92 protein-coding genes, 4 pseudogenes and 1 riboswitch (2 of these 97 running past the window's edge) are annotated in these 115,343 nt (G+C 56.6%); of the genes and pseudogenes, 31 read left to right on the forward strand and 65 right to left on the reverse strand.

Annotated elements, in window-relative coordinates:
* From ET33_RS07535 to ET33_RS07545, 4 genes are all read right to left on the reverse strand, one after another.
* A protein-coding gene (locus ET33_RS07535) for a b(o/a)3-type cytochrome-c oxidase subunit 1 (RefSeq protein ID WP_036678802.1) crosses the window boundary here: on the reverse strand, positions 1 to 391 show its beginning. It extends 1,259 nt beyond the left edge of the window; 391 of the gene's 1,650 nt are visible here — the first part of the coding sequence; it begins with the start codon at positions 389 to 391; its stop codon lies beyond the left edge, outside the window.
* Between the two features lie 131 nt (positions 392 to 522).
* Positions 523 to 993 carry a cytochrome c oxidase subunit II gene (locus tag ET33_RS07540; protein WP_036678805.1) on the reverse strand — a complete coding sequence of 157 codons (471 nt, stop codon included), beginning with the start codon at positions 991 to 993 and terminating at the stop codon, positions 523 to 525.
* Positions 994 to 1,039: 46 nt separating this feature from the next.
* Positions 1,040 to 1,213, reverse strand: coding sequence for a cytochrome c oxidase subunit 2A (locus ET33_RS36980; protein WP_081890242.1), 174 nt, complete (start codon positions 1,211 to 1,213; stop codon positions 1,040 to 1,042).
* Positions 1,214 to 1,642: 429 nt separating this feature from the next.
* Positions 1,643 to 2,467: a DUF2935 domain-containing protein gene (locus ET33_RS07545; protein ID WP_036678808.1), complete on the reverse strand. Its 825-nt coding sequence runs from the start codon at positions 2,465 to 2,467 to the stop codon at positions 1,643 to 1,645.
* 132 nt (positions 2,468 to 2,599) lie between these two features.
* On the opposite strand from ET33_RS07545, the gene ET33_RS07550 reads away from it, so the two are divergent.
* Entirely contained in the window at positions 2,600 to 3,361 is a 762-nt protein-coding gene (locus tag ET33_RS07550) for an aminoglycoside adenylyltransferase domain-containing protein (protein ID WP_036678811.1), read from the forward strand.
* A gap of 305 nt (positions 3,362 to 3,666) precedes the next feature.
* Here ET33_RS07550 and tenA read toward each other — a convergent pair whose 3' ends face one another.
* The 4 genes from tenA to ET33_RS07570 are packed head-to-tail and all read right to left on the reverse strand — an operon-like array spanning position 3,667 to position 7,265.
* Positions 3,667 to 4,332, reverse strand: a complete 666-nt coding sequence (tenA, locus tag ET33_RS07555; protein WP_036678814.1) for a thiaminase II — start codon at positions 4,330 to 4,332, stop codon at positions 3,667 to 3,669.
* Between the two features lie 48 nt (positions 4,333 to 4,380).
* Entirely contained in the window at positions 4,381 to 5,175 is a 795-nt protein-coding gene (locus ET33_RS07560) for an energy-coupling factor transporter transmembrane component T family protein (protein ID WP_036678816.1), read from the reverse strand.
* 6 nt (positions 5,176 to 5,181) lie between these two features.
* Entirely contained in the window at positions 5,182 to 6,684 is a 1,503-nt protein-coding gene (locus tag ET33_RS07565) for an ABC transporter ATP-binding protein (RefSeq protein ID WP_036678819.1), read from the reverse strand.
* Positions 6,681 to 7,265, reverse strand: a complete 585-nt coding sequence (locus ET33_RS07570) for an ECF transporter S component (protein WP_036679825.1) — start codon at positions 7,263 to 7,265, stop codon at positions 6,681 to 6,683. Before ET33_RS07570 ends, ET33_RS07565 begins: the two co-directional genes overlap by 4 nt.
* A gap of 120 nt (positions 7,266 to 7,385) precedes the next feature.
* Positions 7,386 to 7,491, reverse strand: a riboswitch (TPP riboswitch).
* Between the two features lie 436 nt (positions 7,492 to 7,927).
* Between ET33_RS07570 and ET33_RS07575 the strand changes: the two genes are divergently transcribed.
* The 3 genes from ET33_RS07575 to ET33_RS07585 all read left to right on the forward strand — a co-directional run bounded on the left by ET33_RS07575 (position 7,928) and on the right by ET33_RS07585 (position 10,410).
* A complete protein-coding gene (locus ET33_RS07575; protein ID WP_036678822.1) occupies positions 7,928 to 8,149 on the forward strand; it encodes a hypothetical protein in 222 nt (73 codons plus the stop codon).
* A gap of 186 nt (positions 8,150 to 8,335) precedes the next feature.
* Positions 8,336 to 9,127, forward strand: coding sequence for an archaetidylserine decarboxylase (asd, locus tag ET33_RS07580; protein ID WP_036678825.1), 792 nt, complete (start codon positions 8,336 to 8,338; stop codon positions 9,125 to 9,127).
* Positions 9,128 to 9,159: 32 nt separating this feature from the next.
* Complete coding sequence (locus tag ET33_RS07585) at positions 9,160 to 10,410, forward strand: MFS transporter (RefSeq protein ID WP_036678828.1); 1,251 nt, start codon at positions 9,160 to 9,162, stop codon at positions 10,408 to 10,410.
* Positions 10,411 to 11,821: 1,411 nt separating this feature from the next.
* Here ET33_RS07585 and ET33_RS39660 read toward each other — a convergent pair.
* The 8 genes and pseudogenes from ET33_RS39660 to ET33_RS07620 all read right to left on the reverse strand — a co-directional run.
* Positions 11,822 to 13,366 (reverse strand): annotated as a pseudogene (locus ET33_RS39660) (bifunctional metallophosphatase/5'-nucleotidase); the annotation flags it as partial.
* A gap of 30 nt (positions 13,367 to 13,396) precedes the next feature.
* A pseudogene (locus ET33_RS39665) lies at positions 13,397 to 15,094 on the reverse strand (S-layer homology domain-containing protein); the annotation flags it as partial.
* 279 nt (positions 15,095 to 15,373) lie between these two features.
* A pseudogene (locus ET33_RS07595) lies at positions 15,374 to 16,573 on the reverse strand (DNA-binding protein); the annotation flags it as partial.
* 18 nt (positions 16,574 to 16,591) lie between these two features.
* Positions 16,592 to 21,793 carry an immunoglobulin-like domain-containing protein gene (locus ET33_RS07600; RefSeq protein ID WP_036678831.1) on the reverse strand — a complete coding sequence of 1,734 codons (5,202 nt, stop codon included), beginning with the start codon at positions 21,791 to 21,793 and terminating at the stop codon, positions 16,592 to 16,594.
* 117 nt (positions 21,794 to 21,910) lie between these two features.
* A complete protein-coding gene (gene pdxR, locus ET33_RS07605) occupies positions 21,911 to 23,347 on the reverse strand; it encodes a MocR-like pyridoxine biosynthesis transcription factor PdxR (protein ID WP_036678834.1) in 1,437 nt (478 codons plus the stop codon).
* Positions 23,348 to 23,542: 195 nt separating this feature from the next.
* Entirely contained in the window at positions 23,543 to 26,299 is a 2,757-nt protein-coding gene (locus ET33_RS36285) for an adenylate/guanylate cyclase domain-containing protein (protein ID WP_051775171.1), read from the reverse strand.
* A gap of 17 nt (positions 26,300 to 26,316) precedes the next feature.
* Entirely contained in the window at positions 26,317 to 28,113 is a 1,797-nt protein-coding gene (locus ET33_RS36290) for a stalk domain-containing protein (RefSeq protein ID WP_051775172.1), read from the reverse strand.
* A 2-nt stretch (positions 28,114 to 28,115) separates the two neighbouring features.
* The gene (locus ET33_RS07620; protein ID WP_036678837.1) at positions 28,116 to 29,840 is read right to left on the reverse strand and encodes a TolC family protein; all 1,725 of its coding nucleotides are present in this window, start codon (positions 29,838 to 29,840) and stop codon (positions 28,116 to 28,118) included.
* A gap of 197 nt (positions 29,841 to 30,037) precedes the next feature.
* Between ET33_RS07620 and ET33_RS07625 the strand changes: the two genes are divergently transcribed.
* Positions 30,038 to 30,424, forward strand: coding sequence for a DUF4280 domain-containing protein (locus tag ET33_RS07625; protein ID WP_036678841.1), 387 nt, complete (start codon positions 30,038 to 30,040; stop codon positions 30,422 to 30,424).
* A 15-nt stretch (positions 30,425 to 30,439) separates the two neighbouring features.
* A complete protein-coding gene (locus ET33_RS07630) occupies positions 30,440 to 31,960 on the forward strand; it encodes an MORN repeat-containing protein (protein ID WP_036678845.1) in 1,521 nt (506 codons plus the stop codon).
* 65 nt (positions 31,961 to 32,025) lie between these two features.
* Here the strand turns inward: ET33_RS07630 and ET33_RS36295 are convergent, their stop codons facing one another.
* The 20 genes and pseudogenes from ET33_RS36295 to ET33_RS38365 all read right to left on the reverse strand — a co-directional run bounded on the left by ET33_RS36295 (position 32,026) and on the right by ET33_RS38365 (position 58,241).
* Positions 32,026 to 33,606 (reverse strand): hypothetical protein, encoded by a 1,581-nt coding sequence (locus tag ET33_RS36295; RefSeq protein WP_051775173.1) that lies wholly within the window; start codon positions 33,604 to 33,606, stop codon positions 32,026 to 32,028.
* Between the two features lie 120 nt (positions 33,607 to 33,726).
* Complete coding sequence (locus tag ET33_RS07640) at positions 33,727 to 35,418, reverse strand: hypothetical protein (RefSeq protein WP_051775174.1); 1,692 nt, start codon at positions 35,416 to 35,418, stop codon at positions 33,727 to 33,729.
* Positions 35,419 to 35,446: 28 nt separating this feature from the next.
* Positions 35,447 to 37,513: a phage tail protein gene (locus ET33_RS07645; protein ID WP_036678848.1), complete on the reverse strand. Its 2,067-nt coding sequence runs from the start codon at positions 37,511 to 37,513 to the stop codon at positions 35,447 to 35,449.
* A 19-nt stretch (positions 37,514 to 37,532) separates the two neighbouring features.
* Positions 37,533 to 39,788 (reverse strand): putative baseplate assembly protein, encoded by a 2,256-nt coding sequence (locus tag ET33_RS07650; protein WP_036678850.1) that lies wholly within the window; start codon positions 39,786 to 39,788, stop codon positions 37,533 to 37,535.
* 20 nt (positions 39,789 to 39,808) lie between these two features.
* Positions 39,809 to 42,862 carry a putative baseplate assembly protein gene (locus ET33_RS07655; RefSeq protein WP_036678853.1) on the reverse strand — a complete coding sequence of 1,018 codons (3,054 nt, stop codon included), beginning with the start codon at positions 42,860 to 42,862 and terminating at the stop codon, positions 39,809 to 39,811.
* A gap of 36 nt (positions 42,863 to 42,898) precedes the next feature.
* Positions 42,899 to 43,297: a GPW/gp25 family protein gene (locus ET33_RS07660; RefSeq protein WP_036678857.1), complete on the reverse strand. Its 399-nt coding sequence runs from the start codon at positions 43,295 to 43,297 to the stop codon at positions 42,899 to 42,901.
* A gap of 21 nt (positions 43,298 to 43,318) precedes the next feature.
* A complete protein-coding gene (locus ET33_RS07665; protein ID WP_036678861.1) occupies positions 43,319 to 44,050 on the reverse strand; it encodes a phage baseplate assembly protein V in 732 nt (243 codons plus the stop codon).
* A 1-nt stretch (position 44,051) separates the two neighbouring features.
* Positions 44,052 to 45,143, reverse strand: a complete 1,092-nt coding sequence (locus tag ET33_RS07670; protein WP_036678863.1) for a phage late control D family protein — start codon at positions 45,141 to 45,143, stop codon at positions 44,052 to 44,054.
* 48 nt (positions 45,144 to 45,191) lie between these two features.
* The gene (locus ET33_RS07675; RefSeq protein ID WP_036678866.1) at positions 45,192 to 45,815 is read right to left on the reverse strand and encodes a CIS tube protein; all 624 of its coding nucleotides are present in this window, start codon (positions 45,813 to 45,815) and stop codon (positions 45,192 to 45,194) included.
* A 42-nt stretch (positions 45,816 to 45,857) separates the two neighbouring features.
* Positions 45,858 to 50,195: a hypothetical protein gene (locus tag ET33_RS07680; RefSeq protein ID WP_036678867.1), complete on the reverse strand. Its 4,338-nt coding sequence runs from the start codon at positions 50,193 to 50,195 to the stop codon at positions 45,858 to 45,860.
* A gap of 49 nt (positions 50,196 to 50,244) precedes the next feature.
* Entirely contained in the window at positions 50,245 to 50,688 is a 444-nt protein-coding gene (locus ET33_RS07685; RefSeq protein ID WP_036678869.1) for a phage tail protein, read from the reverse strand.
* A 5-nt stretch (positions 50,689 to 50,693) separates the two neighbouring features.
* Positions 50,694 to 50,870 (reverse strand): annotated as a pseudogene (locus ET33_RS40410) (DUF6760 family protein); the annotation flags it as partial.
* Between the two features lie 11 nt (positions 50,871 to 50,881).
* Complete coding sequence (locus ET33_RS07690) at positions 50,882 to 51,259, reverse strand: hypothetical protein (protein WP_036678872.1); 378 nt, start codon at positions 51,257 to 51,259, stop codon at positions 50,882 to 50,884.
* 82 nt (positions 51,260 to 51,341) lie between these two features.
* A complete protein-coding gene (locus ET33_RS07695) occupies positions 51,342 to 51,776 on the reverse strand; it encodes a phage tail protein (protein ID WP_010500499.1) in 435 nt (144 codons plus the stop codon).
* A 33-nt stretch (positions 51,777 to 51,809) separates the two neighbouring features.
* Complete coding sequence (locus ET33_RS07700; protein ID WP_036678881.1) at positions 51,810 to 53,540, reverse strand: phage tail sheath family protein; 1,731 nt, start codon at positions 53,538 to 53,540, stop codon at positions 51,810 to 51,812.
* 132 nt (positions 53,541 to 53,672) lie between these two features.
* Positions 53,673 to 54,473, reverse strand: a complete 801-nt coding sequence (locus ET33_RS07705) for a hypothetical protein (protein ID WP_036678884.1) — start codon at positions 54,471 to 54,473, stop codon at positions 53,673 to 53,675.
* Between the two features lie 2 nt (positions 54,474 to 54,475).
* Complete coding sequence (locus ET33_RS07710) at positions 54,476 to 55,051, reverse strand: DUF4255 domain-containing protein (RefSeq protein ID WP_036678888.1); 576 nt, start codon at positions 55,049 to 55,051, stop codon at positions 54,476 to 54,478.
* Between the two features lie 28 nt (positions 55,052 to 55,079).
* A complete protein-coding gene (locus ET33_RS07715) occupies positions 55,080 to 57,290 on the reverse strand; it encodes an ATP-binding protein (RefSeq protein WP_161783529.1) in 2,211 nt (736 codons plus the stop codon).
* A gap of 5 nt (positions 57,291 to 57,295) precedes the next feature.
* Positions 57,296 to 57,796, reverse strand: coding sequence for an eCIS core domain-containing protein (locus ET33_RS07720; RefSeq protein ID WP_051775175.1), 501 nt, complete (start codon positions 57,794 to 57,796; stop codon positions 57,296 to 57,298).
* Between the two features lie 235 nt (positions 57,797 to 58,031).
* Complete coding sequence (locus tag ET33_RS38365) at positions 58,032 to 58,241, reverse strand: hypothetical protein (protein ID WP_152570603.1); 210 nt, start codon at positions 58,239 to 58,241, stop codon at positions 58,032 to 58,034.
* A 318-nt stretch (positions 58,242 to 58,559) separates the two neighbouring features.
* Here ET33_RS38365 and ET33_RS07730 point away from each other — a divergent pair, with 318 nt between their 5' ends.
* The 3 genes from ET33_RS07730 to glsA all read left to right on the forward strand — a co-directional run bounded on the left by ET33_RS07730 (position 58,560) and on the right by glsA (position 60,730).
* On the forward strand, positions 58,560 to 59,030 hold the full coding sequence (locus tag ET33_RS07730; protein ID WP_051775176.1) for a GNAT family N-acetyltransferase: 471 nt from the start codon (positions 58,560 to 58,562) through the stop codon (positions 59,028 to 59,030).
* A gap of 3 nt (positions 59,031 to 59,033) precedes the next feature.
* Complete coding sequence (locus ET33_RS07735) at positions 59,034 to 59,654, forward strand: pyridoxamine 5'-phosphate oxidase family protein (protein WP_036678898.1); 621 nt, start codon at positions 59,034 to 59,036, stop codon at positions 59,652 to 59,654.
* A gap of 131 nt (positions 59,655 to 59,785) precedes the next feature.
* Positions 59,786 to 60,730 (forward strand): glutaminase A, encoded by a 945-nt coding sequence (gene glsA / locus ET33_RS07740; protein ID WP_036678903.1) that lies wholly within the window; start codon positions 59,786 to 59,788, stop codon positions 60,728 to 60,730.
* Between the two features lie 547 nt (positions 60,731 to 61,277).
* Here glsA and kduI read toward each other — a convergent pair.
* Together kduI and ET33_RS07750 are read right to left on the reverse strand one after the other, a co-directional pair.
* Positions 61,278 to 62,111, reverse strand: a complete 834-nt coding sequence (gene kduI / locus ET33_RS07745; protein WP_010497914.1) for a 5-dehydro-4-deoxy-D-glucuronate isomerase — start codon at positions 62,109 to 62,111, stop codon at positions 61,278 to 61,280.
* Positions 62,112 to 62,337: 226 nt separating this feature from the next.
* Complete coding sequence (locus ET33_RS07750) at positions 62,338 to 63,114, reverse strand: DeoR/GlpR family DNA-binding transcription regulator (protein ID WP_036678912.1); 777 nt, start codon at positions 63,112 to 63,114, stop codon at positions 62,338 to 62,340.
* A 245-nt stretch (positions 63,115 to 63,359) separates the two neighbouring features.
* Between ET33_RS07750 and ET33_RS07755 the strand changes: the two genes are divergently transcribed.
* From ET33_RS07755 to ET33_RS07770, 4 genes are all read left to right on the forward strand, one after another.
* Positions 63,360 to 64,667, forward strand: coding sequence for an aminotransferase class I/II-fold pyridoxal phosphate-dependent enzyme (locus ET33_RS07755; RefSeq protein ID WP_036678916.1), 1,308 nt, complete (start codon positions 63,360 to 63,362; stop codon positions 64,665 to 64,667).
* Between the two features lie 244 nt (positions 64,668 to 64,911).
* Positions 64,912 to 65,277 carry a hypothetical protein gene (locus ET33_RS07760; protein ID WP_036678920.1) on the forward strand — a complete coding sequence of 122 codons (366 nt, stop codon included), beginning with the start codon at positions 64,912 to 64,914 and terminating at the stop codon, positions 65,275 to 65,277.
* 55 nt (positions 65,278 to 65,332) lie between these two features.
* A complete protein-coding gene (locus tag ET33_RS07765; RefSeq protein ID WP_036678924.1) occupies positions 65,333 to 65,830 on the forward strand; it encodes a cation:proton antiporter regulatory subunit in 498 nt (165 codons plus the stop codon).
* A gap of 3 nt (positions 65,831 to 65,833) precedes the next feature.
* Complete coding sequence (locus tag ET33_RS07770; RefSeq protein ID WP_036678929.1) at positions 65,834 to 67,075, forward strand: cation:proton antiporter; 1,242 nt, start codon at positions 65,834 to 65,836, stop codon at positions 67,073 to 67,075.
* A 62-nt stretch (positions 67,076 to 67,137) separates the two neighbouring features.
* Here ET33_RS07770 and ilvA read toward each other — a convergent pair whose 3' ends face one another.
* Complete coding sequence (gene ilvA / locus ET33_RS07775; RefSeq protein ID WP_036678932.1) at positions 67,138 to 68,391, reverse strand: threonine ammonia-lyase IlvA; 1,254 nt, start codon at positions 68,389 to 68,391, stop codon at positions 67,138 to 67,140.
* A 234-nt stretch (positions 68,392 to 68,625) separates the two neighbouring features.
* On the opposite strand from ilvA, the gene ET33_RS07780 reads away from it, so the two are divergent.
* Positions 68,626 to 69,468 carry an MBL fold metallo-hydrolase gene (locus ET33_RS07780; RefSeq protein ID WP_036678935.1) on the forward strand — a complete coding sequence of 281 codons (843 nt, stop codon included), beginning with the start codon at positions 68,626 to 68,628 and terminating at the stop codon, positions 69,466 to 69,468.
* Between the two features lie 88 nt (positions 69,469 to 69,556).
* Here the strand turns inward: ET33_RS07780 and ET33_RS07785 are convergent, their stop codons facing one another.
* A complete protein-coding gene (locus tag ET33_RS07785) occupies positions 69,557 to 70,783 on the reverse strand; it encodes an S-layer homology domain-containing protein (protein WP_036678940.1) in 1,227 nt (408 codons plus the stop codon).
* A gap of 326 nt (positions 70,784 to 71,109) precedes the next feature.
* Between ET33_RS07785 and ET33_RS07790 the strand changes: the two genes are divergently transcribed.
* From ET33_RS07790 to ET33_RS07800, 3 genes are all read left to right on the forward strand, one after another.
* Complete coding sequence (locus ET33_RS07790) at positions 71,110 to 72,732, forward strand: FAD-dependent oxidoreductase (RefSeq protein WP_036678945.1); 1,623 nt, start codon at positions 71,110 to 71,112, stop codon at positions 72,730 to 72,732.
* A 178-nt stretch (positions 72,733 to 72,910) separates the two neighbouring features.
* Positions 72,911 to 73,357, forward strand: coding sequence for a MarR family winged helix-turn-helix transcriptional regulator (locus tag ET33_RS07795; RefSeq protein WP_036678950.1), 447 nt, complete (start codon positions 72,911 to 72,913; stop codon positions 73,355 to 73,357).
* Positions 73,358 to 73,414: 57 nt separating this feature from the next.
* A complete protein-coding gene (locus tag ET33_RS07800) occupies positions 73,415 to 74,896 on the forward strand; it encodes a DHA2 family efflux MFS transporter permease subunit (protein WP_036678953.1) in 1,482 nt (493 codons plus the stop codon).
* 385 nt (positions 74,897 to 75,281) lie between these two features.
* On the opposite strand, the gene ET33_RS07805 is transcribed toward ET33_RS07800, so the two are convergent.
* The 3 genes from ET33_RS07805 to ET33_RS07815 all read right to left on the reverse strand — a co-directional run bounded on the left by ET33_RS07805 (position 75,282) and on the right by ET33_RS07815 (position 78,285).
* Complete coding sequence (locus ET33_RS07805; RefSeq protein WP_036678958.1) at positions 75,282 to 75,824, reverse strand: hypothetical protein; 543 nt, start codon at positions 75,822 to 75,824, stop codon at positions 75,282 to 75,284.
* 86 nt (positions 75,825 to 75,910) lie between these two features.
* On the reverse strand, positions 75,911 to 77,341 hold the full coding sequence (locus tag ET33_RS07810; protein ID WP_036678962.1) for a DEAD/DEAH box helicase: 1,431 nt from the start codon (positions 77,339 to 77,341) through the stop codon (positions 75,911 to 75,913).
* Positions 77,342 to 77,424: 83 nt separating this feature from the next.
* A complete protein-coding gene (locus tag ET33_RS07815) occupies positions 77,425 to 78,285 on the reverse strand; it encodes an alpha/beta hydrolase family protein (RefSeq protein ID WP_036678966.1) in 861 nt (286 codons plus the stop codon).
* A gap of 82 nt (positions 78,286 to 78,367) precedes the next feature.
* Between ET33_RS07815 and ET33_RS07820 the strand changes: the two genes are divergently transcribed.
* Positions 78,368 to 78,646 (forward strand): DUF2573 family protein, encoded by a 279-nt coding sequence (locus ET33_RS07820; protein ID WP_036678970.1) that lies wholly within the window; start codon positions 78,368 to 78,370, stop codon positions 78,644 to 78,646.
* Positions 78,647 to 78,820: 174 nt separating this feature from the next.
* On the opposite strand, the gene ET33_RS07825 is transcribed toward ET33_RS07820, so the two are convergent.
* From ET33_RS07825 to ET33_RS07880, 13 genes are all read right to left on the reverse strand, one after another.
* Positions 78,821 to 79,597 (reverse strand): SDR family NAD(P)-dependent oxidoreductase, encoded by a 777-nt coding sequence (locus ET33_RS07825; protein ID WP_036678972.1) that lies wholly within the window; start codon positions 79,595 to 79,597, stop codon positions 78,821 to 78,823.
* Between the two features lie 132 nt (positions 79,598 to 79,729).
* On the reverse strand, positions 79,730 to 80,188 hold the full coding sequence (locus tag ET33_RS07830) for a chemotaxis protein CheX (protein WP_036678975.1): 459 nt from the start codon (positions 80,186 to 80,188) through the stop codon (positions 79,730 to 79,732).
* Positions 80,189 to 80,367: 179 nt separating this feature from the next.
* Entirely contained in the window at positions 80,368 to 81,225 is an 858-nt protein-coding gene (locus tag ET33_RS07835) for a VanW family protein (protein ID WP_036678978.1), read from the reverse strand.
* 136 nt (positions 81,226 to 81,361) lie between these two features.
* A complete protein-coding gene (locus tag ET33_RS07840; protein ID WP_036678980.1) occupies positions 81,362 to 81,814 on the reverse strand; it encodes an NUDIX hydrolase in 453 nt (150 codons plus the stop codon).
* A gap of 71 nt (positions 81,815 to 81,885) precedes the next feature.
* A complete protein-coding gene (locus ET33_RS07845) occupies positions 81,886 to 82,689 on the reverse strand; it encodes an ABC transporter permease (RefSeq protein WP_235206662.1) in 804 nt (267 codons plus the stop codon).
* A gap of 25 nt (positions 82,690 to 82,714) precedes the next feature.
* A complete protein-coding gene (locus ET33_RS07850; RefSeq protein WP_200879191.1) occupies positions 82,715 to 83,518 on the reverse strand; it encodes an ABC transporter permease in 804 nt (267 codons plus the stop codon).
* The gene (locus ET33_RS07855; RefSeq protein ID WP_036678983.1) at positions 83,515 to 84,501 is read right to left on the reverse strand and encodes an ABC transporter ATP-binding protein; all 987 of its coding nucleotides are present in this window, start codon (positions 84,499 to 84,501) and stop codon (positions 83,515 to 83,517) included. The genes ET33_RS07850 and ET33_RS07855 overlap by 4 nt, the downstream gene beginning before the upstream one ends.
* A 452-nt stretch (positions 84,502 to 84,953) precedes the next feature.
* A complete protein-coding gene (locus ET33_RS07860) occupies positions 84,954 to 85,277 on the reverse strand; it encodes a hypothetical protein (protein ID WP_036678986.1) in 324 nt (107 codons plus the stop codon).
* A 219-nt stretch (positions 85,278 to 85,496) separates the two neighbouring features.
* Positions 85,497 to 85,751: a hypothetical protein gene (locus tag ET33_RS39190; RefSeq protein WP_051775177.1), complete on the reverse strand. Its 255-nt coding sequence runs from the start codon at positions 85,749 to 85,751 to the stop codon at positions 85,497 to 85,499.
* A gap of 164 nt (positions 85,752 to 85,915) precedes the next feature.
* Positions 85,916 to 86,164 (reverse strand): DUF1871 family protein, encoded by a 249-nt coding sequence (locus ET33_RS37320; RefSeq protein WP_161783530.1) that lies wholly within the window; start codon positions 86,162 to 86,164, stop codon positions 85,916 to 85,918.
* 133 nt (positions 86,165 to 86,297) lie between these two features.
* Positions 86,298 to 86,534, reverse strand: a complete 237-nt coding sequence (locus ET33_RS07870; RefSeq protein ID WP_036678992.1) for a stalk domain-containing protein — start codon at positions 86,532 to 86,534, stop codon at positions 86,298 to 86,300.
* Positions 86,535 to 86,716: 182 nt separating this feature from the next.
* On the reverse strand, positions 86,717 to 87,973 hold the full coding sequence (locus tag ET33_RS07875) for a serpin family protein (protein WP_036678995.1): 1,257 nt from the start codon (positions 87,971 to 87,973) through the stop codon (positions 86,717 to 86,719).
* An 83-nt stretch (positions 87,974 to 88,056) separates the two neighbouring features.
* Positions 88,057 to 88,554, reverse strand: coding sequence for a cysteine dioxygenase (locus ET33_RS07880; protein ID WP_036678998.1), 498 nt, complete (start codon positions 88,552 to 88,554; stop codon positions 88,057 to 88,059).
* A gap of 339 nt (positions 88,555 to 88,893) precedes the next feature.
* On the opposite strand from ET33_RS07880, the gene ET33_RS07885 reads away from it, so the two are divergent.
* From ET33_RS07885 to ET33_RS07895, 3 genes are all read left to right on the forward strand, one after another.
* Positions 88,894 to 89,586, forward strand: a complete 693-nt coding sequence (locus ET33_RS07885) for a response regulator transcription factor (protein ID WP_036679001.1) — start codon at positions 88,894 to 88,896, stop codon at positions 89,584 to 89,586.
* Positions 89,579 to 91,390, forward strand: coding sequence for a sensor histidine kinase (locus tag ET33_RS07890; protein ID WP_036679003.1), 1,812 nt, complete (start codon positions 89,579 to 89,581; stop codon positions 91,388 to 91,390). The genes ET33_RS07885 and ET33_RS07890 overlap by 8 nt, the downstream gene beginning before the upstream one ends.
* Before the next feature lie 141 nt (positions 91,391 to 91,531).
* Positions 91,532 to 92,329 (forward strand): HAD-IIA family hydrolase, encoded by a 798-nt coding sequence (locus ET33_RS07895; protein ID WP_036679007.1) that lies wholly within the window; start codon positions 91,532 to 91,534, stop codon positions 92,327 to 92,329.
* Here the strand turns inward: ET33_RS07895 and ET33_RS07900 are convergent.
* The 4 genes from ET33_RS07900 to ET33_RS07915 form a co-directional block, all read right to left on the reverse strand.
* Positions 92,326 to 93,204 carry a DinB family protein gene (locus ET33_RS07900; RefSeq protein WP_051775178.1) on the reverse strand — a complete coding sequence of 293 codons (879 nt, stop codon included), beginning with the start codon at positions 93,202 to 93,204 and terminating at the stop codon, positions 92,326 to 92,328. The two genes, ET33_RS07895 and ET33_RS07900, sit on opposite strands and share 4 nt — an antisense overlap.
* A 125-nt stretch (positions 93,205 to 93,329) precedes the next feature.
* Positions 93,330 to 94,700 carry a dicarboxylate/amino acid:cation symporter gene (locus ET33_RS07905; protein WP_051775179.1) on the reverse strand — a complete coding sequence of 457 codons (1,371 nt, stop codon included), beginning with the start codon at positions 94,698 to 94,700 and terminating at the stop codon, positions 93,330 to 93,332.
* Between the two features lie 133 nt (positions 94,701 to 94,833).
* The gene (locus ET33_RS07910) at positions 94,834 to 95,046 is read right to left on the reverse strand and encodes a hypothetical protein (protein WP_036679010.1); all 213 of its coding nucleotides are present in this window, start codon (positions 95,044 to 95,046) and stop codon (positions 94,834 to 94,836) included.
* Positions 95,047 to 95,073: 27 nt separating this feature from the next.
* A complete protein-coding gene (locus tag ET33_RS07915) occupies positions 95,074 to 99,555 on the reverse strand; it encodes a DEAD/DEAH box helicase (protein ID WP_036679013.1) in 4,482 nt (1,493 codons plus the stop codon).
* A 225-nt stretch (positions 99,556 to 99,780) separates the two neighbouring features.
* Here ET33_RS07915 and ET33_RS07920 point away from each other — a divergent pair, with 225 nt between their 5' ends.
* Positions 99,781 to 100,215: a MarR family winged helix-turn-helix transcriptional regulator gene (locus tag ET33_RS07920; protein WP_036679016.1), complete on the forward strand. Its 435-nt coding sequence runs from the start codon at positions 99,781 to 99,783 to the stop codon at positions 100,213 to 100,215.
* A gap of 107 nt (positions 100,216 to 100,322) precedes the next feature.
* On the opposite strand, the gene ET33_RS38370 is transcribed toward ET33_RS07920, so the two are convergent.
* From ET33_RS38370 to ET33_RS07940, 3 genes are all read right to left on the reverse strand, one after another.
* Positions 100,323 to 103,757 carry a PQQ-dependent sugar dehydrogenase gene (locus tag ET33_RS38370; protein ID WP_161783531.1) on the reverse strand — a complete coding sequence of 1,145 codons (3,435 nt, stop codon included), beginning with the start codon at positions 103,755 to 103,757 and terminating at the stop codon, positions 100,323 to 100,325.
* 581 nt (positions 103,758 to 104,338) lie between these two features.
* Positions 104,339 to 104,893 carry a PadR family transcriptional regulator gene (locus ET33_RS07935; RefSeq protein WP_235206676.1) on the reverse strand — a complete coding sequence of 185 codons (555 nt, stop codon included), beginning with the start codon at positions 104,891 to 104,893 and terminating at the stop codon, positions 104,339 to 104,341.
* A gap of 21 nt (positions 104,894 to 104,914) precedes the next feature.
* Positions 104,915 to 106,474, reverse strand: a complete 1,560-nt coding sequence (locus tag ET33_RS07940; protein ID WP_036679021.1) for an MDR family MFS transporter — start codon at positions 106,472 to 106,474, stop codon at positions 104,915 to 104,917.
* A gap of 240 nt (positions 106,475 to 106,714) precedes the next feature.
* Here ET33_RS07940 and ET33_RS07945 point away from each other — a divergent pair, with 240 nt between their 5' ends.
* A complete protein-coding gene (locus ET33_RS07945) occupies positions 106,715 to 107,617 on the forward strand; it encodes a LysR family transcriptional regulator (protein ID WP_036679025.1) in 903 nt (300 codons plus the stop codon).
* A gap of 9 nt (positions 107,618 to 107,626) precedes the next feature.
* Positions 107,627 to 108,433 (forward strand): histidinol-phosphatase, encoded by an 807-nt coding sequence (locus ET33_RS07950; RefSeq protein ID WP_036679030.1) that lies wholly within the window; start codon positions 107,627 to 107,629, stop codon positions 108,431 to 108,433.
* Positions 108,434 to 108,521: 88 nt separating this feature from the next.
* Here the strand turns inward: ET33_RS07950 and ET33_RS36300 are convergent, their stop codons facing one another.
* Positions 108,522 to 109,043 carry a hypothetical protein gene (locus tag ET33_RS36300; RefSeq protein ID WP_051775180.1) on the reverse strand — a complete coding sequence of 174 codons (522 nt, stop codon included), beginning with the start codon at positions 109,041 to 109,043 and terminating at the stop codon, positions 108,522 to 108,524.
* A gap of 153 nt (positions 109,044 to 109,196) precedes the next feature.
* On the opposite strand from ET33_RS36300, the gene ET33_RS07960 reads away from it, so the two are divergent.
* The 7 genes from ET33_RS07960 (at position 109,197) to ET33_RS07990 (ending at position 114,867) form a co-directional block, all read left to right on the forward strand.
* Complete coding sequence (locus tag ET33_RS07960) at positions 109,197 to 109,676, forward strand: GNAT family N-acetyltransferase (RefSeq protein WP_036679034.1); 480 nt, start codon at positions 109,197 to 109,199, stop codon at positions 109,674 to 109,676.
* A 32-nt stretch (positions 109,677 to 109,708) separates the two neighbouring features.
* Positions 109,709 to 110,440, forward strand: a complete 732-nt coding sequence (locus tag ET33_RS07965; RefSeq protein WP_036679039.1) for a response regulator transcription factor — start codon at positions 109,709 to 109,711, stop codon at positions 110,438 to 110,440.
* Positions 110,437 to 111,840, forward strand: a complete 1,404-nt coding sequence (locus ET33_RS07970) for a sensor histidine kinase (RefSeq protein ID WP_036679042.1) — start codon at positions 110,437 to 110,439, stop codon at positions 111,838 to 111,840. Before ET33_RS07965 ends, ET33_RS07970 begins: the two co-directional genes overlap by 4 nt.
* A gap of 83 nt (positions 111,841 to 111,923) precedes the next feature.
* Positions 111,924 to 112,835 carry an ABC transporter ATP-binding protein gene (locus tag ET33_RS07975; RefSeq protein ID WP_036679045.1) on the forward strand — a complete coding sequence of 304 codons (912 nt, stop codon included), beginning with the start codon at positions 111,924 to 111,926 and terminating at the stop codon, positions 112,833 to 112,835.
* Entirely contained in the window at positions 112,832 to 113,563 is a 732-nt protein-coding gene (locus ET33_RS07980; RefSeq protein ID WP_036679048.1) for an ABC transporter permease, read from the forward strand. The genes ET33_RS07975 and ET33_RS07980 overlap by 4 nt, the downstream gene beginning before the upstream one ends.
* Before the next feature lie 26 nt (positions 113,564 to 113,589).
* Complete coding sequence (locus ET33_RS07985; RefSeq protein WP_036679050.1) at positions 113,590 to 114,315, forward strand: ABC transporter permease; 726 nt, start codon at positions 113,590 to 113,592, stop codon at positions 114,313 to 114,315.
* Positions 114,316 to 114,483: 168 nt separating this feature from the next.
* Positions 114,484 to 114,867: a winged helix-turn-helix transcriptional regulator gene (locus ET33_RS07990; protein ID WP_036679053.1), complete on the forward strand. Its 384-nt coding sequence runs from the start codon at positions 114,484 to 114,486 to the stop codon at positions 114,865 to 114,867.
* Positions 114,868 to 114,919: 52 nt separating this feature from the next.
* On the opposite strand, the gene ET33_RS07995 is transcribed toward ET33_RS07990, so the two are convergent.
* A protein-coding gene (locus tag ET33_RS07995) for an ATP-binding protein (protein WP_036679055.1) crosses the window boundary here: on the reverse strand, positions 114,920 to 115,343 show its final stretch. It continues 713 nt past the right edge of the window; only the last 424 of its 1,137 coding nucleotides appear in the window; its start codon lies off the right edge, out of view — the gene reads right to left on this strand; its stop codon occupies positions 114,920 to 114,922.

A 115,343-nucleotide genomic window follows, 5' to 3' on the forward strand; every position in this document is an offset into this window, starting at 1 on the left:
TAAGCGGAGCATAGAACGTGTACAGCACCGTCGCCCGGTTCAGCAAAATCTCAACCGTGGCGATCGCCGTTCCGAGCGTCATCAGGCCGAAGCCGAGCCAGCCGAGATTGCGGGCAATCGGCAGCAAACGGCCGCCGAGCGTACGGGCAACCCCCGCATATAAAAATCCGATGATGAAATAGGTGGTGAAGATGAGCGCCATCAAGACGCCGTGCGCCGTCAGCAGTTGGTAATAGCCGATGCCCATCGGCAGCGCAAGCATTCCCCCGCGGACGAGCCCTTGCATAACGCCGGCAATGCCGCCGAGAAACAGCGCGAAGAAAGCGAACAGAATATGGGCGAGCACCAGAGCCGAATCGCGCCGATCGAAACTTTTCAGATTTTGAATCATAGGGAATACGCTCCTTTAATTGCGGACCGGGCAAGACATTCCGACGAAGGAATCGCCCCGCTTCCGCCTTCACGAATTGTGATAATTTTCACAATATAAGATGTTGCGGTTCTTTCTACGACCTTGCGCGCCTATTTTACGATGATTTTCATCATCATGACTTCGTGCGCCGCGCCGCAGTATTCGTTACACAGTACCAGGTACTCCCCCGGCTTATCGAACGTATACGAAAAATGGTTCACCTCACCCGGTACCGCCATCAAGTTGATCGTCGTTCCGTTCACTTGAAACCCGTGCACGACATCGGAACTGGTCAATTGAAAGCGAACCTTCGACCCCGCCGGAATTTCCAATTTATCGGGATTGTACCCGAAGGCAAAAGCAACCAAAATCGCCTCGTACTCTTTGTCGCCAATTTGGTGAAGTCCCGGCTTATCGAACGGTGGTGTCGTACTCAACGTATCCGGATTTACCGTATGCCGGTGATCGCCAGGCGGCTCCATCCCCAATGCAAACGCTCCCACACCGACGACCGTCAAAAACAAGACTAACATGGAAATCCCGAAAATGAGCCAAATTTTTTCCAAACGATGAATATGCATGCTCCTTCAACTCCTTCAATCTCTGTTCCGTTCCCCGTCTACGGTTTTACCCCCTGACTATGAACAATACGAAGACCCCGAACCAACTCAGCAGCAGAAACAATCCGAGCAGCATGACGGAAGCGAAAGTACCTTTCAAGCCTTCCTCTTCGTTCTTTTGTTTGACAACCGGCGTTTCCCCTTGATGCATTTGGGATGCGGCGTTGTGCGGCTTAGCCATCTTATTCCCTCCCCTTGTGCGGGACATCTTATGTCCTTATTGTAGAGGTCTGGGACCAAAAGGCTCTATGATTTAAGTCACATCGAAAGTCAAGGATTCTTGAACGTTTTATGGACGAAAAAGGCGAAAAATGTCGAATTCACTTCCGTCTGTGACGAAGTTCGATGACGGTATGTTTTTGTTTTTTTCTGCGCGACTTGTAAGGATAAGGGAGGATTCAAGCAGCCCGTCATCGACGCAAGAGGGATACGCTGGAGGAAAAAGAAACCGTATTCGACAGATCGATACGGACCATGTCTTGAATACGGGGGAATTGGAGGAGTATATCGAAGATCATCCGGCCAGCTTGCTGCCGGCGGTTTATATACCAATGTCAAGATCCGATTGATGCCAAAGATCACGTTCCAAAGCACGGGGTTACACCGTAGACTAACATAAGGTCGGCTGCGTTAATGGACAATCCGGGATTTCGAAGACGGCAATATTAAAGTTCGCCAGCTTGCGCAAAAAATAACACGTTTCCGGTAGATGGTGCTCCAGGAAACGGAGCGTCGCCCGGTTCAAAAGCTGGGAATCCCGGTACAAGTCGAGGATATGCTCGATCAGATGGTAGAAGACCACGACGGACTCGGACACTTCCTTGGCAAACGACCGCTGCACGGGGAAAAGCGGCGGGGTGAATCGCAAATAGCCTTTGATGGCTTTGTTTTTGACGATATGCGCTTGAAATTCCTGCTCGACTTGATGTACCTTCAAAGATAAGGGAATTTCGACCGGGTCTAAGGCGTTGCGCGCCAGCACGGCATGCCCTAGCTGATCCTCCAGCCACAGGTCCATCAAATCGACCAGGGAAAGCTCCGGAGGCCGCTCCGCCCGCATAGCGTACAGGAGAAGCCGCAGGTATTCCTGATTTTCGTTCAGCGTCCCGTTCAGAAACGTCGGCGTCAAGTTCAAATTCACGCGGTTTTGCACCTGCAAATGCTGCATTTTTCCTTCGAATTGAAAATAGCCGACGGCTGTCGAATAGCTGGCCTTGGCGAATTCTGCCATCTCGGGGGATTCGTAAGGCAAGTCCCGGTCGACGGCGTACAAGCGCTCCCGCAATCCACGGAACGCTTCGATATGTTCCTGCGCCGTATCGACCCACTTTTCTTCGGCAGGCGACAAATAATCGCGCATGAAATAGGCGTGATCCTCCAATATTTCGATCCAGAACCGGTGTTCGTCCCAGGCGGTCATCTGGGAATATCTCATGGCCATCCCTCCAAGACGTTGTCAACCTATCCTATGTCTTGACCGGGAGAGATTAGTACCGAAAAAGCGAACCGGTCAGCATCAATGCAGGGTGACGCCGAGAGACAAACGATTATGTAAAGGAGGGAGAGCATGTCTGTTACGTCGGTATTGGACACCATTGCAAACCTGTTTAAAGAAGAGCTGAACGATAATTTGGCGGGCATTTATTTGCACGGCTCTTTGGCCATGGGATGCTTTAAGCCGGACAAAAGCGATATCGACCTTCTGGTTGTTGCCAAACGCAGCGTGACAGCGGAAACGTCCAGGCGAATCGCCAATAAGCTTCTCGCCATCGACGACGGGCTGCCGAACGAAGGTGGAATCGAGTTGAGCGTCATCTTGGAAAGCATTCTGGGCGAGTTCGTTTATCCTACCCCTTTTGAATTTCATTATTCCCCTTTGCACAGGGACAAGTACCGGACGGACGAGAATTATATTTGTGGAGACCAGGAAGATCCGGACTTGGCGGCACACCTTACGGTCACTTATCACCGGGGAATCGCTTTATACGGAAAGCCGCTGCCCGAGATGATGCAGCCTATCGACAAGCGGTTATATGTGAAATCCATTCTTCACGATGTAGAGGACGCACCCCAAGGCGTCCTGGAGGCACCCGAGTATTATGTCTTAAATTTGTGCAGAGTCTTATATTATCTCAAGGAAGGCGTCGTTTCTTCGAAACGCGAGGGCGGCGAATGGGGCTTAGAAGCGCTGCCCTCGGAGTACGGGGAGACCATTCGTCTATGCCTGGAGCGGTACGGCGGCAGTGCGGGCCACATGGAGCCCGACAAGCGGTCGCTGTCCGATTTTGCCGGCTATATGCTGGGTGAAATCCGGCGGTCGGTTGAATGAGCACAGCAGGCACGACAAAAGGCGCACCGTCATATTTCGGCGGTGCGCCTTTATCATGAAAGTGGACTTTAACAAAAATAGAGAGTCATACGGAGGTGGGCTATCCACTGGTGAAGCGATAGCGGCCGCCTTTGTCTTCGGGAAATATCCGCTGACAAGCGGCTTCAATAAAAATTTCCCGATGACATCAGCGGTCGGAAGTGGATACCCCACCCCTTCGTAACCTCTATTATCTCGTTTGCCACTTTCTCAACGGCCTGAGGCGCACCGTCGTATTTCGGCGGTGCGCCCCTTTGCGATAAGAATTATAATACCGGCCACGTCTCTTTGCGGTAAGCCATGTCCCAGAACATGTATTCATACCGGCTGCTGAGAATGAAATGATTCTGCATCCGCTCCCGGTCCTGAGCCGTCGCCTGCTCCGCCAGCTCATCCAGCCGGGCGATCTGCTCTTCGACGAGCACCCGGAACCATTCGCCGCCGTAGGCTGCGATCCATTCGCGGTAGATCGGCTCTTCCGGCGTGCAGCCCGCCAGCCGTTCGCCGATTTCGTAATACAGCCAATAGCACGGCAGGATCGCGGCGATGATGTCGCCGAGCTGACCGGTATAGGCCGCACGGATCATATGGGAAGTGTACGCATACGAAGTGGGCGCAGGCTCGAACGCCGCTTTTTCCTCCTCGGTGACGCCGAGCAGCTTGCTGAATTTCTCGTGCAAGGACAGCTCCGCCTCATAGGTACCCTGCGCATGATGCGCCATGCGGTTAACGGTTGCCAAATCGTTCGCTTTCGCCGCGCCGAGCGCTTGCACGCGGGCGAATTGGGCCAAATAATACGCGTCGTTCAGCACGTAATGCCGGAAACAATCGATCGGCAGCGTTCCGTCGCCGATTCCCTTGACGAACGGATGCTCGAAGCTGGCTTGCCAGCTTGCGTCCGCCGCTTGACGCACTTGTTCGGAAAATTTCATAACCCATCTGCCTCCTTAATATTCGGTAAGCCAACCATTGCCGCATCACTACCGTACGTCGCCGACCGGAAAATACGGAAACTGCCAGCCGAGCAGCAAAGCGGCCGCCCAGACCGTCAGCGTGACGGCCAGCAGCAGGCCGTCGCTGCCCGACCATCCGATGCGGTAATAATACGTACGCTTCGCGGCGGACGAGAAGCGCTTCGCTTCCATCGCGACCGCAATCCGCTGCGCGCGGCGGATGCTCTGCGCCAGCAGCGGAATCGAATGCCGCTTCAGCGTATCGATCCAGCCGCGGACGCCCTTTCTCATCTTGACCCCTCGCACTTTGAGAGCCATCTGCAAAGTGCGGTATTCCGCCGCCACCATCGGCATGAGCCGCAAAGCGGCCATGAAGCTGTAAGCGTATTTCGCCGGGAGCCGGCACTGCTGCATGAGCGAGTAAAACAAGGCTACCGGACTGGTCGTCAAGCCGAACAGCAGTCCGATCAACGCGGCATTTACAGTTTTTAGCCCGATGGATAGCCCGCGGAAGAAGCTTTCCTCTGTGATATGCACGAGCCCCCAGCGCACCCACGTCGTCTCTCCTTTTCCGAAAAACACCATCGAGGTGGAGGAGGAAACGAACATCAGCGCAAACGGCAGAGACAGCAGCAGCAGTCTGCGCCACGGGTGTCCGGCGGCGGCAAAGAGCAGCACCAGATACATCCACGTAATATTGGCAAGCACGTTGATGTCATGCGTGAACAGAACAAGCAGGAACAGGCTTACCGATACGAGCAGCTTAAAGCTCGGATTGACGCGGTGCAGCCACGTTTCCCGATACGACCAGGCCAACGGCACGTCTCGTCAACTCCCTACCTCTTCGAATGTCGTCCGCCGCTCCGGGCGCAGGCGCGCCTCGTAAGCTTCGGGGCTCATATCCGCGGCAAGGACGCCCTGCCGCACCTCCCACACCCGGGTGGCGAAGCGGCTGACAATGTCGGGATCATGCGTCACCATGACAATGGCCGTTCCTTCCCGACGCCACGCTTCGAGCTTCTCCAGAAGCGCGAACGTATTGGCCGCGTCCTGGCCGAACGTCGGCTCATCCAGCAGCAGAAGCCGCTGCGCTTTGACGGTCGCGGCCGCCACGCTCAGCCGGCGCTTCTGCCCGAGCGAGAGCTGGTACGGATGTAGGCTGCGGTGGCCCTCAAGGCCAAACCACGCCAGCAGCTCCTCCGTTTTCGCACGGACTGCTGGTTCCGGCTCGCCGTCCCGGCGGAAATTAAACGCCACTTCGTCATATACCGTATGCGCGACAAACTGCATTTCCGGATTTTGAAAGACGTAAGCCGCCATGTCGGCGACATCGTCGAAATCCTGGACCGTACGGCCGCCCAGCTCGTAGCTTCCTTCCGTCCGCAGCAGCTGCATCAGCGATTGGAGCAGCGTGCTTTTGCCTGCGCCGTTCTCTCCGACGACGGCGATCCAGTCGCCGGCGTGCAATTCGGCCGCCGCCGCTTCGATTTTCTTCACCGGGCCGTAATAGCCGGCGAAGCGGTCCAGTCGGAGCAGCGGCCCCTTCGTCGCCGCTGGCTCTATCCGCTTCTGCTGCGTGGCAGCATTGCGCCGGTCGTAGTCCTCCCATACGCCCGGATACCAGATGCCATACTCCTGCAGCTCGCGCTTATGCGATCTGAACACCGCGCCCGGCTCTCCGTCGGCCAGAATGCGCGCCTGCGTATCGAACAGCACGACCCGGTCGACGAAATCGACGATCTCGTCGATCTTATGCTCCACGATGAGCACCGTCTTGTCCCGGGCGACCCGCTTGACGGTTTCCCATACTTCGGTCGTGCCTTCCGGGTCGAGCAGCGACGTTGGTTCGTCAAGGAACCAGACATCCGGCTCCAGCGCCAGGAGCGACGCGATGGCGAGCCGCTGCTTCATGCCTCCCGACAGCGCGGCGATGGGGGTGTGCAGCTCCTCAAGCCGCAGGCCGACCTGCTCCAGGCAGCTACGAATCCGCAGGTGCATTTGCTCACGCGGCACCTGAAGATTTTCGAGCACGAACGCAAGCTCTTCGTCCGCATATGGCATGCAGAACTGCGCGTCGGGGTCTTGGAACAAGTAGCCCCAGGACGGCGGAATGCCGATGCTGTCATATTTGACCGGCACGTCGACCGCTTGCGGAATCAGGCCGCTCAGCACCTGCAGCAGCGTCGATTTGCCGCAGCCGCTTGGCCCGAGCAGCAGCACCTTCTGCCCTGCGTCGGCGCCGAAGCTCAAGCCGTCGAATAGCAGCGACGGACTGCCGGGAAATTTCAAGCGCAGCCCTGATACGTGCGCGATCCGGTCCGCGCCGCTCATTTCCGGTCCAGCGCTTGGTAATCGTCAAGGCTTGCCGGGCGGACAAGCTGCGTGACGCCGGTCTTCTCCAGCGCTTTAACCAAAGCGTAAGCGAGCGGTCCAGTAATAAGGAACGAACCGACGAAGCGGAGCACGATATACAAAGAAAGGTTCCACGGCTGCAATTCGGTCAAGTAGCTCTTGAAATAGTCGAACACGAGCGCCCCCGCGCCGGACGCCATTCCGGCCATACCGGCAACGGCCGCAGTATACCGTTTATAGCCGAACGCCGCGAAGACGAGCTCCGCGCACAGCCCTTGCGCGATCCCGTACGTCAGCGAGCTGACGGAGAATTGTGAGCCAAGCAGCATTTCCGCCAGTGCCGCGGCCACTTCCGCCAAAAAGGCGACGCCCGGCTTGCGGATGATCAAGAAAGCGGCGGTCGACGCCATAAACCACATGCCGTACACGAATTGCTCCAATTGGATGCCCGGCACCGACGCCAGATTGTACACGTCTCCCCATACCCGGTAGACGATACCGAAAACGACGGCGATGACGACGGTGACCAGAATGTCGGTCAGCTTCAAGCCTTTTTTCATCTGTTTCCTCTCCTTCGAAGAACTGAAAGTGTTGTCCGGGAAATAGCAACGCATCAACGTAAAAAAGCCGCCCCCGTTAACGACGGAAGCGGCTCTTGTAAGCACAATTTGATGCAAGCGTGCTGACGCTCTCCACTTCCCTACGCTGGTATCAACCAGATCAGGTTCAGAGGGTCTAGGATCTATCGATCCAATCTCAGCCCAAGCGGCTCCCCTAGTGACACACCTATATTACCACGGTTCACCAAATTGTCAATAACAAAAGCTTCTTATCGAAGCATTTTCGAGGAAGATACATTCGTGTCTTAGAGGAAGCTTTTCTTGCGAGCAGAAAGTTTACATGCGCTTTCGCGCTTTAGTGAAGTTAAACTTTCTTTACTCTCAACAAAAACGGCGGCAATCCACGGGTTCCACTCCGGATTTAGCCCTTTTGTACCGTATTCATGTCGAAATTTGAAGAATCACTAGGAGAAATTTACCTTACGATGAAGAAAAACCGCAATCCTTTTTGGGAAATGCTTACGAACTATGGTCTTCTTTGTCGGATTCTGCTAAAATAAAGGTTACTTGGTACTACCCGGAACCTTTGCGCGCCTGCTGACCCCGTATGCAGGATGCAAGCGATGGAAGCGCTGTCTTCAACGGAGGAAAGGAGCCTTACTATGGAGGAACTGCTTCGATCGCAGCTTGGGACGGAAACGATCACGACCGATATGGTGAAGCATTGTTCTTATTGCGTCATGATTTCGCCCGATCCGCTGCATCGAACTCCCGTCTACTGCATTAAATATTCCGGGTCAAACACCCCGATCCTGGTTAATTTGGCGACGTGTCTGACCTGCGGCGATTTCAAGAAGTGCGGGCTGCGCTTCGAGCAATCGTGACCGCGCCGCAACGAAAGTTTTTGCGGATGAAGCTTTATATGCCCTGACCGTCTGAACGGAAGGCTCCTTCGGGAGCTTTTCTTGCTTTTTCGGACCCGTTTGGCTGTTGCTTTGTCTTTTGTTCTATGTCAAGATAAGCGTTGTACCGCATTTCCATATTAAAAGGAACAGGTGAACCATAACCTTATGAAGATTTCGTTTTTTCGGCTGCTGACCGAGCTCTCCTCCCGCAAATCGGTGTCGAGGCTGACAGGAGCTTTTGCCAAATCCCGTGCCAGCCGCGGACTAATTCCCCGCTTCGCGAAAACGTACGGCATCCGTGTGCAGGACGCGGAAAAAGCGGTTCACGAATACGGATCGCTGAACGAGTTTTTTTCCCGCCGGCTCAAAATCGGACTTCGTCCGATTGACGCAGCGCCAGACACGCTGGTCAGCCCGGTGGATGCCATGATTACCGGCATCGGGCCGATTCATGAGGGACTGATCGTCAATGTCAAAGGACAGGACTATACCATTCAGGAGCTGCTCAATGAGAGCCCCCGGATGATCAACTATACGAACGGCTACTATTGCGTGCTCTACTTGAGCCCGACCGACTACCACCGGATTCATTCGCCCGTCACGGGCGACGTTCTTGAGAAGGAGCATGTCCCCGGCAAGGTGTATCCGGTCAACGAATTCGGTCTCCGTCACATGCGTCGCGTACTTAGCCGCAACGAACGGCTCATCACCTACATGCAGCACGACGCGGGAGAAATCGCCGTGGTGAAGGTCGGCGCGCTGAACGTCAGCAGCATCCAATACGTCGTCCCGCTGCCAGACCGGCTGGAGCGCGGCGACGAGCTGGCTTACTTCGAATTCGGCTCGACGGTCGTCCTTCTGATGGAGAACGGTACGTTCGAACCACAGACCGCTCTGGAAGTTGGAAGCAAGGTGAAAGTCGGAGAAGCGCTCGGAACGTTTAAGCGCCGGGATTAGCGCATACTGACAGACGGAAGGAGTCTTTACTCATGAAAGTCCAAACCGGTCCGGCACCTGCGGTCCAGCAGACAACGCGGACGGACGTCAAGCCGACGGTTTTTCGCATTCTGCTCGCCATCAGTCTGGTCCATCTGTTCAACGATACGATACAAGCGGTGATTCCGGCGATCCTGCCCATTCTCAAGGACAATATGAGTCTCAGCTACATGCAGTCCGGCGTCATCGTATTCGCCTTGAATATGACCGCCTCCGTCATGCAGCCGGTTGTCGGCTTGTATTCGGACCGCAAGCCGATGCCGTACATGCTGCCGATCGGCATGGGCTTTACTTTTCTTGGCGTCTTGGGGCTGTCGCTCGCGCCAAACTATGGACTCATTCTGCTGTCCGTTCTGTTGATCGGTATCGGCTCCGCCATCTTTCACCCGGAAGGCTCGCGCGTCGCTTACATGGCCGGAGGCTCCCGCCGCGGCTTGGCCCAGTCGATCTTTCAGGTGGGCGGCAACTCCGGGCAATCGCTCGCTTCGGTCATGACGGCGCTCGTGTTCGCCCCGCTGGGGCAGCTCGGCGCCTTATGGTTTACGGTCGTGGCCGGGGCGGGCGTCCTCGTCCAGCTGTATATCTCCCGCTGGTATCAGGGATATATGGCGGCCAACCCGCCGCAGGCCCGGAAAAGCGGTTCCCGCACCATGAGCCCGGCCCGCAAGAAGCAGATCGCATTTGCCGTATGCATGCTGATCTTTCTCGTCTTTGCCCGTTCCTGGTACCATGCGGGCATTACGATTTATTATCCGTTTTACCTGATGGACAAATTCGGCATCAGTCTGGAGCGCGCGCAGATGTACATTTTCCTGTTCGCTGCCGCAGGCGCGCTCGGCACGTTTATGGGCGGCCCGCTATCCGACAAAATCGGGCGCCGGAACGTTATTTTTCTGGCGATGCTCGGCGCGGCCCCACTGGCTCTGGTTCTGCCTTATGCCGATGCGTTCTGGACTTACGTCATCCTGCTGGTCAACGGCTTCATCATCCTGTCGAGCTTCTCCGTCACCGTCGTCTATGCGCAGGAGCTGATCCCCGGCAAGGTTGGCACGGTATCCGGTCTGATCACGGGCCTCGCCTTCGGACTCGGGGCGCTCGGCGCGGTAGGCCTTGGCAGCTTGATCGATACCTTCCATCTGCCGCTCGTCATGCAACTGGTCAGCTTCCTGCCGCTCATCGGCCTGCTGACGTTCTTCCTGCCGAGCGACGGTACGCTGAAGCAATGGGCGCAAGAGGCGGAGTAATACGCGCGCAATACGAAAAGGCTGTTTCGGATTGATTCCGAAGCAGCCTTTTGTCGTTTGATGGAAATTATCCGGAGTAACCGGTCCAAGAAATATCGTCTACGGTGATCTGCGCACCGTTGGCACCGTTCGTCGGAGTGCCGACATGTTTGAGTTTGAGGTCGAAGTTCCCCGGGATATTTAAGTTGTTGACCGTAAAGGTTTCCATCGTATCCAGTGTCAGGGTATACGTCCCTTTGGATTCGTTATTAATGAACAGCTCTACTTTACGTTCCCCGGCTCCCGTGAAACCTTTCAGCAATTTTACCGAGAAGCTTCCGATTCCGCCCGGAATATTAGATGCACCGATTTCCCCTGCAGCCGCCGCTCCCGAACCGGTACGTTCCGCTTTCAGCATAATCCCTTTTCCGTCAATGACGTAAGTCGACAAATCGGTCCGTGCCGATACGTAGTTCCAATCGATCGAGTTAATCCCTGCTACCGTACCGGAGGCGTATGAGCTGGAAGGAGCTCCGATGCCATCCAGTTTCTCGATATTCCAACCGGAGGCATTGGCTGTGATCACATCCACCGCATTGGAATCTCCGTTGTACGGTCCGCCCGTTACGTTCAGCTTGAACTTGTACGCCGTTCCTGGTATCAATCCGTACACGGTTGCCGTTACGGAGCTTGCGCCTAGCGCTCCTTGCGTGTCTGCTTCCGTCCAAGCAGCTCCCCCATTGGCGGACTGCATCATTTTGACGGATGCGGCGCCGGCCGGAGCCGTAAAGCGAAGCGTCACGCTTGTGGAAGTTTTCGCTCCGTAAACCAGGTCCGTAATCGTCATGCCGCCGGGAACGGTAATATCCGCGGAATCCTTGACTTTTACTTGAGCGCTCTCGTTAAACCGGCTGGATGCGCCTATTACGTCTACGGTGTCCCCGTTTCGATAACGGAACTGATCGTACGTCAGCCCAATCCGGTTATCGACCCGTACCCGTATTTGCTCGGAAGCTTTTACCGCATCGAATTCAAATGTGCCGTAATCGTTAATCTTCGTTAAATTGGCGATCGTGACGCCGCTCAGCTTGACGAGTTGCCCAGCGTTAGCAGGGCCGACCTGAGCAGGCGTAACGTTAAGCGGAGATGGAACCGCTTCGGTCGCGGATTTGACAACTCCGTTTTTATCCGCATTGACTTGAAGCTCTCCATTGTATTTGCCGATCAGACCGGTGACGGTTACATGGTCCCCGGGATCGATATCGATGCCGCTTTGAAAAATGTACATGCCACCAGTAGCATCTTGGAGATAAAAGCCTTTGCTTCCCCAAATGCCCGATTTCGATGTGGCCACGCCTTCGATCGCTACTTTGCTGTTGTCAGCCGCCGCGCGTGCTTGCCGGATCGTAACTTTACCCAAATCCGGGCCCGGCTCAGGCGCTTTCGCTTTGGCGATTCGCCCATCTCGGACGTACGCGATGTCACCTTTGTAATTCCGTACGAAGGCAACCGTGGCCTCCAAATCTTCCGGTCCGGTGACCGGATTTTTGCCAAGCTGACCGATCGGAGCGTATTTTGCTCCCGTGGACGTATACATAAAGTTGTTCACCACAAGCGTATACGTCTTGTTGTTATCAATCGGCGAGCCGTCCGGCAATGTTTTTTTGGTGATTTTGCCCGTAGCTGCATCATATTCATACCGGAAGCCGCTGATGCTGTAGTCCGGGCCGAATGTAGAAGAAATCTGGGCATTGACGATGGCGTCCAAATCTTTCCCTTTAATCTCCACTTTCATCAGCACGTTATTGAACGGCTGGATATTGAATAGCTCTCCCCACGTGATGGGCCCTGCGTTCAGGTTGTCGCGGATTCCGCCGCCGTTCATCATCGCAAAATCGGCATTCATCGACCATCTCATGCCGTCTGCCAGCAAATTGCCCAGCGCATTGTCGCCGTCGTTCGCATAGCCACCCGTCATCGGAATGGTTGCATTGCCTACGACTTCGTTGATCATCGGAGCGATTCGGTTTTCATACTTCTTAATGATGTTACTTATTTCAGCATCCGGCTGAATGGCGTCTTGTCTCGTATACACGATCTCCGCTTTTTTACTTACAATATCCTGAGTTACCGGATCGATTTCCAGATCGATGTCGGCCAGTGCTTTGCCGTACTCCCAAGCCTGTACGATCAGCTTGTTGTTCACCGTTCCGTTTACAACCACATGATTGTGCGCCGCCACAATAACGTCCACTTCCGGATCGATATTTTTAGCCAGCGTCGCGGACGCTCCGGTAACGGTGCCGTTCGCTCCCTGCGTTGCGTCCATATGGGCCAGAACGACCATCGCTTTAACGCCTTGGCTTTTCAGCTCCGCTGCCGCTTTGTTGACCGCCTGAGCTTCGTCAGTGAACTGAATGTCTTGAATGCCCGCCGGCATCACCATACCGGCTGCCGATGCTGTAACCACGCCGATAAAGCCGACTTTCACCCCGGCCACTTCCACGACCGCATACGGAGGCAGGACGGTTTTGCCCGTATCTTTATACACGATATTGGCTGCAAGCAGCGGGAAATTGGTACCCTTGTAGTTTTCGGTGCCCTTCGGATGCGTTCCGCCGTTCACCATGCGCAGCATTTCCGCGGTACCTTCGTCAAATTCGTGGTTGCCGACCGTTCCGACATGGAAACCCATCGTTTCCACCACTTCAATGGTCGGCTCGTCTTGAAGCAGGGCCGATACCGGAGAACTGCCTCCCCACAGGTCGCCCGACTCGACAAGCAGCGTATTCGGCTGCGCCGCCCGGCGCTGTTTCATGTAGGCTGCGACGTAGTCCATCCGACCGACATAAGTGCTTTCGGTGACCGAAGGATTCGCCAGCGTCGGCACGTTTTTCTCGTAGTACGTTTGATCGATTTTTCCGTGAAGGTCATTGATGCTCAGCAGTTGTACCGGGATATTGCCTGAAGCGAGCGTCGTCGTCTCCAATGCTGCCGGCTCGGATTTGGTTCCGTTATCGCCGATTGTCGATACGCTTACTCTGTACGCCGTTCCTTTTTCCAGTCCGATGAAAGAATAGTAGGAGTTCCGTATGGTGGCTTCCGAACCGACCTGCTTGCCGTCTTTCGTAAACAAGCTGACGCTGTACCCGGTCACCTTGCTGTCGGCAGCTGCTTTCCATCTGGCCGTCAGACCGTACATTCCCGTCGAAAGAGTCAGGCCTGCCGGCGGCGCGGGTCTGGCAACTTCATCGTTGCTGCTTCCACTTCCCGACGAGCCGCCCCCTGTTGGGGACCCGGCCCCATTCGAGCCCGTGATTTTCTTGTCGCCGACTTTCGTTTCGACGTTGGCAGCCAGTTCGAGCTTCTTAGGCTCCTTTTCAAAAGTGCTGCCGTTTTTATTGACAATCGCCTTCTCAATTGTTCCGCTGCCTTTGACTGTGCTCGCCGCATTAAGCGTCAACGTTTTTATAGCGGCTTGTTCCCCTACCTGAATAGAGCTGTTGTCCGCTTTCTCGTTGACTTTCAACTGCTCGACGACGCCTCCGTTTAAGGCGACATTCGCCGTAGCGTCCAGTGTCAAAGCGTTTACCGTTCCGCCTTGCACATTCAGGCTCGAACCTTTTCCTTGCTCGCGAAGCGTAAATGCTTTAAGGTTCCCGTTCACGAATATGATCGTGACATTCGATGCGTTCACGTACACCTCATCGAACGTTCCGGCCAGCGTGGCCGTAGAGCCGGCAGGCATGCGAGAGGTAAGATCCACCTTGCCGAAGGCCGCGCCCGATGAACCGTTCGTTTCGAGCTTTGCTCCCGAATTCAGGCGTACTTCACCTACCGTTGTCGTTCCCTTGGCGAGCAGACGGACTTGTCCGTTCGTTTTGCTCACCGTCACTTGACCGAGCTTGGAATCTTCGATGACGATGCTGTTCGGACCGCCACCGCGCACAATGGTACGGCCTTTCACCGTCACGTTTTTCAAGTCGGCATTGCCTTCGCCGATGCCTTCGGTCAAAATCAAATCGCCGTCGATAGCCATGTTCTCCAGCTTCACACCGGCCGAACGGACAATGACATGACCCTCGGCGCGGCCATTGTATGTACCCGCCTGATCATAAGAAGCGGTTTTGGAAGCGAGCGGATTGGCGCGATTCAGCGTCATAACCGCCTCGGCCCGGGTAATCGATCGCGCGGGCTGATAGGTACGATCCGGATATCCTCCCATATACCCCAGAGCGGCAACCGTTCGCACGGCTTCCCGGCTCCAGCCCGGAATGTCGGCGGCATCCTGAAACGCAGGGCCGGACTGATCCGATGTGGAGAGCTTCAGCAGCCCTTGGAGCATGATCGCCACTTCCTGACGGCTCACCGGTTGATTCGGTTTGAAGCTTCCGTCCCCGTAACCGTTGATGTAGCCTGCTGCTTTTGCGGCCGACACTTCATCGTTGTACCAATCTGCCGGTTTTACATCCGAGAAACCGGAGGGGGCTTTCTGCGTCAAGCCGAACGCCCGGTTCACAAGCGCAACGAATTCCGCTCTCGTAATGGAGGCATCAGGTTTGAACGAACCGTCCTCGTAACCGTTTACCAGTTCAAGGTCGGTCCAATTGCGGATTTCTTTTTCCGCCCAATGACGAACATAATCTCCGCCGGAAGCGGCTGCCGACACTGGCGAGACAGAAGGCAGTTGACCCGCGAAGAGCATAGTGAAAGACAATAAAATGCCGGCGGATTTCTTTAACGTTTTTCTTAATATCAATTCCCGATCCCCCTCTTAAAATAAAAAATGGGACGACACCAATGTCGAACCATGTCCAGTATACATTTTTTGTGTAAATCGCACGTAAAGTGCAGCATAAGGTTTTATTAAGGAGAATCCTACGTTGTCGACTTCAACTTCCCGGTTACATACCTTGAAACACTTCATACAGCAAAAAAACGGTTGAGCAAAATTTCTGCTCAACCGCTTTTTCATACCTTACTTGCCGTAGGAGCCGCTTGAAAACGTGCTCGGATCCCACCATTTGTAGCCCGGCGAAGGAGCAGCCCAGGGCTCGGGTTGCGGCTCAATCGTTTGTTCGGGAATTTCATTCTCCGCCCCGCTCGTCAGCAGCGAAGTAACGGGGTCCAATTCCAAGCCCTGTACCTCGTCGAGCGTCCGGTAATTTTCCTTCTTGCTGAGCCATTGGACGACATTGACCAGCAGCACGCCGTCGTCGACTTCTTTGAAGCCGTCGTACGTTTTTTTGGACTGGCCGTTCTCTTCCCGCTTATACTTCGGCGTCGCGTCTTCCACGGGAGAGGAGTCGCCGATAAAGGCGGCCTTACCGAGTCCTACCTTCGCCACGGCGACAAACGGGCCTTCGGCCAAGCCGCCGCCGGCGTATACGCCCTTGTCTACGGCATTGCCCCATCTTGCCGTAGTGGACGGCAGATAGACGATGCCTTTGGCTTTCTTCGGATCGATAATCGCAAGCGTACTGCCTGCGTGCATCGCTACCGCTTTAACGCCTTTGGTAATGCCGAACGCTTGGGCCGGTTTGACGATCGTCGTGGCGTTAATGTCGCCAAGCGCGTTGTAGCGGAAGCGGACGCCGAAATTTTGGCCGAGCCAATCGGAGCTCTGCACGCCCTGCATGGCCGCCGAGTTCGCTTCTTCGGCGCTCATCCCTTTGGCCGGATTGCTCCAGGCCCCGCGGCGGTAGCCGTTGAACACCTCGGAGGCGTCCCAGCGGTTTTTGTTCCGGTCGGCATTGTAATGGTCGGATATGAAAAAGATGCTGCCGCCCTTCTGCACGTATTCGAGCATCGCCGCCTGCTCCGTCGTTTTATACGGGTTATTGGCTTCCGGGATGACAAAGACATTGTAATCCTTCAAATCGTCGTAAGTAATAGGAGACGATTTGCGCAGCTCCTTCACGTAGTATCCGCTCTTGGCAATGCCATTGGCAAAATCCGAGAACCCTCCGTCGATGACCCAGTCTGCGGCACCGGCCGTTTGGGCGTGCGTATTGTCGAACAATACCTTCATTCCGTTGACCGGACCGGCCGCTTGAAGGAAAGGGGCCGGATCGGAAGGGCCTTCGGCGAACGCCGCGCCCGTTCCGGTCAAATAATGGCCGAGTGGAAGTGCAATAGCGAAGGCCAGCAGCGCCTTGAGCGCTTTTTTACGAAAATCGATCATAGGTGGCTTCTCCTCCTTTTACAGCTCTTCGATCACAATATCGTCGATGTTGATTTGGGCGGACGCTCCCGACCCCGTAGGACGGGCAAAGTACATAAAAAATTGATTCGTGCTCTGCAAACCGTTGAATGTCCATTGCAGCGTCGTCCATTCCGCTTTGACCTCGGCCGTAAAATCTTTGTACTGCGTTTTGGCCGAATAGTTCTCGGTATCCGAATTGCTTCCGAAGCCGACCACAAATTTGTGGGTCGCTCCCGTATCGTTCGAAAGCTTGGCCTGCAGGGTGACCCGGTATTGCTTCTGCGGATTCATCGGGAATGCGTCGGCAACCAAATACAGTTTGTTCGGCGTATTTTGATTCGTCCGCCATTTCAAGGAACCCGTTCCGGATACTTTGACGGCCGTGTCCTTTTTGACGTTCGTGCCTGCGTTGTTAAATGCGAGCTTGTTCGTCCAATTCGTAAACGTATCGGAAGATCCCAAAGTCCCATTCACCGACTCGAACCCGCCGTTCGCGAGCAAATTGACCGTTCCGCTTCCGCCGTCGGCCGCTGTCGTCACATTCGGCTTCGCGCCATTCAGGGACAACGTTTTGTTGCCCGCTCCGTCGACAGCGACGACGCCGACGTATACGTTCTCTCCGGCATTCCAAGCGAAGGTCGCCGTCTGTACGCCGCGCGCGATGCGGGTCTGGCCGTATACGGTATCCGCAACCGTAGGAGCGGAGCCGGTCTTGGCGACAATCTCGTAATGATCCACATCCGAAGAAGCCGAATCCGTCCATGTAATCGTCACGCTGCTTTTGCCGTTGCCGTTCACGCCGTCATCTGCCGAAGTCGGCTCGTTGACGGCAAAAGCATCCGGGGCGGTCGTATCCGAATTGCTGACGGTCAGAGTCAGTTGGACCTTCGGCGCGTAGCCCGAAACGGCGCCTTCGAAAATATAGGTGCCGCTGACGCTTGTATCGGCGGCCGCCGGATTCCAAACGACATTCACCGGCTTCGTGCTGCCGTCGCTCATTTTCGCCTGGACTTGGGCCGGCAAGCTGTACGCTGTGCCCCGGGCAGCCGCGGCTGCGATCGGATCGATGCTTTGAATTTCGATAAAAGTAACGGTCAAATTATTTTTCACCGCGCCGTTGACTTTGGAGGCATCTCCACCGGCAAATGCCGTGTTCGCAAACGTAAACGTCAAATTGCTGATGCTGTCCGCCGCCCGGTGGGCGGACGCCTTGCCGTTCACTTGAACCGTGAGCTGCGTGGCGCTTGTGCGGACAGCCGATACAGCGAGCCCCGCCGGCAGCGATCCGATCTGCAGCTTGCCGGCAGCAACGAACTCTTCTCCCGCCGCGCCCGTGAACGTATCGTTGGCCAGCGTGACGGTGAGAGGAACGCTATTGTCGATGCTGCCGTCGTCGGCAGCGGCTTCCTTAAATACGCTCACGGAATAAGACAATTGAGCTTGCTGCGGTGCACCTCCGTCGACGAACTCCAGGGACGCATACGTGTCGGCGAATCCTTTTTGACTCATATAAGCGTTATCGGTAATAATTCCGGCAATCCGAATCTTCTTGCCTGCTGCCTGCGCCCGGCTGAACACTCCGTCGCGGTCGGCTTTCTTAAACTTTACGATGATCGTATTCGCTTTGTCCGAGCCCGGTGCATCCGCCAGCAAAATGCCGTACCCCGAGAAACCCGGGTTCGCATCGGCGTCGACGATGTATCCTTCGACTGTCGCACTCGAGCCGGTAGCCAGCGCCAATGCCGCCGAAACCGTAAGCGCCGCCGACATATCACGGACCGTCAAGGTCAAAGCCGCTTTGCCCGCATAGCCGGAGACGGTGCCTTCAAACAGGAACGTTCCTGCAACCGAAGTGTCCGCTGCGGCCGGATTCCAGGTTACGTTAACCTGCTGCGTCGTACCGTCGCTCATGTTCGCCGTTACCTGTGCCGGAAGCGCATAGGCCGCATTCTTGTCCACGGCCGCTTGAACCGGCGCAATGCTCTCGATCTGCAGCGGCTTCGTCTGCGCCTTCACCAGCAGCTGGAACGTCTTCGTATCTGTAGCGTTACCGCGGCTGATCGTGGCCGTCAGCTTGACGGAAGCGTCGTTCTCGCCCATAACGGGACGCTTGACGGTACCGCCCGCGGTAACAATCGCTTCGTTGTCCGAGATCCATGCGATGGAAGTCCCATTCAATCCGGCTCCCGGCAGCTTGAGCGCCGTCGTCACTTGATTCACGTCCGGATTTCCGTTCAAAATAACTGCATCCGTCAGCGCATTTTTCGCCGCGGCGACGGCCTGCGCGTCGGTCATAGCGCCTGCTTCCGTCACGAGCACATAAGCGGCGCCGACCGCTTGCGAAGATAAAACCTCAAGCACCGTTCCTTCCGGTTGAGGCGCAATGGCGACGGCGAACTCTCCGGTGACCGCGTCGGCTTGGGCCGTACCCAGCGTCTTCGGACCCGTTCTGATCATCTCCGCCGCTCCCGGTTCGGCCGTACCCGTTACGATGGCGTCCGAAGCCGTTACCGAATTCACGGCAGGCTTCACCTGCAGCATTTTGACCGTCAGCGTGAATTCTTTAGTCGATTGCACGTCGCCCCGGCGAATCGTTGCGATGAGCACGACATTCACGTCTTTCGTCAGTCCGCTGCGCATGACCTTGCCGGTGCCCGGATCGATCACACCGGCTTGGGCGGCGTCTTTCAGCGACCATACGACCGTTGTGTCCTCGGCTCCGTTTGCCGGAAGCGCCAAGGAGGAATCATATCCGTTATAAGTCAGGGCTAAAGCCTCTTTCGCCTTACTCACGGCTTCCGCATCCGTCAGCGCGCCGGAGGACAGTGCCTTTACGGTCACGTTGAACGTCTTGGTCTGCTGCGCCGCGCCTTTGCGGACCGTCGCGGTCAACACGACTTGTCCGTCCGGCATGCCTGCGGCCGGGCGCGTCACTTTGCCCGCAGCGGAGACGAGTGCGGCGTTGCTCGTTGCCCACGTCACCGCACTTCCGTGAAGTCCTGCCGACGGCAGCGTCAAATCCGCCGTCACGGCGCTCGTATCGCCGAGCGACAGCGCTTCGGCATCCCGTGTGGCCGCTTCGGCATCGCCGTTCGAAGCCGGAACGACGGTCGCGAGGAAAGACGTCTGCGCAGTGCCGCCTTTATTGTCGTAGACGCTCACCGTGACGGTCGCGCTGCCGACGGAAATCGGGGCAACTGTAAGCTCGGAGCCGTTGACGGATGCTTGAACAACGGCTTCGGAAGAAGATGACGCTTGATACGTCAGCGCATCGCCGTCCGGGTCCGTGAAGGTCGAAGCCAACGAGATTATCCGGCTTCCGCCCGCAAGCGTCAGCGTCAGATCGTCCAGCGCCTTCGCTAGCACAGGCGCGCGATTGGCCTGCGGCTCAAGCGGCTGCTTGGACAGCGAGGCTTTGGCCGATTCGTTGCCGCTCGTATCGAAGGCCGAAAGCTCGAAGAGGTACGGTTTGCCATACGTCAGTCCCGTTACGGTGTACGTCGTAGCCGTCACGGAAGCGGTATGCATTTTAACCCCGTCCCGATAGATGTAATAGCCTTTCAAATCCGTTTCCGTATTGGCTTTCCAGCCCAGCTCCACCGCACCGATCAATGCCGTAGCGCGAAAATCGCTCGGCTTGGCCGGAGCCGTCTGGTCGGACGAATCCCCGGAGCTCGAATCGGAAGAAGAACTGCCCGAACCGGAAGACCCGGAACTCCCGCTTCCTCCGCCATTGATCGTGCCGATATTGGAGCTGTTGATGTTTTTGCCGGCAACGACGACCGTTACGTCTTTGCCCAGCTCGAGATGCTTCGGCGCCTTTTCGAGCGAGGCTCCGTTCACGTTGACGACCGCGTTCTCGATCGTACCGCTGCCGCTAACGGCTACCGGAGCATTAATCGTCAGGCGCTTGACTGCCGCCGGTCCGTCGATACGCACGGCGTCACGCCCCGCTCCCGGCTCGACCGTCAACCGGTCGACGGTACCGCCGCGAAGCTCCAGCTTCGTATTGGGGCCGATGCTCAGTTCGCTTACCGCGCCTTCGCTCACGACGATCGTCGTAACGGCGCCGACGATACGAGTCGATACGCGCGTCGAGGAGCCTTTTTCCAATTCGACCGATACACCGGCGGCAAGCACCTGCACGTCTCCGAATTGGCCGGCCAGCTTAATTGCCGATCCGGCTGGCGTCGGCGTATCCACGATCACTTGACCGAATGCTTTCCCCGCTGCTTTGCCCGTCCGGTCTTCCAGCTTGCCGCCGGATTTCAGGCGCACCTCGCCCATCTCGGTGCCGCCGCCCGCCACCAGCCGGACATTGCCGCCCTTCTTGTCCACGACGACCGTTCCCAAGGAAGAATCGTCGATGAGAACGCTGTTCGGACCGCCGCCCTTGATCAGCGTCGTCCCTTTTACGTTGACATGCTTGAGCGACACGTTTCCTTCGCCGACGCCTTGCGTCAGCACGAGGTCCCCGGCAATCGTCATGTTCTCCAGCTTCACGTCGGGAGAAGATACGATCACCGAGCCGTCCGCCGCTTCCCGGTACGTCCCCGCTTGATCATAGCGAGCCAGCTTGTCCGAAATGTGCTTGGCGCGATCCAACGTAACGACAGCTTCCGCACGGGTGATCGGACGATCCGGCATGTAGCTTCCGTCGGGATAGCCGTTCATGTACCCTTGAGAGACTACGGCTTCAATCGCCGCCTTGCTCCAAGACGGAATCGTCCCCGCGTCTTTAAACTTGGCGATGGCTGAATTTTGTGCCGAAGCTTTCGCCTGAAATAGCCCCTGCAGCACGACAGCCGCTTCCTGGCGGGTAATCGGTACGTTCGGCCGCATGGTGCCGTCCTCGTATCCGCTCACATACCCTGCTGAACGGGCTTTTGCGAACTCGTCAAAATGCCAGTCTCCCGCCTTTACATCGCTGAAGTCGACGGACACCTTATCCTTCAGACGGAAAACGCGGTTGACCAGAGCCACAAACTCTGCGCGAGTGATGCTGGCATCAGGACGAAACGTGCCGTCCGGATAGCCTTCGCTTAAATCGAGATCCTGCCAATTGGCGATTTCTTTCTTCGCCCAATGACCGGCTGCATCCGCCGCCGCCCGCGCTGTTTCCGGACCCGGCAGTGCCGTCGAAACTGGAAAAGCAAGCGATGCGACCAAGACCCACCTTGCTGCTTTCTTGAACAGCATAACCATCCTCCTGCTAAAAAAATTGGAAATGTTTATGACCAAAATAGTCATACTGTCCTAGCTTAGCAAAGTTTTGTTAAGGGACGATATAGCATGATATGAAGATTTTGTTAATTATCAGGTCTTGGGACTCATCCGTTCCACGCCCTGCCTGAGCTGCTCTTCGGACAAATGCGGAAAATTGAAGTACGCTCCGTACCTTACCCCCGTTTCCGTCTCGACCCGCGCTTCCGACCAACGGACGCCGTGGGCCTCGCAGGCTGCCCGGTAGTCCAAGTATTCGCTTTCCGTCCCCAGCCACCAGCCGAAAATATGAAGTCCCGCGTCGCTTTCGACAAACCGGAACCGGTCCGACAATTCGCTCGTGAGTATTTGCATGAACAAGGCAAACTTGCGGCTGTAGATCCGCTTCATCCGCCGCAGATGCCGCTCGTACTCCCCGGAAGCCATAAAAGCGGCCAGCGCCTTTTGCTCCAGCAGGTTGGCCGGGTGCGGCTCGTACAGCGCCTGGGCGCGGACGAACGGCTGCACGAGCGAAGACGGCAGCACCGCGTAGCCGATGCGGACGTCGGGAAGCAGCGTCTTGGTGAAGCTGCCGACATAGACGACGCGCTCCTCGCGGTCGAGCGTCTTGAGCGGCTCCAGGCTTTTGCCGCGGTGGCGGAACTCGCTGTCGTAATCGTCTTCGACGATGACGGCTTCGCACTCGTACGCCCACCGCAGCAGCGCCTGCCGCCGCTCCAGGCTCAGCACCGCCCCCGTCGGAAACTGCCGCGTCGGCGTCACGAACAGCGCCCGCGCCTCCCAGTCCGCGGGCACGATCCCCTGTGCATCGACCTCCGCGTCGATGCACTGTCCTCCGGCGGCCCGGATCGCCCGGCGGATGCCCGCGTAGCCCGGCGTCTCGGCGACAGCCGGCTCGCCCGGTTCGACCAGCAGCTGCGCGAGCAGCGCAAGCGCCTGCATCGAGCCGGCCGTGACGGCGATATGCTCGGCCTCTACGGCGATGCCGCGGGCACGACGCAGATAGCGGGCGATGCCTTCGCGCAGCGGCCCGTAGCCTTGCGGCGGGCACTCCCCCCGGTCCGCGCCGGAGGCGGTCAGCTCGCGCACCGCGGCGTACAGGCAGCGGTTCCACGCCTCGCGGGGAAAAGCGTCGAGGTCCGGCGCGAAGCAGTCGAAATCGACGTCCATCCGCGGCACCATGCGGCCGCGGGGCGAGGTCGATTCAAGCCGCTCCCCCCAAGCCGACAAGCGGTAAGACGCCTCCGGACGGGCCGCGTCCGGGTCGCCTTGCCCCTCCTTGCGAAAAGCGACGTAGGTGCCACTTCCGGGCCGGCACTGTAAATAGCCCTCGGAGGCCAGCATCTCGTACACCTGGTTGACCGTCCCGCGCGAGAGCCCGTACAGTCCAGCCAGCTCCCGGGTAGACGGAAGCCGCAGCCCGTAGGCGAGAACCCCTCCGGTTACCCCGTCGTGCAGCGCATGGTAGAGCGCCAAAAGCTTCGTCGGGTATCTCTCGAGATATGCGTGATAAGCGATATGGAAGTGCATTTCGGATATCATCCTTTCAAGCCGAAAAGTTCGTTTCCTGTAAGTGGTCCAATAAAAAAAGTCTAAATTGATGACTTTCCATTGTCAATGTAACAAAAAAAAGAAACGGCCGGGCTCCTATGCCCGCCGTCTCTTAACTGCATCCCCCCGCCTTTCAGTTGTCTCAATCTATAAACCCGAATCCCGCCTATTCGATCAGCTTAGAGTCAGCGTACCGTCCCAATCGGCAGGCGCCCCGTTCTGGAAGTAGTCGTCGCACAGATAAAAATACAGCCGGGCCGCTTGATCCCAGCGGTTGCGTCTGATGATCTGCAGGAAAGCCTCGCGGGCATCGTAAAATCGTCCGTTCTGATACCATTCGACGGCCGCTTCAAAAGCGGCCCGGGTCTCCTCCTTCAACTTCCGTACCTCGGCCCGGTCCCCCTCATAAACATCGTAGAGCCGGACCGCGCGATCCTCGCCGTAAGGAAGCACCCGCCCGAGCGAGCGGATGGAAAATTCCGCGGGATTCGCAAGCTGCTTGTAAAATGCCTCCGTGATCAGGACGGACACCCCGAGCTTGTCGGTCAGGGCTTCGAGCTGCTCCGTCCGGTTCACATGCTCGGAAATGACCCCTCCCTCCATCCGCTTTTCCTCCCCGATGACCCCTAGCATAACCGGGCCGTGATGAATGGCGATTCCCATATCGATCGGCGCTTTGCCGGCGCTTGTCCGCTCGTCGTTATATTGTTCGAGCACCTTCCTCATCTCCGTCGCCGCTTTCAAAGCCCGATCGGCTTGCGACGGAAACAACGCCAGAAAACCGGCTCCCAAATATTTGCTGACGAAGCCGTCCTGATGGCGGATGACCGGACCGAATCTTTTCAAATAAGCGTTAATAAGGTTGAAATTTTGCTCCGGCGTCAAATCGCGTGAAAACCGGTAAAAGTCCCGCATATTCGCAACCAGAATGCTCATCTCCCGCTGCACCTGATCGCCCAGATGCACGTCCACAATGCTCTCTTTGCCGATAAACTTCAAAAACTGCTGCGGGACAAAACGGTAGTAAGCCTCGCTGAAGCTGGTGATTTCAGCGATGTAATTCCGGATATGGACCGCCATCATATTGAAGCGGTCTCCCAAGTCCGCAAGCTCGTCCCGCGAACGGATATCGACGGCCGCCTCCCATTTCCCGCCCGCAATTTCGTTGACGCTGGCACGCAATCGGCGGATGGAGATCGAGATCGACAAGGCGATGGCGCTGAATAAAAGCAAAATAACCAGCGTAATCAACCCCATATTGCGGATGATGACCAGCTTTAAGTCCTGATTGTGCTCTCTGAGGCCATTCGCATCCTTGCCCGTTTCATAAACCCCGACCATTTTCCCGGAGGAGTTATACACGGGACTGAGCGCATAAATCCAATACCCTCTGGAGTCGTCCGTCGAGCCGGTAACCGCCTTCCCCGTCTCGATGACCTGCCGGTAATCCGGCGTCAGCTCCATCGGCCGGAACATCGGCACGCTGCTGTCATCATCCATGACGATAAACAGCTCTCCATTCTCCAGCTTGTATAAGGTCGTATACTGCCCCTCGCGTTTGCCGCCCAAGGACCCGTACAGGGCCGATAGGCTGCTGCGAATCGTGCGGTAATCGCCGTTCATGTAATCCAGCGGAGAGTTCAGCTTCTCCAATTCGTCGCCTTTGACGAAATAATTGCTTCCGGCGGCAACGAGCAGGAAGTTATTTTCCACCTCATGCTCCAGCTTCTCCGACACTCTCTGGTAAACCGCCTCCGACAACCAGAGCATGGAAGCGACGACAATCGGCACAAAGGCGATCAGGAATTTGAGCATCAGCGGCACCTTCCGGTTCAGCAAATGAACATAAACGAACCGGTGCAGCCAAATGACCAGCGCCAGCTCCACCAGTGCCAGAAACCAGAATAAGTACCCCAGGGCCGTATCTCTTGCCGTATAGGCAAAGGATGAAAAAGATTCCGCAATCGCCCCGTCCCGGTCCCTCTTCACGAACTGGTTCTCGGTCACGGCAAAAATGCCGCCGTTGGGCGATGCATAGACGTGCAGCAGCGTTCCCAGCTTGCCATAACCGGCTTTGTCAAAAAGCGTCTGATTCAGCAGCGATTCGACGATATATGGCTCCTGCGGATCAAGCCGGCTGATATCGTTCAACTGCTCGTTGATAAACACAAGACGGTGCTGCGCATCGCCCCGCAAGGACAAGGCAATGTCGCGGGCCGTTCTGTCCATTCCCGACAGCGGATACACTAAGCGGGAGTCTCCATTCGGAAGAACCTGGAATATCCGGTCTTTTTTCGTCGAGTAAAATCGGCCCTCCGGACTTACGCCCGCCGCATCGGCCGGTAATTCGCCGGTTGGAAGTGTCGTACGGAACACTTCCTCGCCGGTACCGCCGTTCAGAGGCAGCGCATGCAGAATGATGGAATTGCCGTCCAGGATGTAGTAGTACAGGCGGTTGTCCTGCACCGTCAACGACCGGATCTTCCCGACGCGGAGCATTGATTCGGTAGAGGTGTCGTAGCGGTATTCGGCCAATGTGCTCACGTCGCTTCCGGACGCGCTGATTTTGACGATATTCTCCCCGGTCACGTACAGGCCGTACGGATCGAGCCGCGTTTTCAGCACATAGACGCTGCCTTCGTCGTCGGCCGCCAAGCCGTTATATTGATTCATTCCGCCCGATGCATCCTTGCTTACCGAGTGGGTGTACAAAATGCTGCCGTCCTTATCCGTCTTAATAATCGTGCGTTTGGATTTGCCGATGAAATACAAACGGTCCGCTGAATCCGCGGTCACCTTGAATATGCCTTCGAACGCCAAGGAGCGGTCCCAGGGAAGAAGAGCGACGCCTTGCCCCGCCGTGCGGTACAGCCCCCAGCCCGTCAATACAATGGCTGCGGCAAGCAGTAAAAGGAATAATTTTTTGTTCATCCGCTATGGTTTCTCCCCTATTCGTCGAAGCCGTCGATCCGAATGGCCGCAGACGGCTCATGCCAAGTCACGCCAAGCCCCAGACCTTCGGCCACAAATCGCAGAGGAACCATCGTTCTTCCTTCGACGAGCCGGGGAGGGGAGTCAAGCGTGACGGGCGTTCCGTTAAGATAAGCTTCCGGACGGTCCACTCGGCAGAACAGAACCGCTCCGGCTTTACTGATCGTGACGGTCCGATCTTCATCGTTCCAGACCACGAGCGCGCCGAACGCCTCGGATACGGGACGGATATGGATATAGGCGGCCCCGTCGATCCGTACGGGCGGCATCTCGAACTTCAGGGACACGGTATCCGTCAACAGGTTTTCAACCGGCAGAGGGACGACTTGCCCGGCCGACGCTGTGCCAATCTGCTCCGCCAACTGTTCCAGCGCCTTGTATTCGTCCGCGGTATACAGGCTTTTCTCCAAAGCCTTCAGCTCGGTTATCAGCTCCGAAGCGACCTTACCCGCCGCTTCTCCCGTGACGGATTCGATGAGATTCAATTGAAGAAACAGCTCCCGTTTCTTCGCGCCAGTCAACTGCTTCCGCAGCTTCGTCAGCGCCGCTTCCAGCTCCTGCTGTGCTGTCCCGCTCTGGCCGCTCGCGGCGGTCTCCAGTTTCACCATCGCTTCTTCCAACGACTCCCGCTTCTCCGCCAGTCCGCTGTCGATCGCTTTCCGCTGCACCTCCACGCCGGCCCATTGTGCCAGCAGCTTCGCTTCCATCGCCGTATCTCTAGCGGCCGACGCCTCGGCCAACTGCTTCGCCAGCGCAGCGGCCTGATTGGTCAGCTCCGCTGTCAGCAGAGCTTTAGCCTGCTGCTTCTCCGCCTCCAGGGCGGCTTGATTGGCCGCAGCCTGCGCCTGCAGCTCCGCGGTCAGCTGCGCATTGCCGGACTTCGCCGCCGCTCCGGCCAGTTGCTCCAGCTCCGCCTGTTTCGCCTTAAGCGCTTCAAGCGCGGCTGCTGCTGATGCGGCATCCTTAGGCTGCCCGAGGGGACCTGCGGCGGCCGTCGAAGCTTTCAGCTTCGCTTGCAGCTCCTCCGCGAGCTTCGTGTCGCCTGCCGCCTCCGCCTGCTTCAGCTGCGCCTCCAGCTTCTTCCGCTCCTCGCCGAGCGTGTCCCCCAGCGCGCTGGCTTTTGTCTGCAGGTCGGCCAGCGCCTCCATAGGATCGCCCATCCGCCCGAGCAGCTTTTGGGCTTCCTCCTGATTTCCTCCGGCCAGCGCCTCAAGAAAAGCTGCGCCCGCTTCGAGACGGTTCTGCTCCAGCGACTGCTGCGTCGCGGCGTTCGGCTTGTTGTCCTGAACGGCGGTCTGGCCGTCCTTCTGCAGCTTGTCCGCCTCCTTCTTCAACTGCTCGATCTGCTTGGCGAGCTCGTCTGCCGTCAGCAGGCTGTGTATTTGGCCTTGACCGTCGATCCAAATCTCCAGCTTTAGCTGATCGATCAGAGCGGCCGGTACCGCCTTCTTCCCCTTCGGGTCGGCGATATCCCGGAATTCCGCGCTGCGGGACAAGTCGAACCAAGCCCCGTCCGCAAACTCCGACTTGTAATACGTCCCCTGTCCGGACGACTTCATCGTCGTCTTTGCGGCCGCGAAATTTTGCTTCGTCAGCGCATCTTTATGGATGAGATACGTTCCGACGATCAGATACCCCGGCTTGTCCGCCGCTTCCGGCGGCAGCTTGGCGTCTGCCGGCAAAGCCCCTCCGGTCAGCGCGACCGCAAACGCGAACGCGGCTGCAAGCCATTTTGTGCCGTTTGGACCGTGCATGGCTACTCCCCTTTTCCTTTAAGCATGACCGGCAGCGCCCCCGAAGAACCATACCCGTCCGGAACGGCTTCCGCGATCACCTCGGCATCTTTATAGAACTGCACCTTCAACCCGCTCATATCGGCAAAGACGACTTTCAAATGCATCAGCTTCCCGTCCAGAGGAACTTTGCCGCCAATTGGACGACCGTCCTTCGTGAGCAGCGCAAAGGCGGTTGCCCCCAGCTCCTTTGGCACTTGGACGGTCAGCTCGCCGGTGACGCCTTCGACCGCGTCTTTCACGGTCCATTTTCCGCTGAAGGTGCGTCCTCCGGCCGGTTCAGACGGCTGCTCCTTGATCGGCTCCAGGCCGTCGTCAATAGCCAGATAAGGAAGCGTTCCCGGCTTCCAGGCCGAATCGAGCGCGCCTGCAGAGACGACGTTCATCGCCGACAAGGCGCTCTTGTAAGCGTAGTACCCGGATATCGCCCCCTTTTGCGCTTCTTCCGAAGCCTGGCTCGCTTTCTCGAATTCGTCATCCTTGATCCAGCCGACGGCGTGCTTTTTGCTTGCCGCTTCTAGCTCGTTTTTTCGCGTGTCAACCTGCTTTAAAGCCTGCGCATAAGCTTCCTCGGCCGTCTTGGCGTCGAGGTACGACTTTTTCACTTTGTTGATCAGCTTTTTGCGGGTGTCCTGTTCCTTCAGCCGAGCTTTGTCCGCCTCCAGCATCGACACCGGAAGCGAATACGGCGCGTCGTCGAAATAACGCAGCCCATCATATTCCCCTTGCAGCACGACTTTCGGCAAAGGCAAGATGATCGGAACGATAGGAACCGGGATCAAGAAAATCCCCTCCCACTTCCGCTTGATCTCGCCGAGCAGTCCGTCGTAGTTCGCCATGAACAGCTCGTAATCCATCTCCGGGGCGGAATATATCGCTTCGATCAGCCGCATGTCCTTCTCGCCGAATTTGGCGGAATACAGCTTGCGGGTCAGACGGACCTTTTCCTCGGCCATTTTCCTGGTTTCCGTATCTTTATACAGCTCGAAATCATGCTTTTCCGCATGAGCGATAAACTTCCACATTTGCTCCTGCGTAAGCACGACGTAATCGGGCTTCGCCTCCGCCGTGAACGCCGATTCGGGATCGATGCCCAGCTTCTCCCCGAGCTGCAGCTTGGCCGATTTAATCGCCAAACGGGCGACCTTCAGCTCGGATTGCGCGCGATCCAGAGCTTCCTTCTGCTTATCCGCCTCTTCTTGTCCGGCAGCTCCGAACTTCAGCTTCGTCTCCAGCGTGGTCAGCCGCTTTTGGGCCTGCGCCCATTTTTGCTCCAGCAGCGCTGCGTTATCCGCCGCCTGAAGCATCGTGAAAACCAGCTTCTCCACCTCCGAGCGCAGCTGCAGCTCCTTGCTCGCCAGCTCCCGCTTGGCCTCGCCCAGCACCTTGCGCGCTTCCGGAACCTTAAGGCCGATGCCCAAATCTTGAGCTAAGCTGTGCGGCTTCGCAAGCAGGCTGCTGTCTTTTTCGCTCTGATTCGCTACGGCGCCCTGCGCTTGCGTCAGTTCTATCGTCTTGGCTTGAATCAGAAGGCGGGATTGTGCAAGCTCCCCCGACTCTGCCGCTGCCAGCTTTAACGCTTCCTCAAGCGTAATTCGCCGCTCTTCCGCCAGTACGCCTGAAGGCATCAGGCCTTGTACGATCACCGCCGCCATAAGCGCGACGGCTGCTTTTTGCAGCTTTCTCAAAGAATCCTCTCCCGCCTATCCGTATCGACACGATTCGCCATTCTTTTTTCCACCATGCCTCCATACTACTATAAATTTCCAACCACATCCATTTTGTTCTAAAAATGTCGAACTTTCGTTGCCTGCTTCAGGCGAGTATAGTAGTATGAAAGTAACGAAGCAAAGCGACCTTACAAAACAAAAAGGGGTGCGGCAAGATGGGACAACTTGTATGCGGAGGGGCGACGATCCGGTGCAGCTTCGGCAATGCGCCGGCTTCCCTTCAGGTATTGCCGGCGAACCGTGTCACAACCTCCATGCCGGTTGCCAACATTATGGACAACAAGCCGATGGTCAACGTGCTGCCTTTCGGCATGTGCAGCTCTATGGCCAATCCGCAGGTCGCTGCGGCCACGGCGGCCAATTTCGGCGTCATGACCCCCATGCCCTGCGTACCCGTGACTGCTGCGCCATGGGCGCCAGGCTCTCCAACCGTTCTTATTGGCAATATGCCCGCCCTGAACAACAGCTCGAAGCTCGTTTGTTCCTGGGGCGGATTGATCGAGATTGCGGTTCCCGGACAAGCGACCATTCAAGTGCCATAGAAGGAGCGACAAGTAGTGATTGAAACGATGATCAAGCCGTTTATCGCCCCGCTGAAGCAAACGGCCGCTCTGCCGAAGCTGGCGGTCAAGAAAGCGGCCGACGCCTGCAAAACGATTCTGACCGCCAAGGAAGTCACCAAGCAAAGCTACGTGCCGATCGGCAATTACTATGTGCAAAAGAAGCTGATCGTCATTGTGGCGCTGGTCCTGCTGGCGCTCGTGTATTTCATCTGGATCAAGCCCCCGGCCTTCGTGAGCCGCATGTTCGGATTCGTACCGACCTTTCATGAGCAAACCGGAACCCCTCTCACCTATACCGGCAAAGCCAAAGTTTTCGATCAAGCCGGCTGGTTCAAATACGAAGGGGAGCTGAAGGACGGCGTCTTTCAGGGCCCCGGGAAGCTGTATGATCCCAAGGGGAGACTGAACCGGCAAGGGGAGTTCGACAAAGGGCAGCTTGCATCCGGCGAAGAGCTCGGTCCCGACGGCACGCTGCTGTACCGCGGAGGCTTTGCCGAGGGACTGTATTCGGGCACGGGCACCCTGTTCCACCCGAACGGCAAAATCCGCTACCAGGGCGAGTTTCAAGCAGGCATCCCCGCAGGAAGGGGCAAGGCGTTCGACGCGAACGGCAAAGTCATGTACGAAGGAAGCTTCACCGGTGGCCTCTACGCGGGAGACGGTACCGAATATAATTCCGACGGCGCCGTGAAATACCAGGGACAGTTCCTGGCGGGAAAATATAACGGCGCAGGCAAGCTGCTTGCCGAATCGGGCTCGGTACTGTACGAAGGCGGATTCACTAACGGATCGTACTCCGGCGAAGGCACGGAGTATTTCGGAACGGGATCGGCCAAGTATAAAGGCGCATTCATGGCAGGCCGGTACAGCGGAACCGGACAAGCCTATTACGAAAACGGAAACCCGAAATACAGCGGGGACTTTGTCGCCGGCGTGTACAGCGGGAACGGAGAGGCCTTCTCCGAAAACGGCCAGCCGCTTTATAAAGGAAGATTCGCCGGCGGACTGTACGACGGATTGGGGCAGCTGCTCGGCAAGGACGGAAAGCCGACATACCTTGGTTTCTTTCGGCAAGGCCAGCCGGATTATACCGCCTTTCTGGGGATGACCGGGGCCAAAATCGAAGAGCTGCTCGGTAAAGCGCCGGAAACAATCGTCGTCGACACCCCCGACGGAACACCGGAGCTGCTTATGAGCTACCGCAATTACCGGATGGCGTTTACCGTGAAATTATCGCAGTCCGATCCTCAAACCACCTATATTGCGGCTGTGAAGCTGACTGACCCGGATACGATCGAAGCTCTGGCGGCGAGCTTTGAAGAGCGTTACCGAAAGCTCGTCAAGGACGATCCGAAGCAAATCCTGCTGGCAAAAACAAGCCTCAGCGTATCGCCGGACGAACGAGACATTTATATCGCCGATTCGTATGTTTACCGTTTCCTTTACAGCCCCACCCATACGCTGAAAGAACTGGAAGTGTCCGGCGGTCAAAAAGCGGAGAAAACGAAGCACTAGCCCGGCTTTCTCCGCTTGGCTGCTTTTTTTGGTTCAAAGTCGCCGTCCATGCCCGCGTTCCTTCATTAGACTCGCATATCGTCCTCTTCTTCGTCGTCCGCCAAGAAGCCCGGCTCCATTTCATCTTCATCCTCAAAGAAGCCCTGTTCTTCTTCCTCCATCGTGAATTCTTGTTCCTCTTCGTCATCCATGGCAAAGCCCTGTTCCTCTTCCTCTATCAAGAAAATTTCTTCCTCTTCGGCTTCGGCCGTGAGACTCCGTTCATCCTCGTCCATTTCTTCCTCCGATTCGGACTCGTCCACATCCGATTCCGAGTCGGTATCAATGTTGTAAGAGAACTTGGGCACGTGATTCGGGTCTTGGTTCATCTCTTCTTTTTCCGACTTCGGAATACTGGCGTACGTTCTCGGGATGAGCCGGTTAATCATATCCGCATTCGCTTCGATATCGTATCCGTGAGTTGCCGCCTCGCTCATCCATCCCGGGCCGCTGCGCTCCGGAATGTGAGGACATTTGTCCATCCAGTCGTCGTTGCCGGCCTTGTACTCTGCGTAGTTAGCCATCATACAGATCAAGCAAGGGCGCTTCAAGCCCTTCACATGCCCCGATCTAAACTTCTCGTCATCTTTCAAATGTTTTTTGATCCGCCGCTCTGCATGAAGGTCCACGTTCTTCTTGCCCTGCTTCTCCGTCTCCATCGCTACGATCGGCTCGGCGTTAAGGGCATCCGACAAATGAGCGTACTCCTCCGGCAGTTCATCCTGCAAGAGACGCGCCTTGATTTTTTCCAGATGCCGGACGACTCGTTCCTTCACTTCAGGGAGCATTCCAGGAAATTTTTCGGCTTCGGTTTCTTCGTATTCCTGCACAATGTTCTCCAACAATTCCTTCGTGCTTAGCCCGGTCTCATTCACCTTTTTCTTTTTGTTTCTCCTGACGAAATGTCGCTTATTCCGATTCTCGTTCGCAGCGAGATAAAACCGGTCATCGTCAAACAGTCCGGCTTGAACCTCTTGGGTTTTCCCTTTGAGCTTGAAGTAGAAGGCGGAGGAGATCCAGCGCAGCACTTGATCCGTCCGGTTGTTCTCATAGCTTTTCGGTGGAATTAAGGATTCCGCATTATTATTGTACAAGTCGTTGACGCTGACGTGCTCCTGATGCGAGCCCGCATTTTTCTCAGCCGTATCTGCAAACTTCACAGGAACCTTGTGAATTTCCCCGGCGGCCAAGCTAACGTTCGAATTTTCCCATTTGGAGTCGGTTAGACCTTGATTTAATTTAGCTTTGACTTTCTTGAAAAAAGCCTTCTTCTGCTCCAAACGTCTTTTGGCCGCTGCGGATTGCTGCTCCCTCCGTTCTTCTTCGCTCAGCTTCTTGGATTTGATCACTTTCTTTTTCTTTTTTTTCTGTTCCGTATCGTCTTCGTCTTTTGATTTTTTCCTTTTCGTTCCTTTCTTGGACGTGTCGGATGCTTCCCCTTTCTTCCCCATAAGCTGCAAGACCGCTTGGTTCCCCAAGCTTCTCTGGAGCTGCATCATCGCTTGCAGGGGCGGAAGCATAGACCCGGCTCCCGTTCGGGTCCTGACTTGATCGTATTCCGCCGCAGGGTCGGCTGTTCTATGTGCAATCGTCGGACGAATGGGCATTGGAGCCTCCTCGCTTTCTCGCTGTTTGATGCAATCCTCCGCCGTTCGGGAGGCCTTTTTCCATGAATGCAGATGCCTTCCCTCACCGGGGCTTTGTCTCCTCCGATCTATAAGCGCCGCTTATTTACTATCCGTCCCGGCTGCCGCTTCGCGCTCGGAAAAGGATAGGTCGGCTGCGGCCGCCTGCTGCGCCGTATCCTGGCTGCTGCGCACCGCCCACCATCTCAAGCGCAAGCTTGAGCCTTCGGCCGGAGACAGCAGCTTCAGCCCGATCCGAAACGATCCTCTTCGCGGATAGACGACCGTCCCTACGGATACTTTGGGCAGACCGATATCGTAATCGCTTCCCTGAAACACATCGGAAGCCCCGTAAAATACGCTCTCGTTCACGTTCAGAAGATCCGGAATCATATCGTTATCGGCAACCTCCAGGCCGACCGTAACCATCACCTGCCCTGGCCCAAGACCGTGGCTGATCTCATCCGTATAATAGCTCCGCTCCTGCTTGCCGAACGAGATCATGCCGCTTTTGACGATCCCCCCGGCCAGAGGAAGGTCCACGACGCCGGTGCCGATCTCTTCTTGTGCGGACTTCTGCTGCGGCATTCCTAACGTGAAGTCAAAATGGCCCTTGTCCGCCCGGTAGCCGACGGAGAACTGCGGCGGCTCGTCCGCTTCAAGCTGCCGTACGGAGGCGCCGGCCGTAAACGCCGCCCCGTCGCTGCCGCCCCCCGGCAAGCTGCCCGTTCGCCTTGCCAGTATGCCCAGCAGAGGCGAATTTGCGATCAGCTCGTTAAACGGCAGCGGCGTCACATGGTCGATGACGTAGCTTGGGCCCATCTGCAGCAGGCTGATTTTGGCCAGCACGACCTCCGGCTCCGCCGGCGAGCCCAGCGCCTCGTCCATCGATCGGGCGGCATAGGCCTCCCACAGCTTCTCTTCCGTATCCGCGACAATTTCAATCGTCTGCGAGCAAGCGGACTCCACCTGAATACGCCGGTCGCCGATCGTGAGAACGGCCGTGCCGGGCCTCGAACCGAAATCTCCTTTTTCCCCGGCGCTCCCTGCTGCCCTTACCGACCAACGGACGACGAAATCGTCCGATTTATTGTCTGCAGGCACATCGACCCGGATTTTGCCGGCGGTTGCACAATCGGGATCCTCCACCAATGGAAAAAGCCCGCCGAGTGGTTCGTACTCAACTGTAATCGGCGGCGTTTGCAGTGTTTTCTCGATCCGAAGCCGGGCTTCGAACGTCTCGCCCTCTGTCACGTAACGAGGCACGGTTTGCAGCACCCGAACGTGCCCGTCATCGTACAGGACGGCGGTCGCCAGCGCAAACTCGTTCCACTCGAATTGCGCGGGCTCCGGCGCGTTTTCCCGGATGAACAAGCGATACCCTTCCACCACCCGGTTATATTCGCTGATCTCATCCGGGCGGGCCGAGCTGTTCGCCACCGCATGTACGGGCTCCTTGCCCTTCTCGTCATATGCGATGCAGAGGTATACGTTTTTGGCATAGTCGTTATTGTTGAACCCCTCCATCATCGAGAGCTTGAGCGTCACCGGGGAGGAAACCGTAATTTCCCGCCCGAGGCCGTCCAGCGCGAGCCCGGACTGCACCGATACCGACTTGTCGTCCACCGCGACCACCTGCAGGCCCGCCACTACGCCGCTTCCGAACAGCAATCTGTTCAACAGCCGCCGCTTGTCGTTGAAATATTTTTGCTCGGATTCGAAATCTCGGACCGTCAGCAGCTTGCCGTAAAAGTACCGGTTGCGTTCAAACGGAAAAAACCTGGACTTTTTCATGCTCCGCTTCCTCTTTCATCATTTAATGTTATTCAAGCTCCGAATCGAGACCGAGTCTCGTATGAATGTCCATGCGGTTGTCGCGCTCCACATCAATCAGCACCGTATGATAAGGCAAGGTGGCGCGCCGGTCCAGCTTCAACCAAGACGGCTCGGCCAGAGTCGTATTGATGCCGAGATACGTATGCATATCCATATTCATCCACGGCTGCAGCACAACCAGCTTGACCTCCGTAAAGGCGGGCTTCTGGGCGTCCAGCAGCTGCTGCAGCACATATTTTTGTTTATCCGAAGCGGCATGCTCCGGCTTCACCACAACGCAGAACGTGTAAGGGTCGTCGCTGTAGAGCCGGCTCGCGGTTTCGCGGAACTCGGCATTTTCCAGCAAGTGCCGGATTTGAAAATGCTCGATAATCATCGGCGCCTCGCCCGTGTAAATCTCCACCATCCGCGATATGGCCGCCCGGGTTCCCCGGAACCGGTACAAGTCGGGGGCTTCGCGCATCCACAATCGCAGCTGCTGTTCCGTCCAATGCTCATCCGGCGAAAGGCCCAGCCACGAGGCAAGCCACCGCAGGTAAGGGCCGTCCGTCGCATCCGGGTCGAAATAGCGCGCGATTCCGGCGATCGTCTCGTCCGTCTCCTCCATAAAGGTAGCGAACAGCGATAAATAGCGCTCCAGAAAGCTCCGGCTCTTCTCGTCCTCTTGATACACGGCCGGAAGATAAGATAAATAGGACATGCGCGGATCGTAAATGCGAAGCTTGCGAAGCAGCGGGGAAGCCGTTTCGCTGCCGATCCACTCCAGCTTCAGCCATAAGTAGCGCCCCTTCGCCGACACCAGCAGCGCATCCTTCGGATTCGTTAACGTATGCGTCCACAGCGGTTTCAAAGCATCCAGCTTTTCCTCGGCTGGAACGGCCGGATCCGCAATATATTGATCCAGATCTAGTACGCGTCCGCCGAGCGCCACCGTTTTACGGTCGGAGGCGAACCAGGACAGACGCAGCTGCAATCCCTCTTCGATGTCTGCATCCAGCACCGCTTTATGCCATTCGTTCTCGCTGCGGATGCTGTCCAGAGAGCAGGAGATCCACGTTCCTTCGTAGCGGCCATTCCCGCAGGAATTCGTGCGTGGCAATAGCTGCAGCACGGTGACGGTTTCTTCGGCGCGGTTCCAGGCATAAAGCTGTCCACTCGCATTCGTCAGCAGCTTGTTGGACCGCCCGTGGTACGAAGCGATCGGCCGGACGGTGCATTGTTCTCCGGACATTTCAGCCCGGAGCAGGGAATGCCGGTTTTCGTCGGCCGCTTCGCCCGAGGCGTTCCCGATAAACAAGCCGCCTCGCCCGTCCATCGCGATGCCCGACGGCCTCGGCAGCCGGACGGCTTCGGTGAGCCACTCCGGCTCGCTGCCGTCCGGCAGGCAAAACAGCCGCCCCGTCCTAGTATCCAGCAGCCAAACGGTCCCATCCTCCGTCCCTGCCAGTTGAAACCGGCCACGCAACGCTTCCATTCCGTTAGGGAGCACCCGATCCGGATCGATCTCCGTTTCCGCCAGCAGTTGGCCTGAGAAACCAAGCCTTAATAAGACAAGCCTGCTGCCATCCACAATGGCGAGCACCAGAAACTGCCCGTTCGCCTGGGCTGCGCCCAAGGGATACAAGCTTTCCCCGCGGTAGTCGCTGTAGCTCCATACCGCTTGGCTGTTGCCGGCATGAAAGGCAATAAGCGGCGTGTCGCCATGGGGATCTGCGGCCAGCACCGTATCTCCTACGGCCGCCAAGTATGCGGAGGAGGTGAATGTGCCGTGTCCTTCGCGAAGCAGCGGCTCCAGAAGGCGGTTGTCCGGATCGTACAGCCACAGGGCGGCAGACTTATCGAGCAAATAAATGCGGTCCTGCCGGCCCGGAGCTATATCTGCGATCGCTCCGGGCCCTCCGCCTTCCCATTCCGTCAATGAAATTTTCGCCGCAATGCCGTACTGCTCCGTTTGCTTAAGCACAAGTCCGGCGGAATCGATGCTGACGTTACAGGTCATTCCCCGTTTCCAATCCGACGGCTTGTTCAGCGAAAAAAAACGGAAAGGTCCCATCATGCGCCCTCCCCTTTTATTACAGCTCGGTCAAGCTGATCAATTCGATGTCGTGCTCTCCGGAATATACGAGCCCGTACGGCGGGATTTGAATATCGCCGTCGGCATCTTTATGAAATCCTTTGCCTTCGGCCGAAATCCATAAATCCTGAATGTAGCTGACCCCTGGAATCCGATTGATAACGCCGTAGATGTCTCCCTTGTACACGGTCCGTCCGAAAGCCCAGCCGCTCGTTCCGTCCTTGTTGTCGAAAGGCTGAAGCAGTCGGGTCAGCTCCCGGATAACGACATCAGCCTCGTCCTTGAACGAAGGCTCTACCACGATAACGGCATGTACGCTAATCTCAATATATTCCGGTGGCAAAATTTGAATGTCCGTCGTAATCATCCGGCGTTTGTCCAAATACCGTCTCACCGTTTCCATAAACCCACGGCTCGGCATCGGCTTCGGCGATTCGCTGTAGGGCACCACCACGACGGAAAGGGCCGCCGGCGACCGGTCCGCAGGATATTGCTTCAGCCCTTTGCGGAATAAAGGCAGCGCCCGCGCTCTGGCCACGCGAAGTCCCGGCGTATTCAGCACGATCCGCTCCACGTCCTCCGCCGTCACGGCGGTTGCAGGCTGCTGCAGCTCCGTTCTCACTCTCAGCTTAGACTCTTCCAGCGTTTCCGGAGCGCAGCCGCCCGCAGCGACCGTCCGGTTCACGGGGCGCACAAGCTCCACCTCCGGCCACGGCTCGGCGAAACGCTGAATCAAGGCGGCGTTAATATTCCCGGACACGCCTTCGGTTGAACGAAGGGACATCACAACGATGTTCAGTTCGTCGGACGGCGGAGGCGCCATCCCTTTCTCGTTGTCGCCGAAAAGGACGATGCCGGTCAGCGGATCGAGAAGGAAATGCCGGTCGTCCGGACCGGACCGGTCGAAGTCGTCGACCCGGTGCCAGTCATACCACAGCCATTCCCGAGATACGGGGTCTTTTTCTCCGATTTGAAGCCGGAACGCTTCGACAACGACGGAAGCGCAGGGCAGCTCGAAGCGCTGATGAGGCAGCCCGTTTCCCGCGCCGATGTGCCGCTGATCGCGAAACCGCCCATTATGGCAAATGACCCTTATCCGTCCGATGCCGTCCGGCGGCGCTTGTCCGCCTGCATCTTCCCCGAAAGCGATCCGGACCGTCTTGCTCCCAACGTTTCGGCTTAAAGCGTAAACTTTCCGTTTATCCTCCGGAACCGCAGACGACAGATCGCCGGCCTCGCTCCATTCCTCCCACTCCCCCTGGGCCTCGGTGCGCACTTGAATCCGTACCGCGCCAAAAAAAGCCAAATAATGGCTGATTTCCAGCGATTGTCCTTGCACGCTCCTTCCGTCCCAATCGAACTCCTCCATCAGACTCCATGTGTCGTGCTGGAAGGCCGTCACCGCATTGAACGCCACATGTTCGATCTTAGGCGGCAGCTCAAATCCCGCTTCGACGACCTCGCAGCAGATCCAGTACCGCTCCCGGTCCGTCGCCGGCCCGATGACTTTCGGCTGCATAGGCCGCTCCAATCGGAATAACAGCTTACCGCTTTGCGACAAATGATTCGTCTCGTCTCGCCGCAAATTGACCGGCTGCCAGTTCGCAGGACGGTCCTCTCCACCGTCACCGAACATCCGCCACGTCAACATGGCTGAAGGAATGCGTTCCCTTTCGGTATCCTGCACCGGAACGATAGGGTAGTTCTCATATAACCGAATGGACAGGGTAAGCAGCTGATTCGTCGGCAGCGGTTCGGTGAACCCGATGTACAATCGACTGCCCGCTTCCCCCTTGGCCCCGAATGCCGGAAACGATACGTTGCGCCCTTCGTTCGAGGCGGTATAGTCGAAATAACCGGAGTCGGTCGCGACAATCAGCTTATCCGGGATGGCGGGAACGAGCAGAAGCGGCTCTGACGTCTCGAAGATCAGCCCGCCCGCCGACAGCTTGGTTCCGCGGGGAAGCTTAGATTTCTCGTCGACGCCTTCGAAATGAACTTCCACCGAAGCCGGCACCGCTCCCCGGGGCTTCACGCCAAGCAGCTTGAGAAATTTCAGCTCGTTGGCTTCGGTGACCCGGTTTAAGTAATACTGCTGCATCTCGATAAGCCAAGTCAGCATTTCGAGCATCGTCATGCCCGGATCATGCGCGTTCTCGTCGGTCCATGCCGGATAAAGCGCAGGGATTTGCTTCCGGGCCGCTTCGACCATATGCTCGTACATGCGATCATCCAAATTCGGCAGCTTGAGCATGCTTGTTCCCCTCCCGTCCCTTACACGATCTCGATAGCCAGCTTATGGATGCCTTCGGTGACGATGCCGTGCGGAATCAGGGACATGTTCTCCGGCAGCAGCTCCGTGCGCTCTCCGTCCTCCAGCTTCGTTACCGTCATGGTCAGACGGTCGACGTGATGGATCGACCCGATGGATTTCAGCAGCGCGTAGAACATGGACAGGTGCAGCGGCTTGCCGATTTCCCACCCGTTTCCGTTCAAGCCCCCAACCAGCGGGTGCAGGAACCGGCTGATTTTGCTCAGCGCCTGACTTTCAGCCGCAGCCGCTTCCTCCATGCTTTTCACAGCCAATACCGCTTGCACGCCGATCTCCAGCCAGGCCGGCCCGATCACTTGAATGCTGCCCGGAAAAGCCGTCGGATAAGCCGCACGCTCCCGGAGATAGCTCTCGACCCGTTTCTTCAGCTCGATAAAAGGAGGCCCTTCGTAAAAGCCCGTTTTCGGCAGGATAACCAGTGTAACGCATCCCATGTCTTTCTCCATGCGGGCGTTGCGACCGGGCAGGCATTTCACCTTGCCGATGCCCGGATAAGCTTCCCGCGCGAGCCATTCGTAATCTTCCGCGGTCACCGCGCGCCCCCGGTGCTTGACCAACTGCGGTCCGCGTTTCAGCGCCTCCTGCAGCGATTCGGGCTCGCAGCCGCCGGAAGCGGGCTCGTGATTCACGACGTTCTGGATGAAGGCAATGGACGTTTGCAATTGGTTGATCGTCAGCCGGTCCAAATTCCCCCGTTCTCCCCCGCCGGTTTTGTAATTCACCTTGATCCGTTCGATATCCGAATTTGGGAGACGCTTCCCGTGAATCCCGTCCCCAAAATAGATCCGGCCGGTCGAACGATCTATCCGGTATTGCCGGTCAGACGGACCCGAAGCGAGGAAATTTGCCACCGGCTCGTAGCGGACCCAGCACTTCAGCACTTGCCCTTCCGAATCCCGCACGATGTCCGCCCGGCCTTCGGCGAGCTCCAGCTCGGCCAGCTCTTCCTTGGCCAAATGCCCGGTTTCGTCCACCCATACTTCCTCCGAAATGACCGGCGTGCGGGCCAAGACGACGGCGGACGTTTCGTCCGGGAAATCATCGGAGGGCGCCACCTGCGGCGTTTCCTGCTCGACCGTCTCCTGCTGGATCGCCGCCACGGTGTTCAAATGGACCCCCAAGATTAACGGACAAGGGCTCGGCGGGCTGTCCGAATCGAACCTCGCGTCCTTGTTCACCGCGCGAATCCAATACCGATCCCGGCCCCACACCCGAAGCTTCGCCAAATCGGCCGGTGAATAGAAAAGAACCGTTCCGCTTTGCATAAACCCGTTCGTGCCGTCCGTTGTCTTCAAGGGACGCCAGTTTCCTTCCCCCGCCCCATACTCCCATTCGATCAGCGGGATGTCGCCGGACGCCGCTTTTTGCATCAGCACGGAAAAATAAAAACTGATCGGTCCGCGGACGGGAGCCCGGTCAAAACCGAAATAAACGGCCGGCTTGCCGCCCTCCGGCAGCCGGAAAGGAGCAAAGGGACGCCCGCTGCCCCCGGTTTGTCCGGAGTAGTCCCCGCTCTCCGCATTGTTGCGGGTCCAGCACGCTTCAGGCGGGTAGAGCGGCTCGTCGTAAGCGTATTTCAGGCGGACCTGGTCGATCCACGGAGACAAATAGAGCGGGTTGGCCGAATACAAATGCTCGATATGCAAAATCCGCGCGCGAATCCAATAGTTCCATTCCGAGTTGACGAACGTCTGCTCCAGATCGGCCGGACATATAAAGGCAAACTCCGCACGGCCCTCCACAGGATGATAGAACAGCGTTTCTGCCGCTGCCGGAACGGGCAACCTCACCCAAGCGGAACCGTTCCAATATTCCCATACGACGCGGGTGATCGAAACTTGATCGGGGATATCGACCTTGTCCACATCTTTCTTCTTCATAATCGGCTTCCAGTCGATGTGCGGCGGCTTCTCCGGGATCAGCCGATGCTCTCTGCGCGATAAACGGAAGCTGACCGTTATTTTGCCGCCCCGCTTGCTGAGCGGTTCCGCGCATGCGGCATAAAACGTCCCGAACGGCGCGAACAGATCTCCGAACGGATAGCCGCCGCCCGAATCGATCTGGATATCGCCGAAATACATCCGCTCCGGCGCGATTCCGCCGTCGCCGTGCAGGTCCGCATAATCCGCCTTGATGCGCAGTCCGTCCAGCTCCAGCTCCGCTAGATCCGGGGTGCCCGAAGCTGCGCCGAGCGAACGAACCTTGCACCGCAGCCATCTTCCGGCGCCTTCCTCCAGCTCCGTTTCCTCCCAAGGGGCAAGCGTGCGTTTGGTCAAAATCAACCGGTTTCCCCGGCTTTCCGCCTCGTCGAACGGAACCCAAGCCCCGCCCGAAAAATAGCTCCACGTCACCGCCCCGCTGTCCGCCAAACGTTCCGATAAGGCAGCCTCTTTGAATCGTTTCAACGAATGCGTCAGCTCCAGCTCAATTCTCGCTCCATGCTTCAGCCTGAACAAATGATCGTGCTTCAGAAGCAGGCTGTGTTCTTGCACGTCGCCTTCTGTCCCGAACCGGAACAGCGCCGCCGGCTGCTCCTCTCCCGAGGGAGCGTCAAGCCGGACGATCCGGTCGTGGCGAACGCTGACATTGTACATGTCCGTAAGCCGGGCGGGCGTAACCATGACGGAATGCGCCGTTTCGAAGATGACCGGTTCTCCGCCTTCGGGGGGCGTTCCGGCCACCTTCGTCCCTTTGGGCACCGGAACGGTCTCCTGCGCTCCCTCGCTTAAATAAAAGGTCAGGTAGCTTTTAGCCGGAAGGGAGGACTGCTGGGACACATCCAGCATATTGAGGAAAGCGACGAAATTTTTATGCGGCACTTGATTGAGCCTAGAGATATTGTCCCCCAGCATCCGCGCGAACAGAAGAAACAAAGCCGTTCCCGGATCGGGGTCCTCCGGCGTGAATCTCCATTCGGGTGTATAAAAAGGTGTCATCTCCTGCATTTGTCGAATCAACGCCGGGACATCCCGGGCGTCGATCGGAGGAACCCGCATCCGTGAACCGCCTCCTTTCCTAGCCTATTCGGCCGCTCATTTCGTGCCTTCATGAATGTAGAACGGATACACCTGATTAAATAAGTTGTTCGTCGATCGGACCTCGTACTGAATGCGGATCATCACTTTGCCGGGATCGTCCGTATCCGGCTCGGCCCGGACCTCGACTTCGTGTACCCTAGGCTCCCAGATGCGGATCGCTTCAGCGATGTCCGACTCCAGCAGATGCATCGTCGTCTCGTCCGTCGAGCCGAACAAAAAGCGCTCCACGCCGCAGCCGAAATCCGGCCTCATGACACGCTCCCCTTTGCCGGTCCATACAATAATACGAATTGCTTCGGCGATGTCCTCTTCATATTCGGACATTTTGATGCGGCCGGTCACTTCGTCCACTTCGACGGGGAATTTCCATCCTCTGCCCAAAAACGACTTCACCCGTGCGCCTCCCTTGGCCGATTAGTTGATTTTGACCAGGCTGCCCTTAATATTGACGACCCCATCCGATTTGATATCGACGGAAGCGCTGCCTTTCAGCGCCAAACTCGCGGAAGCCTCGATGTTCACCTGGGTCGATTTGACGGTAATTTGCTTGCTGCTTTCGATCTGGATATCGCCCTTGGCATTCATCGTGATGACCGAAGTGCTCGACTTGATCTTGATTTCGTTGGCGGACCCGCCTTGTATGACAATCGAATGATTTCCGCTGGAATCGGCGATTGTGACAGAGCTTTCCTTATCCAGCAGCTCGACGATCTGGCCTTTTTGAGTCTTGACCGTAATCTTGCCCTCGGCGTCGTTGTCATCAAAAATCAGCTCATGCCCCGCCCGCGACTTGAATTTGCGCACGTCGTTCTTGTCGTTCTTCCCTTCGGGAGAAGGGTCCTTCTTATTCCAAAGCGTGCCAATCACATAAGGCTGCCGGGCTTCTCCGAGATGAAACGCGACAAGTACCTCGTCCCCCACCTCCGGAATAAACAGCGTTCCGCGGTCTTTCCCGGCCATCAGCGTGGCGATCCGGGTCCAATCGGTTTCCATCTCCCCTTCGCGGAGCGGGAGCTTCAGCTTGACCCGGGCCAGGTTTTCCGGGTCCTTGTTGTCCGTCACGACAGCTACCATCACGCCGTTGATCTTCGGCGTCAGCGATTCTAGCGCTTCGTTCGGATTTAACGAGAAAGGAAATTCGTTCATGTCAGCCCACCGCATTTCCTTGAACTTTAAATGTCGTCGTATACCCGGAGGCGTCGATCCGATGCGTGGAGGACGTAATATAGTAAGGCTGGTTGAGAACCCTGCCCAATCCCTCCAGCTTGATATACCGGCCCGCGCAAATTTCAGGCAGGCCGATGGTTTCGCCATGCCCGGAAACCAGCTTCATGGCCCGCTCGTTCATAATCGCCTCCGCCTTCGCTTTCGCCTCTTCCGCGGAATCAACGTTCGCACCGATATTTTCCTCGAACTCGCCATGCGTTTTCAGCAAATCTTTGCCCGTCTTGGAGCCGGAGCCCAGCTTAATGATCTCGGTAGCCGAAGCGACGATCGGCTTCTGCTGCTTGTCGTCCCAACCGCGCACCGTCACTTTGGTAATCTGGTCGGCGAGGTTCATATCGGTAGAAAAGCTGCGCAAATTTTGGCCGTAGCTCAAGGTCAGCGCGCTGGAAGTAGCTGTAAGCGGCTTGCGAAAATACATCGTTTTACCCACGAGAAAAAAGTCGTAATTGCACATCAGCGCCAAGTACCTGAGAAATTTAAAGTCGCTCATTCCTTTTTGGTCGATCGTGCCGATCACGGTTTGCGTATCGTCGACGATCACTTTGGGCACATATTTTTGGCCGATCTCCTTGGCTACGTCGCTGTATTTTTTGTCGATCCAATAGCCGGCCTTCGAGCCTTTCATCATGAGCGTCGATTTGTCCATGCCTTTCACCCGGAGGGTCGGATGGCCCTGTGCCGGATAATCGGCGGTAACGGAAGTGATGATCCCGTAAAATACCGTTTTCAGCTTGTCCGTGTACCCCATTTTCACTTCCAGTGTTTTACCTAAAACAAAATATTGGGCAAGCCATTTGAAATCCCGCTTGACGATATCGTAGGCGTTTTTCACGGAAAAATCGACGTAGTTTGCTTTAGGTTCGACGCTTGTCGTGACGGTGATGGAGGGAATGGCCATGCTTTCGGTGACAATATTGGAGCCGTCGATATAAATCTCGTAGGCCGGTGCGTAGAAATTCCGGTATTTGCTTTCCAGCTCGTCAAACGTATACGTCTTGGTGTCCAGTGACATGGGCCATTCCCCTTTCTTCGTTATGTATTGGTGGGACGATGGCAGCGACTATTCCAGCCTCGGAACGATCAGTCTGCGTCCGGCTTCGATGTACCTGGGGTTGTCGATCTTGTTCGCTTTGGCAATTTCACGCCATAGTCCGGGATTTTCATATTCTTGGGCAGCAATCATCCACAACTGGTCGCCTTGGTTGAACAACTTTTGCTTCGTGCGGTCGGCGGACTGGCGGGGAATATGTTGGAACTGCTCTTTCATGCTCATGACGGCCTTAAAGGTCACATGAAGCGTAGCTCGCACCGGGATCCCGGAATCGAGAAACATCGTAAATTTTTGCGAAACTTTTTCGACAATGCCTTTAAAATTCAAGGAGCCCCATACAAAACGGCATGGCGGCGGCGCGTGCAAATCTTTATCCACATCGAGCAGCTTAACGACCTTCGAGGTGTGGGCGCGGACATCCGTGCCTTTCTCATAGCTGTCAAAGAACAGGTCCATCGACAGCGTCGTTGCTTCCCCGCTCACAAACTGGGCAATCGGCGCGTTCAAGCCGGGAATCGTCTGCCACGCAAATTTGTTGGAAGACTCCAACTGGTATTCCTTCGGGTTAAACAGCACCTCGATCTCCTGCCGGCTGCCGCCTTCCACAATAATTTTCGCTTTCGTTAAAGCCATCCGCCTCACCCTTTGCAAGTCCGGGAATCGCGGCCGCAGGGGTCAAAGCCCGCTGCGCTGCCGCTCGAATTTGATTTTGTTTTCCAGCTCTCTATACACTTGGTCGACAAAACGGTCCAAGTCCGGTAAAGCAGCCTGAGATGCGCCCGACAGCTCGATTTTCATCGCTTCAAGCTGGGCGGAAACCTGGCTGACGGCCTGCGCTGCCGCTTGCTTCGCCAAAGTCCCGGTATCCGGCTTCTGCTTTTTATGGTATTCGATTTCGGAGCTCGCAGCCCGGTAGGACGGGCTCGGCGTGGCGGCGGCCCGAGCCGTGCGCGTCTGTGGCGCGACGCGTGGCGTTAAAGCGCCTTCGGCGCTGACACTGGCAGGCACCACGGACGAGCGCTGCGCGTCACCTTGCGGCCGATGCAATTGCAAAGGCAGCGACGCTCCCTGGGGTGGCAGCACACCCGAGGTGCTCGTAGGCATCGCGGGCAGACGATACGCGCCAGTCTGCGACGGATGTAACTGCAACGGGCGATGCGGCGATCCGGGCGATAAGACGCCCGAGGCGTTCGCGGGGATCGTTGACGGACGTTGCCCGTCAGTCCGGGACGGATGCAGCTCCGGGGACGGCAACACACCAGAGACGCTTGCGAGCATCACAGGCAAACGATGTATGTCAGCCTGTGACGGATTCAACTGCAATGGGCGATATGGTGCTGCCGGCAACAAGGCCCCCATGGCGCTCCTGAATACCGAGGACGTACGGGAAGCGACTGCCTGTGACCGATTCAACTGCAACGGATGATTCGACGCATAAGACGGCAACGCACCCGAGGCGCTCGCGTGTATCGCTGACGAACGGTGCACGTCAGCCCGCGACAGATGCAACTGCAATGGACGATACGGCGCTCCCGGCGACAAGACGCCCGAAGCACTTACGGGCATCGCGAACGGCCGATCCATAATTGCCTGCGACTGAACTAGCTCCAACGGACGTTGCAGAGCGCGGGGCGGCAACACGCTCAAGGTGCTCGCAGCCATCGCAGGCGAACGCTGCGCGTCAGCCCGCGACAGATGTAATTGCAATGGACGATACGGCGCTCCCGGCGACAAGACGCCCGAAACACTCGCGAGCATCGATATCGGTCGATCCGCAACTGCCTGCGACTGATACAGCTCTGACGGACGTTGCAGAGCGCGGGGCGGCAACACGCCCAAGACGCTCTCAGCCATCGCGGGCGAACGCTGCGCGTCAGCCTGCGATGGAGGCAACTGCAATTGGCGATATGGCGCTCCCGGCGACAAGACGCCCGAAACACTCATGGGCATCGAGATCGATCGATCCGCAACTGCCCGCGACTGATACAGCTCCAACGGACGTTGCGGAGCGCGGGGTGACAACACGCCCAAGACGCTTGCAGTTGCAGCAGACGACCAGTCTGCACGATTCTGCGGGAGCTTATTTGTTATAATCGCTGCCATACGAGTTGAAGTTCCCGATAATGCTTGTACAAATGGCGGTCCGAACACAGTCGCTTGACCTGCCCTGGCACGTTGTGAGGGGACGGCCCTGAATTGAGCAACTAGTACCGATGGAGCCATGCTTCCTTCTGAAGCCGAAGGATATACGACGCTGTTCCGTTTATACAGCGTCGCATCCGGACCTGCCGGTTGTCTACGCATTACCCGTTCTTCCGCAGCACCGTCCCTGAAGGCAATCCGGCTCCCAGCGATTTTACCCGCAAAATCCGTTACATTCGGGAAGGCACTAAATCCCCCATCCCGTAAGCTAACCGGTTTGTGAAGCATAAAGTAATGTGGCGATAAAAACCGGGATTGTTTATACTGCGTCAGAACAACCGGATGTCTCCGTACATCTGTTAAATTCCAGCTCCAGCCCTCCGATTCGCGTATCTCGTCTGGCGTACTTCGAAGCACAATATTCGCAAGGCCTGATCCGGCCCCGTTAATAAACCTACGAATTATTGGATTCGTAGAGCCCGAAACCGTCCCGCCTGTAAAGCTTCGAACGGCTTTGCCCGCAAAACCTTGGACCGCATCGTTCACATCATGCCGAGCATTTTTCCCGCGTGTCGGCGCTGAATTCGATTGGGACGCTTGATGCCGACGAGCGTAACGCTGCTTCACCGCCCCTATGGAATCGGCTGCATAAATCTGCGGCCCAATAGACACAGCCCTTCCTCCAAACGGCAGAGGATGGTGGCGGAGTTGCATCCCTTCGACGGCGGATGACCGTATGGCCGAGACGATCGGCGAAACGATGTTTACCCCGAATACGCTTGTCATCGGATTGCCGGTTTTTGCAGCTGCCCGCTTGGACTGAACTGTAACTAGGCCTGTCCTTTCGTGTCGGACAGAGACGGCCGAACCGGCCGTCACTTCTCCGCTCTCTGCCTCAGCAATACGGCTGTCATATAACCGTTCGCTTGACAGGAGCATTCGGCTGCGAAGTGGAACGGAGCCGTTCGAACTTGCCGAACTATCGTATTCAAACGCAGAAATGCCGGTGGATGGCATGACACCCACAAGCATCTGAACGGAACCGCTAGCGCCAAATTTATTGCTGCTTCGTTCCGGACTTCGGCTGATAAAAGCATTATCCCCGCGCAAGGACACACTCATAGGGTAACGAAACCGAGGCGCAACCGATGCTTCGTCCCCTGCTTTCCGCTGCGCGAGCGAAGGTGCCCGACCATAGATAAGGTCGGCATTCGCCTTTTGCCGATGCATTCGTTCGAAGATGTTTGTGGTTGACAAGTTGCTTGGCCAATAACGGTTCATCAGCATGCTACGAGGAACACTGCGTATTAAGGCGGTTGAAAATATAACCGTCTCATAACGCCCCGATATGCTGTCTCGCATCGAAGAAGTAGCCGAAAACTTGGCCGGACCAGCCTTGCTTAACGATCCAAATACAAGCGGGCGGCCTTCTAAAGCTGCCGCAGCGGCATCCGTTTGGCGGCTTCCCTTGATACGCCCCATTTCATGCCGGGCATCCGGCGTCCGATGACTGCTCAAGGAACTCGCCTCAAACAAGCCGATGTGGCGTTGTAGCAAAATTTCCATGCCGAGGGAGGACATCCCTTTCGGCCTAAGCCAAGGCCATTCGGCAACAGGTGCCATTCCGCGTTTTTTCCAGCCCGTGCTTCGTCCACCGTTTCCCCCAAGCGTCCGATACCTCTTATCGTAAGCATCAATCAGACTTGCGGCTGCTATGATCGGACGCACGACAGTACGGCCGCCTCGATTTTCGCCTACGGTTCGATATCCCTTCCTGTCGTCCGAAGCAACCGGACTTGATGCTATTTCCGAACGTACGCGCGCACTGACGCCACGATTCTCACTTATGGTTTGAGCAGAGATATCATTAGAGGTGACTGAGAAAAACACAGTAGACCGATGAATATGTATAGAATTGTAAGCCTGGTGCCGCAAGGAAACCCGCTTCCATTCCAATACCTGCCCAAAAGCCTGCCCCTGCTCTTGCTCCGGTTTGCGCCAATCGCGCTCAAGCAGCAGACCTCGTCTGCCTTCTCCCGGAGAAGGTCCCTGCTGCAAGCCTCGTTTCCGTTCGTCGCGACGCTCCCTTATTTCCGCTGCCGCATCGCGGATTCTCAGAGCTGCCATCGTCTTGGATTCGGGCTTCCGTCTGGCCTGTCGCACTTGTTCGGCAGGCACATGCCGCACCTGTTCACCGGATACATTGTTCCTGCTGCCCGAACGGTCGGCAAAGCGGTAATCCCTGCGCAGCGCCAGCGCCTCTCTCGTCCCACGACGGCGTACACGCCCGCTCGAATGAACCATCGGCCCTGCCGAGACCGACTGCACGATGCCTGCATCCGCGGATTTTCGCGAACCGGCCGATCCTCCGTTCGTCGGAGCGTGTCGGTGCGCACCCAAAGTCGCGGATGAAGAAACGTGCTCTCGCTCCATTTCTCCAACCTTCGAACGCAACGCTTTGCTTTCTTGCCCATGATCCGCCCGCATCGTGCCGGTTGCCGAATTTGTCGCAGCTATCCGCGATGCCGTTCCTACGCCTGCCGGTAAAAAAGAGCTTGTCTTGCGTTCCGTAGCGTCATGCCGTCGGGCCAGCTTTTCCAGCAGATGAAGCGTCTTCCGGTACGTTCGAAGCATGTCCCGCTCTTCTTGCTTAAGCAACTGAAGCTGCAATCTCAAATGAAGCGTCAATTGAACCAAGGAGAAATGCTGAACGGGAGCCCCCCCTTCTCCAGGCTCAAGCAAGGTTAACGGTTGCGGTCCCAGATAGTTCCTGGACGCAAAGCCGTATTTCCGCGTGATTTGTTCGGCAAACCGGAGATGTCCCGGCATGCTGGGCGCCGGCCCCGCTTGGATGCGCTTCGTCGTTCTCATCGTCCGTGCCCCTTGCTTTCAATGTTGCCCTTCATTCGCATTCCTTCCGCTAGCGGGCGTAAATGGCCTTTAATCCGTTGTGCACCAGCTCGATCGTCTCAACCGCGACCTCGCTGCTCGAAGCACTCAGCTCGGGTCCGGTCCATTTGACCGGGTAACAGCCGAAGAAATTCCAGCGGATCATTTCCTGCCACGAGGCATCGTATAGAATAATCGAGCCGCTTTTGCGCTTCACCTTGCCTCCTGCGGCGCTGAAATACCAGTCCCACAGATCGCTCGATTTCGTGATTCCCCGTTTCAATACGATCGGAGGCGATTTCGTCCCTTTCGGCAGGCGGTGCGTATACCCGTTCACCCCGCCCTCGGCGACCTCCTCGAATTCCAGCTCCGACTGCAGTCCGCTAACCTCGGAAAAGCCGGCGACCAGCATGCCGTCAAGCTCCACCATAAAACGAAACGCTTGTCCGAATATTTCCGAATCGGCTGCGCTCATGGGCGTCACCTCTTTTTAAAGACGTCGAAGGGGTTGTCCGGCTCATCGTTCAGGCTGCGGTTGATGCGCGAAATTTCCGAGCACCACCGCCGCCGTTCGCGATGCTCCATGTTCATGATATCGTCATGAGGCCAATGAAAATAATATGCCAGAAACGCGGCTTCCTCATAGATTTTATCCGCCGGATAGACCGTTAGTTCCCCTCCGTCTCGGCTAAAAAAGAGATGTCCACCTCAAATTCGTGATCGCATTTCGGACAGACGGTGCGCACGCTGAGCTTTTCCACTTCGTTGATTTGCCGGTAAAAATTTTGCAGAAAAGCAAGGTCCGACGTAAACAGCCGTTCGATCACCTTCGTATCGATCGCCCTTAAATCGCCCAGCTTGGTAATGACTCTGGCCAGCAAAATGATACTCAAATAACTCGGGTTTTGCTGCACGCGCTGATCCCGCATCGGCAATATTTCATCGGCTGCGGTAGCCAAACGCATCACGCCCCGTTTGTGCAAGCTGCCGTTCTCGTCCACATAACCGCGCGGAAGCTCGAAGTCGTACTCCGTTCTGAACTCCATGATGTCCTCCTTTATGAAAAGCCTGCCGGAAGAAAACAACAGCTAGTCCTGCTGCCCTTACTCCTTCCGGCGCTTTCGGTCCTTACTTCGTCCGTGTCATGCCTTCGTGCGCCAGCTCCAAATTTTCAATGGCGACGTCGGAAGCCGTAGCGTTGAAATCCGGCGCCGTGTATTTGCAAGGCCATGCTTCGATGATCTGCCAGGTCGCCACATCCTGTCCTTCTTCATCGAGCGCGATGATGGTTACGGTTTTGCGGGTTACCTTGCCTTGTACGCAACTGGAAATCCATTCGTACAAATCCAAGGAGTCGGTAACGCCCCATTTCAGCGTAATATTGCCGTATTTGGCCAATCCCGGGAGCTTGCGGGGCGTAATGACCTCATTGCCATTGCGGTATTCCACCACATCGAGCGAAGCGTCGAAGCCGGAAACCTCGCTGAAGCCCGCTTGTTGAATCCCTTCAACTTCAACTCTGTATCGAAACTTGCGGTACGGATCTGTGCGTTCTACTGCCATGCTGAGCCATACTCCTTTCTACTGTAGCCATCGTTATTCCGAACCGGTTTTTTGCGTAATCCGGAAAATGACGAATTCCGCCGGTTTGACCGGAGCGATGCCGATCACGCAAATCAGCCGGCCGTTATCGATGTCGTCCTGCGTCATCGTGTTGCGGCCGATTTGAATATAGAACGCTTCGCCGGGGCTTGTCCCCGCAAGCGCCCCGTCTTTCCAGACTCGGGTCAAGAACGCATCGATCGTACGCTGAACGCGGGCCCACAGCTTCTCATCGTTCGGTTCGAAGACGACCCAGTTCGTGCCGTTCTTGATCGAGCCTTCCACAAAAATGAACAAACGGCGGACGTTCACATATTTCCACAGCCCGTTCGAGGAAAGCGTTCTCGCGCCCCATACGCGAATCCCTTGGCCTGTAAAGGAACGGATCAGGTTGACGCCGCGCGGGTTCAAAATATCTTGCTCGCCTTTGTTGTACTGGCAATCGAGCCCGACGCAGCCGCGCACGACTTCGTTCGCAGGCGCTTTATGAACGCCCCGCGTATTGTCGCTGCGGGCATAAATGCCGGCGACGGAGCCGGACGGCGGTATGTAAATATTACGCTTGTCCAGCGGATCGAACACCTGCAGCCAAGGATGGTACATGGCGGCATACTGCGTATCGAAGATATCGCGGTGCGTCATCACGTCGGCAATTTTCGTTTTATCCCGCGGGATGTCCAAGATCGCGAAACGGCTGCCCAAATTTTCGCAGTGCGCGACGAGCGCGAGCTGCACGTTCGGGTCGGTTACGCCGGGAACGGCCATCAGACTGACTTCGTCGTTGTCGATAAAAGCCTGAATGCCCGTCCGTTTGCCGGGACCGAGGTCTTGCCCCATAAAATCTCCCGCCGACAAGGCGTCCGCGGAACCGTCGCTGCCGCCCGACAGCTCGATCACGAACTTGCCGGCCTCTTCCGGCTGCCCGGAGATGACCTCGAACGGATGAACCGCGCCGTGATCCGCTCCGTTGCAGGAGACACCGATGAGATTGGACTTGCCGATCACTTTTTCCACATGATTGGGAGCCGTAACGTTAAGGGAAACGCGCTCGTACGTTTCCGCTTCGTCTCCGTAGAACGCATGCAGCGTAAACTCGCACGTCGTAAGCACCTTCGCCGGAAGCAGGTTCGCGTCGACGACCTCTTCGCCGCCTTCCAACGGGCTTTCCAGTTCGATGATGTTGTCTTGCGACGAAACGACACGGTTGTACTGCTTGCTCTCGCCGTTATCGAAGGCTACGATGTCGCCCGCTCTAAAACTGGCGTTGCTTTTCACGCGGTACTTCTTGGATTTGGCGGCGTCGCCCAAAATTTCATAAATTTGCGTCTTCGCTTTGCTTGCCGGCTCCAGTACGACCCGGACCCGGTTTCCCCATTCGCCCGGATTTTTGGCGAAAAGCCGAAGCGCGGAGCTTCCGTCGTTCGACGCGGACTTCGCATCGGACGGAGCCACCCTCATCACATAGCAGCGCGAGCCGCCGTTCACGAAGAAATGCTCGACCGCATAGGCCAAATACCGGTAAGAGCCAAAAACGTTCTCAGCGAGATATCCTCCGAATTGCCGTGTAAAATCGTTCATGCTGGTAATGAATTGCGGCAGCCCTTCCACCGGCCCTCTGGCAGCGAGACCGATAAAGCCCGCCGTGCTGGTGCTGACCCCGCCCAGCGGCACACCGCCGCTGTCGAACTCTTCCACGTATACTCCCGGCGATAAATATTCAGCCATTTGTTCCTGATCCGGATGTCGTCATGGTCCGAATCAGTTCCTCCCTCCCAATCGTCATCGCTATTCCTTATGCTATCGATTTCTCGGATGTATGCAGGCTTCTGTATCGATACCTTACTTCCCTCCGCTTCCTTATTCGTCGGTAGATGGGAGCAGCCCGAGCTGTACCGGTTGCCCCTCTTCCACTTGCACCTCCTGACCCAGAATAAGCGGCTCATCGTCAGACAAAAACAAATGAACCGAGCAGACAAAACGTTTCACACCCTGCGGCGGAAAAGCGGCCGCCCATTCCCCACGGCCGTCGGCAGCGCCTCCCGCAACGTCCGTCACTACGGTTCCTTTGCGATGAGCAAACCGGAACGGCGTCTGCAGCTTCGCTCTGCGGTTCGCTTCATCCAATGCGACAATGCGGATAAACTCCCTTTTCGCCGGATCTGGGTCCAGCACATAGTAGCATCGCCCGCTGACCAGCCGGTGCATGGCGCCGAACGCAAGCTCCGCCTCGCCTTCGTCCGCATCTTGGGGCAGCTTCGCGCAGGCCAGATTCCCGTCCGTCACGGCCACCCGCAGGATGGCAGCCCCCTCGGGCGCGCCCTTCGCTCTAACGCGAATCAGCGTCGTTCCCGGCGCAAAAGGATAGGAGGACGTCGGCAGCATCGGCATCAGTTTCACAGGCTCCAGCGGGGACAAGGCGGCTGTATCAACAACGGCCCTGCTGTCCGCATAATGCGGCGGTGCGCTGAGCACGATGCTGTAAACTCCCGGCGGCAGGCCGAGCAGCAGGAACGTTCCGTCCGGCTTGCGAACCGGTCTGCATGGAACGCCCTCCACAACCAATCGCGGTACGGCGACTGGCGCAAGGCCGGTTACGACATCCAAAGGCTTGACGACCAGAGCCAGCTTGACTTTCACCTCGCTGCGCAAGCGCTCCATGATTAATTTCCTTCCCGCTCTTCCAGCTTGAACTGCGCCTCCGCAACCCGTGTGGTTTGCTTCGTGCGGGTAGAGTCCAGATAAACAGGCCCGACCATGTAGCTGAGCGATAATTTGTAAGGCGTGTTGGAGAATAAGCTGACCGCGTTTTCCAATGTAATCGGCTGCGGCGTAATCCGGATCGCTTCATTGCTTTCGGCCAGCGCTCCTTGCAGGCTGGAGCCCCGCAGGACGGCATGGTCGTGAAACACCTGCATCACTTTCCCCATAATTCGGTGCTCGTCGAAAGAACGGGCCGCGACCTCCGATGCCGAATGGCAGGTAACGAGATAAACCAAATTCAACGCCAACGGCGGATACTGTAGCGTGTCCGTTCCCCTTCCGATCATATTCGTCCGCCGGTTCTCGGTATTTTCCTGAATGCTGTACAAAAACAGCGTCAGCTGAAAATCTCCCTTATCCGTCGGCGAGGCGAGTCCGATCGATTCCGGCTGAGACAGGAGCTTCGGGGTCAAATGCTCTCTTAACAGCTTGACCAGCGTATTTCCCACGTCTGCGATCACCGTGTAATCGGCCATGCGCTTCCTCCCCTTCCGCTTCTCTGTCTCAATCGAACAAGTCGGCGTATTCGCCCATTTCCTCGCGGATCCAGATCTTCCCGTTTTTGCGCAGCTCGTTGCGCACCGCAAGCATGAGCTGCTTCATCCCGATAGCGCACCGCTGCTCGGCCGCCATAAAGGCAGCGGACAGCACGATATTCTTAATGTATCCCCCAGCCAGCTCAAACTTGGACGCCAAAAAGCGAAAATCGATATCGTCATCTACCGGAGCTTCGGACGGAATCAGGCCGCGCCATATTTGCTCGCGATGCTCGGCATCGGGAAACGGAAATTTCACGATGAAGCCGAAGCGCCGCATGAACGCCTCGTCCAAATTTTGCTGAAGGTTGGTGGCCAAAATGGTAATGCCGTCGTATTCCTCCATCTTTTGCAGCAAATATGCGGTTTCCACATTGGAATACTTGTCATGCGAATCCTTGACTTCGGAACGCTTGCCGAACAACGCATCCGCTTCGTCGAAAAACAGGATAGCATTGCTGAGCTGCGCCTCGCTGAACACCTCGTGCAGGTTTTTCTCCGTTTCGCCGATGTATTTGCTGATCACCTGCGACAGATCGATTTTGTAAATTTCCAGCTGCACCTCTTTGGCCAGCACCTGCGCGGACATCGTTTTACCCGTGCCCGGAGGCCCCGCGAACAGCAGGCTGACGCCTTTGCCGTAAGCGAGCGCGCGGTCGAATCCCCAGTCGCCGAGCACCGTGCCGCGGTATTGAAGCCTGGCGCAAGCGTGCTTCAGCTGCTCTTTTTGCTCAGGAGGCAGGATGACCCGGTCCCAGTCGTATTTCGGCTCGATTCGCACGGCTTTTTTCTTCAAGTTATGCTGTACCTGGGCATAGCAGGCCCGGTAAATCGCATCGGACTCGCCGGCCCGATTCGTCTCGGACCCGTTCCAGCGCAGCAGTTGAACCGCATAATCGAGGGAGGCTGCAACCTGCCCCGGCGAGAAGCGGAACTTCCCGGCAAGCGCTTCCCAATCGGCGGCATGTTCCAGACGGCGTTCCGCGCTCCAGCTTTCCCACAGCTTCCGGCGCTCTGCCGCTTCGGGTACCGGAACCTCCACTTCCAGAAACAATTTTCTCCCTTGCAGCGGCCGGGGATTCCAGGCTTGCTCCGACAAGAGAAAAAGCGGCTCCTGCACCGACTGAAGCCGGTTCAACAGCTCCATCCGTTTTTTCCCGATGCTTTCGTCCTCTCCCAAGAGCAGGTGAAAGCGCTCGAACGCAACGACCGCGCCATAGAGCATCCCTTCGCGCAGCACTTTTACAATAAGCTCGGAAAACGGGCGTTCGTCCCGAAGCAGGTTTTCGACGTTCGCCACCAGCAGAGCCTTCTCCCAATGAGCAGCCACGTGCCGTGTCTGCAGCTTCTTTCCGGAGCCGGGCTGCCCCCATAAACAAAATACCGGGAGCGGGTCGGACTCTGTGCGTTGTTCGACAAATGCGCGCAGCCTTACCTGAAGCTCGTGCCCCGTTTCCAAATCCGGCAGGTCCCGGTCCGCCTCATACAGCTTGGCGCACTGGCCCAGGGACACATCCGTATAGCCGATGCCTAGCAGGAAAGCGGTCATGCGCTCGTCCAGCCGCAAGGGACGCGTAAGCAGCGGGCCGTTTGTCGAATCGGCCGTCCGGCCTTCGCCGCGAAAAAACCATTCCTGCAGCCGGCTTCCGTTCATAAAAGCCTTAAGCAGCCCGCCTCCGCCCGTTCCAGACAGGCCGTACAGCCGCATCGCCAGCTCAGGCGTCAAATATTTGCTGGTGGCGTCGTCCTGAACGTAGGCATACAGCTTCTCGTACTTGCGGTCCGTCTCCAGGGCAAGCGCCATCAGCAACGTTTGCTCTTCAAATTCATTCAACCCGAACCTCTGCGACACGTAGGGGACCGGCAGGAAGCTCCCTTGCTCCAAGGAGGCCTGCCGCTTCCGGGCCAGCTCCCGGTCCATCGTGGCCAACTGGCGGCGCAGATCCGCAAGCTCGGCATCTTCCTCCCTGTCGTCCCCGTCATAAAGCAGCCTGTGCATTTCCTCTTCTGTCAACACGAGTCCTTTGAACGGCAGGAGCGAAGGATCGGCGGGCGTGTCGGGCTCCTCTATCAGCTTCATCAGGATCGCCAGCCGCAAATCGAGCCTCGCCCATTCCCGCTCGTAATGCTCCCAAGCCGTTGCGTATCCCGGCGTATCCTTGTTCTTTTTAACGAACACAGCCATCAGTCTCCAAAGCTAGCCCGATAACGAGCCGAATCCAGTTTCGTTTGCGCCGCTTTGGTCCCCCATTGATCGGCTTCCCGCTCCAGCGAAGGATCGTCATTCACCGCCACGCCGTTGACTTCGGTCGTCGGCTTCACCCGTCCTTGCTTTTGCTGAACGATGTGCGCCAGCTCATGACCAAGCAGTTCCTGCCCCTTGGACGTTTCGGGATTGTATTGGCCGGGCGCAAAATGAATGTCATTGCCCTGGGCATACGCGAGCGCTCCGACCTGTTCCGCCTGATTCCCCGTATGCACCCTCACGTCGGAAAAGTCCGTTCCGAACGCCTGCTCCATCTTCGCCCGGACAGGCTCCGGCATCCCTTCGCCTTTTCTTTGGACGGATGGCGCTGCAGACTTCATCTGCAGCTCCTCTTCTTCCATTACCGTCCGCTGGGCCGTGCCGCCGGACATCATTCGCTGGACCGCGCGATTGCCCGAAATCCGCTGCAGATCATTCATTTTAAAAGCCACCGGATTCTCAGATCGCAAAGGAGCGCTTTCGGATCTTGAAGCAAGGGGAGGGGATGAAAGCTTCTTGCCCGGGAAAGCGTCTCGAATCATCAAAGGACCACACCTTTTTTTACTAACTTACCTTGATTTTTACACAGGAGGCGCTCTATAAGCAATATATCTTTCGGTATATTTTGGCGAAATTTATCTCATCGAAGCAAGATTTCCCTGAATTTGTCGAAAATCATATCCACGCGCGGAACGGCCGGGAGCGCCCCGGTTGAAAAGCGTCCCATTCGTTGGCCGCATCCTTTCCGCGATACAGCCAACGGGCGAGATTTTCCGCCGTACTTAGACGAACCTCCGCTGTGGCCCATCCGCCCGGCGTCGGATTATCGGCCGCAGGTCGTTCGGATAGATTGGCCGGTGCCGGAGACGGCCGTCCTTCTTCCACATATACTGCTTATAAAGCCGCAGCGCCCCAGCTTCTTGTCCTTCCCGAATGAAATGGCATGGCATTCCTTCCTCCATCTTCGGCATGTGCATTTTCCGTGCATTTCATTGGCTCAAGTGCCGCTGTTTCTCTTATTTTCATAATAACACAAAATGTGGAAGTGAAAGGAAGGATTAACGATCGGAGAGCAATTAAAATGGTCTAATAAAAAAGTACTTAATTGGCTCTTTTCTATTGTCAATAATCGAGGTACGATGTCGAATATTTAGGAACCGCCTGCACCTGCGGCGGCAACATCCGGAAGGAGAGCACGATACGATGAACCCTTCGCATGCCTTGATCGTTCGTCAAGCCGAGCACGGCGATATTGAGTCGCTGGCGCCGCTGTTTGACGCCTACCGCCAGTTTTACAGGCAGCCCTCCGACGTGGAGAGGGCCGAGCGCTTTCTGCGTGACAATCTGGAGCGGCAGCAGTCCATCATCTTCTTCGCCTATACGGAGCATCCGGGCCGGCCGCTTGGCTTCACCCAGCTGTATCCGACGCTTTCCTCCATTGCGATGATGCGCGTATGGACGCTGAACGACTTGTTCGTCCATCCGGACGCCCGCAAGCAGGGCGTCGCCCGGGCGCTGATGAAAGCCGCCGAGACCCATGCCCGCGCCACCCGGGCCAAAGGCTTGCAGCTGTCCACGGCCATGGACAATGTTACGGCGCAGCGTCTGTACGCAGCGATGGGCTATGTGCGGGACGACGCTTTCCTGCACTACTATTTGAGACTGGAGGATTAAACAATGAGAAGAAAAGAATTCGAATTGATGGATGCGCAGGAAACGGAGAGCTTTTTGCAGGAAATAAGCTTCGGGGTGCTCGGTACGACGGGCGAGGACGGATGGCCGGAGCTGACGCCGGTAAATTTCGTCTTTCACGAAGGGGCGCTCTATTTTCATGGCAGCAAAATTGGGCAAAAAATGGCCAATTTGAAGGCACGGCCCCAAGTTACCTTCTCCGTCGCCAAGGAATACGCCATCGTGCCGTCCTATATCCTTGATCCGAAGCTGGCTTGTCCGGCTACGGCCTATTTCAAATCCGTCGTCATCAAAGGCTACGGCGAGCCGGTTGACGATCTGCAGCAGAAGGCGGAAGCACTGGGCGCATTTATGCGCAAGCTGCAGCCGGAGGGCGGCTACGATCCGATCGATGCGGCCGATCCCGCTTATGTGCCGCAGCTTAAAGCAACATCCGTAGTGCGCATTCGCGTGGAAAGAATCACGGGTAAATACAAGTTCGGCCAAAATCTGAAAGAACCCAAGTTGAGTCAGGTCATGGACGGACTGGAGCAGCGCGGTGGTGAGCTTGATGCGGAAACGATCGCGCTTATGAAAGCGTACTGTCCGCACCACCAAGAAAAGTAAAATTCGGGAAGCTCGCGGGGCCATCCGGTACGTGACGATCACCTGAAAATACCTGTCTTTTCATCCCGGCGCAAAAGCGGTATGCTAAAGGTAAATCGCACTCATGGACCCCAAGGAGGCTCTCGCAAACGATGACATCCGAAACCGAACTGAACCGGCTGGCCGAGCAGCTTCCGGCCTGGCTCGAAACGAGCCGTAAGGAATCCCGGCACGGCCAGCCCGCCTCCTACATCCCCGAATTGGCGTACGCTCCGGGCGACGCCTTGGGAATCGCGCTGCTCGACGCCGCAGGAAGAGAAGTAACGGCAGGCGACAGCCGATTGTCCTTTACCTTGCAAAGTATCTCTAAAGTGTTCACGCTGCTGCTCGCCTTGATGGACCAAGGCGAAGAAGGCGTTTTCCGCAAGGTCGGCATGGAGCCGACCGGCGACGACTTCAACTCCATGCTGAAGCTGGAGCTGGTTGAGCCCGGCATTCCGTTTAACCCGCTGATCAACGCGGGAGCCATCGCCGTCTCGTCATTGATCCGGGGCGCTACCCCCGCGGAAAAAACGGAGCGGATCCTCTCCTTCTTCCGCGAGCTCGCGGGCGACCCGACGCTGACCTTCAACGAAGCGGTGTACCGCTCCGAAGCCGCTACCGCGCACCGGAACCGGTCTCTTGCCTATTTCCTCAAAGATAACGAAGTGCTGGACGAAGAGGTGGAGCCGGTGCTGGACGTTTATTTCAAGCACTGCTCCGTGGAAGTAACCTGCCGCCATGTGGCGCGCATGGCGCTCGTTCTGGCGATGAACGGAACCGATCCCTCGACGGGACGGGAGCTGGTGCCGCGACGCTATGTGCAGATCGCCAAAACGTTCATGGTCAGCTGCGGCATGTACAACGCCTCCGGCGAGTTCGCCATCCGCGTCGGGCTTCCGGCCAAAAGCGGCGTCGCCGGCGGCATTCTCGCCCTCGTGCCGGGACAGTACGGCATCGGCGTCGTCGGTCCGGCGCTGAACGAAAAGGGCAACAGCATCGCCGGCGTCCACCTGCTGCAGACGATGTCGGAAGCGTTCGACTGGAGCATGTTTTAGCCGGAGCAGTCAGCGGAAGACGCTGGCATTGGTGAATTGGCGCCACAGCGCGCCTGAGCTTGAGCGGGGAGCATGGTGCCGCCCGCTCAAAGCCTCAAGCATAGGCTGCCCCCTGGGCGCCGACACAGCGCGCCTCTCCCGGCTTGTGCTGTTTCCCCAAATAAAGGAACTTCAATGAGCTATCCCTCCTATGAAACCGGCTTCGAATCGCTTAGCGCACCTCCCGTGCTTTATTCCTGTCGAATGGCGGTCCCGGCATCGAAAAAAGCCCAACTAACGCATTTCCCGTGCTCTATTTGCTGAAATGCAGCATCCCCAACCAATTTAAGTACATCGCAGTTCCGCTATTTTCCTCCTGTACATGGGCACTCCACTTAAAATCGCTAGCCGCCTTATCTCGATCACCGTTCCTTCCCCTGCTCACTTTCTAAAACACTTATGCAGCCGAAAACGCACCAGGCTGGCTTAACGAAAAAAGCACAGCCTCTTGAGCCGTACCCGTAAGGTTCGCGCGTCAAAGAAACTGTGCTTTTTACTTTCCGGTGCCTTACTTCAAATCTTTCATGGCGACCGCGTCCATGTCGGAGAATTCTTGGTTCTCTCCGGCCATCGCCCAAATGAACGTATAATTGCTCGTGCCTACGCCGCTGTGGATCGACCAGCTCGGGCTGATGATCGCCTGCTCGTTGCGGACAACCACGTGACGGGTTTCCGTCGGCTCGCCCATCAGATGGAAGACGACGCCGTCTTCCGGCATATCGAAGTAGAAATACACTTCCGAGCGGCGGTTATGCGTGTGGCAAGGCATCGTGTTCCACATGTTGCCCGGCTTCAGCAGCGTCATGCCCATCACGAGCTGGCAGCTTTGGATGCCGTTCAAGTGAATGTATTTGTAGATCGTGCGCTCGTTGGAGTTGGTGATCGAACCGAGATGCTGCGGCTCCGCCTCGCTGATCGCTACCTTTTGCGTCGGGTAGTTTTTGTGCGCCGGGGTCGAGCTCAGGTAGAAGCGCGCCGGATTCGCGGCATCCGCGCTCTTGAACACGACTTGCTTGTTGCCGAGGCCGACATACAGGCCGTCTTTGTTCTCCAGCACGTAATCGGTGCCGTCGACCGTGACGATGCCTTGGGCGCCCACGTTGATGATTCCGATTTCGCGGCGTTCGAGGAAATAGTCCGCCCCCATGTCGTGCTTATCCGCTTCAAGCAGAACAGGCTCCGTTGTCGGTACGGCACCGCCTGTAATGAAGCGGTCCACGTGGCTGTACACCAGATTCAACTTGCCCGGCACGAACAAGCCTTCGATCAAATATTCTTGGCGCAAACGTTCCGTATCGTACGTTTTCGTTTCCGTTGGGTTGGTCGCGTAACGAATTTCCATAGACATCGTATAATTCCTCCCGTATTTACATGGTCAATGCTATTATAAACCATACGTTCATTTAAGTTCAAATTAATTATTTTTGAACCAAAATGAACCAACAAGGACGCGCAAAAGCGCAAACGTGGGCAGCGGACCGATCGTTCGCTCCCCTCCGCCCGCGCACAACGTGCCTGCATACGCGGGCTTCCGGCTACGAACGCCTCGTCCGCATCCGGCTCCAACGCTACCTTCCGGCTCCGCTCCACCGGCTGCGCTCGATTCGCGTGCCTGCCGCTTCGTAGCTGCGCGCCGTCTCCTCCGGCAAATACGGATCGGTCACGATCACGCCGATTTCGGACAGCTTCGCGAACGTGATCAACGCGCACTTGTCGAACTTGCTGTGGTCCGCCACGCAAAACACCTGCTTCGCGGAATCGATCATCGCCCGTTTTTGCCCGACGTGGGAATGGGTGAAGATCGTAAACCCGTATTCCGGATGAATCCCGGTCGTGGACAGAAACGCCTTCTGCACGTTCAGCCTGCCAAGAAATTCCGCGGCCTCTTCGCTGACCAGCATATTCCGGCTGCGGAAGCCGCCGGGAACGACCAGCCTTACGCGGTCTTTCTTGATCAGCTCGCTGATGATATGCAGATCGTTCGTGATGACCGTCAGCGGCGCATTGTCGAGCAGCTTGGCCATCTCCAGCGTCGTGCTGCCGCTGTCGAGCGCGATAATGTCGTTCGGCTCGACAAACCGCAGCGCCCACTCCGCCACCTCCCGCTTCTCGTCCGGATGCTTCGGATTCGGCGCGAGCCCGGCGAGCAGGCCGGAATAGCCTTCATTCGCCAGCACGGCGCCGCCGTGAGTCCGGTGCAGCAGTCCTTTGCTTTCCAGCTTCTCGAGATCCTGCCGGATCGTCTTGCCCGTCACCCCGAGCTTGCCCGCCAAATCCGCGACGGACACCTCGCGGTGCGCCATAAGCAGCTCCATAATTTTCTCGTATCGTATGATGGCTGACATCGTTGCCCCCCGCTTTGCGGACTGCTTCCTTCACGCCAAATCCGCACCCATATTTTTGCTGCCCCTATGGTAACACAGCTTCTTCGGGAAAACCAAGCATCCCCGGCAAATCCGCCCGTTTGCCCCCCCTCCTCCTTGCGAACAGACTCCGACGTAAAATCCGAAACTCCGTGACGCTGCCGTACGAAAAGTGTTATAATATGGTCTAATGTAAGCTATGAAGAAACATGGAAGGATGGACCGTCATGAACCCTCTTGCCCAAAGTTTAAATGAGACCATTCAAAAGGAAAGCCCGCACGTCTACGAGATGCTATCCGAGCTCGGCAAACAGATTTATTTTCCGAAGGTCGGCATCCTGAGCCAATCCGCCGAAGCGAAGGCAAAGGCCAAGAAGTTCAACGCCACCATCGGCACGGCGCTGGAGAACGGTCAGCCGATGCATCTCAAAGTCATCCAAGACACACTGTCCGCTTATAATCCGAAGGACATTTACGAATATGCCCCGCCGGCGGGCAAGCCGGAGCTTCGCACCGCATGGCGCAGCAAGATGATCGAGGAAAATCCGTCCCTTCAAGGCAAAAACCTCGGCAATCCGATCGTGACGAACGCACTGACCCACGGACTGAGCATCGTGGCCGATTTGTTCGCGGGTCCAGGAGACGCTGTGATCATTCCGGATAAAAACTGGGAAAACTACGAGCTGACCTTCGGCATTCGCCGCGGCGCCGAGCTCGTCTACTACCCGCTCTACACGGAAGACCGTCTGTTCAACGCAGCAGCGCTCCGCGACGCCCTGCTAGCACAGAAGGGCAAAGGCAAAGCCATCGTCGTGCTGAACTTCCCGAACAACCCGACCGGCTACACGCCGGGTCCGGAAGAAGGACGCGCCATCGTAGCCGCGATCAAGGAAGCGGCGGAAGCCGGCATCAACGTCGTGGCCGTCACGGACGACGCTTACTTCGGCCTGTTCTTCGAGGATTCGCTGCATGAGTCGCTTGCCGGCCAATTGGCGGGGCTTCATCCGCGCGTGCTGTCGGTCAAGATCGACGGCGCGACGAAGGAAGAATACGTATGGGGCTTCCGCGTCGGCTTCATTACGTACGTCGGACAAAGCGATGCGACGCTGGCGGCTTTGGAGCAAAAAACGATCGGCATTATCCGCGGAACGATTTCCAGCGGCCCGCATCCGTCGCAGACGTTCGTGCTGCATGCGCTGCAATCGCCGGACTTCAAAGCCCAGAAGCAGGAGAAGTTCGACATTATGAAAGGCCGCGCCAACCGTGTCAAAGCGCTGCTGGATACCGGCAAATTCGATCAGGCATGGGACTACTACCCGTTCAACTCCGGCTACTTCATGTGCCTGAAGCTGAAGACGGTTGACGCCGAAACGCTGCGCTTGCACCTGCTCGATAAGTACGGCGTCGGGACGATCGCCCTCGGCGAGACCGACCTCCGCGTCGCCTTCTCCTGCATCGAGGAAGCGAATATCGACGAGCTGTTCGAAACGATCTACCAAGGCGTTCTGGATCTCCAGAATGTCGCCGCGAAATAAGAAAAGTTTCTTATCGAAGCCTATTCGAGGAAGATACATTCGTGTTTTAGAGGAAGCTTTTCTTGCGATATAGAATTCAATCAGCTCCGCTGATAACTTATATCTAAAACGAAATCCGTAAAAGCCGGGGTTCGCAAGAGCCTCCGGCTTTTTTTGCATTTGCAATCGACCGAAAATCAATGCTACAATAAATCTACGTTAACACCTCGGTTAAGTGAGACTTTGTCCGAAAGGAGGAATGTGGATGACAGCATGCCGACATAACCACCCTCTTCATGTCCTTTTCGTGCTGCTTACCGGTCTGTTCCTCACGTTCTCCTGGTTCATCCCGATTGCCGAAGCGGAAAATCCGCCGCTCACGCGCTCGATGACGATGGGCCAATCGGGCGCCTCCCACGTTGTCTCCATCGCTTCCCGTCAGCAGACGGACAATGACATGCATACGCCTGTGACAGGCCTGCCGTATCTCCGTTCGGAAGCGATCCGATTTCCCATGCGTGCCTTCATCTTGGAGCGGCGCTCAGACCGTTCCATCTTCCTCCTGCTCAAGCAGCAGCTCCTAATGCCCTTAAAATATACGGTGATTACGTACTTCGCTCCCCAAGTTTGATCGTTTACGGGCTCCGGCAGCCGGACCCGCAATCCAAAACTTGGGAGGAGATTCCATGACAGACATCCGAGAGTCCGATCTTCCGGGAATCGGACGAAAATTTCAACTGCACGCCCGCGGAGGCGATAAATTGGTCGTGGTCGTCCACGACGACGGAAGAAGAGAGCTGTATCATTTTGATCCGGACGATCCGGATGAGACCGTCTCCACGGTAACGCTGGACGACGACGAGGCGAGAATGATGGCCGGTATTATCGGCGGGATGAGCTATCGGCCCAAATCGCTCGAAACGATGGAAGTTGCGCTGGACGCCCTGGTCGTGGAATGGTTCAAAATCGAGGCCGGCGCAGGCAGCGTCGGGCATACGATCGGCGGGCTGAACGTCCGCAAGCAAACGGGAGCGACGATTATCGCCGTTGCCGAGAAAAATCATACCCACTGCATCAATCCGGGCCCAGAGTATCGGCTTAACGCGGAATCGACGCTCGTCGTCGCGGGAGAACGCAAGCAATTGAAGGCGCTGAAGGAGCTCCTTCAGCAAGGGAGCCTGTAGCCTATGGAGCACATCGTTCTAGAGATCGGACTGGCGATTTGTCTCATTGCCGCTGCGGGCTGGCTTTCCACGAAGCTGCGATTTTCCGTCGTTCCGTTTTACATTTTGATCGGGATGGCGGTCGGCCCCCATGCGCCGAAGTTCGGGGCTTTCGATTTTCGCTTCATCGACAGCGCTCCGCTGATCGAATTTATGGGCCGTCTCGGGGTGCTGTTCCTGCTCTTTTATCTCGGACTGGAATTTTCGGTCGGCCGGCTGATCAAGTCCGGACGCTCCATCGCGGTAGGGGGCACGATCTATATTGCGATCAATTTCACGCTCGGGCTGCTGTTCGGCTGGCTCTCCGGATTTCCGCTGAACGAAACGCTGGTCATTGCCGGCATTACGACGATTTCCTCCAGCGCGATCGTCGCCAAAGTGCTCGTCGATCTGAAGCGGACGGCCAATGCCGAGACGGAAATGATTCTGGGCATCATCATGTTCGAAGACGTGTTCCTGGCCGTCTATATCTCCATTCTGTCCGGACTGCTGTTAAGCGGAGCCACATCGGTAGGAGGCATTATCCTGTCCGCGCTGCTCTCGCTCGGCTTCATGCTCGTCTTCCTGATCGTCGGGCGCAAAGCGGTGCCCTGGCTGAACCGCTTCCTGAATATCCGGTCCAACGAGGTGTTTCTGCTGTTCGTGTTCGGATTTTTGACGGTCGTTGCGGGCTTCTCCGAAACGATTCATGTCGCGGAAGCGATCGGAGCGCTGCTCGTCGGATTGGTACTCGCCGAGACCGAGCACAGGCACCGGATCGAGAAGCTGATTCTTCCGTTCCGGGATTTCTTCGGGGCGCTGTTCTTCTTCAGCTTCGGCCTGACCATCGATCCGCTCACGCTCGGCGGCGCCGTCTGGCTCTCGTTGGGAGCGGTGCTGCTGACGCTCGCCGGCAATTACGTGGCCGGGATGCTGGCCGGGCGAAGCGCCGGGTTATCCCCGAAAGCATCGTCCAACATCGGGCTGACGATCGTCTCCCGGGGAGAGTTCTCCATCATTATGGCCAATCTCGGCAAAGCCGGCGGACTGATGGCCGTCCTGCAGCCGTTCGCCGCGCTGTACGTGTTGATCTTGGCGATTCTCGGACCGCTGCTGACGAAGGAATCGAAGTTTGTGTACGGCATGCTGAATCGTTGGTTTAAATTCGACACAACGGCAGCTGCGCCGCCGGACCGCTCCAAGGCGCAGGAAAACCATCCGGCCTGACGACGCAAACAAGCCTGACGGAAGGGATCGCTCCTTTTTCGTCAGGCTTGTTCATTTTTGGTTTAGATCAACAAATTAAATAAGTTCGGGTCCTTATTAATCTCGCTGAACCGCAGCCCGCGCTGCTCCATCCGCTCGATCAGCGGACCATAATCGTCCTTGTGCTTGAGCTCGATGCCGACAAGCGCAGGACCGTTTTCTTTGCTTGTTTTCTTCGTATACTCGAAGCGCGTAATGTCGTCGGTCGGTCCGAGCACGTATTCGAGAAACTCGCGCAGCGCGCCGGCGCGCTGTGGAAAGTTGACGATGAAGTAATGCTTCAGACCCTCGTAGATGAGCGACCGCTCCTTGATTTCCTGCATCCGGTCGATGTCGTTATTGCCGCCGCTGATGACGCACACGACATTTTTCCCGGCGATCTCCTCGCGGTAAAATTCCAGCGCCGCCACCGACAGCGCTCCCGCCGGTTCCGCCACGATGGCGTTCTCGTTGTACAGCTCAAGAATCGTCGTGCACACTTTGCCTTCCGGCACGACGATGATATCGTCGAGAAACTCGCGGCAGATGTCGTACGTCAGCTCTCCGACCCGCTTGACCGCCGTGCCGTCGACGAATTTGTCGATCTCGCCGAGCGTGACGATCTCGCCCGAATCGACCGATTGCCGCATCGAAGGCGCTCCGGTCGTCTCCACGCCGACGACCCGGGTGGACGGGCTGACGCCCTTAATATACGTGCTCATGCCGGCAATGAGTCCGCCGCCGCCGATCCCGGCGAATACGTAGTCAACCGGCCCTTGCATGTCATTCATCAGCTCCAGGCCGACGGTGCCCTGGCCGGCAATGACCTTCGGATGATCGAACGGGTGAACGAACGACAATCCTTCGCGCTCCCCGTACTCCAGTGCTTCCCGCAGCGAATCGTCGAAGGTGTCTCCGGTCAGCACGACGTCGACGAACGGGCCGCCGAACAGCTTGACCTGCGATATTTTTTGCCGGGGTGTCGTCGTCGGCATGAAGATTTTGCCCGGAATTTGCAGCGCTTTGCAGGAATAAGCCACACCTTGGGCATGGTTTCCGGCGCTGGCGCAGACGACACCTTTGCGCAGCTTGTCCTCCGACAGGCCGCGAATCATATTGTAGGCGCCGCGAATTTTGAACGAGCGGACCACCTGCAAGTCCTCCCGCTTCAAGAACACGTTGCAGCCGTATTTTTCGGATAAAATGAAATTTTTTTGCAAGGGGGTCTGATATACGACATCCTTCAGCAGATGGCTGGCGACGAGAATATCCTCTAGTTTGATATGCGGTGCTGTCATAATCGCTTTTCCTCCAACCCGATGTACGCAAGTCTCTCGCCCGGTTTCGCGGGCTTGCTCGCAATTTTCTCCTAATTATACACCGTTCGGCGCATCTGTCCATCCCCTATGCCCAATTGCCAGGATAGCCCTCCGCCAATGTTGCAGAGCGATGCAGGATCAGGTACGATGACGGTATCGGGGCATGACCTCAACGCTTTTATATGAAGCCATTCCATACTATTGGAGAAACTTATGAAAATAACTACGCTAATCGAAAATTTGAAGAATGATTCACAAGATTTAATCTATGAATCCGGCTTATCTCTTTACATAGAACAAGATAACAAACGTATCCTGTTTGATACCGGAAAAACCGGCGGCTTTATTGCGAATGCAAAGAAACTGGGAATTCGTTTGGAGGATGTCGATGCCGTAATTCTTTCTCATGGTCATCATGATCATGGCGGAGGTCTGCTACCGTTCTTTCAAATAAACAGCAAAGCCAAAGTCTATATGAAGAGGAAAGCTTCAGGAGATTATTATTTTCATATCTTCGGTTTTAACAAAAACATCGGCATCGATAAAAAAGTATTCGAGGAGTATTCCAACCGAATTGCTTATATTGATCGTTTTACCGAGATCATGAATGATATTTATATTATTACAGACATCGAGGAGCACGATTTGACCCCGAAGGGAAATAAGTATTTATTTGCCCATGAAGGGAATAAGCGGGTTCAAGATCAATTCGAACATGAGCTCATGATGGTGATCAAGGAGCAAGACGGAATCAGCCTATTTACAGGATGTTCTCACAAAGGCACTCCCAATATGATACGAGCCGCCAGAACGATGTTCCCCAGTCTAACGATTAAAGCGGTAATAGGCGGCTTTCATCTCATGACGATACCGATGCTGAAAGCATTCAGCGCTTCCCAAGAAGAGATTCAAGTCCTTGCCCAAATGATCATCGACGAGAATATCCAAAAAGTATATACAGGGCATTGCACAGGGATAAAAGCTTACAAAAAATTAAAACATATTCTGGGTTCCAAAATCGAATATATTCGAACAGGATCTCAGATCGACGTTTAAAAAACGGACCTTCCCCCGGCATCCCATGTGCCTGGAAGAAGGTCCGTTTCCCGTTGCAACTCTAACCTTTTTTAATCGTCTCTCTTATTTATCGAATGATGATGGTGTGTACGAGTTGGTTTTTGCCTCTCAGCTCCAAGGTACGTCCTGCGGTCAGCTGGCTGACGTCGCCGGAGATGTAAACCTCGGGAGCGATCGAGTAGACCGCCGTTTGCACACTGCCGCTGTTCACGTTTTGGTTAATCGAAACGGTGGCGAGTCCGCCCTTGGAGTTCAGTGTATAGCTATTCAGCGTTCCCGTGACCGTGAAGTCCGTTTGCTGCTGGGGATCGTTCGTCGTGTTCAACACTTCAACGTAGATCGCTTTTCCGCCATAAGTGCGGATCAGCACCTGATCTCCTGTGCGCAGGTCGCCGGGAGCTACGCGGGAGCCATTGCGGAATACGAATACGTTCGAATCCATCTCGACGTTCAGAGCTTCGTTGTTTTGCGATTTCACCGGCAGCAGGTTGTTGTTCAGCGCGCCGGTTACCGTGCCTTTCACCGATGCGTGGTCAGGCAGCTGGCTGCCCGTACGATCCAGCAGCGCGGCAAGCTCGGCGCGGGATACCGACTTGCTCGGACGGAACGTGTTGTCCTCGTATCCGTCGATCAAGTTTTTCTCGATCGCCACGGCGACGTAGCCTACGGAACCGGCAGGAATTTTGTCGGCATCGCGGAACGGAAGCTTGGCGTTCATTTTCGCTTTGGCTTCGTCCTGCAGCTTCATCGCTTTAACCAGCAGCGTTGTCGCCCACAGGCGGTCCGCTTCTTTCTCCGGCTGAATCATGTCGTCCGTCTCGGAGAACAGGTCGTTTTGCAGCGCGACGGAAACGTAGCCGGTCGCCCACGGATATTTTTGCTTCAGTTTGTCCGCATCTTTGAAGTTCAGGTTGGCCGCTTTCGCATCCGCCGACTCGGCTTGATCGCGCAGACCCATCAAACGGACCGCAGCGGTAATCGCCTCGATGCGAGAGATCGTTTTGCGCGGCTGGAACGTGCCGTCGTCGTACCCTTCGAATACGCGTTTGGAAGCGAGAGAAGCGATGTAACGCTGCGCCCATTCCACGTCCTTGCCCTTCAGATCGTCGAACGTCAGCTTAATGTTAATATTGACATCTTTGCCGTTATCCACTTTTTTCACGATGGTATCGCGGTTGTCGCGATCCTTGTCATGACCTTTGCCTTTGCTGTCGGCAAAAGCCGCCGTCGATCCGCCCATCACCATCGCCAGGGTCAATCCGGAAATCACTGTCTTCTTGAAAGCTTTGCTCATCATTCATTCTCCTTTGCCTTTTAGGGTTGAACCGCAATCCGGCTCGTGACGAACACACGGGGCCCCGCCACTCGAATAGCGGAGGAAGTCCGTCGCCCGTCGATTCTCAAGCAGGTGCGATCTTTGATATGAGTATAAAAAGAGGATGTTTCAGAACCTTCGCGAAGAGTTCCTGACTGCACTTACATCGTTCGCCCTCCCCAAAATGTTTAGGGGGGTCCTTTAGATCGCCTGCCAAAAATGTTAAACTTAACATCATACCCCGGGATTGTCCTTTTCGGACCTTGTCCCGGCTTCTACCATAAACGAAAGATAAGGAGAGAGAGATGAAATTAAGCGGCAAAAAGCTGACGATTGTTCTGGCCCTGGTGGCCTTGGTCGCCCTGGCTGGGGTCTATACGTTCCTGCAGCGGAGCGCGCCGGACAAGCCGTCTCCGAACTCAACGGCAACCACAGGGAAAGACGATGCGAACGGCGGCAAGAATACAACCGCCTCCAAAACGGACAACAAACTACCCGACATCCCGACAGAGCAGACGGATATAGTCGTGATCGGCAGCGAGCTGGAAGGGCTCTATTTGGCCCGCGCCGCGGCGGACGAAGGATTGAAGGTCAAAATATTGGACCCGCGCAATGCATTCGGCGGCCAAGTGCTGCAGGGAGAGATGCTGTTCCTGGACGAAACCCGCGACGATCAGCACCGGCTGCTGGTCCAAGGCCGGGCGAAGGAACTGTTCGACGGCTTCCGCAACGGCAAAATCCGCAAGCTGAAGGAATTCGAGCAATATTTTGACAAGCTGAAAAAGGACATTCCCGTCGAGCAAGGGATTAAGATCGAGAGCATCGAGCAAAACCCCGGCCAATTCGGCGGGCAGGCGTTAAACGGCATCGTCTACACGACCAAGGACGGCCAGAAGAAACGAATTGCCGCCTCCTACTGGGTCGAGAATACCGATTACGCCGCGATGGTCAGCAAGCTTCAGGCGACCCGGATGCCGGGCCTGGAGAAGTTCTACGGGCAAAATAACATCGAGTATATGAGCTCCGGCATGATGATGAAGTTCAAAAACGTCGATTGGGCGAAATTCCAGCAAAGCTTCAACAATATGCCGAAGGAAGAGCGCAGCGCCAAATTCGGCTGGGGCTCGGTGGACAACAGCTTCGCCATCAGCCTTTCGGACATGACGAGCAAGTACAAACCGACGAACGACCGCGTGTTTCTGCGCGGGCTGAATGCGGTGAGCCAGCGGGACGGCGAAGTGATTATCAACGCCTTCCTGATCTATACGGTCGATCCGTCGGACGACAAATCGGTAGCCGATGCGATGGAACTCGGGAAGAAGGAAATTCCTCTGATCCTGAACCATTTCCGCAAAAGCTTGCCCGGCTGGGAGAAAGCGGAGCTGAACGGGTTCCCGAACTACCTGTACATCCGTGAATACAACCACTACGAGACGGATTACGTCTTGAAGCCTTCGGATATGCTCGGGGCGAAAATGTTCTGGGACAACGTGAGCATCGGCGGCTACCCGCTCGACCTGCAGGGCACCAGCGCCAACAAATGGGGCATCGAAATGGGCCGCCCGGACAAATACGGGATGCCGCTGCGCAGCTTCCTGCTCAAAAATTACGACAACGTCATTATGGCCGGCAAAAACGTCGGCGCCTCCGCCATCGCTTACGGCAGCGCGCGCATTCAGCCGAATACGAGCTTGGCGGCCGAATCGATCGGCGTCATTTTGGGGCAAATTCAAGGCAAGAAGAAGCTTCGCGAGCTGAAGGAAGCCGACATGCCGCAGCTTCAGCAGTATCTGGCCTCGAAGTACAACATCAAGCTGACCGGTGTCACCGGCAACAACAAGCTGGCCGGCTGGTCGGCGGACGAAATCGCCAAGCTGGATACCGGCGAGATCGTTTATGCGTCTTATGTAAAAACACGTAAAAAATAATAAAGCAAGCCCTCCTGCGCCGTGGAATCGTCCGGTTGCGGGAGGGCTTTTTCGTATGGCGGCAATGCGTCTCCAACTTTTGACACATCGAGGAAAACGGAGTACAATGATTTAGTTCAAAGTTTGAATTATTCATAGACAAAATTATTGAGAGCTAAAACTCAAAGGGGGAGCCGTCATGCGGGAGCAAGGGCTTCATGCGTCCACAGAGATTGAAAAATGGACCCGGCTGGCGATGCGCCGATGGATCACCGAAATGACAGGCCGGTTGAAGCAAGGGCTGCCGATTCAGCAGTACTATTTGCTGGAGAGCCTTCGGGCGAACGGGACGATGCGGTGTTCGGAGCTGGCGGACACGCTGCAAATTACGCTGCCGGCCGTGACGAACCTCGCCAATAAGCTGGTGGCCAGCGGGTATGCGGAGCGGGCGCATAACGAAACAGACCGGCGGGTCGTCATGGTGACCGTCACGCAGAAAGGTCTGGACGCTTTGAGCGAGTTGGACGAGAAAGCGGCGGAATTGGTCGAGTGGTTCTGGCAAGGGCTGGAGCCGGGCGAAACCGCCGAATTGACCCGGCTGCTCCGCAAAGTGGTCGAGTATAGAACGGTCATGGATAAAGACTAAAGAACGGGCTTTCGCTTAGCGGAGAGCCCGATAGCAGGGAGAAAAGGAGAGAATAGCATGGCTTCGCTTGAAAGCACCGAGAAACCCGTGCCGTTTTGGCCGGTCATGATCGGTATTTTTTTCGGCTCGTTTCTGGCGATTCTGGGAACAAGTTCCATTAACGTAGCCATTCCAATCTTAATGCAGGATTTTCATACCGACTTGAATACGGTACAGTGGACGCTGACCGGCTTTATGCTTGCGACCGGGGTCATTGCGCCGATCACCGGCTACCTGGGGGACCGATTCAGCACCAAATATTTATATGTCGCGGCCCTGATCGGGTTTACGTTCATGTCGGGACTGTGCGCCGTAGCTTGGAATATTCATTCGCTGATCATGTTCCGCATTCTGCAAGGGGCCTTCAGCGGCATGGTCATGCCTGCCACCATGACGATCATTTATCAAGTCATTCCCAGAGAACGGCAGGCGTTCGCCATCAGCATGTGGAGCTTGTCAGCGATGCTGGCTCCGGCGCTAGGCCCGTCGCTGGCCGGCTGGCTGATTCAAACGTTCGACTGGACCTGGCTGTTCTTGATCAACCTGCCGTTCGGTGTCATCGCCATCGCACTTGCGATGAAGCTGATTCCGTATTACCGCTTGACGACACCGAAACCGTTCGACCTGTTCGGCTTTCTGGCCGTCATTCTCAGCAGCTCCGCGCTGCTCATCGCATTCAGCGAAGCGCACGCTTGGGGCTGGGGATCTTGGCAGACGGTATCCCTGCTGGCCTTCGGAGCGTTGACGCTGATTGCCTTCGTTCTTTACGAGCTGCGTAAAGCCGGGCCGCTGTTGAACCTAAGAGTATTCGCGTATTCCCGGTATACCTACAGCTTGATTCTTAGCTGTATCATCACGATCAGCTTGTATTCCGGGACGTTCCTGACGCCGGTGTTTCTGCAAAATATCCAGCATGTCTCCGCCTTCGATACGGGCTTGATCCTCCTCATCCCGTCGCTGGCGATGGCAGTCTGCATGCCGCTTACCGGCAAGCTGTATTCGCGGGTGGGGCCGATGCCGCTTATTCTGTTCGGGATCGTACTGATCGGCGTCGGAACACTGGCTATGGCCCATCTCAGCGTCGATGTAACGCATGGCTATATCATCCTGTGGATGACCGTCCGCAACCTTGGCATCGCCTTCTCGACCATGCCCGCTTCCAATGCCGGCATGGAGGTCATTCCGCGCGAGCTGTCCGGGCACGCTTCCTCGGTGAACAACTGGATCCGCCAAGGATTCGGCTCGTTCTCCATCGGCCTGTTCACCTCGATGCTCGCTTCTCGCGTTGCCGCGCACAGCATGGAGCTCGGCAAGACCGGCGGGCTGAACGGCCAGCAGCTGCAGCAGCAGGCGTTCACGTTGAGCGTCAACGACGTATACATGGTCGCTACGGTTGTCGTGCTGATCGGCTTACCGCTGGCCTTGACGCTAGGAAGCCGGCGCGGCAAAAAGCAGCCGGAAGCTGCCCCCGGTCCGGGCTTGTCGCAAAAGACGTCGTAAGCGAGCCAGCGCAGACTGGTTTTGTACCTACCCACCCAAAAAGGGACGGTTTCCTTCGAAGGAAACCGTCCCTTTGAGTGTTGAGAAACCCTAGGAAGTAGAAAAACTCAGACAAATAGAGGTGGGGTATATCCCGTAAGAGTTTACGTCCGCCTTTGAAACCCGTGAAAATACCGCTAATTCTAATCAAGTTCACGGGTAGATGGGGTCCCCGGAAAGTATCAGAATAAGCTTCCAAGAGTTACATCACTTTCTGGGGAAGGGCAGCGGCTGGAGGGATCTACCCCACCGGCATATGCAGAGTATTTCTACGCGAAGCGGGTTTCCTAACAAGCTCAGGGACGGTTTCCTTCGATCGGAAGATAACCGTCCCTTTTGCTTTCATCTATAAGCGCAGCCCGAAAGTCACACGTACCGTGGGCCCTTCAAAGGCTACGTCCCGAATCGCCACATGCCTCGGCATATAATCGTTCAGATCAACCTGGATCGGCTGAAGGCTCAGCCATTCGCCCGGTACGGTAACGTCCCGGATGACGGTGCCGGTATGGACGGCCGTCAAATACGGCTCCTTCCAGGCAAGCTCGAAGTTGAGCCGGGCGCCGACCTTCCAGCGGTCTTGAAGCAGCAGCGTCACGTCTGCCGCGAGCCGGTCCCCTTCAAGGAAGAACTTCGCTCCTGTCAGCTTGACGCCGGGCCGCAGCTCGGCCCGGCGGGAAAGCGCCTTTTTCAGCAAATCGCCCAGCTCCTGCTCCGTCAGCACCGCCTCCGGCTTGCGATTGATTACCATCGCGGCAAGCTTTTCGCGCACCGGAAGATCATTATATGTCAAATCCAGCTCCGCTTGCGGCTGCGCGTACCATAATGCCCCGGCGACCAGCAGCGCGGCCAGAACTACGATCGTGACGATCCCTTTGAAGAGCGATCTCATCTGACTTCCCCCTTAAAGGAGCCGGTCCTAACCTGAGCCCAATGTCCTCTCCCGGAGTTTGACAGGCGGAATCGGCGGCTCCTTCGTTACTTTTTCGGTTTACCCGACGGATCGCGCTTTTCCTTAAGCCAGCGCGGCGCTCCTTTGTTTTTGCGGTCCCGCTCCCGTTCCGCCTTGCGTTTATCCGGGGCAGCCGAAGCCGGAGCCGGAGGACGGCCCGTGCCGGCCTGTGCCGGCTTCACGCTCTTGCCTTCCGTACGGGGAAGCTTCGGAGCTCCCGCCTGGGCAATACGCGCTTCAGGTTTTTCCCTTCCCGACGGCGCTTCGTCCGGCACCCGGCGTTCCACGAGCTTCTTCGCGTCCCGGCGAATGGCCCGCTCCTGCTCCGGATCGACGACCTTCCCATGAAACATCGTCCGCTGCTTGATCTCGATACCGAGCGCTTTGGAAAACTTATCGATAATGAACTGCTCCCGCGGAGTAATGATCGACACGGCCGTGCCTTTGCGGCCCATCCGCCCCGTCCGGCCTACGCGGTGCACGTAATGGTCCGCATCGATCGGCGGATCGAGGTTGATCACGTGAGTAACCTGCGGCAGATCAAGCCCCCTGGCGGCTACGTCGGTCGCGAGCAGCAGCTGGAATTTGCCGGCGCGGAACGCCTGCATCGCCTTGGCCCGTTCCTGCTTGAAGGAATCACCGTACAAGCCTTCGACCGATAGGCCGACATATTGCAGCTTCGCCACCGCTTCCCCGATATCGTCGGTCTCATTGACGAACACGATCGCGGCCTTCGGGTTATACAGTCGGACAATCCGGCGCAGCGTATCGATTTTGTCCCGTTCCTGACATACGAAATACAGATGCTCAAGCGTCTCCGAGGTGCGCTGCGCCGGTTTTACCCGAACGTAGACGGGTTCGCGCATCCAGCGATCGATGACGTCCTGCAGCGGCGGCGGGAACGTCGCGGAAAAAAACAGCAGCTGCCGGTCGCGCAGCATGCCTTTGAACAGCGCCTCCACATCCTGCATGGACCCCAGCTCGAACACTTGATCGACCTCGTCGACGACGACCGTGCGGATTCCGTGCAGCTTCAGCTTGCGGAGCTTCACCAGCTCCTGTACGCGGCCAGGCGTCCCTACCACGATCTGCGGCTTGAGCTTCAACCGGTCGATCTGGCGCTCGATGGAGGCGCCGCCGATGAGCTGCTGCACGCGGACGTCGCTATCCTTCACAAGCTGCTCCAGCGTCTGCACGATCTGCATGCCGAGCTCCCGTGTCGGCACCAGTACAAGAGCTTGTACCTCTCTTGCGCCCGCGTCTATTTTATGCAGCAACGGCAGCGAATAAGCCAGCGTTTTCCCCGTACCGGTCTGCGATTGCGCGACGACATCTTTTCCTTCAAGCGCGATCGGTATCGCTTCGGCCTGTATGTCCGACGGCTCCGTAATGCCGAGCTCCTGCAGCCGTTTGACATACTGCGGAGCGATATGTAAAGCTGCAAACCCCGTATTCATTCGATCATCCTCTCTTCCCTTGCGTTTTCTTAGTATACCAGAATATGCGGGCGATTGCCCTACCCGGCAGGAAGACAACCTCCTTATCGATCCCGGCCTTCCGCCCGCTCCCGTTTGCTTGCGATCCATCCGAACACCGCATCGAGCGCGCGTTCGTCGTCCTCCTTCGGAAAACGGTGCCCGAGCCCGTCGTACAGCTCCATCGTGTACTCCTTCCCGGCCCGCTCCAGCGCCGCTCCCAGCTTGCGCGCCTGCTCTACGCTGACCTGCGCATCCGCCGTACCATGTACGATCATGACGGGAACACGGATCGCGTCGACCCAACAGACCGGCGATCGCCGCTCATAGCATTCGGCCTGCTTGCGCGGATGTCCGACGACCCGCTTCAGCATCCGTCTCAGATCGACCCGCTCTTCATATGTATCGAGCAGATCGCTCACGCCGCCCCAGACGACGACCGGACCGGCGCCTTCGCACTCTTTGGCCGCCAGCAGCGCCATCAATGCGCCGCGCGAGAAGCCGATCAGCGGAATCGGTCCGGACTGCACCTCCGGCAGCGATTGCATGAGGGTAATGGCGTGATGCACGTCAAAGCGGTCTTCCCCTCCGAAGTCTTCCCGTCCCTCACCGCCTTCGTTGCCCCGATAAAACGGCGCAAATACCGCGTACCCGCGCCGCGCCATCGAGAAAATGCGGCGTTTGCGCACCATCCCGACCTTGCGGATGCCTCCCCGGCAGTAAATTAGACCCGGAACGGGCATAGCCGAATCGGGCACGGCAAGATAACCTTTCACCTGAAGTCCTTGGCTAATATATGTCAGCCGGTAAAGCGATATGCCCTTCGCCAGGCTGCGGAGAATTTCTCTCTGAACCAGCGTGCCGTCGGCTGGAGCGCCGCCGGTTGCCCCGCTTTGCGGAAGGTTTGTATCGGTAGGTATAGGCATGTTCGGTTCACTCCATTTTTTGACACAAAGTCGTTCCGGCGTTACACTAAGATGTATTATGACCGGAAAGGTGGATTTTCAAATGAATTCCCGTTTTGCCGCCGAATTCGAAGGGCTGGTCGAGAAATATGCCGAGCTCCTGACCGGCGACGCTTCCGCCGAAACGGTGGAAAAAATTAAAGTTTGGGCGATCTACAACCATATCCATAAAACGATGCCGGCTCTCGCAAGCCATTGGAATCAGCAGCATCCCGAGGGCAAAGCCGATGTCCGCAAGCTGTTCGAAGAGGTCCGCGACCGCAACCAGAAGTTTAAGGCGGCCAATCAACAGCAGGAAGCAGCGCCGGAACCGGAAGCCTGATCGCTGCGAACCCATGCTTCCTTTACCATACCCTGTACGAAGACCGAAATGCAATGCGCGCACTCGGTCTTCTTTTCTTATTTCTTATTTCTTATCGACATTCCCCGGTCTACTATAATACGAGCCAAAGAAGACCGCCACCCCTCCGAGGGTGCGCGGTCTTCTCGCTAACAGCTACTTCTTATTGAGCAATTTATAAGCGATGCCATCGAATAGCCGCGGAAACAACTGATACAGCTTCACTCCGGCTGCCGCCATGAACGGCAGGTTCACCTCGGGCGTCCCCCGCTCGATCGCTTTCAGCACCGCTTGAGCGACGCGCTCCGGCTTCAGCATAAACCATTGGATGTTTTTTACGTAGCTGCCCGAAGGATCAGCCCGCTCAAAAAACGGCGTATCGATCGGCCCGGGGTTGACGGCGGTCAAACGAACGCCGGTACCAACGAGCTCCTGCCGCAGACAATTGGTCAAGCCGAGCACCGCGTGCTTGGTGGCCGAGTAGCCGCTCGACTTGGCCGAGCCGATCTTCCCGGCCATGGAGGCAATATTGACGATATGGCCGCTCCCCTGCTTCAGCATGGAAGGCAGCACCGCTTTCGTACAGCGGACCGACCCCATGTAATTCACATCCATCATGCTCTCGAATTCGCTTAAGGGTGCCGTCACGAACGAATCGAACACGCCGTAGCCCGCATTGTTGATCAGAATGTCGATCCGCCCGTATTCGGCGATCACCCGCTCCATCGTTGCCGTTACCTGCTCCGCCGAGGTGACGTCGAGTCGATATACGGCGTGCTTGCCCTGTATTTTAGCGGACGCCTCCGCCAGCTTTTGCTCCGATCGCGCCATCAGCACAGGAACGGCTCCGCGCTGCGCCAGCATCTGCGCCATCAGCGCGCCGATCCCGCTGGACGCTCCCGTAATTACCGCGATTTTGCCCTGAAAATCCATCGTCCGGTTCCCCCCGTCTTCTATCGAACAAAAAAAGCGAAGCGCTCCCGGCGTTATCGGAACCGGAGAAGCGTTCGCTTACAGCTTACACGTTATGGACTTGTCATTTCAACTGTAGAGCATGCCGCTTGGTTAAGCGATCAGCACTTGAATATCCAGCTCCCCGATGCCTTCCATAATCAGCGGGATCGTCAGTGCCTTTTGCGCGTTGAAGCCGGCCGCATGCGCGGAATGAAGCAGCTTGGGCGGCGTAATATCGACGCGGACCCCTTGGTTGAATAACATCGTACTGGCATTGCCGCTGATCATATTGCTGAGCTCGGAGATGGCGCTTTTACCGATCTCGTCCATTTCGGTGATCGAAAAACCGCCCATCATGGCGGATACGACCTTGAGCGCGACTTCCTCGTGCAATCCGAAGACGATGTCCCCTTCCATCTGCCCGGTCATGCCGATTTGAATCCAAATATATTTTTCAACAAACTTCACGTCTTTGATGCCGAGCTGTCCGGTGGTCGGTCGTATATTGGCAACTTGTTCGATGACGATTCTGGCCGACTCCAAAAACGGGTTGATAAGCTCTGCCTTCATAAGATGACCGGTCTCCTTTTTTCGACAATATGCCGCAGATCCATAGGACTTTTTTGTTATTTCATTATACCTAAATTCATGATGCAAGTATAGAACTTTTGTCGCGTTTTGTGTGAAATATAACAAAAATCACAGGATCGAAGCACCTTTTAAAGAAACGGTCTGATTCTTTATACATACTACAAGTCGCTCCGCCCGGGAACTTCTCCGGGATCGGCTTTCTCCGGCAAGCAGGGCTCATACATCATGATGGCGTGGTTCTCGGCAACGAACCCTTCGTCCAGCCAGCGCCCTTCCGCATCGAACCGGTTGCGGCATATGACGTTATGGCGAACGTATCCGCCCCACCATTCCTGGGTAATCCAGTGCCTGGTTTCGGTAATCTCATAACGGTGCGATGCCGGACTATCGGCCCGCCATTCTCCGACCAAGTCGGTGTCCGTCAGCCAAATTCGGAGCTGGTAGCACATCTCCGTGCAGTTCTCGATCTGCAGATCCAAGTAATTATAAAAGCAAGTCGCCCCTGTTCCGAAGGGCTGCTTTCGTCCCGCATCGGGAAAGACGTCGTATCCGTGCCGGTATCTCTCCGTCACAGTAAGCGGCGTGTGCAGCGTCATCCAGTAAATCAGATTGGAAAGCTGACATAAACCGCCTCCCACTCCGGCCCGGACCGTGCCGTGATGCAGAACCATCCCGTCCACGTAGCCTTGACGGCGGGTCGGTTTGCCGATCGTCCTCCAGTACGAGAACGTTTCGCCCGGCTGAAGGACCAGACCGTCCAGCCGCTGCGCAGCCAGTCTCAAGTTGACGATTTTGTTGTATTGAAGCTGCATCTCCACATTCCGAAGCTGTCGAAGCAGCGGAGTACGGTGGGTGAAATGAACGTGCCGCAGCGGTTCGTCTCGGCGCAATCGCGCAAAGCGTTTATTCCCGAGCATCCAGCTCACGCGGCGGCGCAGCCGGTAATACGCAATGCCTGCCGCCGTGCGCCATCGGCTGCGGCGCTTCGGCTTCGGCACCGACGATGGACCGAACATCCGTCCTCCCCTCCCTACCTTCATTCTAGCAAAAACCCGGTCGGCTTACTACGACGAATCGACACATGCGTCGAATTTTCGTCTAAGATGACAAAAGGCGGCCAAGCTCCCCGAACGGGACTCTTCGCCGCCTTCTTTATTGCTGCCATCCGTAGCTGTCGTAAAATACGCCCGCCAGCACGTTTTCGACCGCCTGGCGCACATGGGGAATCATATCTTCCGGAAGGCCGTCCAGCGGATACCACGCCATTTCGGAGCATTTGTCCGGTTCCCGGTTGTATGGCTCCCCCTCCCATTGCTTCACGGTCAGAAAAAAATCGATCCATTCGCCCGTATCTGAATTCCGGTGCATCACACTCGCCACTTCCAGATCGGCCGGGTCCACCCGGACGCCGCTTTCCTCCCATGCTTCGCGAGCCGCCGCCTGCTTCACTTCTTCGTTCCCGTCCATTTTGCCGGCTACCAGACTCAGCTTGCCATCCTCGTAGCCGGTGTTGGTTCGGCGAAGCAGCAGTAGCCTGTTCTCCCGCACAAGGAGCAGATACACGGCGCTGTATATCCGAAACCACTCTTTTTCGGTCGTACTCATAAGCTGTCCTCCGCAGTCGTTTATCATAGGGTCGATCGTTCCAGAACCATTATACACCTCTTCGGACGCTTTCACATCCGAAGCCCCATCGCATTTCCGGAGCTGTACCGCCGCAAGCCGCGGTGAAAGAACCATAAACCGGCCGCGGTCACGAGTCCCGTCATTCCGAGCGCCTGCAGCGTGAACGCAAGATCCGCTTCTCGCAGCAGTCCGATCGGCAAATAGCTGATGAATCCGGCAGGAATGACGGTGAATAGAATCAGCCGGCCCCAGCCGCTGAAAATGCCTGTCGGGTAAGTGGAGAAGGTAAGAATTGCATTGAACAGCTGCTGGCCGATGCCTTCGGCTTGCCCGATGTAGAAGGCGAGCGACTGCGTCGTCACCACGAAGAACAGAAAAATCAGCATCGCGATGAGCAGCGCCAGCACGAACTTCAGCAGGCCAAGCGGCGAGCGGTCCCCGAACAGTCCATACAGCAGCAGGGCGAACAGCACGTCCCCGATCGCAGAGACGGACATTCGGCTGACCAGAATATGAAGCAGCACCGGCTTGGGCTGTGTCAGGTACAGATCAAGCTGACCACCCGCAACCAGCGAGGCCAGTCGGTACGCATTGCCGAACAGCACGGCGGACAGACCGAAGCCACCCGCGCTCACCGCCCACATCATCATCACGTCTTGCAGCTCCCAGCCGTTCACGACCGGAAACCGCCGAAAATAAAGCCCCCAGAAAAAAATCCAAACGGCATTGTTCACCATCATCATGCCCGCAGTCATCAGAAAGCTCAGTCGGAATTCCATGGCTCCAGCCAAATTGAGCTTCCAGCACGTCCATACGAACCGCAGCAGCGGCATCATTTTCGAATTCTGGCGCAATTTGTTCCCCTCCCTTCTTTGCGGCTCAGCCGCCGTTGACGTTCAGCTTGCGGACGCCTTTCCGATAGATAAGCCAGACGACAAGCGCCAGCACGGCTACCCACGCCCACTGGACCGTCAGCATCGGAGCGAGATGGACTTCCTCCCAGCGGACGGCGGTTTTGGCCGAAAAATACAGGACAGCCTGAAACGGCAGCCAGCGGCACACTTGCTGCAGCGCGGCGGGAAACAGTTCGAGCGGCATCAGCATGCCCCCGATCGTAAACAGCAGCTTATGGTACACGAACTCCAGTCCCCGCGTCTCCTCGACCCAGAACGCGCACAGCGACAGCGCCATATTGAGCATAAAGTTGACGGTCATTGCACCGAAGCTCATGGCGAAAAATCCGAGCCAGCCCCAGCCGAACGACGGAGGACCGAAAAAGGCGAAGCCGAGCGCACAGCCGACCGCAAGGTTCACAAGCAGCCGGACCGTCACTTCGCTTATATAAGCCATGTAATGGTAGCCGATATAGCTGAACGGGCGCGTCAGCTTGTAGCCGACATCGCCGCTCTTCACTTCCTCCTCCACGCGGGTGCAAAGGCTGGGGAACGCCATCGTCAGCGCTTCGGCGAACAAAATATACCAAATGATCTGCTCGAAGCTGTAGCCCGCGATCAACTGCGACCCTTCCCCGCGGTACGTCGTCTGCCACAATTGAATGAAGATATACATGATGATGATCAGGAAAATCGAGCGGATTAAAAAATCGAGCACGTAAGCAAAATGATTCCGCAGGCTGATCCGCCCGATCGCCCCGTATTTCAGCAGCTTCGAACTCAGATTCATACGCTCCCCTCCCGCTCGTAAATATGCGTAATGATGCTCTCCATAGGAGGATCTTCGATCGTGATGTCCGACACGCGGTACGCCGCGACGAGGCGGGAAAGCACCTCCTGAGCGGCAATGGCCGACGTATCGACGGAAAGCGCCAGCTCCTGGTCCGTTTGCGCCAGCACTTCTACGCCGTGGTGCCGGAACGGAGGGCCCGGTTCCAGCAGCTTGAGCCGGATCGTCTTGCCGGTCAACAGATCCCGCTTCATCGCCTCGACCGTATCATCGAAGATCATCTGCCCGTGGTTGATGACAACGGCCCGCCGGCACAGCTGCTCGATATCTCCCGCGTCGTGAGAGGTCAGGAACACAGTCGCCCCTTCCTCCCGGTTCATGAACCGGATGAGCTCGCGTATGCTTTGCTTTACCACCACGTCCAGCCCGATTGTCGGCTCGTCAAGGAACAGGATTTGCGGCCGGTGCAGCATCGCCGCCGCAATCTCGCAGCGCATCCGTTCGCCCAGCGACAGCTTCCGCACGGGAGTATGCAAATACGGCTCCAGCTCGAAGCGGCGGACCAGATCTTCCCGCCGGGCGAGATAATCGCTGCGCTTTAATTCGTAAATGCGGCTCATCAGCTCGAACGAATCGGCGGGCGGAAGGTGGTACCAGAGCTGCGATTTCTGCCCGAAGACGGAGCCGATCCGGTAAGCCAGCTTGCTGCGCTCCTTCCACGGACAGCAGCCAAGCACCTCGGCGTGTCCGCCGGACGGATGCAGAATGCCGGTCAGCATCTTGATCGTCGTCGATTTGCCGGCACCGTTCGGTCCGAGAAACGCCAGCGTCTCCCCCTGCGGGACGGTCAGATCGATGCCTTGCACCGCCGTCTTCTCGCTGTACTGCGGGCGCAGCAGCGAACGTACCCCGGCCTTGAAGCCTTCCCCCTTCCGTTTTACGGCGAACCGTTTCGTCAGCCCTTCGGCCCGTATCGCGTTCATGTTCCTCCTTCTCCTTTCCTCTGCTAAAGCAGAAAAGACCCCATGCCGTTTCGCCTTGTCGGCGGAACTTGCACGAGGTCTTTTATCCCTACGGTGTAGCGCGGCTCTATGCGTAGCGCGCCGGCTCCGCTTGGTTCGACCGGCCGCTTGGCCGTCGGATCCCTAGAAGCCCTTCCACATTAATTGTTATATACTATCACGCGATGTAAGGAATGACAAGATGAAATTGTTCGAAAAAACGGCGACTTCCGTTCCCTGTTGTTGCCTGATAATAAAGTTGTTTAAAAAAACGTCATTCAACTCCCGTACCCGTTAGCAATGATTTATGATACGGTTTCACTGTAATGAACCTAAGCACAAAGTGCAGTTTGACCACAAAATATACATCAGTATATAAATACAAAGCTACTCCTGACATTGGAGTGGTTTCTTTAGGTACATTCACTTCTTATCTAAAAATCGTGTGGTTCAGCCCATTCAAAGTCATCAATTGAAAGTCCTTCTCTACCTTGCAGCGTTAAGTAAAAATGCTTGATAGCATCTTCAAGTGCTTCTTCGATTGTTGAGCCATTACCTCCAATCCAATCTGGAGTACCATCTAACACGCTTATGACTGCAACATTTACTTGTCCGAAAAATGTACCTGTTTTGGAGTTTTCCTTTACTTTTACCTTCACTTTTGCAAAGGGAAGTGAATGATGAACCCAAACATCAAATTCTGCAACAATCTTTTCTATGTATGAAATCCCTTCATGCTTCACGTCTTTCCAACTCATACCCATCACCTTAGTGGCTAGAATCTATGCTAAGTAATGCTTCTATTGAAATAATCATAAGAAAGTCCATTTATGTCATGCTCTGGTTCATTTGGTTCAAACCAATCTTTATTTTTATTATCCGTTTCAATCCTTAAACAAGTTCCGAAGGGACATCCACAACTACCTTCGTCAAGCCAAAAAAAGCAATATTTCTCTGGACATTTATTTTGAATCGCCTTATTGTTCCTGTTTTCCATATTTCCCCTTGAAGAAAACCATGTATTCATCGTATGCTTCTTGAATTTTCTTTCTGCATATCTTTTCCCACAGATTCTTTAACTCTTCAGTTTTATGTGTAGCATAATCAGATGGCTCCATATCACCACCAAATCCAATCAAAGCGTTTCCGTCTGGAACCACACCTTCATGCCCCGAATAAGCAATTTCATATGGCGCATCTGTAAATGCCATAAAAGCACATTTATTCTCCATGCAATGGTATCCTAATCTCCTCGCTCCTCGTTTACAAAAGTTTGGAACAGGCTCATTTTCCTTTTGTTCTCCAAGCCCGTATAGACAATGAACTTCTAAAATCATATGAGTATATGGCATATCTGACTTGTCGCCCTTTCAGAATATAGTCCTCTTGATTAACTTTAGCTTTGTTCATTTGCCTTGTTCCAAATTTGGTCTGCTACAGATAAGCATCTCTCATACTTAAACGGTTCACCAAAACTCAATGAAAATATCTCTTGTATACTTCTCGCTAATTCTTCTAATGTATTCACTTGTTGAAGGGATTTTGTAACCTTTTCAATTTCTGAATCAAATTCATTATCGGGTGCACATGGTAATAACCCATAAGGATTCCATTCATGAATTACTTGCCTAATAAGATTCTTCATTCTCATATATCACCTAATAGTAATAAATTAATCATTCCGCCAGCAATTGTACCACATATTGGTATATGCATGTTATGTATTGCTTGAAAGGACGACTTTGTGCTACTTATGGTACGATTTTCCGTACCACCTATTAAGTTGTATGATCATCCCACAGTACCGTTATTCCAAGTCTCTCGTTAATTTCACATAAGGGTAAATAGGTAGTTCCTTGATATAAAAAATTGTCAGATCCTACTCGTTCTCCGTTAATCTTAACGCCAATATTATTAAACAATACATTGATTTGCTTTTCGGCATTTTCAGCTACTGCGGAAGGAACCAAATAAACAACGGATGCTAGAAGAAACCGCAAACTAATGTTTTTCATGGCATACCTCCATCTTTAAAATCAAAAGTTTTTATTCCAATTTTTGTAACGACTTGGAGTTCATGCTCCTCCGACTTCTTTTACTACATCAAAGACCCCGTGCCCTCTCGCCTTTGGCGGCGGAACTTGCACGAGGTCTTCTTTCGCTTGGTGTAGTGCGGCTCTGATCCAGCGCGCTTCCCTTACTCCTTCGGATCGACGATGCTGCCGAGGAACAGCAAGCTGCCGGTCTCCGTACTCTGAATCGCGATCAAAAACGGCCGGTCGACGATCATCTCAAACGGCTTGGCCACCGGAGCGGGCGCAGAGGTTACTTGAATTCCTACGGAGGTGACCGCCGCAGCTTCCGTGCCCTGCTCGTTCATCTCCACGAACGTCTTGTGCTTCACCTCGCTGATCACGACCGGTTTCGGCGATAATTCAGAAAAGTCCGCCTTTGCCGGGTCGAATGCCGCGGGCATACCCATCGCTTTCAGCGCGTCGTTCAGCTCGTATCCCAGCTCCAGCTTCAGCCGCGGCAGCTTCAAGGTCCCGTTTGCAGATGGAAAGGGCTTGTTCCAAAACGCCTCATCCGACCACAGCTTCTGCTGCACCTTTTCCAGCCCGGCCTTTTCGGAGGGCAGGACAACAACCATCGCCAGCTTGCCGTCCGCGTAGGGTAGCCGAACCGCCTGGTAATCCGGCTCCTGCGCATAATCGAGCCGTCCGGTCAGCGCCATCAGGTTCACCGGCTTCGTCTGTCCCGCTGCCACATGGAACGTACCGGGCTTGGTGTCTCGCTCCGGAAACGGGTGCTGCCACTGCGCTTTGAAGTACACGGCGTTCAGCAGATACATGACCGTTTCCGATGAAATCGGTCCCTGCACGATGCTGTCGATTTTGCCGTTCGTTCGCTTGCCGACCCATTGATTGATTTTGCGAACGGCATTGTCCTGTGCAAAATCGAGCGTATCGACCTCCGCGCCATAGAAGTCGCGGTTTCGCTGCAGGAAGCTTTCATGAAACGCTACGCCCTTTCTGGCCCAGATCGAATTCGCGACGGACAACTGCGTTTCCTTGCCCGAATGCTCCAGCAAATCGCGGAGCGCCTGATGTCCCCGGTTCCACTCGTCAACGGACAAGCCTTGGCTCTGCAGCGTTTGCCCGATCTGCTCGCGCGTCGCGCCGCCTGCTCCATGGTAAACCATCGATAACGCCATCGATACGCTGAACGGTGATACGAATACGTTGCTGCCGGGATTTTGCTCCGCGATCGTACGGTGCAGCTTCAAGCCGAACGCATTGTCGGCCTGCACGATCCGCGCATCCAAATCCGCAGGCGCATGCTTTCTTAGGCTGACATCGCCCCCGGCATCGGCAGCGGTGCAAGCCGAGCATAACAGCGCGGCCGCCAGCAGCAACGGCATTGTTTTTTTCATGATGACTCCGGATTTCGGCATCTCTCCACCCTCCTCTGTCATGTTATGGAAATGGACGTCGCCGATTATCCGAAGGTTGCAGCCGCGCTGCAATTGGCAAAAGCTTAGATCACATAATCGAGCACCTGCTCGAATGGAAAATACGACCTCCCGGCAGGCGCCGGAGCATACAGATGGAAGGCCACTGCGCGCTGCTGGCCGGAATTGCGAAGCTGGTGAATTTGTTTTTTCGGCGCGTAATAATGGCTACCTTCCTCGATTTCAACTTCCCCGGACAAGCAGGGATACCCGTAGCCATCCAGCCGGAACATCCGGTTCGTAAGCGTACCTTCGAGCAGACGCGCACAGCCGACGGATGCGCCGTGATCGTGAATGTACGTTTCGGTTCCGGGAGGCAAATGGATCAGCACCGCTTCGGCGGCATCGGTCCGGTATAGGCTCGTTCTTCCGTAAGGCAGATTCTCAGGCTCCGCAATGAATGGCGACAATCCTTCAATCGACAGATCCATGCCTCTCAGGATCGCCTGAAGCTGCTTGGGCGAAGTTCTGCGCACAGGCAGCAGCGTGCTGAGGACCTGTTCGATGGTTCCGATCCGGTTCATGGGATTCCTCCGTTCATAACATTCTTTTACCGCTTTAATAAGCTCACCTTATAATCCAATATATTCCTACTTAAACCAAAAAGTGACCTTTTCGTAAAAAGCGCCGACGGCTTCTAATTTTCCCTTAAGAATGTTTTAAGGTTTTGAATCGTTAGTCGTTAAGATTTCCCGGCTATACTAGGTGACAGTCAACGTTAGGAAAGGGGAGTGGCCCGCATGCCGTTTGTCAAGGTTATCCCGGCGTGATATGCTTTTTTTGTCGTCGGCGCCGCCCGAAAAGCACGCCGACCCCACTCCGCAGCAACCGAGATCTATTGGAATGAAAAGGAGGTCGGCCCCGTGGCGCAGCCTACAATATTGCTCGTCGACGACGAGAAAGAAATTATCGATTTGCTCGAAATTTATTTAAAAAATGAAGGCTACCGTCTGCTGCGCGCAGGCAATGGCATCGAAGCGTTAAGCGTGCTGCAAAAGGAAGACGTCGATCTGATCGTGCTCGACATCATGATGCCGAAGATGGACGGCATTGAAGCCTGCCTGAAAATACGCGAACAAAAGCATATGCCGATCATTATGCTGTCCGCCAAAAGCCAGGACATGGACAAAATTCTCGGCCTGAGCACCGGCGCGGACGATTACGTCACCAAGCCGTTCAATCCGCTTGAGCTGGTCGCCCGGATCAAGTCGCAGCTGCGCCGCTACACCCGGCTCAATGTTCAGCGTCCGAACAAGGAACACGAGCTGGAGGTCGATGAGCTCACGATCAATACCGCGACGCATGAGGTCAAGTTAGACGGCCGGGATGTTAAACTGACGCCGCGCGAATTTGCGATCCTGGAGCTGCTGGCCCGGCACCGCGGTACGGTATGGAGCATCGAGAAAATTTACGAAGCCGTATGGAAGGAAGCGTATTTCGATTCGGACAATACCGTGATGGTACATATCCGGAAAATTCGCGAGAAAATCGAGGAAAATCCGCGGAAACCGAAGTTTATTAAAACGGTCTGGGGAGTGGGATATAAAGTTGAGTAAAAAAGAGAAGATCAAACCGCCGCGCAAGCCTAGGCTTGACCGCTTCCCGTTCACCTGGTTCCCTTTTAATCTGCTGCGGGGCATGATCCTGTTCCTCCAAGACCTGTATAGAATGGTGCGCACGCACGTGCAGCGCAGCATCCGGCTGCAGCTGATGCTGACCTTTGCCTTTTGTTTCGGCGTATCGCTGCTATTCTACGGCATCAGCTCGGCTCTGTTCGGCGCGGTCAACAAGAATACGGTCATTGATTACAGCCAAGGGATGGAAAGCATCGATAGCGAAGCCCGCTCGCTCGCAGACCGGTTCCTTATGCCTCCGCGGCGCAGCAGCAGCGAAAACGGGACAAACAACGAATCCCCCAGCTATGATTCGAATGCAGCGTCAAGGAGCGAATCCGGACAACCGCAAGCGGCCGTGCCTCAGGGTTCCGCTGCCGGCAGCGGGATGCCGACGCCCAATGCCGGCACAGCCGTTCCTGTCCCCGGCGCAAACGGCCAAGAGCCCGGCAGCGTACCCGGGACCCCGGCGGCCAATCCGCAGGTACCGCAGCCGAATCAGCCAAACAACCGGCAGGGAGAGAACAAGCAGGATGAGGCCGAGCGGCGCAAAAATTTTGAGAATACGGTCAAACGGCTCGTCACCTACAACAAGCTCAAGATCGTCATTACGGATCTGGAAGGCAAAGTCGTCTTCCGCAGTGAAAACGCGCCGGAAACGTACGTCGACGTGCACAGTGTCATCCGCAACGCGATGGAAACGCGCAACCGGGAATCCGATTCGCGCTCGGAGTTTTCCAGCTTTTACCCGGTGACCTATAATAATCAGAAAGCCTACTTAATCGTCAGCGGCATCCCTCAGCCGACCATCAGCTACCATAAGGGTGAGAACCCGCTTTCCATTCTGGCTTCACTCGCCGTCTTCATCTTTTTGTTCTATTTTTTAACGCAGCGGAAAATGAGATATATCGAGGAGCTTGCGAGCGGACTGCGGATTATCGCTACGGGCAATCTGGACCACCGCGTCGTCGAGCGTTCCCAGGACGAGCTTGGGTCGCTGGCAAGGGACATGAACTTCATGGTGACGGATTTACAGCGAAGAATCGAAGAGGAGCGTCGCGCCGAGCAGCTCAAGAACGAGCTGATTACAAACGTTTCGCACGATTTGCGCACGCCGCTGACGCTCATCATGGGCTACTTGAGGCTGCTGCACGACAGAAATTTCGAAACGCCCGAGCAAGCCGCCGGGTATGTCAGTATCGCTTACAGCAAATCGGAGAAGCTGAAAGGGCTGATCGACGATCTGTTCGAATTTACGAAGCTCTCCAATCATGACGCCCCGCTGCACAAGAAAGGCGTCGTCATTAACGAGGTGCTGGAGCAGCTGCTGGAGGAATACGTGACTCTCAGTGAGGAACAGCAGCTTACGCTAATCCGCAGCCTGCCGCAGGAGCGGCTGCTGGTACGCATCGACGTGGACAAAATGATCCGCGTCTTCGAAAACCTGCTCGGCAACGCGATCAAGTACAGCCCTAAGCCCGGCGTGATCACCTTCGGCATGATCCAGGAACGCGGGCACGCGATCATCCGCATCTCCAACAAAGCGGACGCTTTGACCCGCGACGAGCTGGAGCAGTTGTTCGACCGGTTCTACCGCGTCGATAAAGCCCGGACGTCCGATACCGGAGGCTCGGGGCTTGGTCTTGCGATCGCGAGAAGCATCGTCGAATCGCACGAAGGCACCATTTGGGCCGAGTCGGAGAACGGCGAAATCCATTTTTACGTGAAGCTGAAGCTGGCATCTTAGGATGCCGGCTTTTTGGTTATTCGGACGCGGGCGGATAAAGCGGGACGTTCGCCTTGGAGAGCAATGCGCGGTATAATGGAGTGGACAATGCGGCAACGATGCGGGCCGTGCGGTACGCATCGCACGAATGGAGGACGGATCATGAGATATGGATTTTTGCTGGATTTGGACGGAACGCTGTACCATGGAGACCGCCCGGTCCCTTATGCGGCGGATTTTATCTGCTGGCTGCGGGAGAAAGGCTACCCGTTCTTATATGTAACCAACAATTCGTCACGGACGCCGGAGCAAGTGGCGGCGCACCTCATCAAGACCGGGATCGAAGCCAAACCGGAGGAAGTGCTGACATCCTCGCAAGCGGCCGTGATGTATTTGCAGGAAACCGGCGCCCGGAACGGACGCGTGCTGTGCATCGGCGAGGAAGGACTGAGAACGGCGCTGAAGGACGGCGGCTTCGAACCCGTCACGGAGGACGCGCCGGAAGGAACGGTCGCTGCGGTCGTGCAAGGCATCGACCGGTCGTTCCATTACGGCAAGCTGCTTACAGCCGTCCGTTATATTCGTGGCGGAGCCCCTTACATCCTGACGAATCCCGATCACCTGCTGCCGTGGAACGGCGAGCTGACACCAGGAGCCGGCTCCATCGCGGCTTCGATCGAACGGGCAAGCGAAACGCCGCCCGTTGTTATCGGGAAGCCTTCGCCGATCATTATGCGCTATGCCGTTGCCAAGCTGGGACTGGTCCTTGGCGAGATTTGGGCGGTCGGGGACAACTTGAACACCGATATCCGCGGCGGAGCCGATGCGGGCTGCCGGACGGCGCTTGTATTGACCGGACTGGCCAATGCTTCGAATGTGGACGAGCAGATGGCCCGAACGGGCGTGCGGCCCGAGCGGATCTGCACACATCTGATGGAGCTGGCGGAAAGCCTCGGCTAATCGACCGCGTGCTGCTTCCGGATTTCGCCGATCCGGCGAATGTGGACGTTCGCGTGGCCGGCCATCATTTTCATCAGGCGGCCGGCTGTCTCCTCCTTGCCGGAGGCGATGACGCTGCGCGCCAGCGCTCCCGGCGTATGCTCGCATACGCTGAGCACGTGCTCACGCAGCAGCCGAAACAGCGCGACCTCGGCGCGGATCGGCCGCGAGGCGTAACGCATGCCCGCGGCCCATGCGTCCTGCGAGAAGCCGTTGCCGTTGTAGACGCGTCCGCGCTCAGGCCCGGCCAAAGCGAACTTGAGCTTGTGCAGCGCCGCAAGCTCCAGATCCACCACATGGAGCACCTGCTCGCGGATGCTCCATGTGCCGGGCGCCCGGGCCAAATTGAGCCCGGCCTCGCCAAGCCCCGCCAGCGCGGCCTCCAACTGGTCCGGCCCCGCTGCGAACAAAGCCAGCGTTTCCTCGTCGCACGGAAACAGCTCCTGCCAGTACGCCGCGCGGTAGCCCTCCGGCGTCGTGATCGTGACGGTCCGCCAGCAGCCCGGCTCCGTCTCGTCCAACCAGCGCCCGCCGGCCTCCTCGGCGCGCTGCTGGAGCCGCTCCAGCGCCTCGCCGGGCGGCGCTGTCACATAAAACCGGCCGCCGGGCGACAGCTCCCGGCAGCCCGGTGCTTGCAGGCGGCTGAGCGCCTCCGCCGCCGTGCCTTCCGCAGCGAGCAGCGCTGCCTCGCCGCCAGGCTGACGCAGCAGCACGTAGCCCGCTGCCGCGCATAGCTCCAGGCGCTCCCAGCCGAGCGCCTGCTCGTAGAAGCGCAGCGCCGCCGTCACCTCCGGCACGCGCAGCAGCAGCTTCGCTTGAACGGCGTTGCTCTCCATTCGCCTTCCCCCTTTGCAGAAGCTGTGATTGATTTAGCCCTATTTTACCATATACCGGTCCAACGAACGCCGGAAACGAACAAACACCGCCCTTTGCGAAAGAGCGGTGTTTATCTTTTCGTTTATTAACCGGCGACCGCGGTTTTGGACCCGCCGTTGCGCGAAGACACGTCGTAGTTTTCGAGCTCTTCGTCCGCCTCGTTGTTGAACGCCTCGCGGTTGAATTCTTTCTCCGTTACAGCGACGACAAGGGAGCTGACGGTCGTACCCGTTGCGTTGATGGCCGTCCGGGCCATATCGAGAATTGCATCGATGCCGAGCACCATCGCCATCCCTTCAATCGGCAGACCGACGCTGGCCAGCACGACCGTCGTCGAGATCGAAGCCGGTCCGGGTACCCCGGCCACGCCGATGGAAGCGATCATCGCCGAGCCGACGATGAGCAGGTAATGCGTGATCGTCAGATCGATGCCGAATACTTTGGCGACGAAGATCGCCACAATCGCCGGATACAAGCCGCCGCAGCCGTTCATATTGATCGTAGCGCCCAGCGGGGCGACAAAGCTAGCGATCCGGTCGGATACTTTAAGCCGCTTCGTGATAACCTCCAGGTTGACCGGCAGCGTCGCATAGCTGCTCCGTGTCGTGAAAGCGACGGCCAGCACGGGATAAATCTTTTTCAGGAAGCGGATCGGATTGACCCGCGCCACGAACGTGACCAGGAAGCCGTAAGTCAGAACGAAGTGCAGCAAGCAAGCGATGTAAACGGCAATTACCACTTTGCCCATCGGCAGCAGCGACGCGAGGCCGTATTTCGCAGCCATCGCCGCCATCAGTCCGAACACGCCGTAAGGCGTCAAGCGGATGATCAGCTTCGTTACGCGGAACATCACGACAGCGAACGATTGAATGACTTCCTTGATCGGCCGGACCGATTCCGGCTTGCGGTTGCCTTCGATCGTAATGGCGACCGCGACGAACATAGCAAATACGATAACCGGCACAACTTTGCCGGTAGCCATCTCGTTCACCGGGTTCGCCGGTACGAGATCCATAAATACTTTCAGAAACGAAGGAATTTCTCTGGCGGCGAATTTGGCATCCTGCACGTAAGGAATGCCCGCGCCCGGATCGATGATCACCGCAACGACGACACCGATAGCCGCCGCGATACCGGTCGTGATCAGGAACAAGGCGATCGTTTTCGTTCCGATCTTTCGAAGCATGTTCGGATCGGATACGGACGTAATGCTGGAAATGATCGTTGCGATGACGAGCGGCATAACGATCATTTTGATCAGGTTGACGTAGATGGAGCCGATCGTTCCGAGATCTGTCGCCTCTTTACCGAATACCGCCCCGACGACCACGCCGAGCACCATGGCGATTAATACGCGCGTCCCGAAACCCACCTTTTTCTTGGCCGCGAAAAATAGTAACAGCAGGACTACGACAGCAACAGCCCAGCTGGCAATGTATAGGGAATTCACAATCATGCGCCTCCTTGAAAGTATATCCTAACAATCCCCACTCGTTTACTAGGTATTCTATGCCCATTTTCGGCGGCTGTCAATACGTATTTTACTGCTTAATTATTCATTTCGCGGGCCATCCGGCGGCAAAATCCGGCTATTCTCTTAAGGCGTCTCTTAGTTTCGTCGATTCGTACCGCCGGTCCGCCGACTGCGCGAACGCTTTGCGCAGCCGCTTGTTTTCGCCCGCCAGCCTCTCGATTTCTCCGATCAACTCCAGGGCAAAGGCTTGAGCCGCCTCGCCGGATTCCCGGCTCACGGAACCCGCCCTTTCTTTATATTCGTTCAACCGCTCTTCTATGCTTTTCATCCGGTTCATCCTCTCCCAAAAGTAAAATTATCGCAACGAGCTCGGCCACAGGACGAGCGAAGCGCGGTCGGCCTCCGCTCCGAGCTGCCGCAGCGTCCCGGCGGCGGGCGTGTCCAGCACCGGCACCCCGTTCCACGTGTCGATGACCACTTTGCGGACGCCCGGCTTCTTCAAATACGATTGCAGCACGGCTCGAAGCGTCTGCAGCCGCTCTTCCTCCGGCAGCCATGCCTCCTCCGTCGCGTCGGCCAGCGCGTGCAGCGTGTGCATGCGCCTGCCGTTATTTTCGCACCACAACACCCATCGGCCGCCGCGGAAGACGAGATCGTTGCCCGGCTTGCGGGCAAAAGCAACGCCCGGGGCGGACGGCCATCGCACCGTCAATCCGAACGGATTGGCGGGATCGGCAGCCGGAAGCAGCACCGTTTCGCCGCCTCCCGCTTCCCAGACAGCCTCCCGGAGATGCCCAACCGTCTCCGGCGCGGCGAACTGCATCGCCGCAATTTCTTGGACCCAGAAGCCGCGGGTCAGCATCCCCCACAGCTCCAGCTGCTTCAACGAGCCGTACACATCATCCCAGGACCACGGCAGCAGCGTACCCGCGAGGTCCCGCGTAAGCAGCGCGCTGCCGTCCAGCGCCTGCTTTACCCAAGCGCCGAGCGAATCGGCCCCGCCCGGCTGCTCCTCCACCAGCGTCTCCAGTGCATACCAGCGACCAAGGCCGGATTGGAATTTGGCGGTGGATTTGGCAGTGGTCTTCCTGCCGCTTCCGTTCATCCGCAGCGGCGCAAACTGGTCGTTGGAGACAAGCCCCTCCCAAGCCAGCTCGATCAAATCCACCGTCAGCTCTGACGGGACGCTTCCCGTTTCGCGGCTGAGCGCGGACAGGAAGCTTGCGCCTTTGCGCCGGAGCAGCTCCAGCAGCGGCTCGTGCTTCGAAGCTGCTCCCCACTTGAGCAGAGGGGCGTAAAGCTCCTTCGCTTCTGCCAGAAAGAAGGCGACCCGGCCTTCTTTCTCTCCTTGTTCCTTGCGCCCGATCCAGATCACCTCGCCCGCCGCGCACAGCCGGTCGAGCGTTTCTTTGCGGTAATCGGTCAAGCGCAAAGGAAACACCGACGCCTCCCATTCGGGCAGCGGCAAAAACCAGCCCTGCAGCTTGCCGATCACGTCCCGGAGCCCCTCTTCTCCGCTGAGGCGGCTGCCCGGAAGGACGTGCTGCGCGGCCATCAAGTACCGGCAGTACCGGACCGGATCGACCGGGGCGGCCTGCTCGCGCAGCGCCCGTTCGGCTCTGCGGATACGGCGCGCCGCCGTTTCGCGGCTCACCCAAGTCCGCGGCCCGGCTTCGCTCTCGCCAAAGGCCGGTTCGATCGTCCCATCCGCGGCCCACTGGCTCACGAGGTCGTCGACAAGTGGCAAAGCCGCGCCGTACCGGGTGGCAAGCTCTTCCACCGTAAACGACGCGCGGTGCTCCATATAACGGGTCAGCACAAACCGGACAGCCAACGGATCGTCTGCAAACCGCGCATACGTATCCGCTTCGTCGGAGCAGATCCAGCGCTTTTCTCCGCCGACGTCGATCAGGCGCACTCGGCCTTCCTCTTCCAATCGGCGGAGCAGCCTGCCGATCTCTTCCACCTGCTGCTGCGCCTCTTCAGCGCCGCTATCAGCGGCCAGCCTCGCCATCTCCGCGGCGGTCCGGTCGCCTCTCTGCTTCAGGAGACGCAGCAGCGTCTCCGGCTGCTCCATCGGGGCGGAAGCCAGCCACGGCTCCTCCTCCGCAGCTCCTCGGTCCGGCTGCCCCGCCTCCAGCACCGGGCTCTCGCCGAACAGACGCCCGGCCTGCGCCCGCTCCAAGCCGAGCAGCTGCAATTGAATATCTTTGCCGACGGCGTCGGACTCGTAGATTTGAGCGCCCATGAACTCGGTCAGAAACGCCGCGGCCAACGGTGAAGGAAACAGGCTCTCGCGCACGTTCACCTCCAGCGCTCCAGCCTCAATCTGCTCCAGCGCCTCCCGCACCCGCGGCATGTCCAGCTCCTCCTGCAGGCAAATGCGCATCGCCTCGCCGAGAAAAGGAAACCGCTCGGCGTACGGCAGCGATTCCCGCAGCAGCTCCTCGCTGCGCAGCCGCTTCTTCCACGCCGGCGTGCGCGTAAAGCTCCGCGACAGCAGCAGCGACGTCTCGGCCAGACGGCGGAACGCCGCCCCGAACTGCGGCGAAGACGGAACCGCTTCGCGCAGCAGCGCTTCGAGCCGGACGGACGTCACGCCGCGAAGCATCGCCACAAAGCTTGCGGCCATCCCCTCGTCGGCGCCGGACAAGACGAAATGTATGCCGTTGTCCTTGGCATTCGCGAATAGCCGCACGGGAAACCGCTCCTCCCCATGCTGCCTAAGCGCCAGCAGCCACGTGCGGTTGAACGTCCGGCCGAACGTGCTGTGCACGATGACATGCCACTGCTTCAGCTCGTCCCGGAACCGCTCGATGACGATGCGACGGTGCGTCGGCACCGCCGACACGGCCTTCTGCGACCGGATCAGCGCGATCAGCTCGCCCGCAGCTCCGACGTCCAGCCCGTAATCCCGAGTCAGCCAGTCCTGCGAGCTGTACGTCTCCTCCTGTTCGAGCCGACGCTCCAGCTCGTCCATGAACCGCCCGATGTCTCGCGACAGCTCGAACGTGCGGCCCTGCCCTTCGCCCCGCCAAAACGGAATCTCGCTGAACCGGTTGCCCGCTTCGACCACGTACACCCGGTCGTTTTTGATCGATTGAATTTTCCAGGACGACGTTCCGAGCTGGAACACGTCGCCGACCCGGCTTTCGTGAATATATTCCTCGTCCAGCTCGCCGATGTGGACGCGGCTGTCCGCATGATGCACCGGGTACGCGCTGCTCTGGGGAATCGTCCCGGCCCCCATAATGGCGGCCATGCCCGTTACCCCGCGGCGGGACAGTACGCCTGTGTCCCGGTTCCAGTCCAGGAGTGGGCGAACGAACGGGTAATACCCGGACAGCACCTGCAACACGTCCAACAGCCGCTGACGCGGAAAATCCCGGTACCCGTAGCTGCCGGCCAGTACGCGGGCCAGCTCATGGATCGTCCAATCGTCCCCCGCCACCATCGCCGCAATTTGCTGGCACAAAACGTCCAGCGACTGCACCGGGATGCGAATTTCCTCGATGTCGCGCTCCAGCACGCGACGGGACAGCACCGCGCATTCCGGCAGTTGGCCACGGCTGCGTGCCAGAATGATGCCCCGACTGACACCGCCGACGCTGTGTCCGGCCCGGCCGATGCGCTGAATTCCCGCGGCTGCGCTCTTCGGCGAATCGATCTGCACCACCAGATCGATATGGCCGACGTCGATGCCCAGCTCCAGCGAAGACGTTGCCACGAGGCAACGAAGCTCGCCCGCCTTGAGCGCGCGCTCCACCTCGAGCCGCTGCTCCCGGGAGACGCTTCCGTGATGCGAGCGGGCCATTTCGTAGCCAACATGGTCGTTCAGCCGCAGCGTCAGCCGTTCGCAAAGCCGCCGGTTGTTGGCGAAGATCAGCACAGACCGGCTTCCTTCCATCAGCTTCACGAGACGTTCGGTGACCGGCCCCCAGACGGCTTCCTGCTTGTCCTGTGTAATGAATGTTTGCTCCGGCATCGTGACGACAAGCTGAAGCGCTTTGTGCATCCGGCTCTCCACAATGTTCACCGGCCGAGGCCGCATGGGAACGTCCGCAATCATTTCATTACCGGCTTCTACGTTCATACCCGCTCCGGTATCGTCCGATCCGGCGGCTGTTCCGGCTTGAGCGGCGTCAGCCCCGCTTCCCTCTGTTTCCGCTGGCTCCCAGCCTCCGAGAAAACGGGCGACCCGCTCGATCGGCTTCTGCGTCGCCGACACGCCGATGCGCTGCGGAGAACGCCCGCACCAGGCGACAAGACGCTCGAGCGTCACCGACAAATGCAGCCCTCGGGCTCCCTCGGCCAGGTCGTGAATCTCGTCAACAATCACATGGCGAACGGTCCGCAGCATGTCTCTGCCTTTCAGGGACGTCAGCAAAATATACAGCGACTCGGGTGTCGTCACGAGCACATCCGGCGGCTGCCGCAGCATCGACGCCCGGGTGCTCTGCGTCGTATCGCCCGTTCGGACGCCGACGGTCAGTCCCGGCCACGGCATGCCTGTTTCCGCCGCCGTCCGCTCCAATTGATCGATAAAGCCGACAACGTGATGGTGAATATCGTTATTCAGCGCCTTGAGCGGCGTGACATACAGCAGCTTCACTCCCCGGACCGGTCCGTCCGCGGCTTTGCCGGTCACGATCCGGTCCAAGCAGGGCAGCAGCGCCGCAAGCGTCTTGCCCGACCCTGTCGGCGCGGCGATCAAGGTATGAGCTTCCGATCCGATCGACTCCCACGCCCGCAGCTGCACCTCCGTCGGCTCCCCGAACGTCCGCCCGAACCAGGCGGCCAGCAGCGGATGAAACCCGATTGGCAACTCCGCATCCATGTTCGTTTTCCCTTCTTCCCCTAAGTTTCTTCCCAAATGTACGTTCGATATCGGTATCATACCAAAAAACAAGCGCCGGCACATCGAATTTCCGATTCCCCGCCGTCTGGGCCGCTGCCTTCCATTGACACATTTTCAACTCGGTGCTACGATTCATTCGAATAAATTAAATCTAACCTATTAACACTTTAAATATCGGATTATTCGAACGAGGAGCTGAAAAGCATGGCTGATCCTATGGATCACGCGATAGAGCGATTTGAAAAAGCGTTTTTTACAATGTTCCAAAAACTTGGACCGGGATTGGCACTGCCTGCCGATCTGAATTTGACGGGGCCGCAGATCATGATGCTGTATACGATCGTCAAATGCGAGCCGTGCCAAGTCGGCCGGCTGGCCCAACGGATGGAAGTAACACCGAGCGCTATTACCGTCATGATCGACCGACTGGTGCAGAACGGGTTCGTGCACCGGAAGCATGACGAGAACGACAGGCGCGTCGTGCTTCTGGAAGCGACCGAGCAGGCGCGCGAGGCGCTGCTCCGTATCCGGGCGCTCCGCTCGGAAGTGATCAACACCTACTTGTCCTATTTGGAGCCGAACGAATTGGAGCCGTTCCTGCAAAGCTTCGAGAAAATCGCCAATAAAATGTCTGAGTAAAACATAGAAGGACCGCCCCGGCGAGCCGCCCCCCCAATGGTTAGATACAGCCTAACAACATTGGAGGCGAGATCGTCGGAGCGGTCCTCTTTATGATTTTTTTTTGCTTAAAAATTCGGTATGAGTCTTATCAATTTATCCGGCGTGCCGTCGCCGTTCTTGTCGCCGTTGTTACTTGTAATAATGTAGATCGAACGGTCTGGAGCTTCGATGACCTCACGGATCCGGCCGTAGGTGTTTTTATACAGGTAGCTCAAATTGCCGATCACCGGCTTGCCGTTCTCCTCTTTCACCTGCATGCGAATGATCTGCTTGCCGGCGAGGTTGGACACGAGCAGGTCGCCTTTCCACGGTCCGTCGGAGACGAACGTGATGCCTGACGGCGCCCATCTTGCATTGCCGCTGTGAATGAGCGGCGGCGTGATGCCCGGCTTGTTCTGGTTGTCGCCTTCATAATCCGGCCATCCGTAGTTGGCTCCCGGCACGATAAGGTTGATTTCGTCCTTGGCGGCTTCGCCGTGCTCCGAGGAGAAAAGACGGTTCGTCCCCGGCTGCCAGGCGAGTCCTTGTGGGTTGCGGTGGCCTCTCGTATACACCGGTGAGCTGGCGCCGAACGGGTTGTCGCTCGGAATCGTGCCGTCCAGATTCAAACGGAAAATTTTCCCGCCCAGGTAGGTTAGCGTATCGTCCGTTTTGCCGTAGTTGCCGTTGCTGAAGTACAGCTTGTTATCCGGGCCGACCTTGAGCCGTCCGCCGTTGTGATAGACCGCGCCGGGCAGCTTGTCGAGCAGCACTTTGTCGAGGGTAGCCGTATTGTTTTTCTCGATCAGGCGGACCAAACGGTTTTTCACCGTATTATTGGAATCTTTGTAAGTATGGTACAAGTACATGTAATGGTTGGTCTCAAAATTCGGATCGAGCGCAATCCCCAGCAGTCCGCCTTCGCTTTTCGGCTGATAGTAGAACGGCGCTCCGAGCGTAATGACCGGCGTGCTGCGCACTTGGCCGTTGACGACTACGCGGACGCGGCCGCTGTTACGCTCGGTGAAGAAAATCCGTCCGTCCGGAGCAAACGCCAACGCCCACGGAACCTCCAGATTGTCCGCTACGACTTGCAGCGTATACGGGTCGGTAGAAGTCGACGAAGTCTTCACGGAAAGCGTATTGCTGGCGGCCGATACGTTGCCCGCCAAATCTCTGGCTTTTACGGTAAAGCTGTACGTCGTGTTCGCCGTAAGCCCGCTGACGGTAAAGGTCGTGCCGGTTGTGCTGTCCGCTAATTTCCCGTCCTTGTATACGTCGTATTTGAACACGCCCACATTGTCCGTCGATGCCGTCCAGGCCAAAGAAACGGAGGAGGAGGTTTTGCCCGGACTGGTCAGATTGGAAGGAGCCGTCGGGCTTTGCGTATCCGGCTGCGCCGCCGTCGTCACGCTAAGCGGCGTACTGGCTTCCGATACGTGCCCTGCCGCATCTTTCGCCTTCACGGTAAAGCTGTACGTCGTGTTCGCCTTGAGACCCGTCACCTTAAAGAAGGTTTCCGTTGTTGTGCTGGCGACGAGCTGGCCGTCCCGGTAAACGTCATAGCCGGTGACGCCGATATCATCCACCGAGGCAAGCCACGACAGGCCTACGCTGGTGTCCGTATTGCTGTCCACCGCCACATTGGTCGGAGCCGTCGGCGGGTAGACGTCTCCCGACGCGTTGACGGTCACTTTGCTTATCGTAGCCGTGCTGGCTGTGTTCACGTTATGACTGGTGACCGCCAGACCGAAATATACGTTCGCCCCCATGGCGACCGTTACGCTGCCGATGTCTCCCCAATTCATGCCGTTATTGGAGACAAAGCCTTTGATCACGTTGCCGGTCCGCTGCAGCTTCACCCAAGCGGGACTTGAAGACGCTTGCTTGACCGATTCCGTCGATCCTCCCGCCGCGGTCCGATACTGGAATGTGAAGCCGTTGGACGGGGACAGGAGCAGGTCGGCATGCTTCGCGTCGGCATTCAGGTTCTCGCGGATCATTACTCCCGCTTTCGCCCAGCCGTCGGAGTTCGTTTGGGAGGTGATCAGAGCCACGATCGTCCCGTCCCCGCTCCAAGGCCGGTACACATAACGGAATTGGTCCGACGTGCTCCAAATATCATTGCCTGCGCCGGATACGGTGAACACATCGGTATTCGCATCGTACAGAGCGCTGCCGGGTACCGCCGGGGAACCGATATCCTTCGACTGCCACGGAGCCGGAACTTCGCCCGGTCCCGGAGCGTTCGTCGTGACCGATAGCGGCTGGCTGGCGGCAGATTGGTTGCCTGCGGCATCTTTGGCCTTGACCGTGAACGAATATGCCGTGCTCGCGGTCAGCCCCGTTACCGTGTACGACGTATCGGTGACACCGGCCTGAACGAGCGCCCCATCGCGGTAGATGTCGTAAGCGGTCACGCCGACGTTATCCGTCGAGGCGGTCCAAGTCAACGTCACGGTCGTATCCGTCTTGCCGGCCGCGGTCACGTTCGTCGGCTCGGTCGGAGCCGTCGTATCGGCCTTGGTCTTCACACTGAGCGGGCTGCTGGCGGCCGACGAGTTGCCGGCGGCATCCTTCGCCTTGACCGTAAAGCTGTACGCCGTGCCGGGCGTCAGCCCTACGACGGAATACGAGGTACCGAGCGGACTTCCGACCAAGGTCCCGTCCTGGAACACGTCGTAGCCCGTAACCCCGACATTGTCCGTCGAAGCGGTCCATGACAGTTCGACGGTCGTTTCAGTTTGGCCCGGCGAAGTCACGCCCGTCGGTACGGAAGGCGCCGTCGCATCCGATCCGCCAAGGCTTACGTTGGCAAAGGTGGCGGTGTTCAGCTTCGAAACGTTATGGCTCGAAACGGCTAAGCCGACATAAACGCTGCTTCCCATCGTTACGCTCGTCTGGCTTACTTCCGTCCAAGTCGATCCGTCCGTGGAATAAGAGCCTTTGAACGTATTGCCGTCACGCTCAAGCTTCAGCCACGACGGACTCGTTGCATTCGCCTTCACGCTGGTCGTCGTCCCGCCCGCGGCATTCCGGTACTGGAACGTATATATGCCGGACGGAACCGCGGCGATATCGACGTGCTTGGCGTTCGCATCGAGCGTCTCGCGGATCATCAGGCCCGCCTTTGCGAAGTCGTCGGTATTGCCTTGCCCCGTCACTTGTGCGATGATCGCGCCGTTGCCGGTTAACGGCCGGTACACGTAGTGGAATTGGTCGGAGGTGCCCCAGATGTCCTTGCCCGCTCCCTTAACCGTATACACGCCCGTGCCGGCATTGAAGTCCGCACTGCCCGCCAGCGCCGGGGACCCGATATCCTTGTTCGACCACGGACTGGGGACGGCTGCCAGCGTTCCGATGCTTCCGCTGCCATAGACGGCAGAGGTAGTCGTTGCCGGAACGTTCCCCGTTTCCAGACTGCCCTGCCGCGCCTCCTGCCCGAACCCTTGAGCGGGCACCAAGAGCTGCAGCGCGAGCAGCACGGAAATTCCTAATGCTTTTGCTGCTTTGATCTTCATCCTCAAATCATGCTCCCTTCCATGAATTTTGCAAAAATAAGGCATATAAGCCGCAGTCTCCGTTTCCCCACCTCCCTTCATAAGCGCAATTGACTGCTTTTTTACCCTATAACGAAAAAAGAGCCGGCAACCTTACTTTTCAGAAACTTGAACTGAACGGAAAGGTGTCGTCTCTTGGACCAATAACCATATATTAACATCATCATACCTTCAAAACGGGGATTTTTCTATTTCCTTTATTGATCTTTTCTTTGCCGGATATTGACAAAGATTATCACCAAAAAAAAGAACAGGCCCTTTCGGACCCGTCCGTGATTGTTGAGAAAGTGGGTTTTTACAAAAATAGAGATGCATACGGAGGTGGGGTATCCACTGGAGAAGCGATAGCGGCCGCCTTTGTCTTCGGGAAATGTCCGCTACTAAGCGGCTTCTAATCAAATTTCCCGAGGACAAGAGCGGTCGGAAGTGGATACCCCACCCCATCGTAACCTCTATTATCTTTAATTAACCACTTTCTCAACAAGCTCAACGGGCCCTTTCGGGCCCGTCCTTCTTTTCAAAAATCCTTTTTTAATATCCGCCTACTCCTCCAACGGCTTGCCGAATTCGTACATCCTCCCTGCCGCGGCATCGGCAGCAAGCCGTTCCAGCCAGCGCAGCTCCGTAACGGCGTGCTCCCAGCGGCCTTTCATCATATGCAGCACGCTGCGGGGCACAGTAGGGATATGCTCCTCGTAGATGTCATGCAGCAAGGCTGCGATGCGGCGCTGCTCTTCGATCTTTTGCATAATAATGGCATGAATCTGCTGCGCATCCCCATGAAAGGCGAACACCAGCGCCGCGTACATCGGGTGAAAGACGGGCGCGCGGCTCTCGAACTGCTCCAGCAGCAGGCGGTGAAACAGCTGCCTGCCTTCTTCCGTAATTCGGTAGACGGTGCGGTCGGGGCGGCCGCTCTCCTTCACGATTTCCAGCGCCTCGATATATCCCTCTTTATTCAATGTATCAATGGCGTAGTACAGCGAGCCTTCCTGCATTTTAATGTAATGGAGCATGGCCCGCTCCTTCATTTTATGCCGCAATTCGTAGGGATGGCTGTCTCCTTCCATGAGCAGACCCAAAATGACGAGCTTCATGGACAAACGTATTCACCTCCCTTACATATGCTGCGGGGCGTGAACGCCCGAGCCCTCATCCGGACTGCCGCCTTCTTTACGGGGGCCTCTCGCCGGAACTTCCATTTTGGCTTTGCCCATCAGCAGGATAAAGATGAGTGCGAGCACGGCCATAACGATGGTCACTTGAAATACATATGCGATGGAATCCGCAAGACCGACTGTCATTTTCTCCAGCACCGGCTTCGGAACGTTCGCCTGAAATTCCGGCGACAGCAGCGCCCGCGGATCGGCCGGCGTCTTCGCACCCGCTCCGGCGGGCAACAGCTCGGCCAACCGGCGGCTCAGTGCGGACGCTTGCATGGCGCCCAGCACAGTCAAGCCGACGGCGGAGCCGATCGAACGGAAAAAGCCGACCAGCGAGGTGACGGTGCCGCGAAACCGGAAGTCAACGTTATGCAGTGAAGAAATCGACGTCACCGGGAAGCCCGTGCCGATGCCGAGCCCCATAAGAATCATATAAAGCGTAATTTGCCAACGGGGCGTATCGACGGATACGAGGCTGAGCAGCGAGGTTGCAATCAGCAGCAGCAGCACGGAGCCGATCATGATACCCCGGTATGACAGCTTTCCGATAAAACGCCCGCCGATCGCGCTGCTGGCAACCACGCCGAGCATCATCGGCGTCAGTACGAGTCCGGCGCTCGTCGCCGACCCTTGGAATACCCCTTGAATGAACAGCGGGATATACGTTGCCGCCGACATCATCAGCGCCCCATAGAAGAAACAGACGCCCATACTGGCGGTAAACAACCGGTTGCCGAAGAGCGGAAGCGGCACAACCGGGGAAGCGGCGCGCATCTCGATCCGGATGAACAGCAGAAGGAAGACGACCGCAATAGCGAACAAGCCGATGATCTGCACCGAATCCCATGCGTACTCCTTGCCCCCGAGCTCCAATCCGAACATCAGGCTCAAGATCGAAACGGCAAACACGCACGTTCCCAGCCAGTCGATTTTTTGGTTCGGATTGTTCGGCAGCACCGGATGATAGAACAGCGAAATAAGTATCAGCGATACGATACCGAGCGGCAGATTAATGTAGAAAATCCACGTCCAGTTCACGTGATCGGTGAAATAAGCGCCCGCCAGCGGCCCGAGCACGCTCGATATGCCGAAGACGGCACCGAACAGACCTTGCATCTTACCCCGCTTCTCCGGGGGAAAAATATCGAAGATAATAGCGAACGTAATCGGCATCAGCGCACCGCCGCCGATCCCTTGGATGGCTCGGTAAACGATCAGCTGCGTCATCGTCGTCGAGGTACCGCAAAGCGCCGAGCCGACCATGAACACGACAAGACCGAGCAGGAAAAACAGCTTCCGGCCGTACATATCGCCGAGCTTGCCGAAGATCGGCATCGATACGACGTTGGCGATTAAATACGCGGAAAATACCCATACGTACTTGTCGAGCCCTCCGAGCTTACCAATAATTGTCGGCATGGCGGTCGAGACGATCGTCTGATCGAGCGAAGCCAGCAGCAGCCCGAGCATCAACGCGGCGACCGTCCATGCGGTATTCGTTTTTTTCTGAACCATAAATTGCTCCTTACTTTACCTGAGTGAATTTTTAGCGCTAAACTAAATTATACTCAAATTTGAGTAGGTGACAAGAGCAAGTGTGATTTTTTTCTCTGGGCGTAGTTTGCCCTAATCTTTCAAGTATCATATAATGGAGTAAGTCAAGAAATTGTATTTATGCTTAATAAATAAATGATAAAATTTTCTTATTTTGAGAATGCTATTGAAAGCGTTCGCGCCCCGATGAGGAGGAACGATGTGAATCTCAATCAGTTGGAAACGCTCATTACGATATCCAAAACCATGAGCTTTCGCAAAGCGGGCGAAATTCTGAATCTGACCCAGCCGGCCGTCTCGGCGCAAATTAAAAGTCTGGAAGACGAATTCAAAACGGTGCTGATCGACCGTAACCAGCCGGTTACGTTGACCGATAGCGGCCAAGTCTTTCTTGAACATGCGGAGATTATTTTACAGACGGTCGAAGATTTGAAGCAGCGGCTTTCGGATTTGAACCAAACGCCGCAAGGACATATTCATCTGGGAACGACAACTTCGATCGCGATCCAAATTTTGCCAAGGGTATTGTCTTATTTTCAGAACCAGTTCCCCTTGATCAAAACGACCATCCATTCGATGACCACCTCACAAATCATGCACAGCGTCGAGAACGGAACGATCGATATCGGCATCACCTACCTGTTCGACAAGCATCCCGCGCTTGAAAGCTCCGTGCTTTATTACGATACGTTCGAGCTGGTCGTCTCTCCCGATCATCCGCTTGCGCGTTTCGCGCATGTGCCGATCGAGCGGCTTCACGAGCTGCCGCTGATCATGCTGTCTCCGGAAACAGCCGGACGCAGGTTCGTGGATCAAATTCTGAAGCAGCTGTACATCACCCCACAGGTCGTGATGGAGCTGTCCAGCAGCGAGGAAGTGAAACGGATGGTGGAGCTGAACCTCGGGGCGGCGATCATCTCGAAGCTGTCGATCCAAAGCGAGCTGCGCCTCGGGACGCTCAAGATGATCAAGGTGAATGAGCTCGAGATCAGCCACCCGGTCGGGGTGGTATACAAGTCCGGACGCTATCTGAGCTCGGCGCTGCATCAGTTTCTGGAAGATTTAAAGGGCATGCAGGAAACTCAATTCATAGGTTCGGAGTGAGGGAACGCCATGAAATTCGATTTGCATACGCATCACGAACGGTGCGGTCACGCGACCGGAACGATCCGCGATTATATCGAAGCGGGAATCAAAAACGGCCTGCAAGTCATCGGAATTTCCGATCACTCGCCGTACTTTGCAAGCAGCGTGGACCGGGAGCAACCCGGCATCGCGATGGCGAAGAGCGAGTTCGCCCGTTACGTGGAGGAAGTGTTGAAGCTGAAGGAGGAGTACCGCGGGCGCATCGACGTTCTGCTGGGAGTCGAATCGGACTTCTTCCCTGAGGTGGCGGACGTATACCGCAAAGTGTACGAGCAATATCCGTTCGACTATATCATCGGGTCGGTGCATTTGTCGGGCGGCGCCAGCATCTTCAACCGGAAGCGTTGGAACGGACTGACGGACCGTCAGAAGGTGGAGCAAAAGGAGCTGTACTACGATCTGATCGAGCAGTCCGCGCGCAGCGGCATGTTCCAGATTCTCGGCCACATCGACGCGATGCGCGGCTTCTACCCGGCTTTCTCGGATATTCAGACCGAGGCGGTAGACCGCACGCTGCAAACCATCGCAAAGTACGACATTGCGATCGAGATTAACACCTCCGGCAAAACGAAGGATTGCGGCGGCTGGTACCCGATCGACGAGATTTTGGAGCGGGCGCTTCATTTCGGTGTCCAGGTTTCGTTCGGATCGGACGCGCACGTCCCTTCTCGGGTTGGCGACGACTGGGAAGAAGTGGCGGCAAGGCTGAAGGAAATCGGATTCCGCGAATGGGTGTACTACAAGGAAAAACAAAAGCAGGTTGTCCCTTTATAGAGCAAAAGCAAAAAAATATCCGGCAAATTCCCCGAGGGCCGAGGAATTTGAGCCGGATATTTGTGCTTTGACGGCCGCTCGGCCGCGCTTATCTTGCAGTCCGCTTTGCTCCCGCGGTTCGCGCGGGCTGCGCAAGCGTCCGGGAACGGGTGCGTACGGCCTTGGCCGGAGGCCGAAGACTCTTGACCTTCGCTCCGCCGCCGAACAGACCGCCCAAGCCCCCGAAGCTGCTGAACAGCTTGAAGATCGGTCCGACCTGCTTTACGATAGTAAACATCTTCTGTACCTTGCCCATGGTGGAAAGGATGCCATCGAGGCCTCCGACGGAATTGAAAAACGAGAGGAAGCCTCCGCCGCCACCGGCGCCTCTGGCCACCTCCGCCGTACCTACGCCTCCGCCGGGTACGCCGTTTACGGTACGTCCAATACTGGAAAAGCCGCCTAAGCCTCCGCCGATGCCGGCCGGGCTGAACAGCCCCCGCACCTGTGCCGTATTCATATGGGGAGCGGGATGTAACGGACGCAAATGGCAGGCAGCGCCTCGTTTTGCCGATTTGACTGTACGGGCCGAAGCTCTTTTGGGAGCGGCATTACGCTTTTTATTGTTCATTTGTCGATCCCTCCCTTAGCTGAGAAATGAATCCGACTTGTCTGATACATCAGTATGTCGGTCCGCCCTACCGCGTATGGGTAGGTGGACCGGTCGAAGGAAAATGGGTGTATATTTAGGAAAAACACATGTCCAATGGGAGGTATTCCGAGTATGACGATACGCCGCGCTACGGCTCATGACGCGATGCCGCTCAGCGAGCTGTCATTTCGCTCGAAAGCTTATTGGGGCTACGATCCGCAGTTTATGGAAGCTTGCCGCGATGACCTGACGCTGCGCCCCGAACAGATCCATTCGTCAGCGGTGTATCTGCTTGAGACGGACGGCAGTGAAATCGCCGGCTTCTACAGCTTGCGGCCTGCGGGTTCTGGTGCTTCGTCCGATTCGGTGGCGGAGCTGGACAGCCTGTTTATCGCCCCCGAATACATCGGCCGCGGGTACGGAAAACGGCTGTGGAGCCATATGCTCGCTACCGCCGCCGAACTTCGCCTCCCGCGCATCCGCATTCACAGCGATCCGCATGCGGAAGCTTTTTACGCCAAAATGGGCGCTGTACGGATCGGCGAGATCGAATCCACCGTTTTCCCGGACCGGAAGCTCCCGCTGATGGAGCTGATCCTTACCGCCCTATGATTTAGAACGAGACTTGCAAAGGAGGAAGCGCCATGCTCCATGAGATGACCGATATCGCGGGCAAAAAAATCGTCATCATCGACGATGAACCGGACCTCGTCAACCTCCTCGATGCCGTGTTACGCAAAGAAGGCTTCCGCCTGGTGTTCAAAGCGGCCACCGGTCTTGCCGGCATCGAGCTGTGCCGCAGCGAAAAGCCGGATCTGATCGTCCTCGACGTCATGCTGCCGGATCTCGACGGCTTTGCCGTCTGCCAGCAGCTGCGGCAATTCACGCTGGCGCCGATCTTTTTCCTGTCCGCCAAAAACGAAGATGTGGACAAGCTGCTGGGGCTAAGCCTTGGCGGCGACGACTATATTACAAAACCGTTCAGCCCGAAGGAGGTCGCTTATCGGATGAAGGCGTATTTTCGCCGCAACCGGTACGCGGCCATGCAGGAGGAAAGCCGAAGCACCTACGAATTCGGCAGCGTGACGATCGACGAGAAGCAGGGCGAAGTACGCAAGCACGGCGCTCCCGTGACGCTCACCGCGAAGGAATACCAGTTGCTGCTGTTTTTGGTCCGGCACCCGGGACAGTTGTTCAGCAAGGCGCATTTGTACGAAACGGTATGGGGCGATTCGTATACGGGGTATGACAATACGGTGATGGTGCATATGCGCCACCTGCGGGAAAAGCTGGAGGACAAGCCATCGGAGCCGGAATATTTGCTGACCGTGCGGGGACTCGGCTATAAGCTGCAGCGAAAGGACGGACGGCCGTGAAGCGGAAAGTCATTATCCAATTCCTGTTATCCATGTCGACGCTGGCGATCTTGATTCTGATCGTCAATTATACGGCGCTCTATTTTTTAGCCGGCGGTCCGGCCTTCGAAAATGGAAGAACGGCCGCTTTCGCCGAGCGGTTTACACATGATTTCGGGCAGCGCATTGCCTTGCAGGACGGACGGCCGTACGTCATCCCGGAAGGTCTGGAGGAATTGGACCATCAGCGAGCGTGGATTCAAATCTTGGACGAAACCGGTACGGAAGCGTTCGCCTATCATAAGCCGCCGCATGCCTTGACGCATTACTCGCCCAGCGAAATCGCATTTTTTTATAAATATGCCGTCAAAGATTTTACCGTCTTTATCAGCCGCGTGGAAAATAACGGCTACCACTGGAGCTATATGATCGGCTTCCCGGCGGAAACGGTGGCGAAATATTTTTTGTACATCAGTCCGAAAAATGTGCAAACGTTTTTCCCGAACGGCCTTTACATACTCATCGGGGTGACGTTGGGCGGTACGCTGATCATCGGCTATTTGTTCGCCCGGAGACTTTCCCGACCGGTACGGACCGTCATCGACGCGATCCGCGAGCTTGCGGATGGCCGTTATGAGCTCCGCCTCGCGCCGAAAGGAATCTATAAGGATGTGTACCGCAGCCTGCTCCACCTCTCCTCCACCCTGTCGTCCCTTAAACAGCACCGGGACCGCGTGGACCGCATGCGGGAGGAATGGATCGCCGGCTTGTCCCACGATTTGAAAACGCCGCTTTCCTCCATCAAAGGCTACGGCGAAGTGCTTGCCGAGACAAACTACGACCTCAGTCCCGACGAGCGGACCGGCTATGCGGCGACGATCGTGCGCAATGCCGCTTATATGGAAGGTTTGCTGGACGATTTGCGGCTGACGTCTCAGCTTAAGCACAATCTCCTGCCGATGGATAAGCGGGAAAGCGATGTCGTCCGGCTGCTGCAGGAAACCGTCATTCTGCTGCTTAACAGCCCGGAAGGCGAGGAGCGGACGATATCGTTCGATGCGCGTCCGCAGACGATCCCGCTGTCCTTTGACGCCAAGCTGCTGCAGCGCGCGTTCCTGAATCTCCTCTTCAACGCGCTTGTCCACAATCCTGCCGGAACGCAGGTGCAGGTTGCCGTCTCGGGCAGCGAGAGCGGCATCCGCGTGGTCATCGCCGACAACGGCGTTGGCATCTCCAAGGAAGATATGGCCAAGCTGTTTGACCGGTACTACCGGGGAACGAATACGGCGGCAAGCCATCAAGGCTCGGGGCTGGGCCTTGCGATCGCCCGGCAAATTATCGAAGCGCACGACGGAAAGGTCGAAGTAGAGAGCCGGCTTGGGCACGGTACGACGATCATCGTCCATTTTCCGCAAACTTAAGGTGGATTTAAGGTAAACTGAAACGAAGCTTAAATTCCATACGATACCATGCTCTTGTCGAACGAAAGGAGCATGGTTTTTTTATGAGCGAATTCATCTTGGAAACGAAACGGTTATCAAAACAATTCAAGTCGTTCGCCGCGGTCAAAGGGGTCGACTTGCAGGTAAGGCCGGGCGAAGTGTACGGCTTCCTCGGTCCGAACGGCGCAGGCAAAACGACGACGATCCGCATGCTGCTCGGTCTGATTCGTCCAACGCAGGGCGAGGTGCGCGTCTTCGGGCAAGACTTGGCCCGGCACCGGCTCGATATTTTGCGCCGGGTCGGCTCGCTGGTCGAGTCTCCGTCCTATTACGGCAATCTGAGCGCCTATGACAATTTGGAGATCACCCGCAAGCTTCTAGGCGCAAGGAAAACCGACATCGACAAAGTGCTGGAAACGGTAAGGCTGTCCGAATGGCGCAGCAAAAAAGTCAAAACGTTCTCCCTCGGCATGAAGCAGCGGCTCGGCATCGCGCAGGCGCTGCTGGGCAATCCGATGCTGCTCGTGCTCGACGAGCCGACCAACGGCCTGGACCCTGCTGGCATTCTCGAAATCCGCGAGCTGATCGCCCGCCTGCCGGAAGAACGCGGCTTGTCGGTGCTCGTCTCCAGCCATATTTTGAACGAAATCGAGCTAGTTGCCAGCCGTGTCGGCATTATTTACAAGGGCGAGCTGCTGTTCCAAGGCTCGCTTCAGGAGCTGCGGGAGCAGAACAAAACGATGCTGCGGATTGATGCCGCTCCGCTCGTGGAGGCGGGCAACTTCCTGCTGGCCCGGGGTCATCAAGTGGAGAAGCGGCATAACAGCCTGTACGTGGACATGTCGGCAACAAACGCTGCCCGTCTGAACCGCGAGCTGGTTACGGCCGGCTTCGACGTCTCGCACGTCAGTGAAAATACACCGTCGTTGGAAGACATTTTTCTGACGATGACGAAGGGAGCGCAAAGCTTGTGAAGTCATGGAGCGTCATTGCAGCGGAACTGTATAAGCAGAAAAAAGGCGTCCTGTGGAAGCTTGCCTTCGGCGGTCCTGCTCTCGTATCCGTACTGATTTTCCTGAACATGTCTCTGCGCTACGATTATTTGATGCAGAGGTATGCGGGGAAAACGTCGTGGGAAGCGATGCTGAATGAAGTGTTTTTTCTATGGGCCTTCTTCCTCCCGATCGGGGTTACGCTGCTGGCGGCTATTGTCCATTTCCGTGAATATAGCGAGAATGCCTGGAAGCACCTGCTGAGCCTGCCGGTGCGGCGGGGGCACGTATATGCGGCCAAGTGGCTCGTTATTGTGCTCGCGACCGTCTTGTCGGTGCTGGCGCTTATGGCCGGCCTGTGGCTGGGCGGGCTCGTCATCGGCTTTCCCGAGCCGTTCCCCTTCGGTCTCTATGGACAATACGCGCTGTACCTGACGTTCTCGTCGCTCGGCATCGCCAGCGTGCAGCATTGGCTTAGCTCCCGCTTCCGCAATACGATCATTCCGGTCGCCGTTGGCGTGTCGGGCACGGTAGGCGCGATCTTCCTCGCCCAGTCGGAGTGGATGCGCTACATACCGTATGCGGCCCCGCTGTTCACCATGCCGGGTCCGGATGGGGACGCCGGCGTCTCCATCGTAAGCGGGCTGCTTTTTGGAACCGCAGCGCTGCTGGCCGGCATGCTCGAATTCGGGAAAAGGGATATTTTGTAACCGCAAGCCAAGGAGGTACGCTGGAGATGAAGTCGTTATTCGCCGCCGAATGGCTGAAATTGAAGCATTCGCGCATCTTGTGGATCGTTATTCTTATGCCGATTCTGTTAACCGCTCAAGGTGTCGGCAATTTTACCCGCTACACCGACGTGTGGACCCGGGACGATTGGACCGTCATTATCGAGCAGTGTCTCATTTTTTACCCGCCGATGCTGCTGCCGTTTTTTATCGCCATTGTTATTGCGCTTATGATCCGCATCGAGCACAGCCATAACGGCTGGAAGCATTTGCTGGCGCTGCCGGTAAGACGCGGACAGATTTACGCGGTCAAGTTCGGCCTTGCGCTGCTGCTGGTCGTCCTGAATATCGCCGTTTTCGGCGCAAGCATCATCGCCGCAGGCCTGCTCGCCGGAGCGAACGGCCCGATCCCGTTGGGCCGGATCGCGCTGCCGCTTCTGCGCCTGATCCCGGCCGTGCTGCCGATTATGGCGATTCAATTCTGGCTCAGTCTGCGATACCGCCATATCGGCATCCCGCTAGGCATCGGGATCGGGTTGGCGGTCCCTTCGCTCCTTGTGGCCAATACGAAATATTGGATCGTCTATCCGTGGACTTACCCGACGATGGCCGCTCTCGCGAGCCAAAGCAGCACCTTCAGCAAAGGCCCGCTTCTGTACGGCGCGGTAGCTCTTGTCTTTCTTCTGGTCACCGTCTTCGGCTTCAATGAGTTCAGACGGCGGGACATTTTGTAAGCTGCATAACTTCTAAGCGAAGGCTTCCCGTTTCCGGGAACCTTCGCTTAGATTTTTTTATGGGAGCATTTTCATACCGATGTGCCGTTTATGTGATATACTTAATGAACGTAGGTACATCCAAAAATGCTTATAGTATACATTTATATACCGAAAGGAAATGAGCGAATGAGCAAGAAAATAAACGGCAGCTGTGTTGTTCCCAATTTAGAAGGTTGCCCTGTCGAGTTTACGCTGGATGTTATCGGTGGCAAATGGAAGGGTATCCTGCTCTACCATTTGATCACCGGAACGAAACGGTTCAATGAGTTCCGCCGCATCTGCCCGGCGATTACTCAACGGATGCTGACCCTGCAGCTTCGGGAGCTGGAAGAGGACGGCATCGTGCATCGCGAAGTATACCAGCAGGTTCCGCCTAAAGTGGAATATTCGCTCACCGAATTCGGCCGGACGCTGGAACCGATCATTTTGCAGATGAAGCAATGGGGGGAAACGTACCGAGGACGGACGAACGATGCGGCCGAAGCTGTGGACGCGAAGCAAGAACGGTAGCTTTACCGTTCTTGCTGTGTCAATGAGATGGTAAAAAAGAAAGGCCTTTTAATTATTGCGCAGGATCGTGAACCGTGACCGCTAAGCCGGGGTAAGCGGTGGCGAGCTCGGATGCCCGCTCTTCGATCCGTTTCCGCTCGAAGCCCGCGCCGAACAACTCGCGATTCGGCCGGAACGTGACGCTCGTGCCTGTCGCCCCCGTCAAGCCCACCGTCAGCAGCTCCGTCTGCGGAATGCCCTGCTTGTAATCTTGACGGTGCATCTTCCCTTCGCGCTTGATTTCAACCGACAACGATTCGGAAAGAGCATTGACAACCGCGATGCCGATCCCTTTCTCCGCACCGGGCGAAACGAACGGCGCATTGCCGCTCGATTCGGCAATGTCGGTCAGAACGCTCTGTACATTCGAGAGGTTCGAAGAAGGAAGGGGGCGTACCGGAATGCCGCGCCCGTTATCCGCTACGGTCACCGTGTAA

Source organism: Paenibacillus tyrphae (genome assembly GCF_000722545.1).
Taxonomy (GTDB): domain Bacteria; phylum Bacillota; class Bacilli; order Paenibacillales; family NBRC-103111; genus Paenibacillus_G; species Paenibacillus_G tyrfis.

Excerpts from the sequence above, each read along its gene's own strand:
- ET33_RS39190 (WP_051775177.1), bottom strand. The coding sequence starts at position 85,751 with ATGGAGAATAAATGTGCTTTTATGGCATTTACAGATGCGCCATATGAA.
- ET33_RS07585 (WP_036678828.1), top strand. The coding sequence starts at position 9,160 with ATGAAAGTCCAAACCGGTCCGGCACCTGCGGTCCAGCAGACAACGCGG.
- pdxR (WP_036678834.1), bottom strand. The coding sequence starts at position 23,347 with ATGCACTTCCATATCGCTTATCACGCATATCTCGAGAGATACCCGACG.
- ET33_RS07545 (WP_036678808.1), bottom strand. The coding sequence starts at position 2,467 with ATGAGATATTCCCAGATGACCGCCTGGGACGAACACCGGTTCTGGATC.
- ET33_RS07880 (WP_036678998.1), bottom strand. The coding sequence starts at position 88,554 with ATGAACCGGATCGGAACCATCGAACAGGTCCTCAGCACGCTGCTGCCT.
- ET33_RS07960 (WP_036679034.1), top strand. The coding sequence starts at position 109,197 with ATGACGATACGCCGCGCTACGGCTCATGACGCGATGCCGCTCAGCGAG.
- kduI (WP_010497914.1), bottom strand. The coding sequence starts at position 62,111 with ATGGAAATTCGTTACGCGACCAACCCAACGGAAACGAAAACGTACGAT.
- ET33_RS07935 (WP_235206676.1), bottom strand. The coding sequence starts at position 104,893 with ATGAAGCTCGTCATTTTGGGTCTGCTCATGGAAGGAGACAGCCATCCC.
- ET33_RS07835 (WP_036678978.1), bottom strand. The coding sequence starts at position 81,225 with ATGTTCGGTCCATCGTCGGTGCCGAAGCCGAAGCGCCGCAGCCGATGG.
- ET33_RS07975 (WP_036679045.1), top strand. The coding sequence starts at position 111,924 with ATGAGCGAATTCATCTTGGAAACGAAACGGTTATCAAAACAATTCAAG.
- ET33_RS07760 (WP_036678920.1), top strand. The coding sequence starts at position 64,912 with ATGACAGCATGCCGACATAACCACCCTCTTCATGTCCTTTTCGTGCTG.
- ET33_RS07785 (WP_036678940.1), bottom strand. The coding sequence starts at position 70,783 with ATGAGCAAAGCTTTCAAGAAGACAGTGATTTCCGGATTGACCCTGGCG.
- ET33_RS07735 (WP_036678898.1), top strand. The coding sequence starts at position 59,034 with ATGAGAAGAAAAGAATTCGAATTGATGGATGCGCAGGAAACGGAGAGC.
- ET33_RS07825 (WP_036678972.1), bottom strand. The coding sequence starts at position 79,597 with ATGGATTTTCAGGGCAAAATCGCGGTAATTACGGGAGCGTCCAGCGGG.
- ET33_RS36295 (WP_051775173.1), bottom strand. The coding sequence starts at position 33,606 with ATGCCCATTCGTCCGACGATTGCACATAGAACAGCCGACCCTGCGGCG.
- ET33_RS07665 (WP_036678861.1), bottom strand. The coding sequence starts at position 44,050 with ATGAACGAATTTCCTTTCTCGTTAAATCCGAACGAAGCGCTAGAATCG.
- ET33_RS07730 (WP_051775176.1), top strand. The coding sequence starts at position 58,560 with ATGAACCCTTCGCATGCCTTGATCGTTCGTCAAGCCGAGCACGGCGAT.
- ET33_RS07875 (WP_036678995.1), bottom strand. The coding sequence starts at position 87,973 with ATGCCGAAATCCGGAGTCATCATGAAAAAAACAATGCCGTTGCTGCTG.
- ET33_RS07640 (WP_051775174.1), bottom strand. The coding sequence starts at position 35,418 with ATGAAAAAGTCCAGGTTTTTTCCGTTTGAACGCAACCGGTACTTTTAC.
- ET33_RS07940 (WP_036679021.1), bottom strand. The coding sequence starts at position 106,474 with ATGGTTCAGAAAAAAACGAATACCGCATGGACGGTCGCCGCGTTGATG.
- ET33_RS07655 (WP_036678853.1), bottom strand. The coding sequence starts at position 42,862 with ATGCGGGTTCCTCCGATCGACGCCCGGGATGTCCCGGCGTTGATTCGA.
- ET33_RS07810 (WP_036678962.1), bottom strand. The coding sequence starts at position 77,341 with ATGAATACGGGGTTTGCAGCTTTACATATCGCTCCGCAGTATGTCAAA.
- tenA (WP_036678814.1), bottom strand. The coding sequence starts at position 4,332 with ATGAAATTTTCCGAACAAGTGCGTCAAGCGGCGGACGCAAGCTGGCAA.
- ET33_RS36980 (WP_081890242.1), bottom strand. The coding sequence starts at position 1,213 with ATGGCTAAGCCGCACAACGCCGCATCCCAAATGCATCAAGGGGAAACG.
- ET33_RS07680 (WP_036678867.1), bottom strand. The coding sequence starts at position 50,195 with ATGAGAACGACGAAGCGCATCCAAGCGGGGCCGGCGCCCAGCATGCCG.
- ET33_RS07910 (WP_036679010.1), bottom strand. The coding sequence starts at position 95,046 with ATGAAAAGCATAGAAGAGCGGTTGAACGAATATAAAGAAAGGGCGGGT.
- ET33_RS07750 (WP_036678912.1), bottom strand. The coding sequence starts at position 63,114 with ATGTCAGCCATCATACGATACGAGAAAATTATGGAGCTGCTTATGGCG.
- ET33_RS07905 (WP_051775179.1), bottom strand. The coding sequence starts at position 94,700 with ATGATTGTGAATTCCCTATACATTGCCAGCTGGGCTGTTGCTGTCGTA.
- asd (WP_036678825.1), top strand. The coding sequence starts at position 8,336 with ATGAAGATTTCGTTTTTTCGGCTGCTGACCGAGCTCTCCTCCCGCAAA.
- ET33_RS07625 (WP_036678841.1), top strand. The coding sequence starts at position 30,038 with ATGGGACAACTTGTATGCGGAGGGGCGACGATCCGGTGCAGCTTCGGC.
- ET33_RS07780 (WP_036678935.1), top strand. The coding sequence starts at position 68,626 with ATGAAAATAACTACGCTAATCGAAAATTTGAAGAATGATTCACAAGAT.
- ET33_RS07650 (WP_036678850.1), bottom strand. The coding sequence starts at position 39,788 with ATGCTCAAGCTGCCGAATTTGGATGATCGCATGTACGAGCATATGGTC.
- ET33_RS07860 (WP_036678986.1), bottom strand. The coding sequence starts at position 85,277 with ATGAGTTGGAAAGACGTGAAGCATGAAGGGATTTCATACATAGAAAAG.
- ET33_RS07765 (WP_036678924.1), top strand. The coding sequence starts at position 65,333 with ATGACAGACATCCGAGAGTCCGATCTTCCGGGAATCGGACGAAAATTT.
- glsA (WP_036678903.1), top strand. The coding sequence starts at position 59,786 with ATGACATCCGAAACCGAACTGAACCGGCTGGCCGAGCAGCTTCCGGCC.
- ET33_RS07685 (WP_036678869.1), bottom strand. The coding sequence starts at position 50,688 with ATGAGCGCAGCCGATTCGGAAATATTCGGACAAGCGTTTCGTTTTATG.
- ET33_RS07670 (WP_036678863.1), bottom strand. The coding sequence starts at position 45,143 with ATGTCACTGGACACCAAGACGTATACGTTTGACGAGCTGGAAAGCAAA.
- ET33_RS07920 (WP_036679016.1), top strand. The coding sequence starts at position 99,781 with ATGGCTGATCCTATGGATCACGCGATAGAGCGATTTGAAAAAGCGTTT.
- ET33_RS37320 (WP_161783530.1), bottom strand. The coding sequence starts at position 86,164 with ATGAAGAATCTTATTAGGCAAGTAATTCATGAATGGAATCCTTATGGG.
- ET33_RS38370 (WP_161783531.1), bottom strand. The coding sequence starts at position 103,757 with ATGAAGATCAAAGCAGCAAAAGCATTAGGAATTTCCGTGCTGCTCGCG.
- ET33_RS07550 (WP_036678811.1), top strand. The coding sequence starts at position 2,600 with ATGTCTGTTACGTCGGTATTGGACACCATTGCAAACCTGTTTAAAGAA.
- ET33_RS07710 (WP_036678888.1), bottom strand. The coding sequence starts at position 55,051 with ATGGCCGATTACACGGTGATCGCAGACGTGGGAAATACGCTGGTCAAG.
- ET33_RS07565 (WP_036678819.1), bottom strand. The coding sequence starts at position 6,684 with ATGAGCGGCGCGGACCGGATCGCGCACGTATCAGGGCTGCGCTTGAAA.
- ET33_RS07815 (WP_036678966.1), bottom strand. The coding sequence starts at position 78,285 with ATGCCTATACCTACCGATACAAACCTTCCGCAAAGCGGGGCAACCGGC.
- ET33_RS07850 (WP_200879191.1), bottom strand. The coding sequence starts at position 83,518 with ATGAATCTGAGTTCGAAGCTGCTGAAATACGGGGCGATCGGGCGGATC.
- ET33_RS07990 (WP_036679053.1), top strand. The coding sequence starts at position 114,484 with ATGAGCAAGAAAATAAACGGCAGCTGTGTTGTTCCCAATTTAGAAGGT.
- ET33_RS07840 (WP_036678980.1), bottom strand. The coding sequence starts at position 81,814 with ATGAGTACGACCGAAAAAGAGTGGTTTCGGATATACAGCGCCGTGTAT.
- ET33_RS07645 (WP_036678848.1), bottom strand. The coding sequence starts at position 37,513 with ATGGGACCTTTCCGTTTTTTTTCGCTGAACAAGCCGTCGGATTGGAAA.
- ET33_RS36285 (WP_051775171.1), bottom strand. The coding sequence starts at position 26,299 with ATGAACAAAAAATTATTCCTTTTACTGCTTGCCGCAGCCATTGTATTG.
- ET33_RS36290 (WP_051775172.1), bottom strand. The coding sequence starts at position 28,113 with ATGCACGGTCCAAACGGCACAAAATGGCTTGCAGCCGCGTTCGCGTTT.
- ET33_RS07770 (WP_036678929.1), top strand. The coding sequence starts at position 65,834 with ATGGAGCACATCGTTCTAGAGATCGGACTGGCGATTTGTCTCATTGCC.
- ET33_RS07950 (WP_036679030.1), top strand. The coding sequence starts at position 107,627 with ATGAAATTCGATTTGCATACGCATCACGAACGGTGCGGTCACGCGACC.
- ET33_RS07600 (WP_036678831.1), bottom strand. The coding sequence starts at position 21,793 with ATGCTGTTCAAGAAAGCAGCAAGGTGGGTCTTGGTCGCATCGCTTGCT.
- ET33_RS07575 (WP_036678822.1), top strand. The coding sequence starts at position 7,928 with ATGGAGGAACTGCTTCGATCGCAGCTTGGGACGGAAACGATCACGACC.
- ET33_RS07895 (WP_036679007.1), top strand. The coding sequence starts at position 91,532 with ATGAGATATGGATTTTTGCTGGATTTGGACGGAACGCTGTACCATGGA.
- ET33_RS07900 (WP_051775178.1), bottom strand. The coding sequence starts at position 93,204 with ATGGAGAGCAACGCCGTTCAAGCGAAGCTGCTGCTGCGCGTGCCGGAG.
- ET33_RS07570 (WP_036679825.1), bottom strand. The coding sequence starts at position 7,265 with ATGAAAAAAGGCTTGAAGCTGACCGACATTCTGGTCACCGTCGTCATC.
- ET33_RS07805 (WP_036678958.1), bottom strand. The coding sequence starts at position 75,824 with ATGAGATCGCTCTTCAAAGGGATCGTCACGATCGTAGTTCTGGCCGCG.
- ET33_RS07830 (WP_036678975.1), bottom strand. The coding sequence starts at position 80,188 with ATGAAGGCAGAGCTTATCAACCCGTTTTTGGAGTCGGCCAGAATCGTC.
- ET33_RS07965 (WP_036679039.1), top strand. The coding sequence starts at position 109,709 with ATGCTCCATGAGATGACCGATATCGCGGGCAAAAAAATCGTCATCATC.
- ET33_RS07540 (WP_036678805.1), bottom strand. The coding sequence starts at position 993 with ATGCATATTCATCGTTTGGAAAAAATTTGGCTCATTTTCGGGATTTCC.
- ET33_RS07795 (WP_036678950.1), top strand. The coding sequence starts at position 72,911 with ATGCGGGAGCAAGGGCTTCATGCGTCCACAGAGATTGAAAAATGGACC.
- ET33_RS07790 (WP_036678945.1), top strand. The coding sequence starts at position 71,110 with ATGAAATTAAGCGGCAAAAAGCTGACGATTGTTCTGGCCCTGGTGGCC.
- ET33_RS07700 (WP_036678881.1), bottom strand. The coding sequence starts at position 53,540 with ATGGCTGAATATTTATCGCCGGGAGTATACGTGGAAGAGTTCGACAGC.
- ET33_RS07695 (WP_010500499.1), bottom strand. The coding sequence starts at position 51,776 with ATGGCAGTAGAACGCACAGATCCGTACCGCAAGTTTCGATACAGAGTT.
- ET33_RS07705 (WP_036678884.1), bottom strand. The coding sequence starts at position 54,473 with ATGGAGCGCTTGCGCAGCGAGGTGAAAGTCAAGCTGGCTCTGGTCGTC.
- ET33_RS07855 (WP_036678983.1), bottom strand. The coding sequence starts at position 84,501 with ATGAACGCGATACGGGCCGAAGGGCTGACGAAACGGTTCGCCGTAAAA.
- ilvA (WP_036678932.1), bottom strand. The coding sequence starts at position 68,391 with ATGACAGCACCGCATATCAAACTAGAGGATATTCTCGTCGCCAGCCAT.
- ET33_RS07675 (WP_036678866.1), bottom strand. The coding sequence starts at position 45,815 with ATGGCTTTAACGAAAGCGAAAATTATTGTGGAAGGCGGCAGCCGGCAG.
- ET33_RS07690 (WP_036678872.1), bottom strand. The coding sequence starts at position 51,259 with ATGGAGTTCAGAACGGAGTACGACTTCGAGCTTCCGCGCGGTTATGTG.
- ET33_RS07755 (WP_036678916.1), top strand. The coding sequence starts at position 63,360 with ATGAACCCTCTTGCCCAAAGTTTAAATGAGACCATTCAAAAGGAAAGC.
- ET33_RS07985 (WP_036679050.1), top strand. The coding sequence starts at position 113,590 with ATGAAGTCGTTATTCGCCGCCGAATGGCTGAAATTGAAGCATTCGCGC.
- ET33_RS07720 (WP_051775175.1), bottom strand. The coding sequence starts at position 57,796 with ATGAATGATCTGCAGCGGATTTCGGGCAATCGCGCGGTCCAGCGAATG.
- ET33_RS07915 (WP_036679013.1), bottom strand. The coding sequence starts at position 99,555 with ATGGATGCGGAGTTGCCAATCGGGTTTCATCCGCTGCTGGCCGCCTGG.
- ET33_RS36300 (WP_051775180.1), bottom strand. The coding sequence starts at position 109,043 with ATGAACAATAAAAAGCGTAATGCCGCTCCCAAAAGAGCTTCGGCCCGT.
- ET33_RS07820 (WP_036678970.1), top strand. The coding sequence starts at position 78,368 with ATGAATTCCCGTTTTGCCGCCGAATTCGAAGGGCTGGTCGAGAAATAT.
- ET33_RS07870 (WP_036678992.1), bottom strand. The coding sequence starts at position 86,534 with ATGAAAAACATTAGTTTGCGGTTTCTTCTAGCATCCGTTGTTTATTTG.
- ET33_RS07800 (WP_036678953.1), top strand. The coding sequence starts at position 73,415 with ATGGCTTCGCTTGAAAGCACCGAGAAACCCGTGCCGTTTTGGCCGGTC.